Raw genomic sequence first — 115,343 nt, forward strand, 5'->3', positions numbered from 1 at the left:
TGATGCAAAAGTTATTAACCAGTGCCAAACCTGCTATTGAGTTGTTGCCAAATGCTAAGAAAGTACGCTGGAATTTAGACATAGAACCACAAGATCTCAGCTAGCAAACGTTTAACTATGTAATGAATTACCATTTAATGTGACTAGAATCACACCAAGATTACAATTTTTGTTAAACAGACCGTAACTTTCACTTTAGAAATGAATAGACTATCCAAATTAGAAAAGTCTAAAGTGACTTGTTTGCACAGGCTTAGATTAAACAATGACTATTCCCACAAATTGATATCGCGGTGAAGAATCCATTTTCCCACTCGTTAACACGAACTGAGCGAAGAGCAAATACAGCTCTAACTCGGTTTGATTACTCTGATTTCAAACCGGAATAACGTCATCTTGGCAAAAAATAAATGAGAGGTTAAAAACTATGGCGACAATGAAGGATGTTGCCCAGCTTGCGGGAGTGTCTACGGCTACGGTATCTCGAGCCTTAATGAATCCAGAGAAGGTCTCTTCTTCTACAAGAAAGAGAGTAGAAGATGCCGTACTTGAAGCGGGTTATTCTCCAAACTCATTAGCGCGTAACTTACGTAGAAACGAATCAAAAACCATTGTTACTATCGTTCCCGACATCTGTGATCCTTATTTTTCTGAAATTATTCGCGGTATTGAAGATGCAGCCATGGAACATGGCTATCTAGTCCTGCTGGGCGATAGCGGACAACAGAAGAAACGCGAAAGCTCTTTCGTTAACCTCGTATTTACTAAGCAGGCAGATGGAATGCTACTGCTTGGTACAGATCTACCATTCGATGTCAGTAAGCCAGAGCAAAAGAACTTACCTCCGATGGTAATGGCGTGTGAATTTGCGCCAGAGCTCGAGCTTCCGACAGTACATATTGATAACCTGACCTCAGCATTTGAAGCGGTGAATTACCTGACTCAATTAGGTCATAAACGCATTGCTCAAATCTCTGGACCAGATACAGCAATATTGTGTCAGTTCCGCCAGCAAGGCTACCAACAAGCCCTGCGCCGTGCCGGCATCAATAAAGATCCACAATATAGTGTCATTACTGAGTTCTCTTTTGATGGCGGAGCAAAAGCCGTTCGTAAACTGCTCGAATTGCCAGAACCACCAACGGCTATTTTCTGTCACTGTGACACAATGGCCATCGGCGCAATTCAAGAAGCGAAAAAGCTTGGCTTACGAGTACCGCAAGATCTCTCTGTTGTGGGCTTTGATGACATTAACTTCGCTCAGTACTGCGATCCACCGTTGACCACCATCTCTCAACCTCGCTATGAGATTGGTCGACAAGCGATGCTAATGATGCTCGAGATGTTAAAAGGCCACGACGTGCATTCAGGCTCGCGTCTGCTTGAAACTAATCTCGTCATTCGTGGAAGTGCAGCGCCACCACAGCGTCCTTAACCTAAAGATTAGGTATTCATCCCCAAAGCGGTGCTGAGGCGCCGCTTTTTTATTTACCCCTCCTGCTTTTTGTGTATCCCTGAATAAATGTAAGTGAGAACGGAAACACACTCCTACACTCGGGCGTTGTCGCGCTTTAACTATCAAGATTCTATCAATAGGGTGTTTTCTCAACTCGTTCTGGATTAACATATTTGCAAGAATCCTTGATGACCAGAAATAACCGTGGCAAATAGAGATTATGTAAGACGGGGGCGAGGCGCCCCAAAAAAGTCGACAAAAAAACAGCCGCCGAGAAGAAAAAAACCTTGGCGCAGTGGCCTGCTCGCTATCTTGCTCGTGGGCGGTTTTGGCTATGGTCTTTACCTTTTGAGTAGCGACCCAGAACCTAAACAACCAGTCGTGAAGCAGCCAACAACCACTGTCAGCAAACCAAAGCCGAAAAAAGACTTGCCGCCACCACCAGAAGAAAAATGGGAATATGTTGAGTCACTACCGAAACGTGAAGTTGAAGTTGTGGCTAAAGAAATTGAAGTTTCTAAAATTCCTTACATCATGCAGTGTGGCGCGTACAAAACTCAGGCACAAGCGGAAGAGCGCAAGCTTGCAATCGCGTTCCAAGGGATGTCGAGCAAGATTCGTAAGAAAGAAGGCAGTTCATGGTATCGTGTGGTGCTAGGTCCGTATAAGTTCAAACGTGATGCAGAACGTGACCGTCATAAACTGCAACGCGCGAAAATCGAGCCGTGCGCGATTTGGAAAGAAAATCTTTAAACTCAGGCCCTAGGAGCTAAGATCCTAGGGCCTTTCTTTTTGCCCCCTTGAATCCCCATTTCTCCTCCCCCATATACTGAATTAAATCCAAAGAGAAATAATCAAGAGGTCGACTGTGACTACCATTGTATCTGTACGTCGAAATAATAAAGTCGTCATCGCGGGTGATGGCCAAGTATCTCTAGGCAATACCGTAATGAAAGGTAATGCGCGCAAAGTTCGCCGCCTATACAACAACCAAGTACTAGCGGGCTTTGCCGGCGGTACTGCGGATGCCTTCACCCTTTTTGAGCGCTTCGAAAGCAAACTGCAAATGCACCAAGGTCACCTAACCAAAGCGGCAGTTGAGCTAGCCAAAGACTGGCGTAGCGATCGTGCTCTGCGCAAGCTCGAAGCCTTACTTGCCGTTGCCGACGAAACCGCATCGTTAATCATTACCGGTAATGGTGATGTCGTACAGCCAGAACACGACCTGATTGCGATTGGCTCTGGTGGTGCTTACGCACAAGCTGCCGCAACCGCCCTACTAGAAAACACAGATCTAGATGCTCGTGAGATCGCGGAAAAAGCTCTCAATATCGCGGGTGATATTTGTGTCTTCACTAACCATCACCACACGGTAGAAGAGCTAGACTCAACAGTAGAGCCTGAAAAGACAACCGCGTAATCGTAACGAAGTAAGGAAAGAATATGTCTGAAATGACGCCTCGCGAAATCGTTCATGAATTGAACCGCCACATTATCGGTCAAGAAAAAGCCAAGCGTTCGGTTGCGATTGCACTTCGTAACCGCTGGCGCCGCATGCAGCTTGAAGAAAGCTTGCGTGCCGAAGTGACGCCAAAAAACATCTTGATGATTGGCCCTACTGGTGTTGGTAAGACTGAAATCGCACGACGCCTCGCAAAACTGGCAAATGCCCCTTTCATCAAAGTTGAAGCGACAAAATTCACCGAAGTGGGTTACGTTGGTAAAGAAGTTGAAACCATCATCCGTGACCTAACAGATGTCGCTGTGAAAATGACGCATCAACAAGCGATGGAGAAAGTGAAATTCCGCGCAGAAGAGCAAGCAGAAGAACGCATTCTTGATGCGCTACTGCCACCAGCACGTGATAGCTGGGGTCAAGCAGAGCAAACGGAAGAGTCTTCTCACACTCGCCAGATCTTCCGTAAGAAACTGCGTGAAGGCCAACTAGACGATAAAGAAATTGAAATCGACGTAGCCGCACCACAAATGGGCGTAGAGATCATGGCGCCTCCTGGTATGGAAGAGATGACTAACCAGCTGCAAGGCATGTTCCAAAACCTCGCTGGCGACACCAAGAAAAAACGTAAGCTGAAAATCAAAGACGCAATGAAAGCGTTAGCGGAAGAAGAAGCGGCGAAACTGGTTAACCAAGAAGAGCTAAAAGAAGCGGCGATTTTCAACGTTGAAAACAACGGCATCGTATTTATCGATGAGATCGACAAGATCTGTAAACGCGGCGAGAGCTCAGGCCCAGACGTTTCACGCGAAGGTGTTCAGCGCGACCTACTTCCATTAATTGAAGGCAGCACGGTATCAACCAAGCACGGCATGGTAAAAACAGACCACATTCTGTTTGTTGCATCTGGTGCATTCCAAGTGGCAAAACCATCTGACTTGATCCCAGAATTGCAAGGTCGTCTACCAATTCGTGTTGAGCTAGAAGCACTAAGCAGCAACGACTTCAAACGCATTCTGACAGAACCAAAAGCCTCTCTAACAGAGCAGTACGTTGCGTTGATGAAAACGGAAGATGTGGACATCGAATTCACAGAAGACGGTATCACGCAAATCGCGGAAGCTGCATGGACGGTCAACGAAAGCACAGAAAACATCGGTGCTCGTCGCTTACACACCGTTATGGAACGCTTAATGGATGAAATCTCTTACGACGCAGCGGAGCAATCTGGCGCTAAATTCGTTATTGATTCCGCTTATGTGAAAGCACGCTTAGGCGACACGATTGAAGATGAAGATCTAAGCCGCTTTATTCTTTAATCGCAATCTATTTTACCAAAGCCCAGAATCTTGTTTCTGGGCTTTTTGTATAGAATAACGGCCACTGTGACAACACCTAAATCAAAAAGATCTCGTCATTCTAGCGAGCTCAAGCGAGACTAAGAATCTAGTAACAGCAGACGCCTATTCTTTCTCTCTCACCGTAACACTTCACAATCGGATGATAGATTCTGAATCACACTCGTTCCTCGCTGTTCAGAATGACGGTCACTTAGACGACATCTAAATCAAAAGGTCTGGTCATTCTAGCGAGATCTAGCGAGACTAAGAACCTGGTAACAACAGACGCCTATTTTTCCTCTCTCACCTTAATCACCGCACAATCGGACGATAGATTCTGAATCACACTCGTTCCTCGCTGTTCAGAATGACGGTTACTGTGACAACACCTAAATCAAAAAGATCTCGTCATTCTAGCGAGCTTAAGCGAGACTAAGAATCTGCTAACAGCAAACGCCTATTCTTTCTCTCTCACCACAACACTTCACAATCGGATGATAGATTCTGAATCACACTCGTTCCTCGCTGTTCAGAATGACGGTGACTTAGACAACATCTAGATCAAAAGCTCTCGTCATTCTAGCGAGCTTAAGCGAGACTAAGAATCTGCTAACAGCAGACGCCTTTCTTTCCCACTCACCTTCACCACTGCACAACCGGATGATAGATTCTGAATCACCCTTTGACTTCTAGTTGAGTTGTTTTAGGTCAATAGCGTATCTGCCTCTTTGTGCTTATACTGGGCACATTGGTTACTAGCACGAAATTTCCATGAAACAATCTCTACAGATCTGGCTTGAAGCCGCTCGTCCAAAAACATTACCTCTGGCATTAGTCTCTATCTTAACAGGTAGCGTACTCGCCTACTCGGCGGGTCATTTCTCACTGACGATTGCCATCATGGCTTTCGTAACCGCGACATTGCTGCAAATTCTGTCCAACCTGGCAAACGACTATGGCGATGCCGTTCAAGGTACAGATAACAACAAACGCCTCGGCCCATTACGAGCGATGCAGTCTGGCGCGGTAAGTGCGAAACAGATGAAACAGGCGATTATCTTTAACATCGCTCTGACCGCCATTTCAGGCTTGGTGTTGGTTTTCTATTCACTAAGTTCACTGGAAAGCATTGTCACTTTTATCGGGCTGGGAATTCTGGCCATTCTCGCAGCCATTGCTTATACCATGGGTAGCAAACCATACGGTTACGTGGGGCTTGGCGATATATCAGTGTTCTTGTTTTTTGGTCTACTCGGCGTATCCGGTACCTACTTCTTGCATACCGGTCACGTAGACACCACGCTATTCTTACCTGCTTTAGGCTGCGGTTTACTCGCCGTTGCAGTACTCAATATCAACAATATGCGTGATATAGAGAACGACCGAGAGTGTGGTAAACGCACGGTGGCGGTACGCTTAGGTCAACGTAAAGCCAAACAGTACCACTTTATTTTACTTGGCGGAGCTATCCTTGCCTTTGCAGCTTACTTGTTAATTCAAGACAAACCCGTTTGGATTAGCTTGCCATTTTTACTTAGTATTTATTTCGTGGCCGATCATGGTAAAGCAGTTTGGCATACACAAAAGCCCGCTCAAATAGCACCAATGATGCCAGTCATCGTGAAATGCTCTCTAGTCACCAACGTTTTGTTTGCAACAATTGTGGTAGCTCAAACTCTAGTAAGTTAAAAAAGGATTGTCATTGCATTGACTTAATGCCTAGATATACTCAAAGACAACCAATTTCTGTTTAGAAAGGTACGCTATGGAATACAATACCTCAGCACTCTGTGATATCTACCTCGATCAGGTAGATGTGGTTGAACCAATGTTCAGTAACTTTGGCGGTCGCGCTTCATTTGCCGGGCAAATCACCACCATCAAGTGTTTTGAAGATAATTCGTTGATCCGCGAGACATTAGAGCAAGATGGACTTGGTCGCGTTTTGTTAATTGACGGTGGCGGTTCCCTACGTAAAGCCCTTATCGACGCAGAAATCGCAACCATTGCGGAAGAAAACGAGTGGGAAGGCATTGTCGTTTACGGCTGTGTTCGTGAAGTAGATGAACTTGAAGATATGAACTTAGGCATTCAAGCCCTCGCTTCTATTCCTGTTGGAGCGACCAGTCAGGGTATTGGCGAATTGGATGTACCAGTCAACTTTGGCGGCGTCAGCTTCTTACCTGAAGATTATATTTATGCCGATAGCACCGGAATTATCCTGTCGCCTGAACCATTGAATATTGATTTAGAGTTGGATGAAGAAGCATAGCGAGTCTTAGACGCCTAAGTTATAGGGCCTTCTCCTAGCTCTTAGCGCCTAGCCTTGTCTCAACATTATCTACTTCCCTAAAACACAAACACCCGCTTAACGCGGGTGTTTTTAATTTGGAATGAAGAAGCCGAATTATTCCACTTCGTCCATTTTGCCAAGTAGTGCACGAATGCGCTCTTGCCATTGTGCGTGCTCTTGCTGTGCTTGTTGTGCTTTTTGCTCTAGCTCTTCACGTTGAGAGCGAAGCTCGTTAGCTTCTTCCGCAAGTTTAGCTTTATCTTCTTTCAGCTCTTCGACTTCCATCTGAAGAAGAGTGATTGTGTCAACTGCAGTTTGAATTTTAGATTCTAGTTGTTCTAGTACTTCAAAAGACATCTTGGCCTACCTATGTTATTCCGTTGGGACGATGTGCGAGATTGATGCACACCTAACCTATATAAGGTTCATTCTACTCAGCGTCGCGATGAGAAACACTCACTATATTCGATATTTTGCATCATTCGGTCAAAAAATCAGCGCAATCTCACTAAACGCTGACTTTTCTTGTCGCCGAAGCATTTTTGAGCAAGGATTTTGCGTCTCGCTACTCTGAAAATCGCCCTAAGTATTGATCAAATTCAAGTTAGATAAAGTAAAAGCCTCGCAAAAAGGCAAACGTTTACTCGACCTTGTGATAGAATCGCCGCGCAAATTCTTCTTCCCTCTTGCTTACTTGGAGACATCATGAAACGCGATTTAGCAATGGCATTTTCCCGTGTGACTGAAGGTGCAGCTCTGGCTGGTTACAAATGGCTTGGCCGTGGCGATAAAAACGCAGCCGATGGCGCAGCTGTTGAAGTTATGCGCACGCTACTGAACAAAACAGATATCAGTGGTGAAATTGTCATTGGTGAAGGTGAAATCGATGATGCGCCAATGCTGTACATTGGTGAGCAAGTGGGTATTGGTGGTGATGAAGTAGATATTGCAGTCGACCCGATTGAAGGAACGCGTATGACGGCAATGGGACAATCGAACGCACTAGCCGTACTTGCCGCAGGTGAGAAAGGCAGCTTTCTTAAAGCGCCAGATATGTACATGGAAAAACTGGTTGTTGGCCCTGGTGCAAAAGGCGTAATTGACTTAGAAAAGCCGTTAAAAGAAAACCTAGAGAACGTAGCAAAAGCCCTGAACAAGCCACTTGATACCCTAGTCGTTATTACCCTTGCGAAACCTCGCCACGATAACGTTATTGCAGAAATGCAAGCAATGGGCGTACGTGTCTTTGCGGTGCCTGATGGTGACGTGGCTGCCTCTATTCTGACTTGTATGCCAGACAGTGAAGTGGACATGATGTACTGTATTGGTGGCGCGCCAGAAGGGGTAGTATCAGCAGCGGTAATTCGAGCGCTAGACGGTGATATGCACGGTCGCCTGCTTCCTCGTCACGAAGTAAAAGGCGATACTGAAGAAAACCGCATTTACGGTGCAGATGAACTAAAACGCTGCGATGAAATGGGCGTAAAAGCGAATGTTGTCCTCAAAATGGAAGACATGGCTCGTAGCGACAATGTGGTATTTTCAGCTACAGGCATCACTAAAGGTGACTTGCTGGAAGGTATCTCTCGTCAAGGCAATATTGCAACCACAGAAACGCTGCTCGTGCGCGGTCGATGCCGAACTATTCGCCGCATTAAGTCGACTCACTACCTAGATCGTAAAGATCTAGAAGTACGCGATATTATTCTTTAAGCATTTCTCGAGGCTCTCGCTCAGTCTGAGCTTGAGCCTTTCTTTCCGCACAACGGGCAATAGATTCTGAATCACACTCGTTCCTCGTTGTTCAGAATGACGGTGACTTTAATAAGCTCTAAATCGAAAGAACTCGTCATTCTAGCGAGTTCCAGCGAGACTAAGAATCTAGTTGTAACAAGCTCCTATTCTTTCCTGAACACCTCAACCACTACTCAACCGGACGATAGATTCTGAATCACCTCGTTCCTCGCTGTTCAGAATGACGGCTACCATAGCAAGCTCTAAATCGAAAAAACTCGTCATTCTAGCCAGTTCCAGCGAGACTAAGAATCTAGTGGTAACAAGCTCCTATTCTTCCTGCTCGCCTTAACCGCTGCACAATCGGACGATAGATTCTGAATCACCTCGTTCCTCGCTGTTCAGAATGACGACATATATTGGCTCATATGAACATCGCCCCTACAAATCCACACTCAAATTAAGTCAACACTTTTCTTTACTAACCCTATCGCGCATAATATGTACTGACGTATAAATGGTGGGTATATGAAGACCGTAGATAGGATATTGCAAATCGTTAAGCGTGATGGCTCCGTCACTGCAAAACAACTCTCTTCTGAGCTAGGTATGACAACCATGGGGGCTCGTCAGCACCTGCAAAGTTTAGAAGATGATGGCATTCTTTCTATCCATGACGTAAAAGTAAAAGTTGGTCGCCCTGCTCGTCATTGGTCTCTCACTCAAAAAGGTCATGAGCAATTTGCTGACCGTCACGGTGAGTTGACCATTCAGTTTATAGAAGCTGTCGAACATATCTTTGGCAAAGATGGACTGGAAAAAGTCACATCAGAGAGGGAAAAACTCACGTTACAAAGTTATCGTCAGCACCTTGAGCAATGCGACTCTCTGCAAAGCAAACTAGAAACACTCGTCACATTAAGAGAGCAAGAAGGCTATATGGCTGAACTCGAGAAAGATGAGAACGGATTTATTTTAATCGAAAATCACTGTCCGATTTGTAAAGCCGCAACTCGCTGCCCAAGCTTGTGCCAATCAGAATTGAGTGTCTTTCAGTCTTTACTTGGACGTGACACCAAAGTAGAGCGTACCGAACACATCATTAGCGGCCAAAGACGCTGCGTTTACCGCATCCAACAACTGCAGTAACCACCACAACCAAACATCGACATGCCGCACTTATTCAATCTAAAGCTTGAAAGCTTCTCTTATAAGTGAGACGGCTAAAGAATTCATCCTCTCTCCTCTTTCTAGTGGTATAGGCTTTTAGTAACTAAAGGCAATTTCCATAAGGATTTGGAGAGCATCGATGTCTACTCTACGTCATATCCCACCCCAAACGCTTCCTCCATTCGATGAAATGGTTCGAATGGCAGAGCGAGACCCAGAAGCTTTTGAGCAATTTCGTCATGAGATGGCGAAAGAGATGATCGAAAGCGCATCAGAAGATATGAAAGAAAGATTGTGGGCTCAACAAAGCCACATTGATAGAGTCATCAGCACGTGTAAAAACCCTCATCACACCAATGTGGTATTGATGAACGAGTTGCGAAAACAGGTCGTAAAGTTCAAAGCAGCGCTAGAAGGGGAAGCGGCACCGACACAAAAAGCGGATGTGGTTAGCTTAAATGCGTTTAAAGATAGGGATGATTTTTACTGATACTCAGTAGATAGATCGAGAAAGTTAGGGTTCGTTTCTCTTACCAAGGCTAACTTCCACTCACGCTTCCACTGCTTGAGCTGCTTTTCTCGGTTTATAGCATTAGCCATATCGTCGAATAACTCAAAGTAAACGAGCTTATGAACGTTGTATTTCTTAGTAAATCCTTCCACTACTCCATTTTTATGTTGCCATATTCTTTGGGGCAGCTGACTGGTAACACCTATGTAGAGACCGGCGTTGTTATTTGACGTTAGGATATAAACGCAAGGTGTCTTATCGATGATTCATTCTCCTTCATTATTCGCTGTTACTTTTCCATTGTAATTCGCAAGCTCAGTCAGTTTATTTCGAACTCGGAGCGCTCTATGCGTAGATTCTGAATCACACTCGTTCCTCGTTGTTCAGAATGACGGTGACTTTAATAAGCTCTATGTCAAAAGCGTTCGTCATGCTAGCGAGCCTTAGCGAGACTAAGAATCGCGTAACAACAAGGCTCCTATTCTTTTGCTCTCACCTTAGCCACTGCTCAACCGGATGATAGATTCTGAACCACACTCGCACCTCTCTGTTCAGAATGACGATGGCTTTCACAACCTCTAAATCAAAAGAATTCGTCATTCTAACGAGTCTCGGCAAGGCTAAGAACCTGCCAACAGTAAACTCCTATTCTTTCCCGCTCAGCTTAACCACTGCTCAACCGGACGATAGATTCTGAATCACGCTCGTCCCTCGCAGTTCAGAATGACGATGGCTTTAACAGTTTCTAAATCAAAGAGTTCGTCATTCTAGCGAGCCTTAGCGAAACTAAGAATCTGGTAACAGCAAGCTCCTATTCTTTCCCGCTCAGCTTAACCACTGCTCAACCGGACGATAGATTCTGAATCACGCTCGTCCCTCGTAGTTCAGAATGACGGTGAGTTTGACAGCCTCTAAATCAAAAGAGTTCGTCATTCTAGCGAGCCTTAGCGAGACTAAGGATCTGGTAACAGCAAACTCCTACTCTTTCACACTCAGCTTAGCCACTGCTCAACCGGATGATAGATTCTGAATCACCTCGTTCCTCGCTGTTCAGAATGACGGTGGCTTTAACAGCCTCTACATCAAAAGAGTTCGTCATGCTAGCGAGCCTCAGCGAAACTAAGAATCTGGTATCAGCAAGCTCCTACTCTTTCACACTCAGCTTAACCACTGCTCAACCGGACGATAGATTCTGGATCACGCTCATTCCTCGCTGCTCAGAATGATGATGGCTTTAACAGTCTCTATATCAAAAGAGTTTGTCATTCTAGCTAGCCTTAACGAGACTAAGAATCTAGTAACAGCAAGCTCCTATTCTTTCCCGCTCACCTAAACCACCGTACAATCGGATGATAGATTCTGAATCACACTCGTTCCTCGCTGTTCAGAATGACAGTGGCTTTAACAGTCTCTAAATCAAAAGAGTTTGTCATTCTAGCGAGCCTTAGCGCGACTAAGAATCTACTTTCAGCACGCACGATACTTGAAGCAATTACTCCGGCTCAGGGCCATATTGGTTTGGTCCTGATGTTCCCTTTAAGAAACCACATTCAATTAGAATCCATAAACCACAAATCAGAGAAATGGAAGCAACGAACATCTGTGGGGTCGACGGCTCTTGCGCGGCAGGGCTGGTCATTGGCGTGGCAATTCGTCCGATAATCAGCGGAATATTCAGTGCTAGCCAATAGATCGATTTGTTGCGGTCGTGCCAACGCTTGGTGGTGATCGCCAAATCAGGGATCAACAGAACCACCAAGAAAATAGGAAGAAGCACATAGGAGAGAGTAGGAAGCAGTTGGCTGATACCGGCACCAAAGCCTAGAATGGACACATAGTAAATAACGTTCCAAATCCAGTAGGTTTTACGGTTTATACGTCCTTGAAAAGAAAACAGTAACTCTTTAGTCGACATCAAATTTTACCCCAAAGTAGAAAGGTTATAGATTAGCCGAGTCGATATAGTTTGGAAAGGACACCGATAGCTTGGGTGCCCACAACGACCTTACAACAAGCAGAGCCGGGCTGAGAATTCGTAACAATAACCCCTCGCTATTCTCGGGCAATTCAGCGCAACCTAGTTCACTACCTTTTGGAAGCTATCTATATCCATATCTCGGATATTGACCGTTAAACTGTGCACGTGACTAGCTTGCTCTTGAAGTGTCGCCATCAAGGCTCGTGACAGTTCTCGCTTTTGTTCTTGGGAGCGACCAGATAACAAATCAAAGTTGATATGGATAAAGTCGAGGCTATCACCCTCCTCTCCTATTAACCAATTGTGGCACCGGAGCGTTCTAGATTTCACTGACGCGAGTTCAAAAAGGCCACTTTCTAACGCCGTTTTATGTAAATCCTCCAGTAACCCCTGAACATTGACGCGTTCTTCCACCGAGTTTGAATACTCTAAAACGAGATTTGGCATTTTGATTCCTTTCTACAACAATTAATTCCAGCGCGTAGTAATACCAATCTCAGCAGCAATTTCCGAGGAATGAACTATCATTCTGTCTACGCGATCACCAATCGGTTGCTTTTGACAAAAATAACAGGATCGATGCTTGGTCGAATCAACAAAGAAAGCCGGACAAGACATGACGCCAATCATGATCTGTTCACATTATTCTGTTATATTCCTACGTAGATTTTTTACATTAATTGACTATTTACATTAAAGATAAGGGAGATATTCCTATGCGTCGTCCTGTAGTGATGGGTAACTGGAAACTAAACGGCAGCAAAGCAATGGTAACTGAGCTGCTAACTGGTCTTAACGCTGAACTTGAAGGCGTTGAAGGTGTTGACGTAGCAGTCGCTCCACCAGCACTTTACATCGACCTAGCAGAGCGCGTAATCGCTGAAGGCGGTAACAAGATCATCCTAGGTGCTCAAAACACTGACCTAAACAACAGCGGTGCGTTCACTGGCGATATGTCTCCAGAAATGCTGAAAGATTTCGGTGCTACTCACATCATCATCGGTCACTCAGAGCGTCGTGAATACCACAACGAATCTGACGAGTTCATCGCTAAGAAATTCAACTTCCTAAAAGAAAACGGTCTAACACCTGTTTTCTGTATCGGTGAATCTGAAGCGCAAAACGAAGCTGGCGAAACTGAAGCAGTATGTGCACGTCAGATCAACGCAGTTATCGACACTTACGGTGTTGAAGCTCTAAACGGCGCAATCATCGCTTACGAACCAATCTGGGCTATCGGTACTGGTAAAGCAGCAACCGCTGAAGATGCACAACGCATCCACGCTTCTATCCGCGCACTTATCGCTGCGAAAGACGAAGCAGTTGCAGCACAAGTAATCATCCAATACGGTGGCTCTGTTAAACCAGAAAACGCTGAAGCTTACTTCTCACAACCAGACATCGACGGCGCTCTCGTTGGCGGTGCTTCTCTAGACGCGAAAAGCTTCGCAGCAATCGCTAAAGCAGCGGCTAAAGCAAAAGCTTAATCTCGTTTTTACTGAGAGTAAAAATAACAAAGGGATGCATCATGCATCCCTTTTTGTTTGTGTATTAGATTACACACGATCATCGTAACTAAAGTCTAATCACTACCAAATAGGTCTCGCGTGTACACCTTATCAGCCACATCAGTAAGTTCTTCAACCATACGGTTAGAGACAATCACATCGGCGCTTTGTTTAAACTCATTCAGGTCGTTGATTACACGTGAGTTAAAGAACTCGTCTTCCTGAAGTACTGGTTCATACACCACCACTTCAATACCCTTTGCCTTGATACGCTTCATAATACCTTGAATAGACGAAGCGCGGAAATTATCTGAGCCAGCTTTCATTATCAAACGGTATATCCCAACCACTTTAGGTTCTCGTTTGAGAATAGACTCAGCAATAAAGTCTTTACGAGTTCGATTGGCTTCCACTATGGCCCCAATAATACTGTTTGGGACATCTTGATAGTTTGCACGAAGTTGCTTGGTATCTTTTGGTAAACAATAACCACCATATCCAAATGAAGGATTGTTGTAGTGGTTACCAATACGGGGGTCCAAACCAACACCTTCGATAATTTGGCGAGAATCAAGATTATGCGCCTCAGCGTAAGAATCTAACTCATTGAAATAAGCTACGCGCATTGCAAGGTAAGTATTTGAGAACAACTTAACCGCTTCAGCTTCTGTAGAATCAGTAAACAAAACTGGGATGTCTTCTTTTACCGCCCCTTCAACTAGAAGATTGGCGAATGTCTCAGCACGTGCACTGCGCTCACCAACAATGATGCGAGATGGGTGAAGGTTATCGTAAAGTGCTTTGCCTTCGCGAAGAAACTCTGGCGAGAAAATAATATTTTCACAACCTAACTCTTGCTTAATGCGTGCAGTATAACCCACAGGCACTGTAGACTTAATTACCATTACAGCATTTGGATTAATCGCCATTACATCTTTTATCACCGCTTCGACGGAAGCCGTATTAAAGTAATTGGTTTGTGGGTCATAATCCGTTGGCGTTGCTATAACAACAAAATCAGCACCTTTGTAGGCGAGCTCTTTGTCCGTGGTAGCAGTAAAGTCTAGTTCTCGATTAGACAGAAAATCTTCAATTTCTTTATCTACAATGGGTGAACACTTGTTGTTAAGCAACTCAACTTTTTTTTCTACAATATCAAGTGCAACAACTTGGTGGTTTTGGGCTAACAACATCGCATTAGAGAGCCCGACATACCCCGTACCGGCAACCGCTATTTTCATTCCAATACCCTAATCTTTAGTTCTTATATCAGAATATCAATAGTTTTAATTTTTGGATAGTGAAACAATATTGTGCAACCTAAGCTTCATACATTAGAAAATAAAAAAGCGGCACATTGGCCGCTTTTATACATCGTACTGTTCTATGGGTTTAGTCTAACTGAGTTGATAAGTAACGCAGGTAGGCGTTACGTAAGCGAATCTTATTCTCTTCAAAGTAATCGCTACCATAACGACCACGGTTGAAGTAACGACGTAGCATGCTGTTGTCCATGATAAGCTCATCACCTTGTCCATCACTTAAGAAATTGACGTCATTGCCTACTCGCGTCATCACATTAAAGTCATAAGCTTCGTTACCTCGAACCTGCAATAAGCCGGGAGACATATCACGCCAAGGTGTTAGTGGTAACTTGACTGACACAGCGACAAACTGCTCTTCATCAATATCTTTGTACTTAGTAACCTGATAAGTAGCAGAAACCTCAATATCCTCAAACCAATGCGATGTTGTTAGCTTAGCACCAACATCGCCCCGCCAAAACTCACCCGCTGTCGCGTTAAACTGCCAATCCCATTCAGGCATTGAAAAAGTATAGCGAGCTAGCGAAGTTTGACGATCGAGAGTTTCATAGCCATTTTCATCTTTCTCATCGACATGCTGGAAGTAGCTCATTTCCAAACTCAAAGCGTGCGCACCAGACTGAGAAAACCATGTAGACTCACTTCTCGCGCCAATATAATCTGTTTTCACCAAACCGACGGATACTTGGTTCGCAATATCGACATAAGGTAAACGGAAGAATTGGTGCAGCATTGCGCGTTCGATATCATTTTCGTAAGCACTATCTTCAAAGTATCCCCATTTTTCATAATCGTCAGTTTCCGCTAACGGCAAAATATGGCGAACATCGACAGCCGCTCCAGACCAAAGGTAGGTATATAAGTTGCTCGACATCGCAAAAGAGTAGTCATAAACACCAAACTCGGTCGCAACGGCATGGCGAACCATTGGTGAAAAGACAAGTTGAGAGTCTAGTGCGCCGCTATTTACGCGCTCTGTTTTCCAGTTAACCAACTCAAGTTTTTCGGCTAAATCTCGTGTCGTGAACTTAATATCCTCGCACGCAGCAGAACCATTGATAAAACTCTGATAGCACGTTGAATTCGCTTGCACGCTCACAACGGGCTTTTGGTTTGCGAGCATAAATAGCTCAATACGCTCTGAATCACCACCCACTTCTGATACCGCGTTTTGACCTAGGTGGCTAGAGATGATCCCCATAGCAACACCTAAACCATCTACTTGGTTATGGTTATAACGACGGTTTTCTAGCGCCACTACTGTTGTTTGATTCAGCAAACCGATTTGAATATTCACAAAGCCTTCATTACGAAGCGCGCTCACTAAAGCAGAGATAGAAGCCTCTTTAGCTTTATTCTGCTCCAAAGACAGCTTTTCCATTAACGTGAGATTATTGCGCGAGTAATCGCGAGAACGTGTATACCCAGTAACTAGAGGTACTGAAAGTGCCGCGTTCCAAATATTTTGTTCATCAGTATTGTGGCCAGAGTAAAGCTGATAACTGAGCGAGGCTGTCACATCATAAGGCAATGTGCCTTGTGGGGTAAAAAGCTTGACCGAGGAGTTAAACTCCACAGCATCGTATTCTCCGCTAACCTGCAAAAAGCTCAATGGTTGATATTCAATACCACCGAATGGGCCATCCATCACACCTAATTTGATATCAGAAAGCCCATAACCAGCAGAAACGCGAACCGGAGCAAAGTCGAACGAGTAATCTGCAACCGCATATTTCGTACTGAACTGATTGGCTGAGCCACCTAAGTCCTGAATACCTAGAGCAAAGTCGAGATTCTCCGATCCCCAAAAGTTAGGGACCTGGTATTTGAAAGACATCGATAGATCTCTTATACCACACCCACTTTTTACAAATGAGTTACAACTATAAGTTTTGGTAACAATCCTTCCATACGCCTCAAAACCATCAAATAGACCAAACGACAAATTAAGAGCATCTAACTCATCAATTTTGTGATTTAAAGGTAAACCTTGCGCATACGTAAAAGAAAAGTCACCGTAGTTCAAAGACTGCGCATTAGGAGTAAAAGTCAATCCGGTAAAGCTTTGGTTCGAAGGCAGCGTCGCCAACTCCTGAGCGGTAAGAGAAGTACTTACCAGTAGCGGAAGCGATAATGCTGCTATCCCTGTTTTTATCGTTTTCTGTGCCATCAGTTTTAGCCACTGTTAATGTATTGAATACAGAAAAAGGCACTCAGAAGTGCCTTTTTGAGATTACGACATGTTCACGTTACGCTCGTAGTAAACAAACCACCACTGCGAGTACGAAGACAACATATCTTATTAATTTTTCTATTATTTACCAATCAGACAAAAGCATCAAGTTTCACTTGCATTACTTTGCTTTGGTTCAAAAGTATATAACTCCGCAGTGCGAGTATTTTGCTTCCATACGAGATCTTCAATGCCGTCCACCGGATTAAAGCCTGTAGGAGCATCGAGTAACAAGCGACGAATCACTTCGTGTTGGAAGTTGTGACAGGCGACATCGAGCTTGTCGATTAAGATTTCATACTCTTTTAGTGGCAGGTAACTTTCTTGCGCGGTCATAATACGTGCGTGTGCCGTTTCGGAAACATTGTCATCTCCAATCAACAGCTCTTCATATAACTTCTCTCCCGGTCTCAAACCTGTGAAGAGAATCTCTATATCGCCATGAGGATTGTTTTCATCTTTAACTTCAAGTCCTGACAGGTAAACCAAGTTCTTCGCTAGATCGACAATCTTAACGGGCTCCCCCATATCGAGAACAAATACATCGCCACCTTTACCCATCGCCCCAGCTTGAATAACCAACTGGGCAGCCTCTGGAATTGTCATAAAGTATCGAGTAATGTCTTTGTGGGTGACCGTAATAGGTTCTCGCTTCTCAATCTGTTTTTTGAATACAGGAATTACCGAGCCAGACGAACCCAAAACATTACCAAAGCGCACCATACAGAAACGCGTACCCAGATTAGGGTTGCTCTCACGAATTCGGTTTTGTTGCTCCGCCAACGCCTGTAGGCCTAACTCAGCCATACGTTTAGTCGCACCCATCACGTTCGTTGGTCTAACAGCCTTATCAGTAGAAATAAGAACAAAATTCTTCACACCTGCATCAATCGCCGCTTGCGCTGTATAGTAAGTGCCAAACACATTGTTTCTTACACCTTCAACAACGTTGTACTCCACCAGCGGAACATGTTTGTACGCCGCAGCATGGTAAACCGTGTCCACTTCAAAGGCTTTCATGGTAGTTTCTAAGCGATTTTGTCTCTGCACAGAGCCAACCAGTGGAACGACGACAATGCTCAGATTGTTAGCTTTAATGATTTGACTCAATTCACTGTGCACCTGATACAACGCAAATTCAGACAGTTCAAATAAGATCAATGATTTTGGCGAGTAGTTTAAAATCTGACGACATAACTCAGAGCCAATTGAACCACCAGCTCCCGTCACCATCACTACTTGATTCTTGATGTTCGCTTCCATTAATACTTGTTGCGGCTGAACAGGGTCTCGACCTAACAAATCACCAATCGGAACCTCTTTCAGTTCATCAATTTTCGCCTTACCCGTAAGGATATCTTTCATATCTGGAACGGTTTGGATTTCAACAGGCAGTTTAGAAATTCTATCTAAGACTTCCTTACGGCGTTTGTTTGAAGCGCTAGGAATAGCAAGTAAGATTTTTTTTACTTCATACTTTCTAATCGCCTTCATCGCGTTATCCGCTGTATAGACTCGGTAACCCATTAGCATTGTGTTTTGAAGCGTTTTGTCTTCGTCGACAAAGCCAATAACTCGGTAGGTTTCTGATTGTCGCAGCGCAAACGCAAGCTCACGACCAGCACTACCAGCACCATAAATAAGAACTGGCGCTCCAGCTTTGTGTACCGATTGAGCAACCAAGCTCCTTACCAGCAGACGGCTAGTCCCTACTCCGATCGCAAGAAAAGCGGCATAAATAAAAGGAATCGAGCGTGGTAGTTGGGCATCAAATGCGAAAGCAAAACTGGCCACACAAAGCGCAGATAGAATCGTACCCAACCCGACGACTGCCAGAACATGAAAGCCTAAATAGCGTAGCACCGCTCGATAGAGGCCAAACAAGACAAAAACAGCAAGCGTACATACAATGGTTGCCAACAGTACGTAGCTACTGCTTGTATCTGGAAGTGGGCGGAATTCACCAATGCGAGACCAATAAGCAAACATAAAAGCAGCAGAGATAATAAAGAAATCCACTCCGATACTAATAAGGCGCTTTTGATATCTCGGTAAAGACCAAATGACGTTAAGTTTGGAATTATTTTCAATCATGACAGTATGTAAGCCTCATTACCCCAAGTTTATTTTTAGATTTTGGTGGTAATGCTAGTTAATATTATGAGATAGCCTGAGCAAAGATTATACAACCTGATGATTATGTATAGAACCATTAATTGTATATTCTCTCACTGCATCGCATCTTTTAAGCAATCTGCGTAGCAGACATTTTACATTTTCATCAAGTGGTGGGACGCTGTTACAGGAAAACATAAATAACGACATATTAAAGCACTATTATTTATACGTCCCACTTAGACTGAACTGGTTTACTTCTGCGCTTCTAACAAAACTTCACGGATCACACCGCACGTTTTAGCGACTTCTTCTGACGATAATGTTGGATGAACCAAAAACATTAAACTGGTTTCACCTAACTGCACTGCATTCGGCAAACGTTTTTCTGGTCGCCATGGCTTATTATCAAATGCTTTTTCTAAATACACCTCAGAGCAGCTACCTTGATAAACCGGAACACCACGTTCCACAATGGTTTCCACAATGCGATCTCTCGTCCAGCCCTCTGCCAAATGTTTAGGCTCAACAAAAAGGTAATGTTTGTATTCAGCGTGCTGCGAATGCTCAGGCACGTGAACGCGTCGAACGATATTGAGATCTGCAACAGCCTCATCGATTTGTGCCGCATTGGCTTGGCGTTTTGCCGTCCACTCTGACATGCGAGTCAATTGAATACGACCAACCACAGCTTGTAGCTCAGTCATACGCCAGTTGGTTCCAAAGCTGTCGTGCAACCAGCGAAAGCCTGGTGGATGCTGACGGTTATAAATCGCGTCATAGTTTTTACCATGATCTTTGTAAGACCACATTTTTGACCACAAATCTTTATCATTCGTGGTCACCATGCCGCCTTCACCGCCTGTCGTCATGATCTTATCTTGACAGAATGACCAAGCACCAATGTGACCAATTGTGCCGACACTGCGCCCTTTGTATTTTGCGCCATGTGCCTGCGCACAATCTTCAATAACATAAAAACCATGTTTTTCTGAAAGTGTCATAATGGCATCCATTTCTGCCGGCATACCAGCCAAATGAACAACGATGACTGCTTTAGTCTGAGGGGTTAGGACCGCTTCAATCGACGCTGCCGTAATGGCTTGGCTATTGAGATCCACATCCGCAAACACAGGGTTGGCGCCAGCCGTAACAATAGAAGACGCAGAAGCAAGGAACGTTCTAGGCGTCGTAATAACCTCGTCCCCTTCACCAATCTCTAACGCTTTAAGCGCGACATCGAGTGCAAGGGTACCGTTGCTTAGTGCAACAGCATGATCACATCCAACCCAAGCTGCGAATTCTTTTTCGAACTCACGGCACTCACTACCCGTCCAGTAGTTTACTTTGTTTGACAGTAGTACACGACTAACTGCATCGGCTTCTTCTTGAGTAAAAGAAGGCCATGGAGAAAATGGAGTATTAAGCATTGTGATTTTTACCGATCATTGTTTGGCAGGTACTATCGTGTCGCACTTAGAAAACGTTAGTCCGCTATCGTAAGAAATATTGATTTCATCATTACGTCCCAATAGTGAAAGTAGCAAACATTTTACAAGGTTTGCCCCTGCCTCATGAGAGAATGGATATCCACCACCGAAGCGAGGATTAAGCTCTAACATAAGTAGTTCTCCTTCTTTTTCCATGAAATCACAATCTAGGTTTCCAATATGACCAAGCTTGCGTCCAATGGTACCGACTGACTTAGAAAATCTAACCGGATCCACGGTTGTAGCTTTATCAGTCTCCCCAGCTCTCATTGATAGTTTTTGTTTGGCGACAAAGCCATAATAAGTAGTATCTAAACCGTTAAAAATATCCACACCATACTCAATACCTTGAATAAATTCTTGTATAATGACATCTTCTGTAGATTGCTGGAACTTAGAAAGGTACGAATCAACTAAATTGGAATGGCATTGTTCAAATGATTCTTTAAGCTCAAGAATGGAGTTAACCACATATAAACCAAATGAAGCAGATCCCCACCTAGGCTTAACGATTAAAGGAAATTTCAGTATATCTTCATCAATATCTGAAAGGGCAGAGTCAAGGTTGATATACGTTTTAGGAACGGGTATGTTATGTTTCAGACCAAACTCATAAGTCTTATATTTATCAGAGCATATATCTATTACACTTTTATTTGAAATTATTAGCTTCACACCAATTTCTAAAAACTTATTTTCGTGCTCAATTAGAATAGGAAGCTCCATATCATTTAATGAAATCAAAGCATTAATATCTTCTATTTTGCATATGTCAATAAGTTTATCTATATAGCTTTCATCATAAACGTTAGGAACAATATACCACTTATCACATGAGTGTAATGCTGGTGCTGAGTAGGACATATCCGCACCGACAATATTATTTATCAACTCGGTTTCATTTTTAAAATAGTCGATCAGATATTTCCTTCGACCAACACATGTAAATAGTAAATTCATTATTATTGCTCCTTAACACTAGCCATATAAAAACAGTCTTTATACTCGCCCTTGTGGAAAAAATGTTTTTTAAGATAACCTTCTTCCTGGTAACCACATTTTATATATAGTGATCTAGCTTTTAAATTATGAGCCAAAGTAGTTAAAAATATACGATTTAAATCAAGATTATTAAAACCGAACTCAGTCAAAAATTTCACAATCTTATAACCATAACCACAACCTTGATAACTTGCCTCTCCGATTGTAATAAAAAGTTCTGCTCTCTTGTTAATCGTATCTATATTTACGAACCCACCAAAACCTATAGGTATATACTTGTCATTCTCTTTAACAAAAAAAAATAAGTTAACTTTTGTAGGATCAGATTTTATATTATCAAACCAACGTTCTGTTGATTCTAACGTTACTGGTGTTCTAAAAGTTAAGGTATCATTGATATCTGGGTTATTAATCCAAGAAACTCTCTTTGCCAAGTCTTCTCTTTTTAGATATCTGTAATATAACGTATCATCAATTTTAATCATCACTAACACCTTTAGATGCCTGCAGGTTTAACAAACCACCGGTGTGCCAAAAGAGAACTTTACTATTTTCTTCAATCTCTCTTTTATCTGCTTCAGAAATCATCCCTAGAAATGCTTTGCCTGTATAAACAGGGTCCAGAGGGATAGCGAAGCTTTTTATTGTATCTTTTATGAATTGAACTAAAGCGTTATTATAATTACTATATCCACCAAAACGATATCCATCTAACAATTCAATATCAGAGAAGTCACAAGGAATGAAATGCTTTTCACACAGAGGGTTATATATTTCATATATAGCCTTTGACCCTCTTTGAGTATCTCTAGCTACAGAGACACCTATAACTTTTGTATCCCAACCTCTGCGCTTTACCCCTGCAACAATCCCGGCTTGTGTAGCTCCCGTTCCACTAGCGAAGAATATATAGTCAGGCTCAAAATCAAGTTCGTCTATAGCATACATATATGCTTCCGCACCTTCTAAAGAATGAGCGCCTCCCGGGATCACCTCTACGCTTTTACCAAGAGACTGATAATAATCTCTTTGTTTATCGATCTCTTTTGATATTTCAGAAGGCTCAACGTAACTAACGTTAGCTTTTGCACTAGAAATTAAAAAATCATTTCCGTTATAGAAATCAGAACACGGCTTGTTTCCATGAAGAACTAGGTGACATTGTATACCTAATCTACTTGCCATTAGCGCACATACTCTTGCATGGTTAGACTCGGAACCACCATTAGTTATTATAACATCGGGCAGTACGTTCATGGAGTTTATAATACATGCATTTTTTCTAACTTTATTACCACCAAAGTATTCTGGAATAAGGTCATCTCTTTTGACATAAAAGTCTATTCCTTTAGAGTTTCTGAAAAGTTTATATGTTGGAGAAAATCTATTTACATTCATTTCTTTCTTCGCTTAATTTCCCAAACTTTGTAGAAGGCACAACAACAACATCATCCTTTTTAATAACCTTATAAAAAGTTTTAAGCAATATCTTAATATCAAGTAACAACGAAGGATTATTTACATATTGAATATCTATATTAAGCCTTTCATCCCATCCTAGGTTATTTCTCCCTGAAACTTGAGCTAACCCAGTCAATCCGGGGCGAACTTTATGCCGACGTTTTTCTTCATCAGTATAGTAGTCCAAATACTCTACTAATAGTGGTCTTGGCCCGACCAAACTCATATCTCCTTTTAATATATTCCAGAGACTTGGCAATTCATCAAGGCTAGATTTTCTAAGAAACGCACCAAACTGAGTAATTCTTTCTGAATCAGGTAAAAGATATCCATTTTCATCCCTACAATCAGTCATGGTCCTAAATTTATACATCCGAAATATTTTTTCATCTTTTCCTGGTCTTAGTTGCGAAAAAAACACTGGGCTGCCAAGCTTTATTTTAATCAAAAAATACAACAAACAAAAAACAGGTGATAATATAACCATTGCAACTAGTGAGGTTAACACATCAATAATTCTTTTCACCTTTTTCCCTCCACAACCCAATTATTCCACTTTTGAGCTAAGTCTTTACGATTAAAACTTTTATTTGCAAGATCAAATGCGTTTTTTCCCATATCATCTAATTCATTTCGGTGGTCTGCGGCATGAATTAATGCAGAACAAAAAGCTTGGGGATTATCAGGTTCAACTGAGTAACCACACTGATTTTCGACAATCATATCACTCAACCAACCTGGGTAATTATTTAACACAGGGATTCCTGAAGAAATATAATCAAAAAATTTATTAGGTGACGTTCCATAATAAAACTCTGGAATATTTGAGAGAATCTGTAATCCAATATCAGAAGACTTCATCAATGAGGCAATTTCCATTTTATTTACTGGGTCCAAGAATACGATATTGTCTAATGACTTTGATTGAGCATTTTTTATCAGTTGAGGCTTCATCTTCCCATCTCCAACAAGAACGATTGTTATATCCTCGCGACCTACTTTTTTTAATTCTTCTGCAACATCAATGATGGAATCCAAACCATTTGCTATACCGTGAGTTCCTGCGAACAAAGCAACTAGATTCCCTTCTGGTACTTTGAGCAAACGATCAAGACTGTTAGATTGAGAAAATAGTTCGAGATCACACCCATTTGGAATAAGCTCAATCTTATCGCGACTGACACCTCTTCTTTCAATTCCTTCAACAATCCCAGGAGACAACCCGATACAACGATGCGCAGAACGATACGAACACCACTCTAGCATTGACATCAAACCTAGAACCAATGGATTTCGAATTACACCCATAGCTTTAGGTAACTCAGGCCATAAGTCTCTAACTTCAAAAACAAATGTTTTTTTCCGCAACCACCTAGCAAATATTCCAGGAATACCCGCTGTTAACGGAGTTGTTGTAGCAAATACAATATCGTAGTCATGCTTAAGTGCGACTCCAACACTTCGAAGAGCAAACTTTAAGAATGTAAAGCTTCTTTTTAGAAAACCATCAGAATTAGAGTAAGACAAATCAAACTCTATGATATCGATACCATCTACATTACCTTGTCTACGCCCTTTCACAAACTCTGACGTTAGACCTGTAATTCCCCCATTGCGACTCCCACAAACTAGAGTCACCTGATGTCCATTACGAATTAAGCCTTGAGCCATTTCATATGAACGAATACTACCCCTTCCTCTTGGTGTGGAAAAGTGCTGATGGAAATAAAGAACCCTCATTGTAATAACCTTTTAAAAACATGCATTAAATAACCTGAAGAGAGTAAGAATAAAACAACCCCCTGGGTAATAAAAATAAAGAAAAACGAGAAACCAAAGAAAACAAAAACTAATGTTAATAAAGCCAAGATAAAAAGATTAAACAATTGAAAATAGTAAAAATTATAAGAGTTGTATTCGTCAAACTTTTCTAAACTAAAGACAACAACCCTAAGGATTGAAGAGAAAGAAAACCCTGACGCCATGACCAGTGCACTTTGATATAAACTTATATCTTTAATATCTATAGGCAATAAAAATTCAAAATTATAGATAGAGAAAAACCATTTTGTTATTTCAAGGAAAAAGTAAGAAGAAAAAAATAAAAACAAAAGAAAAAGTGAATACTTCTTTAAAATAAATATATACTCAATTTTATTTCTCCTTTCACTCATCAAATGACTATAATTTTTATTTATCCACACCATTAGTAATTGCCAATAAATTTCACTAATTGTTAAAGCTATGGCTATTTCGTCATTACTACCAATAAGGAAATAAGATATTATTATCGACACTCTTAAGTTTGAAATAACCAATATATTAGATAAGACTTTCCCAGCCCATTCTTTAAATGAATTTATTGAGAAGTAATATTTTTTTATAAATTGTATAGATGGAATCTTTACGCTAGAGTAAATAATGCTAAATATTGGTACTTGAGAAAAAATCATACTAAAACCAAACATCATTAATAACTCACTATGATTGCTAACATCAAACATCAGGCATAAGACTGTAAACAATATAAAAGGCATATTAGCTAAATAGCAATGAAGCAATGGAGATCCAAGCCTAATAATGCCACCTAATGTAACGTTAGCAGCCAAACTCGATGAAAGAAAAGGAATTAATATTAATACTTCTCTAGAGACGAAGTAAATAAACACTAAAAATAAAGAAGAAGTCATTAGAAAAAAATAACAACCTAAAAATAGCCCTTTATTATTTTCGTTTATTTTAGAAGGGATGTATTCTTCGTTTGCAAAACTAATCAATCGACTTATCACTAGAGAAACACTAACGCTAAAATAGTACTCACCATACTGACCTTCAGATAACGAAGGTACTACAAAACCCAAAAAAATCAGTTTAGATAAAATAGCAGAGCCTTTAAAAAAATAATATTTATGCATTATATATTAAAATTCCGCCTACATATAATTGTTACAGCTGGTATGAATAGCATGAAGTAAATATACGTCAAATCTCCACTAAACTGTAATGCTAGTGAAAAATATATCATTACAATTTTTGCAATCGCATGTGAGTAATAATAAACGACTAAAAGATACAAAACCAAAGTGAATCCAAAAATCACACCAATTTCGCTAAAAACTTCAAGTGTCACATTATGAGGGTAAATAAAACTTGTAGCATTGAAGTATTGCCAATTTCCTAAACCAACACCAAACAAGTAATTATCGTTTATGATTCTTAACGTATCAATATACAAATCCACTCTTGAACCTACGGAGCCATAGTTAGCGTCTGAATTTGAAGAGTAGTCTAAAACCAAGAGCAATCTCTCTATTTGTTGAAGTTCTGAAAAATATATAAGGCTTAAAAAAGAAAAGACCAAAAACAAAACATTTATACTTCTGAGGTTAAAGCCTCTAGAAAGAAACAAATATAATAGAGTTACAAGTAAAGCCAATATCGGCCCTTTAGATAAAGTCCAAAAAACAGAAACAACACAAATAAAAAATACAATTAAATATTTACGCTTATTCTCTTCAAGAAAAATATAAAGGCTAAACAGCGAAACTATAGAGCTTATCCAACCAAAAACAATAGGTCCATTTATAAAGTACCTAACATTTCGATTCCAAAAGCCTAAATTAAACTTATATATTAAAGTTAAAATCAAAACAAATAAATAGGCTAAAATAAAACACTTAATTACTTCCATTAGAGAATATTTGTTAGCAAGAGATGAAATAATAACTGTTATGACTAATGGAAAAAATACTGCTCCGTCAAGCTTTTCCAATGTATACTCAACATTCTGACTAAAAAAAGATGAAATTGTGAATATAAAAAATATCGGAAAATATAACAAAAATGCTTCATAAAAAACACGCCCAGTTAATATATTTGCATAATAAATAAAAATCAGCAAAGCAAATATTACAACTGTGTTTAATATTCCCACCCCACCAGAAGCTATGGGTAATACCTTACCCATAGCAATCAATGCATATAATACTAAGGAGGAAGGAAAAACTAAGAATAAATAGTTAACTTTAGCTTTTACTTGCATAGTCCCTTCGTATCTATAATGAACTTTCCAGACATACTTATATTTTTAAACTCTTTATGATCAACCAATAAAACTTGAATATCCGCTTCTTTCGGTGCGACTTCAAAATCCATTAGTTCAACGTGTTTAAGCTTTTCTGGAACTGCATCAATGTTTGGTTCTACTGCAATAACACGACCAGCATGCATTTCAGCAATTTTTTGTGTAATTGCCATTGCAGGGCTTTCACGCAAATCATCAATATCAGGTTTAAAGGCCAAACCGTAGCAAGCAACTGTCACCTCGCGGGCTGTTTTGTCTGGGTTTGCTTGCAAAAACTCGGCAATTGCTAGTTTTACTTTATTAATAACCCAATCCGGCTTGCCGTCGTTCACTTTACGTGCTGTGTGGATAATTTGTGCTTCTTCTGGTGTTTTTGACACAATGAACCAAGGGTCAACCGCAATGCAGTGGCCACCTACACCAGGTCCTGGCTGAAGGATGTTTACGCGAGGGTGACGGTTCGCGAGTGCAATCAATTCCCATACATTGATGTCTAGCTTGTCGCAAATGATTGAAAGTTCGTTAGCAAAAGCGATTTGAACATCACGCGAGCTGTTTTCTGTCAGTTTTGCCATTTCCGCTGTGCGCGCATTTGTCACGACACAATCACCTTGCACAAAAGTACGGTACAACTCCACTGAGCGCTCAGAGCAGCGAGTAGACATACCACCAATAACGCGGTCATTTTCTACCAATTCACGAACAACGTGACCAGGCAATACACGCTCCGGACAGTGAGCGATATTAACATCCGCTTGTGCACCATGCGTTTGTGGGAAAGTCAGATCACCACGAGCTTCAGCTAGCCAAGCGGCCATTTGCTCTGTGGCACCCACTGGTGACGTAGATTCAAGAATAACGAGGTCACCTTTTTTAAGAACTGGTGCAATGGCTTTACTTGCCGCCTCAATGTAAGACAAATCAGGCGCTGGTACTTCACCTTCTTTACATGGCAAAAATGGCGTTGGAACCGCAATTAAGAATGCATCTGCCGGCTCTGGCGTTGTGGTTGCTTTCAAGTAACCTTCAGACACTGCTGCACTTACGATCATATCGAGATCCGGCTCAACAATATGGATTTTGCCTTGGTTGATGGTATCAACTGCGTGCTGGTTTACGTCAACACCTACTACTTTTTTCTTACGTGATGCAAACATCGCTGCGGTTGGCAATCCGATGTAACCTAAGCCAATAACTGAAATTGTTTCAAAAGACATGATTTTTCCTAACTAAATGATTATTTTGCTAATTCTTCTAAAATACGCTGACATGCTAGACCATCACCATAAGGGTTGTGTGCAAAGCTCATCGCTTGGTAAGCCTCTTTGTCATTAAGTAGCACATCTAAACCAGTGACAATCTTATCTACATCTGTACCCACTAGCTTTACTGTGCCCGCGGCAACGGCTTCTGGTCTTTCTGTTGTGTCACGCATAACTAATACAGGTTTGCCTAGGGAAGGCGCTTCTTCTTGGATGCCGCCAGAGTCGGTAAGAATGATATGTGCTCGACTCATTAGGTAGATAAATGGCAGATATTGTTGAGGCTCGATAAGATGCACATTATTTACGTTTGACAGAATGCGATTTACTGGCTCTCTTACATTCGGGTTTAGATGTACTGGGTATAAGATTTGTGCTTCAGGGTGGTCTTGCGCAGTTTTAGCTAAAGCTTCACAAATGCGTTCAAAACCGCCACCAAAACTTTCGCGACGGTGACCAGTAACCAAAATCAGTTTTTTGTTTTCATCAAGCATTGGAAACTGGCTTGCCAATTGTTGGTTAAGCGCGCTGTCGTTATCAATTTTGTCTTTAACCATCAATAGAGCATCGATAACGGTATTACCTGTGATGCTGATATTGTCTGAATTGATGTTTTCTTGTAGCAGATTGTGTTGCGAGGTTTCTGTAGGAGCAAAGTGATAAGTAGTTAACGCACCAGTTAATTTTCGGTTTGCCTCTTCTGGCCATGGCGAGTAAATATTGCCAGTGCGCAGACCTGCCTCTACATGGCCCACAGCAATTTGCTCATAGTAAGCTGCAAGGCTTGCAGCAAAGGTAGTTGCAGTATCACCATGTACAAGCACTACATCTGGCTTAAACTCCTGAAGTACTGGTTTAAGTTCCAGTAAGATACGGGCCGTTACATCGTTCAGTGATTGACCAGCCTTCATCAGGTTAAGATCGTAATCAGGCTTAATTTCAAATAACTCTAAAACCTGATCCAGCATTTCTCGATGTTGAGCGGTAACGCAGCACTTAGCGTCAAATCGCTCATCATTTGCAAGCGCATGAACTAGAGGAGCCATTTTTATGGCTTCTGGACGTGTACCGAATACGGTGAGAATTTTCTTTTTAGACATTGTAAATAACCTAGGCCAAAGAATAGGACGTTGATGTGAATAATCGCGAGTGGTGGACACAACACTTCTTCTTACATTAAAAAGCAACAAAGCATTGTTTCCGGACAGCACAATAACCCCAGAGGAAAATACGCAAACGAACGCGCCATACCTTTGAGGAGCAGAAATCTAGGTAGACAATTTAGGCAAGTCAGTCATTCTCGCAAAGAAGAAGCTCTTGTGAAGACTGTGGTTGATAGGTATTGGTTGATAAACCTGATGCCTAGCCATTATCTTTTTAAAACAGTGTTCATTACTGTTTTGTCCTCCTCTGACGTAATAGGAGGTGCTTTAAGTGTTTGTTTGAAGTCTCTATTTTACTTATAGAGCCTTGCCAGAAATGTAACAGTGTGCTTAATTGTATTTATTGTCTGGCGACATTTTTATGTCACTCGGAGAACTTTTTTTGCTTTTTGGCACGCTACCGCCCTTAGGTCTGGCTCCTAAAGGCAATGCATTTGTTTTTTTATCATTTGTGCTCAAGGCAAAGGATTGTATAGCAAACAGGTTGCAACGAAAAGCACAACGCTGACAAAAAAATGGCTTTCTTATGACAACTGGCCAAAATGCAAACTGTCAGTTTGACAAGAAGATCGTAAATTCTGCCTACCTAAAACGCGTTTTATAATACGCATTTATTCATTTTTATTTATTACAAAATGCAAAAAGTTGACTATGTGGAATATGCATCACAATTTAGTGCAACTAAAAATACCATTTGACACTCTCCTAGCATTTTGACTCCTACTTTTGTGTTTATCTGGCTGGTTGCCTCTCCCTCTTCTTTCTTGAATTCATTACATTGATGCTCATGAAAAGGAGATCGTTATGAAAGTACTTCATCATGGTGGGAAGAATACGGTGACAGGCTCTTGTCACGAACTGCAACTCGAGCACGGGAGCATTTTGATCGACTGCGGGTTATTTCAGGGTAAGGATGCATTGGTAGGCCGTCATGACCGTTCGATGGCGATAGAATTTTCCTTAGCCAAGGTAAAAGCACTGGTGCTGACCCATGCTCATATTGACCACATAGGCCGATTACCGTGGTTACTCGCTGCGGGTTTTAAAGGTAAAATCTACTGCACACAAGCTACTGCTGAGTTGGTCCCTCTTATGCTAGAGGATGGATTAAAGCTACAACTGGGTTTAGGCAAGCATCAAAGACAGCACATCTTAAATCTAATTAAGCAGCGATTGGTGCCGTGCCAGTACAACACATGGCTTCCTCTTAAGGGGTTGGCTTATTTACGCTTTCAACCTGCGGGCCATATTTTAGGCTCTGCTTATTTGGAATTTAAACTCTCAAATAATGACGTAATTGTATTCTCTGGCGATCTCGGCCCAAGTGATACGCCTTTACTCCCTGATCCTAAGCCGCCAGAAAAAGCGGACTATTTGTTTATTGAATCGACCTATGGTGATAAGCATCATGAAAGTGTGAAAAGTAGAAGTGCTCGGCTGCTTTCTATTGTCGAACATGCACTGGAAGATGGTGGTGTGATTGTTATTCCTGCTTTTAGTGTAGGTAGAACACAAGAACTGTTATTCGATATTGAACAGCTTTTGTACCAGGAGTCTTTACATGGAGCCCTACCGATTATTCTTGATTCGCCTTTAGCACGGAAGGTGACAAAAACTTATCGGCGCTTTAAAAAGCTTTGGGGTAAAGAAGCGAAGCAGCGTTTGGAGCAGCAACGTCACCCTTTAGCGTTTGAACAATGTATTACGATTGAGACTCATGCTGAACATATGAGATTGGTGAATCGTCTGGCGAGCACGTCTGAACCAGCTATTGTGGTTGCGGCTTCTGGGATGTGCGAAGGTGGTCGAGTGGTAAATTATCTTAATGCGTTGTTACCCGATAGCCGTAATGATGTGCTGTTTGCTGGTTATCAAGCTGAGGGAACGCTAGGGAGAGAAATTCAAGAAGGGGCGAGTGAAGTTGATATCGAAGGAAAGAAAATTAAAGTGAAAGCTCAAATACATACGATGTCTGGCTATTCTGCTCATGCAGATCAATCTGATCTAATTCGATTTGTAGAAGGAATTAATCCGCCGCCAAAAGAAGTGCATTTGATTCATGGTGAAAGAATGGCAAAAGCGGAGCTGTATCAACATTTTGCCAGGAAAAAAACGAACATTGTGCTTTAATTTACTGATAAGTAAATCAGGAGAAATAGTGTAAAAGTAACGTTTTGCTACCATTTCGTTGCTTATTTTCTCCTTGAGATAGTTACCTTGTCGGTTAAAATAGCCGTCGAATAATTACAATGGCAGTTGGCACTATTATGTTTCTGGAACTTCTATTTATCTTCTTTTCTTCGTTTGCCACTTTGTTTCTCATGCGTAAGGTTGCTAAGTCGGTTGGCTTAGTTGATAAACCAAACGAAAGGAAGTTACATGAAGGTGCTGTTCCACTTATCGGTGGGATCTCTATCTGCATTGTTCTTATCCAGTTTCTCACCTTTAAACCACAAGTTATCGAATACAGTTGGCTGTATGTATGTTCTATCGCACTCTTAACGCTTATCGGAGCCATCGACGATAAGGTCGACTTGAGTTTCAAGATACGCATGGGGGTTCAGGCTGGCTTGTCTTTAGTGATGATTCATATTGCCGGTATTGAACTGCACAGTTTAGGAAACATGTTCGGTTTTGGTGAAATCAACTTAGGTTGGACTGGCATTGTGATTACAGTGTTAGCGGTGATAGGTGCAATCAATGCTTTTAATATGGTAGACGGCATTGATGGTCTTCTGGGTGGGCTTTCTATTGTAACCTTTGGCGCTCTTGCCTATTTATTGAGGGTAGACGCCCAACACGGCTTAGCTTACCTCTGTGTGGTAATTATTGTTGCCATGCTGCCGTATATTTTCATGAACTTGGGTATTTTAGGGCGCGCTCGAAAAGTATTTATGGGTGACGCAGGCAGCATGATGATTGGCTTTACAGTTATTTGGCTGTTGCTCGGTGTCAGCCAAGCAGAAAGCAAACCTTTGATGCGTCCAGTAACAGCATTGTGGTTAATTGCGGTTCCGTTGATGGACATGGCGGCCATCATGATTCGCCGCGTTCGCCGCGGGGATTCGCCATTCAAACCTGACAGAGAACACTTGCATCATATTTTCCAACGTATGGGTTTAAGCCCTAAGCAAACCCTAGTAGCAATCTGCGGTATCGCGACTCTTTATGCTGCTTTTGGTATTTACGGTGAGCTGGCGGGTATTTCTGAACCAGTGATGTTCTATACCTTCATTGCTTGTTTTATTGTGTATTCAATTTTACTTGCTTATGTGTGGCGAATTACGAGTTACTTTCGTAGTAAGTTAAATAGTAACGAAGCGACAGCAACCGAGCTTTGATACAAAAAGGGCTCTCAGGCCCCTTTTCAAACTCGACCTACAGTTTGTTTGCTAAAGCTAAGTAAACATATTTTGTAAGCTTTATTTGTCTAAATATTCTTGATGGCTCAGAGAGTAGTCGATATAGCCATTCTAAGTTCAGACGACACCAAAAATCAGGCGCTCTCTTAACCTCACCGACAAAAACATTATAAGTTCCGCCAACCCCCATCATAAAGCAAGTTAAACCACTATCTTTTGCTTTCTTCATAAATAGCTCCTGCTTTGGAGAACCAAGAGCCACAGAAAGGATTTTAGCTCCAGAGCGCCGAATCTCATTAATAAGTAACTCTTCATCAGAGAAGTAACCATCCTGAGACCCAACTACGTTAACACCTTGCTGCTTGAGCTTATCCACAGTTCTGAGCAACACTCTTTCTTTGGCTCCTAAAATAAAAACTGGGGTATCGTCTTTAGCCGCTGCAATCATAAGCTGCTCCCAAAGCTCACAGCCGGGGATTCTACTAATCTTTTGGCTAAGTTTCTTAGATGCGACCCAAGCCGCCCCCATTCCATCTAAGTAACGAAAATTTGCAACTTCAATGGCACTTTTTGTTTCTGAACTTGTTCTAGACGCGAGAATTTTTTCAGGGTTGATTGCAACTGCGATTGTTGCGTTATCAAGGTTATGGTTCATGATAGTGCTCACAGCAGATTCCATTTTATCGAAGCAATGAACCTCAAAATTATCAATATTAGTCTTAAGCACTGTATTCGACATTCTTTAAAAACCTCTTTGTAACTGGCTCGGGAGAATATTTACTAAGTACATATTCGTCTCCTTTTATATCTCTCATTTCTGCTGCTACTTTTATGGCACAAGCCAAAGAGACTGGGTCATCATTGTCAATCAAAACTCCCATGCCTTCAGGCACTACGTCTGGTATCGCTTGGAAATTGAGAGCTACAACGGGAATATTAGCTGATAAAGCTTCCAGATAAACCATACCAAAGGAGTCGAATCGAGAGGGTAGGCAAAACAGTTCAGTTTTGGAAAACAATTCAAGCTTGGCTTCATAATCAACCCAACCAAGAAAGTGGACGCGATCTTGCAGACCAAAGTTGTTTACTTGCTGTCTGAGTTCATTCTCTAAAGGGCCGGTGCCTCCAATATGTAAATGGTAGTGAGGAGGTAAATGCTGGAAAGCTGAAATTGTCTCTCTTAAACCTTTATCTTCTACGAGTCTCGCCATGCTAAGGACATCAATTGTTGGTTTTTCGGGAAAGAACTTCTTTATCTGAGGGGACGCCTGATTCCTCTTTATGAACTGCAATATTTGTTGATCAATTGGATTTGGCGAAACTACTACTTTGTGAGTAAAACCTTTAGATGAAAATTGACTCTTCCACCATTTAGTTAGCACAACAAAGTTATCTGCAATTGAATATAAAAACGACAAATAACACCTACCAACAACATTATTAAGGTAAGAGTGTGTTTTTCTAGAGTGAAAGTGAATAACTATTTTAGCACCTTGGGTTTTACACAATAATATAAGTAAAGTTTTCCTTAACATTGAAAACCATGGACCACAATGAAACCAACAAACATCTCCTTTCTTTACGCTAAGAGCAGATTTACAGGAAGAAATTAAATCTCTAATTTTATTTCCTTCAGAATGTGTCGTTGTCAATTCAAACTCTATATTGTTCGCACGTAGACTTTCTACATAACCGACTAGCGCTGTGCTAATACCACCTTTACCATTTTTTAATTCCGTACTAAAAATATGAATCATGTTCTCCCTCATCAATAATTAAACGGGAACACCGCTAGGTAAAAGATACATCAAAAAAATCGCAACCAGATTAATACCAAGCATACCAATAGTAGCAAAATGGAATAGAATATTATATTTTCTTCCTTTAACATAGTGGATTGTAAAAACAAGAAGGTAGATAACTAGAAGATAACTAAGCTCTACTATTCTGGCCGCTATAACAAACTGATTAGAAATAATCATTGATAGAGACAAGAAAACCATTATATTGGTTAAATTTAATGGTAACCTAAAAGATTTTCTCTTTTCTTTCTGAGCTAGCAAACTAGTATTAGCATTAATAAAAAATACTAATAGATATAGCATTAAACATCTTCCTATCATCAATAGATACTTTAACATTTCCGTACTATTTGCAAAACTTTCTTTCCCTTCTCTTGTCAATATCGCATGAATAGACACTAATATGGGTTGGGAAAAACCAGCCTTTTCTACAACAAGCGTTAGTAACAGTATTGATAACGGAAACGCTCCAAGAGTAACTATTAGAATCAGTTTGTTAGTTATTCTGAAAAATCTTCCAACACTATATAAAAAGTATAATACTGGAAAGATTAAAACAGTTTTATGAAAATAAAATGAAACAATAAATAATACTAAAGCCGCAACGTAAGATCTCTTTGAGAAAAACATTATTGCTGAAAAAGAAACTAAAATTGCGACAGACGATCTTATCGATTCATAGGGACCGGGTAAAAAAGCAATTAAAAAATACGCAGAAAAGAACAACGTTAATGGTAGACCAGTCAAAAAACCTGCAAAGACTAACGCTACTATAGAGACTAAGATATAAAGAAATAGTACCCCACGAAACCCAAAACCAAAGTAGTCAGACATGTGAGAAAAGATATGAAAGGTTGCTTCATAGTGTTTATTTAGAACACCAACGCGATGTTCAAAAGAACTTATCGAGAAATCTAATCCTACAATCTCATTGTAAATCGTGTAATAGTTATTTAAATCATAACCAAACTGCCTTAGTGTAACCAAGATTAAGATAGGTATAAAAAACAAAAATATTAGAGATTTAAATTCGTGTTTGTATGCTGTATTTATATACGAATATATAAAAAACAGTGATAATATAGAAAGCTCGAAAAGCATTGTTAGTCTTCCAATCGCAACATTATCTTTCTATAGCTTTTTTCTATGGATACATCATTGTATATTTCTTTAATTTCAGCAAGTACGTCAAAATATTCATCATAAGAAAACTCTGATATATCACCGTAGAAAAGTGGATAATCCTCACTTAAAAGTTCAATTATCGGCTCATGTTTAAGGGTAATTATTGGTAACTTCCAAGAAATATAATCCAATATTTTAATTGGATATGTAATAGCATCATAATTATTAATAGGTCTAGAATGTACAGCTGCTATTATATCACCTTGACGCAATCTTTCTATCACACCATCTCGATTCAAACTTAGTATTTCAATATTATCTTTTACATTCGGGTACATCGAATGCTCGAAGACTATTTTCTCATCTCGTGTAACTAAAAGGAGCTTTAGACCCTTATCTAGATTATAAGCGAAATCTATTAATTCATTCACACCAGAATATCGATACTGCAAACCTCCAACGTGAATAATATATTTCGTCCTTTCATCATTTACTTTAGGGAAAGAAAAAGATTTATATTCATCCTCTACAATACCGGGAGGAAGTGCCCCTATATCTTTTTTTACATTATAGTAAGTACAGTAAACATCTCCCATACCTAAGGTTGGAAAATATAATGTCTTAGAAAGAGATATATAGAATTTATTTGTTAGATCAAGCAGAATCTTAGTAATCTTTTTTCTAAACGAGCTATATTCGCCAGGAAAAAGGATTGTGTAGCAATCTCGGATATATACGTGAATATCACAAGCCTTGATATACTTAAGAAAAATCAAACAAAATAGGTCTACAACATTAAGCCTGTTTGTAGAAGACTCAACATAAATTAGACTCTTAGACTCAACTTTCAATGAATCGGAAAGTTTACTTCGACCCGAGCCAGAAATGACACTTCCGAAGAATTTAGATTGAATAATATTACTTACACGAACAGCTGGACCACTGTTTTTTTTCTCTATACTAGGAACGACATATAATACTTTATTTTTCATATATAAATTTTGCAATTGACAACAATGATATAACTTGGTTTCTTTCTAAGCTAGTACCATTATCAAATAGATTTGATACTTCCGACTTAAGTTTATGATGAACTTCTAGAAATAAAATGTTATTTTCAAAATACTGCTGATAGAAATCTCTCAACTCTTCATTATTTTTTAACCAGAAGTCTATCGGGTTCATATTACTTCTTGTGTTCAGGCTTGGAAAAATATTTACCTTTTTTAACAACTTTTTAATCACGTACTTTAAAGGCAAAGAACGACCTTTAACTGAGATATATTGCGTATTGATTTTACTCCCAGTCTTCTCCCAAACATAATCACCAGATTGAGGGTATTTCTTTTGTAACCATTTTCGATAGATATAATGATCGAATCTCATATCTAAAGGAATCGATAAACAAAAGTTTAACAGGTCAACATCATAAAAAGGAGAGTATGTCTCCGTCTCTTGTTGAGCTAGAACCAAACCTTGATTTATGCCAGAGAATCCTCGTGTATTCAGTTTAAACATTTCTTCGTTAGGATATTCATAACGAGGTTGGTTTAAGTCAATGTTATTGGCAAGCACTCTCGAATACGCACCTGAAAGCCTATCAAAATCGACAACGTGTGTGGATTTTGATGAATAAGTACCAATGACCACATCACCTAATTGACCCGAATGAATCATACCAAAGCGCTCTTGGTCAATTAAATCCAAACAACTTTTCCCGTGAGAAAGTCCAAAGTATAGAGCGTTACCGCCAGTAATCTTTGTAATTTCATCCACGTTGTTTAAAAAGAGGCCGTTATCTAAGGATTTAAATATCCATTCATGTTTTAAATCACGAGCGATCTCTTTAGGAATAGTCTCATCTAAATAATCGGACTCAGAGAAAGTATAATTGACTATGTTCTTGCCAAAGCCCATTTGATTAGCAACCCAAGTCGTCATCCTTGAATCTAACCCGCCACTGAGTGCAACCAAATGTTTATAATTGTGCTCACGATCCTTACTAAATGCACGATGGATAGCCTGTCTGAAAAGTTCATCAAGTCTATCTATGATTTTCTCCTCATTTAGTGAGGTTATATGCTTATTATCCGGTTTGTAGAATTGCTCTATTGATAACTCGTTTGGTGTAATCTTAACAAAACGACCCGGTTCAATTCGATTAATAGTCTTGACTAAAGTTTTTCCGCCGAAGACAAAACCGTAAGTTAATAAATCGTAGGCAGAATCCTCTTCTAAGTCGATTGTACACCCTAGTTCTTTTAAGTTCGCAAGTACGTCTACAAAGCAACTTCCCGCAATAAAGCCCTTTTCTGTTTTAGTGTAATAAATCGGCTTAGAACCGATGTGATCAGAGAAAACTATCGTCTTATCATTTTCTTTACTTAAAATTACACCTTGAAAAGATCCCCTAAATAAGCTAAAAAAATCATCTCCAAAATCTTTATACAGATTTATTACAACATTTTCCCAAGAGAGGGCATCATCATATCGTTCGGATAGTTCACTTTTGTTTAAAACAACACCGTCTATAAATAACAACATTGTTTCATTATCAATTAAGACAGCATCTTTATAGAATTTGCTTTTCCTATCTTTTGATATTTGAATATCATTATCTATGTTCGAAGCAAGACAATGATTAAAATCATAGTGTTTAATCTTTTCATTTATAGAGAATAAAAAGTTCGACATGTCATTTACCACGTTTAATTAATTTACTTCGTACATCCGGATAGAATGAAATATAAAATACAAATAATAACAACAACAATAATGCTGATTTAACTATCACTAAGTAATAAACTTCAATATCCATATTTCCGAAAGAGAAATACAACAAAAGAACCAAACCGACATTAACTGCAAGTGCAGAAATGAGTGGCGAAACATATTTACTAAAACGGATCCCTGATAGCGGTAAGATAACAAATCTCCATATAGGAAGAATTGAAATTAGCTTTATAAAAATTATCGTTATAACAACTAAGATTAAGCTATAATGAGAAGAAATATACAATGAAGGCAATAATATCAAACTCATTAATAAATTCATGTAAAAGCCTAAATCAGCTCTACCTTTAGCTAATTGTAACGAACCAACTGGGTTACCAAAGACATTTAGTGCATTTACTACACACAGTCCAACAAGCAAAGACTTATGCTCCCCCCATCCGGGACCAAGATATATCTCTAGTATTTCATAAGAAGACAGAGCCAAAATTGAGTAAACAGGAATTATTGATATTGTGACCAATCTTATAACTTTTATGAATATATCAGAGAGTTGACGTTTATCATCTTGAAATTTGGCTAAAACAGGAAACGAGACTCTATTGATTACCGGATTTAGTATTTGAAATGGTTTTTGACAGAGTTGTTTTACAACACTATATACACCTAGGACTTCAGCTCCAAGTAACTTACCGATGATAATGGTATCAAACTGGGAAGAAAAATAGTTAATACTTCTTTCTCCCAACTGAAACATCCCAAAAGAAAGAAAATCTCTAACTTCATGAAAAGAAAACTTTATCTCAGGCTTAAATAATGCTCTTTCTTTAAAGAAGATAATAACATTTTGTAATAAAACCTTAAGGATTGCACCATAAACTATACTATAGATATCGTAATTAAGAAGAACCAAAACTATCGTAAGAATAAATGATGATACAGTAGAGAATATTTCTATTTTAGCTAGCGTGTTGAAACGTAATTCTTTTTGTAGAATAGCTCTATGCAAGTTTCCGACTGAAGATATAAAAAACGTTATTGCAAGTATGCCTAGTATGTTTGATAGAGCAGGTTCATTAAAAAACAAACTTATTATGTTTGAAGAGAAACAAACCAATAACGTTAAGAAAACACCAAATATAATGTTTAATGTAAATAAACAAGAAAACTGCTCTTTTGTAACTTCTCTTTTATGTATAACTGCATTAGAAATTCCCATATCCATGAATAGATTGCAAAACCCAATCACAACCGTTGATATGGCTATTAACCCCAACCCTTGTGGTTCTATGTAGCGAGCCAAAATTGCAAGCTGAACTATTTGACACAAAGCTACAGTAATTGATGACAGTGAGGTCCATTTGACCCCACGAATAGCCTTATCCTTTATATTCATTTAGCAAAAAATTCTTGAACGAGTTTAATAACCTTGTTTTGCTCATTTTCAGATAAATCCAAATACAATGGTAACCTCAATAAACGTTCACTCTCTATAGTAGTAAACTGATCTATACCTTGAAATTCACCACAGTTTTTACCGGCAGGAGAAGAATGGAGAGGTATATAGTGAAATGCAGCTTGCACACCATGAATTTTAAGAAAGTCTATTAGCGAATCTCTCGTCTGTAGGTCTTGCGTTTTTAAGTAATACATATGTGCATTATGAACTGCACCTTGAGGGATAGAAGGGCGTTCCACTTCTTTCAAATGCTCAAAACTGTTATGGTAAACGTCCCACAACTTTAAACGAGTTGAATTTATTGATTCTGCACTTTCTAACTGTGCATATAGGTAAGCTGCTTGTAGTTCACTTGGTAAAAAGCTACTCCCAACATCTACCCATGTGTATTTATCAACAACCCCTTTAAAGAATAGGCTACGATTTGTCCCTTTTTCTCTGATTATCTCGGCGCGTTCAAAAAAGTTTCGGTCGTTGACAATCAGTAGACCGCCTTCACCTCCACTGGTATAGTTTTTAGTTTCATGAAAACTAAAAGCACCGAAATGACCAATTGTACCAAGAGGTTTACCTTTGTAGTTGGACATAACGCCTTGTGCTGCATCTTCTATAACAAATAGATTATGTCGTTCAGCAATAGCCATTATTGTATCCATTTCACACGCAACTCCTGCGTAGTGAACAGGAACAATAGCTTTAGTTTTATCGGTAATAGCACCTTCAATCAATGATTCATCGATATTCATCGTATCAGGTTTTATATCAACGAAGACAATCTTTGCACCTCGAAGCACAAATGCATTCGCTGTACTCACAAATGTGTAACTTGGCATTATAACTTCGTCGCCAGGTTGTATATCTATTAGGATCGCCGCCATTTCTAAAGCTTGAGTGCAGTTATTAACTAACAACGTTCTCGAGCTAACAAATCGCTTGTCAAACCAAGATGTACATTTTTTTGTGAACTCTCCATCGCCACAAAGTTTTTTATTAAGCATAGCTTGCTCGAGATAGGTAAACTCCGTGCCAAGAACTGGTGGGCGATTGAAAGGAATCATTTTAATATCATCCATTTTTTCTTATAAACTCTAATGCGTTGGGTCCGCAGTTAAAAATAAGGTCAAGTACAGAAAGATGGTGATCAAATTCACCAAAACTTTGAGGGTATTCCGGATAAGAATAATCAATATAATCCAATTTTATATTAGCGTCCTCAAACTCTTTTTCTACTATATAATCTCTAGCAGCAGGTCCGGAAAGGTAATAGTCTCCGTTTAACTGCTTACAGATACTAATCAGTCTCATTCCCTTTACACCTTCATTAAGAAGATCTGATGATCTTACAAAATTAGCGCTAATCCCAAGAACTTCAGATAATAAAATTGTCGTATTTATATTGAATTCAGACAAATTATCACTATCAAATTCATTGTAGATCCTTTCGATAATATAGCTATATTTGTCAAAATAAGGAGACTTCTTATATGTCTGGACTATCGTTTGATAATGCTTCTTCTTCCAGTTATCTAGATTATTTATCTGTACATCTTTTATCTTAGTACCCCTTGGTACTTTCTTTACAGGTACGGTTAACCAAATGCTCCCATTTGCAGTCTTAATCTTATTTCTGGTCCTCCAATCTCTTTTTGTATAATCAACGTCATCAAAAAACACGAAAGTATCGACTCTGTCGATAATATCAAATACACCTTTCCACGGAATGTAGTTAGGCTGAAGGATTGCGACTTTATTTTTAAACACTGAGATTACCTTAATCTATTACGATCCCATCCTCTTCATGATAGCTAATCACTTGAGCTGGAATACCTATCAGTTTTTCATATTTTTTTGAGTTATTTTGAACTAAGGACTTAGCTCCTACTAACGTTTCATCTTCAATAATTAAATCTTGTAATAACGTAGAGCTAAAACCAAAAAAACAATTAGACTTAATCTCCGTTCTCCCCCCTACGATAACACCTGAAGCTATAAAGTTATGATCACCAACTATGGAATCATGGCATAGTGTGGCTCTACTCCAAATGATGTTATTAGACCCAATATGACAATGTTGCTCTAATATAACGCTGTTCAGTATTAAATTGTTATCGCCAAGGAGTACACTTCGTGAAACATCAGAATTTGCAGAAATGTAGTTAATTAACCTGTACTGCTTTTCTTTTGCTTTTTTATACATGATTACTCTATTTCTCATTTTAGAGTAACCTACCGCGACAAACATTTTATACGTTTCAGGAGGGAAATGAGCTTGAATATCCTCGAAAGCATACACTTTTTTATTACAGAACTCATTTTCTTTAATGAATGAGTGATCAGCAGTGAAAGCAATAACCTCATAAAGCCCACTACCTTCAAATTCCTCTAAACAAAACTTTGCGAAATCACCGAGACCGTAGATAATAACTTTAATCTTAGCCATTGAATATTTCTTCCAATTGAGAATTTAAATTAGTAATTGAAAAATTTCTCACCGCTTTATCTTTATTTTCTTTCGCTTCTTTATCACTAATTTTTGATATTTCCATTTCTTCTATGGAATAAATATTAAAACCAATGCTTTTTAAAGTTTTATAATGAGTGGTCTTATTCTTTAAATAGACCTTCTTACCCATTTCTAGCAAAACAATTATGTTACCGAAAGCCTGCTGCCGGTCATGTGCAAAAATTGCCACATCTACTTTTGCTAAAACCTTTTCGTACTCAACCTTAGACAAAAATGTTGTTAAAGGATGAAATTTATCCCCAAAAGCTGCTTTTCCAGCATTGATAACTGACTGTGCATATGCTGTATCACCATATGAAAGAGGACAAATAACTTCTACTTCTCTATTTTTTATAAAGCTAATTTTTTCAATCATTTCTAAATGATTATTATTTTTACATGCAGAATTCCCCAAGAGGATAGTCAATTTATCGCAATACGCTTTAGGTTTAATGTCAGTTTTTTTCACCACATTCGAAGGGTAGAAGAATGAGCTGTAATGTTTTAGCTTACAATTGAACATTTTTTCAACAAGCATCTTGTCGCCCTCTATTTGAGTTATACACCCATTTAGATTAGACACCGCTCTTGAGAAAACCTTGTTATTAATGCTATTAGAGCTTTTATCTATCTGTTGATATAAGTCTCCTCCCCAAACGACCCATATCTTTTCAAGACTTTCTTTCTTTAATAAAAATAAAAGCTGGATATACTGGACTTTAAAGAGACTATGGAAAATAACTTTGTCAAAGTTATTAATAATTTTTAGAAGTTTTATAATCAAGAAAAGCCTATTGCTTAGTTTCTGCTCTCTTTCCTCAACATAAGTGACATTTGAGAATTCACCTATATCAAAACCATTGCCTTGTTTCATGACCACAAAATGATGCTGTTCATTTGGAAAATTGCTCCGAACAAGCTCAATAAAAGCGGGAAGAAACTTTTCTTCATGACATAGGTGAATAATTTTCTTCATATCTTAACTAATAATATCTAATAAATAACGGCCATAACCATTTTTCTTCATGGATGTGGCAATTTCACGAACTTCATTTTCACTCAGCCATCCGTTATAAAAAGCAATCTCCTCCAAACATGCTATTTTATAACCTTGTCTTTTTTCTACTGTTTCCACAAAATGAGAAGCTTCTAATAAACTATCGTGTGTACCAGTGTCTAGCCAAGCAAATCCTCGCCCTAGCAACTCAACCTGTAGTTCATTGTTTTCTAGATACTTCTGGTTAATAGACGTAATTTCTAGTTCACCTCTCTCCGATGGTTGAATTGATTTTGCAAACTCTATAACCCTATTGTCATAAAAATATAATCCAGTCACTGCATAGTTTGACTTAGGGTTCTTTGGTTTTTCTTCTATTGATTTAGCATTAAAGTCTTCATCAAATTCAACAACACCAAAACGTTCAGGGTCTTTAACTTGGTACCCAAAAACAGTCGCTCCCATCTTTTTATTGACAGAGTCTTTTAGTTTTTTTGAAAAACCAGGGCCGTAAAAGATGTTATCACCTAAGACAAGGCAAACCGAGTCTTTACCTATAAAATCTTCCCCAATAATAAATGCTTGGGCTAAACCGTCAGGACTTGGTTGTACTGCATAACTAAGATTAATTCCAAATGCAGAGCCATTACCAAGTAGGCGCTCAAAGTTTGGTAAGTCTTCAGGTGTAGTTATCACCAAAATATCTTTGATACCAGCGAGCATTAAAACTGATAATGGATAATATATCATCGGTTTGTCATACACTGGAATCAGTTGCTTAGAAATACCTTTTGTAATTGGGTAAAGACGTGTGCCAGAACCTCCAGCTAAGATTATTCCTTTCATTGTTTTCCTACACCTAAACGTTCTAGATTATAAGAACCATCTAAAACACGTTGCCACCAGTTTGTATTTTCTAAGTACCACTCGACAGTTTTCTTAATCCCACTCTCAAATGATTCATTTGGTGTCCAACCTAACTCTTTCTCAATTTTACTCGCATCAATTGCATACCTCAGGTCATGCCCAGGACGATCGGCAACGAATGTAATGAGCTCTTCATAGTTTTTGATATTTTGGAGTTTGTTTGGTCTTAATTTATCTAGTATTCGACAAATCGTAGTCACTACTTCGAGATTCGTTTTCTCGTTGTGTCCACCAATATTGTATGTTTCTCCAAGAACCCCTTTTGTTGCAACAAGATATAAAGCACGTGCATGATCCTCTACAAACAGCCAGTCTCTTATTTGTTGACCATCGCCATAAATAGGTAGAGCTTTTCCTTCCAATGCATTTAATATAACTAAAGGTATCAGCTTTTCAGGAAAGTGATATGGCCCATAATTGTTGGAACAGTTTGTAACGACTGTTGGAAATTGATAGGTTCGAGCCCATGCTCTTACTAGATGGTCACTTGAAGCCTTTGAAGCAGAATAAGGGCTACTTGGAGAATAAGAAGTCGTTTCTGTGAATAAATCGGAAGTACCTTCTAAATCTCCATAAACTTCATCAGTTGATATATGATGGAAACGAAAAATTTTTTTTCTCGTATCATCAAGCTGCCCCCAGTAGTTTCTACTCACTTCCAACATTGTATAGGTCCCGATGATATTAGTCTCTATGAAAGCGGATGGGCCATCAATGGAACGATCTACATGGGATTCTGCTGCAAGATGCATTACTAAATCAGGGTTATATTGCTTGAAAACCCTTTCTAGCTCTTCTCTGTTACAAATATCGACCCTTTCAAACGAATAGCGATCACTACCTGAAACTTCCGTTAGCGACTCTAAATTGCCTGCGTAAGTCAGTTTGTCAATATTAACAACACTATCATTGGTATTAGTAATTATATGCCTAATTACAGCGGAACCGATAAAACCGGCCCCACCTGTCACAAGAATTCGCATCACCAGATACCCTTAGTATCAATTAAAAAGCTTGAGCTAATTGATTGCTCTTTAAATTCTTTGTGATCAACAAGCATTACATGAATATCAGCCGTCGACTTTGCAGCGTCAAAACTCTGAAGCTCAACTTGCTCCAATGAACTTGGCAATTGATGAATATTAGGTTCAACTGCAATGACATTACCCATATGGAAAGAAGCAATTTCTTTTACAATCTGCATTGCAGGGCTTTCACGTAAGTCATCGATGTCAGGCTTAAAAGCTAGGCCGTAACAGGCAATTGTAACCTCTTTGGCTGTTTTATCAGCATTCTCTTGCAGGAAGTCTGCAATAGCCATTTTAGTCTTACCGACAACCCAACCAGGCTTACTGTCATTAACTTTACGTGCTGTATGAATAATCTGAGCTTCTGCTGGCGTTTTTGAAACGATAAACCATGGATCAACAGCAATGCAGTGGCCACCGACGCCAGGGCCTGGCTGAAGGATGTTCACGCGTGGATGACGGTTTGCTAATGCAATTAGTTCCCAGACATTGATATCTAACTTATCACAGATAACAGAAAGCTCATTTGCAAATGCAATTTGAACGTCACGAGAGCTGTTTTCAGTCAACTTCGCCATTTCTGCAGTGCGTGCATTGGTGATAACACATTCGCCTTGAACAAATGTTTGGTACAACTCAACTGATCGTTGCGAACATTTAGGTGTAAGGCCGCCAATTACACGATCATTTTCAACCAGTTCTCGAACGACATGACCTGGCAACACACGCTCCGGGCAATGTGCAATGTTAATGTCCGCGTTTTCGCCATGAGTTTGAGGGAAAGTAAGGTCTGAACGTGCCTGAGCTAGCCAATCAGCCATCTGCTCCGTAGCTCCTACTGGTGAAGTCGATTCTAGGATAACTAGATCTCCCTTCTTTAAGACAGGAGCAATTGCTTTACTCGCAGCTTCAATGTAAGAAAGGTCAGGAGCTGGGACTTCACCTACTTTGCAAGGTAAGAAGGGGGTTGGAACAGCTATAAGAAAAGCATCAGCCGCTTCTGGAGTTATCACCGCTTTTAGGTAACCTTCTTTAACTGCGGCATTTACGATCATATCAAGCTCAGGCTCAACGATATGGATTTTACCTTGATTGATAGTGTCAACAGCATGTTGGTTAACATCAACACCAATAACTTTTTTTTTGCGTGATGCGAACATTGCTGCTGTTGGCAAACCAATGTAGCCCAAACCTACAACTGATACTGTTTCAAAAGACATATATACTTCTCGTTAAATTAAATTATTTTGCTAGAACATCTAGAATTCGTTGACATGCTTTTCCATCCCCATAAGGGTTATGTGCAAAGCTCATTTCTTTGTATGCTTGTTCATCCTGAAGCAGCGTCGTTAAACCAACAACGATTCGGTCTATGTCAGTACCAACCAACTTAACGGTGCCAGCTTTTATAGCTTCTGGGCGCTCTGTAGTGTCTCTCATTACTAATACCGGTTTACCTAGAGAAGGCGCTTCTTCTTGAATGCCACCCGAATCAGTAAGTATGATGTGCGCTCTATTCATTAAGTAGATAAACGGTAAGTATTGTTGAGGCTCGATCAAATGCACATTGTTGATGCCCGCAAGAATTCGATTAACGGGCTCTCGTACATTCGGGTTCAAATGCATAGGATAAACAATTTGAACTTCTGGATGTTTTTGCGCTGTCAAAGCTAGAGCCTCGCAAATACGCTCAAAGCCGCCACCAAAACTCTCTCTTCTGTGACCTGTAACGAGTACTAACTTTTTATCTTCACAAAGGAATGGGAATTGCTCCGATAACTGCTGATGAAGAGACTTATCATGATCAATTTTATCTTTAATCATCAATAGTGCATCGATAACCGTGTTCCCCGTCACAGAGATATTCTTTTTATCGAAATTCTCTTGTAACAAGTTATTTTGGGATGTTTCTGTTGGCGCAAAGTGATATTGCGTTAATGCCCCCGTCAACTTTCTATTTGCTTCCTCAGGCCAAGGAGAGTAGATGTTGCCTGTCCTTAAACCTGCTTCTACATGACCAACTGAAATTTGTTCGTAATATGCAGCAAGGCTAGCTGCAAATGTAGTTGCAGTATCACCATGGACTAAAACAACATCAGGTTTAAACTCATGTAATACTGGTTTTAATTCCAATAAGATCCGTGCAGTCACGTCATTAAGTGACTGACCTACTCTCATTAAGTTAAGGTCATAATCTGGTTTTATCTCAAATAGCTCAAGGACTTGGTCCAGCATCTCTCGATGTTGGGCTGTCACACAGCACTTTGCTTCAAATCGTTCGTCGGAAGCTAAAGCATGAACTAGAGGCGCCATCTTTATTGCTTCTGGTCGAGTACCAAATACCGTAAGAACCTTTTTTTTCATGGTCAAGATCAATAATCCCTAAGTTATAAAATTCAATGAGCTTAAGACTCAATCGACTTATTCTTCTTAAAAAATGACAACCTTATTAATACAATAGCCACACCAAGCATTCCTCCCAGTAAAGTACCTAAAACACACATAATTGCTCTTTTAGGTCCAGATTTAAGCTCTGGCGCGACAGCAGGATCAACAACTTTAAAGACAAACTCGTCTTGTGCCTGAGCAAGCATTAAACTTTTAGTCTGTTCTTCAATTAAGCTATAGAAGGTTGTCTGCATTTCTGAAATAGAAGTTTTCTCTAACTGAGCATGTAAATAATTAAGATTATTTGTCGCATCAGATATCGCTCTATCTCTCATGACGTCATTAATGTCTTCTATCAACCAGTCTACCCATTGCTTAGCAATAAAAGGAGAAAAGTGGCTTACTGATAAGTTGTAAAGCCCAGTATCTTCATTTAGTGAAACGCTTAGTACCCTTTTAATGAACACTTCATATGCTTCTTGGGCAGTAGGCTCAGCTCCTCGCATTCCGTCCGCTGGTCGCAGCCATGTTTGCGATTGGATGTCATAAACTTCAGGATCGATAACAAGCTCATTATCTCCTAAGTTCCAGCCTGTACTCGCCATTAAAGGAACGAGCAATCCATGCTTAGTAATGAACATATTTACGAAATTTCGGGACTGTATAACTTGAACAGCCAAACCACTTTGACTAGATTCAGCAGCACCTAAATTTACCCCTGCTAAAGCCGCAATACTTCCCAATTGTCCGGAAGCATTACCAAACCCAGATGCGGAACTCATCTCGGATGGAGCCAATAGGGCATCTGCTCTGTATATGTTTGGTAAAGATAAGGAGTAAGCAACTGAGGCTATCGCAAAAATAACTAAAAAGCCGATAATAGTCACTTTGCCTTTCCACAGTACCGACAATAACTCTTTCAGTGAAACTTCATCATTATTGAAGTTAACCTGCGGTTCTTGCATAGACATAAAAATCACCTTAAGACCAATTAAAAGAGCACAAATTATCTAAGTGCATTAATCGCAACACCCGTTTGGTAAAGGATCTGTGTAGCAGCAGTCCAGGTGCTTAATGCATCACGGTAGTCTGTATCAATTGGGACTACGATCGTATCACCAGCTTTTAGTTCTTCTTTGTTATTTCCAAACCAATAACCAGAGGATGGTTTGTAAACTGAACCATCAGCTCGTACTACAAAGATACGGTCTTCGTCCGCTTGCTTCTTGGCACCACCGGCTTTGTTAAGATAGTCATCGACATCAAGTTTGTTGTCCAACAAGTAAGTAATTGGAACCTGAACTTCACCCATAATTGAGACTGTGTTGCGGAAGGTCGGCACAAAGAGGAAGTCTCCATCTTCTAGCATAAAGTCTGCTGAACGCTCACCTTTTAAGATACGGTTTAACTGTACCACCATACGGCCAAGTGCTTTGCTGCGACTTGCTTCCTCTACAAACGCTAACGTTTTCTCTGGGTCTGAAATTACAGAACCTATATTACTATCTGCTCGAAACGTCTTCTTCGCTGTTTCTTTTCGCATATCTGCGGCGTATTGATTTAAGAGCTTCTGCTCTTGTAAGCGTAATGCTTCACGCGTAAATATTGCTCCTTGAGGGTGAGCAAATTCGGTTAGGCCGCCCGCTCGGTCCAATAACTCACTTAAGGTTTCACCTTGGCGCACGGTATAGGTTCCAGGGAAGCGAACTTCACCTTGTAAAGTGACTGTGCTTTGTAGCTTCACATTTGGCTTTTCGAGGATGTTCAAACGATCTCGGCCTACGATAATTGCATCGTCTGAAGCACTGCCTTGTATTGCTTTACGTAAATCAATGCGTTCAACATCAATATACGCACGCTCATCCGCACTATTAATCGCGGTTCGCGCTAGTTCTGCATTAATTGTGAATGCGTTGTAAGTCAAACCACCAGCAGCTTCAATAAGCGTTGATACCGTCATTCTTGGAGTGATCGGGTAGCGTCCTGGGTGCTTCACTTCACCAAAGACTTCAGCAATTTGAGGGGCTAGTCCCAAACGAGACTGTTGCTGAAGTTGTAACAACACTGGGGCAAGTAAAGTGCGACGAGTATTTTGCTTCAGCTTTTCAAAATCTTCCTCTGTAATCTCTTTACCACGGAAAATGATTTTAGCAGGTTTCGCCTGCTCTGTGGCGTTCTGGTTGTTCAGCATACCGTTTTCTGAATGCGAAACGGCAACAGAAGAGCTCATCACTTCTTGCTCTTTCTGTTGTTCCAGCTCAGCTTGCTCTTGCGCTTGCTCCAATGTTTTTGCTTTTGAAACAGCCTCTTGTGTTGCCAATGTATCCAAATCTTCGTTATTAAAACGGTTGAAAACCAATATACGATCTCGTGAGTGTAACTTAAGGTTGTCTTGGCTACCTGGTGATAGAATCGCGTTGGCTAAGCTTAGTTGGAACACCTCAATATCACGCTGTGGATTAATCTCTCTTACCACAACCGCATAGTTAACATCAGCTGTAGAATTAAAAGCTGAGTCAACAGATTTGAAAAGATCGGCAACACGAAGGCCATTGCGCCATTCCACATAGCCAGGATGACGAACATCTCCCTCTATCTGCACGTAACGAGTAAGCTCTTCGCTTTTTTTCAAGATCTTGATGGCGTCTCCATTTTTAACTTTACTCTGTCGATCTTGCGTTTTATTGAAATCAAGCGTCAAAGCCTCACGAGCGCCATGTGAAGCGTAGCGTTTTATCTCCAACTGCTCGGCATGAGCATTCGCAGTAAAACCACCAGCCATCTGAATAAGTTGCTGGTAAGTTTCACCTGCCTTGACTTCATAAATTGCCGGACGGTTGATCTCGCCTTCGATAGACACTGTATCGTTAACAGAACCAATTAAAACAACATCATCCGGTAGTAAGCGCACATCATTACTTGCATCACCTTTTAATAACAGGTCATACATATCCAACTTACGAATGATTTTACCATGACGCTTTAGCTGGATATCTCTCAGCGCCCCACTTTCACCAAAACCGCCGCTGTAATAAATAGCTTGTGAAATTGTCGTTAATGCGCTAACCGTGTAGGCACCTGGCTTATATGCATCACCCATTACAAATACTTGCATTGTGCGCAATTCACCCAATGAAATATCACTGCGCACACCAATCATTTGTTCTTTTACACGTTGTGTAAGAGAGTCTCGAACATCAGAAAAGTGCATGCCAGCAACATTTACCGGCCCAAGTGAGGGGAAGTTGATTGTGCCTGCGCGATTTACACGTAAGCGATGTGTCTCGTTCTCCTTACCAAACAACTGCACAATGATTTCATCACCAGCCCCCACAGTGTAATTTGCCGGTACAGGAACATCACTGATCGGAGCAAACGTGCTTGGAGAACCAGCAAAAAGATCTAAACCAAAGCGTTTAAGCTCTTTCTTCTCGTCTTTTTTGAGCCATTGTTCCTCTATATTGGAAGATACAGCACCACTAGATTCAGCCCTAGGTTTGATTACTTGCGGGTTTTCGTAAGGAGACTTGTTTGAAGATGAACTAGAAGGAATGGAGAAACCATATTTACTCGCCAAGGCCTGTTGTTGGTCGGCGGGTAGATTTTGAAACATTTTCATTTGTTCTGGAGTGGGTGTTTGTGCCATCGAATAAGACGCAAACGTACTTGCCAATATAAAAGCGGCAATAGAGAAATATCCTTTAAACATGGTATGTCACTATAATAATTGAATAAAAGACCCTAGCCCCAAGTTTGAGCTCTAGGTATTTAAATTAGAATCGGTGCTGAAAACCCAGTGTAATCGAGTTAAGGCGAACTTGGTCTTCAGAGACGTTATCAACGAACTCAAATATCACCGCGCTTTGGTTGTTTAAAGCGTAGTGCATACCTAACCCAAAACTAAATCCTTGTTCTTTGTGAGAACCTACATTTTGTAGATCGAGCTGAACGCTTGAATACCCAGCTAAACCATAAAGTGCAACTCGCTCTGAAACTGGCATATTCAACTTAACAAAGCCGCTCAAAACGCTATCAACGGCAAGACCGCTGTCACGTTGAACTGATGTCCCATAACGCCCTTCTAAGCCAATATAGTCATTAAAGAAATAACCAGCTTGCGCACTAAGAAGAAAAGGACTCCCCTCTTTTACGGACTCAGAAGACGAGCTTTTCAGTTCTGCATTTGAGTAGCTCACTAACGCACCAGCATAAAAATCGGCTGACGCTGAAAAAGAACTCAGGCTTAAGCCCAGTGCACTAAGTATTCCTAAACAATGCTGCTTTCTTATCACGTAAAAAGTTCCTAGTACTGGTAATAATATGGACTGCCAAAGCAAAGTTAAGCGTGCTATGCAGGCCATTAAATACTGAAGAGTTGGTACGCTACCGCCCTGAGGCGTTGAGCGTAAGCCACTGTATCGCTTTCTATATGGTGTAAGTAAAAACGACCTATTGACTCCAAACCTCTAGTCCTGGAGGAAATAGGCCGACAAATTATGCACTCTTGATAGTTTATCAGCAAGCAAGGGAGCAAGATAACCGCACAATGTCACGCTGGTGTTAGAAATGAGATCGTAAGCCATAGCAAAATAAGAAACTATTTACATGCTAAGGCTTTTTTATCTAGAATATAATTTGGAGCATTTTTTATGCTACCAAACATCGATGTTTTTATACCGGATATACAAGGATTAATAATGAAGAATACAGCTCTAGCTATTCTTATGGCTCTAAGCGCATCAACTGCATTTGCAGCAGAAGAAGCAGGTTCAGCAGGCGCAGCTTCTGCATCTGCAACAGGCACAACAGCTGTAGCAGTAGGTGCGGCAGCAGCAGTAACTGTAGTAGCAGTTGCAGCGTCAGATAGCGATTCAACATCTACTTCAACATCTACTTCTACTTCTACTTCTACTAACTAATTTCGTTTTGTAGACAGAAGATAATCGCCCTGAATGATTCAGGGCGATTTTATTTGCAAGAGGGATCAATGAACATCTTCAGAACGTCCAAATGGATACAACCACTCCTCACTCTTCCGCTACTAGGTTTGCTCTTTGGCTGCACACAGAAATTCAATGATGTTTCAGCAACCGTCCAAGAAGCTTACGGTAACTACATCGATGTAGAGATGACCCCAGAAGAAATAAATGCCGTTCCTTATGCCAGTGCCTATTTGAGACTTGGGAATCAAAAACAGGTCTTTGTTGTTTTAGCTTTTGCAGAGAAAAACCCTCTCAATGGAAAAACACAACTAAAATGGGTAAGTGCTGACAAAGCTATGATCGTTACGGAGAATGGGCATATCGTCAAAACGATAGGTCTACAGAATGGGGACTTAGCGGGTGTTTATGGTGATGTGCCAGATTTTTCTTCTGATTCAGCCTCTGTCAACTACGCACTCTCATACGATTGGGCAACACAATACCGTTATGGTTTCCCAGCAAATATAACGCGTTCTTACTCAGGCCAAGAAACGTTAACAACTCCTATTTCCAGTACCATGACCAACGTATATAAAGAAGCCGTTGATTTTAGTAGCCTTTCTCAATCGGTCGAAAACTATTATTGGATAGATGAGCAAGGTCAGGTTATCAAAACCTTACAATACTTAGGTCCGAATATGATTCCGGTTGAGTTAACCATTTTGAAGGGATATAGCAAATCATGAGCAAGCGACTACTAACGTTACTAGGTTTGGTCATGCCACTTTTGAGCATACATAGCTTCGCTCAAACAGAAACCTCTACTATACAGCAATTAAATGTTGAGTTACTGGAAGTAGGCAAACAGCTACAATTCCAGGGGCCTGCTCGTTTAGAAAGCGTCTTAACACTTGCTAAAGAGCAAAGCGTCTCACTGCAATATTCTCTTGGTACAACTTTGTTTGATAAATCGGAACGCGCCGAAAAAAACGCTACCGCTTTAAAGAACTCAGTACTCAATCAAATGATTCAACACAACTTGGTTGCACATCCATTCTACAAATTCATTCAGAAGCAAAGCTTTGCACCACGCTTACTGTCTGCGATCGATGTTGATAAAGTTCGACTAAATAAATTCGACAACCCACTGTTGCGCGGCAATTACGTGCTCGCAAGCCCTCTGCGCGAAGAAAAAGTGTACTTCCTGGGAAACGTAAATAGCGTGTATTCCATTACGGAGCAGGCAGGCATCCCTTTGCAGAGGCAAATAGAGAATTTGAAAAGTAACATTGGTACGTTATCAACACCACCAGTGTTGATCTACCCAGATGGTCATGTAGTTAAGCCGCATCACGGAGCCTGGTTAACAACACAATATTACTTACCACCTCTGACCTTGGTATATGTACCTTTTGGTGATCTTGAACGGTCTGAAATGGATCAAGATATTATCCTCCTACTCACTCAACTGATACCAAATGCTACAAAGAGACCGTAATGATGCCAATTAGAAAAAGCTTAACCCTTTATTTAATGGGCCCAGCATTGGTTTGGGCTCAAGAGATGCCGTTTGAGGCTCCTCCTTTACGACCATCCCAAACAGACTTCGGTGGCGTTGGTTTAATGCAAATGCCAACCGGACGTATGGCCCCTGAAGGGGAATTCAACTTTTCTGTTACAGGGAGTGATGAGTACCTCTTTTACAATGCTACGGTACAGGTAATGCCCTGGGCTGAAGCGACTATTAGATATACAATTGTCGATGGACTTCCATACTGTACTGATCCACGATTTTGTGGGGATAACGAATACACAGATAAAGGTATTGATTTTAAATTTAGGCTTCTAGAAGAAAGTCAATATGTACCTGAAGTGTCCTTTGGTGTTAGAGATTTTGCAGGTACTGGCCTTTTTGACTCTGAGTATTTTGCAGCAACCAAACAGTACGCCAACAGAAGTTTAGGGACATTTGATTTTACGATCGGTATAGGTTGGGGCTCTTTAGGTACTAGAGGAAACATTACCAATCCAGCATGTAAAATCTCTGATCGATTTTGTTCTCGTCCAGGTGATTATCAACTAACAGGTGGCACAACAAACACTGACCGTTTTTTCAAAGGCCCGGCAGCCCTCTTTGGGGGTATTGAATATCAGACTTTACATGCACCGCTACGCTTTAAAATAGAGTATGACAGTAATGACTACAGCGAAGACTTTCCTGTTGTTCAAGGCGGTATCGACATGACACCACACACACCATGGAACTTTGGTGTGCTCTACCGTCTAGGAATGGCCGATTTTCGTTTAAGTTATGAACGCGGAGACACTTTGGTCGCAGGTTTAACGCTCAACACTAACTTCAATGACATGCCATCATTCTGGCGAGATGAGCCTACACCAGAAGTCGAAGATAACCAACCAGAAGAACTGTCTGATGTTGACTGGGAACGTGTAACGGAAGATTTAGACAAAATTGCGGGTTACCAAAACACACGCATTTATGTTGATGACAACACCGTAACTGTCGTTGGTGAACAGAAGAAATATCGTGACCGTACAGAGGCACATGAAAAAGCGGCGGCTGTACTTCATAATGAAATGCCTGACGATATTGATACCTATGCTATCAACGAACGTAGCCGAGGCTTAGTCGGCGAACAAACGATTATTTCCAAGGAGAAATATCGCGACTTTGCCCAAGTTAATTACATCAATCCCAAAATAGAAGACGCAACCGAAAAAGCTAGCAATAAGCCAAGTGGAGAATCTGTCTATGATGGTTTTGAGCGTTTTGATTGGGGCTTTGCACCTAAACTTGTTCAAACTCTAGGTAACGCAGAAGACTTCTATCTCTTTAGTGTAGGGCTAAGCGGTAATGCCTCATACTGGCTGACGGACAATCTTGAAATTGGCGGTTCGTTATACTGGGATTGGTATAACAACTACGATAAGTTTAATTATGTCACTCCACCCGATGGTACTACCGTTCCCCGGGTTCGCACCATGTTCCGTGCTTACCAAAATGAACACGCTGTGACCATGTCAAACCTACAGTTGACTTGGTTCCAAGAGTATTCCGATACCATGGATCAACAATTCTACGCGGGTTATCTGGAGAGCATGTTTGCTGGAGTCGGTACCGAGTTTCTTTACCGTCCACAAGGAGCTAACTGGGCGATTGGCGCTGACGTCAACGTAATTTCTCAACGTGATCCACAAAGTTACTTCGGTGTTTACGATGAGAAATGGCAAAACGTGCCAGAATATGGACGTCCGTTCCAAGTTATTGATAAAGGCTTCACTGGTTTTGTATCTGGTTACTACTACCCTCAATGGGAATTCCTACAAGATTTGATGATCCAAGTCGATGTTGGTCAGTTCCTAGCCGGTGATGTTGGTACACAAATCAATGTTTCTAAGCAGTTCAAGAGTGGCGTAATTGCTGGTGCCTTTGCGTCATTTACAGACTTGTCTGCGGATGAATTTGGTGAAGGTAGCTTTACCAAAGGTTTCTACTTGTCGATTCCATTTGACATCATGACCGTTAAGCCAAGCAACAATCGTGCGAACTTTAGTTGGCAGCCTCTTACTCGTGACGGAGGACAGAAACTCGGACGTAAATACAGCTTGATTGAGTTGACCGACGAGCGAAATCCTTGGTATCAAAGGCCTAACCGTTCGGATGTGGAATAATAAAGTAATCAAGGGAGCTGCGGCTCCCTTTTTCATATCTAGATACTGAGTCATAGAAGACTCAAACCTATCTTCCTGCTTCCAATAGCGCTACTTTTCGTTTCTTGCTAGAATTCCTGAGAAAATTTTAATCTATGGTGGAAGTTCTATGATCATCGTAACTGGTGGCGCTGGCATGATCGGCAGCAACATTGTTAAAGCACTAAACGAAGCTGGTATTAACGATATCCTGGTTGTCGACAACCTAAAAAATGGCAAAAAGTTTAAGAACTTAGTTGATCTGGACATCACAGATTACATGGATCGTGACGACTTTCTGACCCAAATTATGGCGGGCGATGATTTTGGTCCGATTGAGGCAATTTTCCACGAAGGTGCTTGCTCTGCAACGACTGAGTGGGATGGTAAGTACATGATGCTAAACAATTACGAGTACTCTAAAGAGCTGCTGCATTACTGTTTAGATCGCGAGATTCCATTCCTATACGCTTCTTCCGCAGCCACTTACGGTGATACAGAGACTTTCGTTGAAGAACGCGAATACGAAGGCGCACTGAATGTATACGGTTACTCGAAACAGCAGTTTGATAACTACGTTCGTCGCCTATGGCAAGACGCTGAAGAGCATGGTGAGACCCTTTCTCAAATCACCGGCTTCCGCTACTTCAACGTATATGGCCCACGTGAAGACCACAAAGGTAGCATGGCATCAGTTGCGTTCCATCTAAACAACCAACTTAACGCAGGTGAAAATCCTAAATTGTTCGCGGGCAGCGAATCATTCAAACGCGACTTCGTTTACGTTGGTGATGTATGTAAAGTAAACCTGTGGTTCTTAGAAAACGGCGTATCAGGTATTTTTAACTGTGGTACTGGCCGTGCTGAATCTTTTGAAGAGGTAGCAAAAGCAGTTATCAAGTATCATGGCAAAGGCCAAATTGAAACCATCCCATTCCCTGAGCACCTAAAAGGCGCTTACCAAGAATTCACACAAGCGGATCTGACCAAACTGCGCACCGCAGGTTGTGATGTTGAATTCAAGACAGTTGCAGAAGGCGTTGCCGAATACTTGACTATCCAAAACAGTTAAGCGCCACAAGGTGGTAGAACCATAACCTGCCACCTTTACTCAAGTGCAATAGCCTGTATCATTCCTAACTATCTTTTTCTCATTTAAACCACTTCGCCCGCACACGAATAGGTAACTAGACACGCCATGACCATAAAACGTGATGACTTCGACCCTAAAGCATATAACCCTGAGTTTAAGCGCCACTTTCTGTCGCCTAAGTACTGGGGCACGTGGTTAGGTGTTATCTTATTTTTACCGTTATCATTAATGCCACTGGGTTTACAAAAGTGGTTGGCGAAAACCATAGCCAAAAAACTGTCTAAATCCCACAAAGGTCCAGCTCATCGAGCGAGGGTTAACTTTGAGCTGTGTTTTCCGGAAAAATCATTCCAAGAACGTGAAGCTTTGATAGAAAAAACACTCTACACAGCGGCCATGTTCTTTTTTCGCTTCGGGTTACTAAGTTTACGCTCACCAAAATGGCTTCAGAACCGTTGCCAAATTCGCGGCCTAGACATTTTACGACAGCACATTGATAGCAACGAAAATGTAATTTTAATGGTTCCCCACTCTTGGGCTATTGATGTGCCTGCTATCTTGCTCGCTTCAATGGGAATGCCGGTTTCTGCAATGGCGAAGAAACAAAAGAATGATGTTGCTGACTGGCTGATGCACAAGCAAAGAGTTCAATATGGTGGTCGTGTTTATGAACGCTCAGGTGGCATTAAGCCTTTTCTGAAGTCTATTCGAGATGGCTATGTAGGGTATTATCTACCCGACCAAGATCACGGCCCAGAGCATAGTGTGTTTGTAGATTTTTTTGCAACACGTAAAGCAACGCTACCTGGTTTAGGCAAAATTGCGAAACTATCACGCTCAAAAGTACTGCCTCTATTTGCGTCGATGAACACTGAAGATGGTACGTTTGACATTGAGATTTTACCAGCGTTTGAGCTGGATAAAGGCGAAGAGCAAGACGCTCGTACCTGTAATGAAGCCATTGAATATTTTGTCGGTGATAAACCCGAACAATATATGTGGGTACTACAGTTGCTGCACTCTCAAGAAGACGGCAATAACTATTACAATATCTTCAAGCCTAGATATGATACTGATTGGCAAGTAAATAAATGAAAAAGATTTTAATTATTGGCCCTGCGTGGGTCGGCGATATGGTAATGTCGCAATCGTTATATATCGTATTAAAGCAACGCCATCCAGATAGCCAAATTGACGTTATCGCTCCAGGATGGTGTAAACCGATTCTTGAGCGTATGCCAGAAATCCACCAAGCGATTGAAATGCCTATCGGTCATGGTGAGTTTAACTTATTAGGCCGCAGGGAAATTGGTAAATCGATACGTGAAAAGCAATATGACCACGCCTATATATTGCCTAAGTCAGCGAAATCAGCACTGATCCCATGGTTTGCCAACATTCCTCTTCGTACTGGCTGGAAGGGAGAAATGCGCTATGGTTTATTGAACGACTTACGCCCTAACATGAAGTCTTTTCAGTACATGGTAGAGCGCTATGTAGCGTTAGCTTATCCAAAAGCAGAAATGGTGGATTCTAACTCTCTCGGCGGGCTTGAAACCTTGCCTCGCCCACGCCTTGCAATCAACGCGGCAGAGCAACAAGCCACGATCAAAAAGTTCAACTTAGCCCAAGACCAACCAATTATCGGACTGTGCCCAGGAGCAGAGTTTGGTCCCGCCAAAAAATGGCCCGAAACACACTACGCTGAAGTTGCGACGCAAATGGCTCGATCTGGGCATCAAATCTGGTTGTTTGGTTCTCAAAAGGACTTGGAGACTTGTAACAATATTCGCGCACTTGTTCCGACGCAATTCCATGAGCACATTCATGTTCTGGCAGGCCAAACCAGCTTAATTGAAGCAGTCGACTTACTTGCTGCATGTAAGACTGTTGTCGCGAATGACTCAGGCTTAATGCATGTGGCAGCTGCGGTTGGTTGTAATGTTGTTGCCGTGTATGGCTCAACTTCACCGAAGTACACCCCCCCACTCGCAGAAAAAGTGGAGATTGTTCATACCGATATTGATTGTCGCCCTTGTTTCCAGCGTGAATGTCAATACAAACACCTCAAGTGCTTGACAGAACTTTCGCCTAAGCAAGTGCTAGATAGCATCCAAAAATTTGACGCCATTACGATAAGCTCATGTTAGTTCGTATTGTTTATACCTTACTACTCGCCCTAGCGTCACCGCTACTTTTATTTGGTTTGTACAAGAGCAAACCAAATAAGCCTAAGTTCGGCTCTCGCTGGAAAGAGCACTTTGGTATCACTCCCAAGCTAAAAAGCAACGACAAACCTATTTGGATACATGCCGTATCTGTTGGTGAAAGCATAGCAGCAACACCTTTAATTAAAGCCCTTAAGGAACAAAACCCCGAACAATCTATTCTAGTTACAACAACAACAAGTACGGGAGCTGAACAGATTGCTAAGTTGGGTGATTTAATTGAACACCGCTATATGCCAATTGACTTTGGGTTCGCTATCAAAGGTTTTCTTAAAGCAGTGCAGCCAAAACAGATGTTGATCATTGAGACTGAGCTGTGGCCAAACACGCTTCACAATGTTCACAAAGCGGGTATCCCTATAACTGTCGTGAATGCGCGCCTATCTGAAAAATCGTGTCAGAACTACGCCAAAATACAGCGGCTTTTTAACCAGCTTCATCCATGCCTAACTCAAGTACTCTGCCAAACGGATTCAGATGCAGAGCGCTTCGAACGCTTAGGCGTTGAGAAAAAGAAACTATCCGTTACTGGCTCGATTAAGTTCGATATTCAAATATCAGAGCAAGTGAAACAGCAAGGACAGCAGCTTCGAGCCCAACTTGGAAACGATCGTCCGATTTGGATTGCAGCTAGCACCCACAAAGGCGAGGACGAACAGGTATTAGATGCACATAGGCAAGTTTTAAAATCTCATCCAAATGCATTACTTATTTTAGTTCCTCGCCATCCAGAACGATTTGATGATGTGTTTACGCTTTGCCAACAGCAAGGCTTTAACACTGTGCGTCGTACTTCAACGCATGCAGTCGAGATAAATACTCAAGTATATCTCGGTGATACTATGGGTGAGATGCTAACTTTGATAGGCGCAGCGGATATCTGCTTTATGGGCGGTAGCCTAGTTGGAGATAAAGTCGGTGGGCATAATGTGCTAGAGCCCGCAGCACTGGGAGTACCAGTAATCACGGGACCAAGCTATTACAACTTCCAAGATCTGGTTGTTAAGATGCTTCATAAGAAAGTTATCAAACTGATTGAGTCACCTAACGATATGAGTCTAAAGGTTGAAGCTATGTTTCAAGGTGCGTTAGCAAAAAGTATCGTTCAAGAAAACCTCCTTAGCTTTGTCAAAGATAATGTTGGTGCGCTAACTAAGACAATTAGATGTATTGAGAGTATAAAATGAAAGTTTTTGTTATTAACATGAAACGCTCAGTTGATAGAAGAGTTCGTATGGAAAATGCACTCAACAAAGCCAACATACCATTCGAATTTATAGAAGCGATAGATTCCTCTGCGCCAAACTTTCTATACTCTGAACGTAGCAATGATGATCTTACTCGAAAACGATTTGGCTATAGGCTAGTTGAGAACGAAATTGCTTGCTTCTCTAGTCACCACCTAGCCTGGGAAAAGTGCTTGGAGCTAAACGAACCAATACTGGTTCTAGAAGATAACTGCGACTTATTACCTGAGTTTTTTGACGTGTTTTCACATTTCGACACATTAGCGGAACAATACGACTTTCTAAAACTTGCTGCAACCAAGCCTAAATCATTTAAAGTCATATCTTCAGTTAATAACAAACTTAATATTGTACGCTTCAACAAACGCACATGCGGCATTATGGGATATATTCTAACTCCACATGCTGCTTCGAAATTCATAAAAAACGCAACTCAGTTTATAGAACCTGTAGATGACTACATGGAAAAACCGTATAAACATGGTGTATCCACGTATGTTTTAAGACCAGATATTGTCAAAAGAGCCGATATTCCCTCAACAATAGGCAGTTCTCGAAAAGATAAATCTGGTATCACCTCATGGAATAAGCTCTATATAGAAATATTTAGGTTATACGAGCAACTTTCTGATTTTCTATATAACCTTGAGAATAAAAAATGAGTAATAACAATCCATTAGTCAGTATTATAGTTCCTATATATAATGTAGAAGAGTATTTACCTGAATGTCTAGATTCTGCTGTACAACAAACATATAGAAATATAGAAATAATTGCTATTATTGATGGCTCTCAAGACAATAGCATAAACATTGCTAAGCAATATCGAGATGAGGATCCTCGAATAAAAGTCATAGAGCAAACTAACCAAGGGCTATCAGCAGCGAGGAATACAGGGATAAAAAACTCTCGTGGAGATTTTTTGTTTTTTCTAGACTCAGACGACTGGTTAGAAAAAGATGCAATTGAGAAATTATTGTTGCATTCTACTGGATACGATATTGTTTCAGGAAGAGTAACTAAGTTTTATCAAGAAGATAAAAGATATGAAGACTATCGAAAGAGAAGAATTATAGGGAAATTAGATTTGGACAAAAAATTTTTCTCCTTAGAGTTCGTAGTTTGGAATAAATTATATCGAAAAGAAGTGCTTGACAATATATGGTTCGTACCCGGATTAATTCATGAGGATGAAGAGTTTTATTGGCAGGTATTTACTAAAAAATTAAGAATATACTCTATCTGTGACAATGTCATATTTTACAGAATTAGACAAAATTCTATAATGAATAGTAAAGTTAATGATGTTAATTACCAAAATAATTTTGTGAAAATCATTGACTCTGCATATTCTACTATGAAAGGCAGTAACAAACTTAAGTATAGTTTTTACAAAACAGCTATTAAATATTTAAGAAAGCTAAAAAATGAATCAATACCATATGAAAAATATGAAAAACATATAAAGTCAATGTACAACATTAGTGATTCATTTTTATTCAGAATAAAAATGAAAATATACAAAGTATTTAGTGGTTAATTATCGTTTCATATAGCCGGAGGAGCTATGAGTAGAAGTAGAAGAGAAAACAAGTGGCTTGAGATTATGGATAGCGCAAAATCTCAGCATAACCTTATTGCATCTCTGATAAACGGAAAGTCCATTGCTTATATAGACATACCGATACATTTTAATGTTGGAGATCTTCTTATATACCTTGGAACGGAAGAATTTTTTAAAGAACATGATATTAACGTTATATATCGTAGTGGTTGTGAAAATTTAGATTTTAAGAAGATTAAAGAAGCTGATGTCATAGTTTTACACGGTGGCGGTAACTTTGGAGATCTTTATAAAGTTCACCAAAATCTAAGAGAAAATATCATATCTAAATTCCCTACTAAAAGAATTATATGTCTTCCACAAACAATATTTTTTGAAGATATATCAAATGAGGAGTCTAGCGCCAAAATTTTTTCTAAACATAAAGATTTCCACTTTATTACTCGCGATGAAAGAAGTTACGAAATATCGAAAAAATTCACAAATAACTATCACTTGCTTCCTGATATGGCTCATAGTCTTCATCCGATGATCGAAAAAGAAGAACTTTGTGATGAACTTCCTCAACAACGACGAATTTTAAATCTGATTAGAAAGGATATTGAGTCACAAAATAATGACTTGAGACTACAAAAAAAAGGGTTTGACTGGGATGATCTTATTTCAATATCAGATATTAATATCAAGAAAAAGTATTCATCGCTAGAAAAGTGGAAATTTAAACAAAAGAAAGCTAATGACCTTTGGTATAGACTATCAAAAGAGATAGTCTTTCGTTCAGAGAATTACTTTCATATGCATAATGAAGTTCATACTGATAGACTACACGGACTGATTTTTTCATGCTTATTAGGAAAGAATATACATCTCTTTGATAATTCCTATGGTAAAAACACCTCTTATTACAATAAGTGGCTTTTTGGCCTCCCTAATATAACTGTTAATTCTAATAGTAAATAGAATTAAGGAGTATAGTTAATTACTTAATCAACTATACTCCTACATTTAATTTTTATCAGAATATATATCATAGTGTTCTTTCAAAAATTTAAAATCCTTCTCGTTCCAATTAATACTCTTACGAGAAAGCTCTTTATTAAATGAACGCAGAAGTCTATTTAGATTTTGATGCTTCCAGTCACCAGAAGTTTCAAAGCGACACTTATCAAAATCGATAATCCATACCTTATCTTTGTCGTCGATCAAGATATTGTGGATATTCAAATCAGTATGGTTAACGCCAACCTGATGCATCTTGGCAATTTCTTGCCCTATTTTCTGATACATTTCTACCGATAAAGACTGTTCTTGCAAGATACTAACCAGATCTCTGGCGTTTGGGATTCGCTCACTTAATAAATCAGCTTGATAGAAGAGTCCTGACTTTACGGCTCTTGCTGCAATAGGACGAGGAACGTGCACCCCAGCCTCAATTAGCGCCAACAAAAGCTGAAACTCTTGCGCACAACGGGTGTTATCCCAGCCAGAGAACCAATAATGATCGTTAACTAACTTCCCAAACAAACCGCCACGACGGTAATGACGTAGTGCCGCTTGCATGTTCTCTAGTTGGATAAACCATGTCGTGCCTCGCCCTGTCGCACTGCCAACCACCTTGTCGGAGGACTGCCAGTATTCCTCATCAAATATCGGTTGGCTAGGGTCTGTAATGATCTCGTCATCAAACCAGATCACTTGGTTGTTGTTTTTATACTGTCGAGTCATACGCTCACCCTCTAGCCTAAATACCGGCTGGCTAATATATACAACCAAGTAAATGCGGCAAACGCCAAAGCAACCATAACGGCAGCAGAGCCTATATCTTTAGCTCGACCACTGAGTTCATGCCGTTCAATACCGATACGATCAACCACTGCCTCAATCGCTGAGTTTACAAGCTCTACAATCAAAACTAATACCACGACCCCGATCATTAAGATACGCTCAACCATGCCGACATCCACTAGCCAAGCCAAAATCACAGCAATACTCAACAGAGCCAACTCTTGTCGAATGGCAGCTTCATGCTTAAAAGCCGCTTTTAATCCTTGGATCGAATAACCCGTCGCTTTAACGATGCGCTTTAGCCCGGTGTTACCCGGCTTGCCAGATTCTTGCGATTGATGTGGTGTTGTCTTTGACATTGCAGAACACTTATCAGTACTTAGCTATATTCGAGCCGTGTATTTTACATTTATTGGGGATGTCTGCATAATTTACCTGCCTCTATTCATCGAATCAGACAATAATTATGTTCACTTCTGCCCCATCGTCACTATGCGTCTTGCGTTTGTCCGCTATCGGAGACGTTTGCAATACTATCGCCACCATTCAAGCTATTCAGAAACACTGGCCTTCGACCCAGATTACTTGGATAACGGGTAAACTTGAAGCCCAGTTATTAGCCGCCATCGATGGTGTAGAAGTGATTGTTTTTGATAAAAAAGCGGGACTTGATGGCTACAAATCACTTTGGCGACAGCTGAAAGGCAGAGAGTTTGATGCGCTATTGCATATGCAGTACGCGATTCGAGCGAGTGTCGCAACGTTGGGCATTAAAGCAAAATACAAACTTGGTTTCTCTTCTGATAGAAGCCAGGACTTTCAAACACTATTTACCAATGTCAAAGTGCCTTCCCCGCAATCTCTGCATGTCGCAGATGGCTTAATGGCCTTTGCCCATCAAATTGGGGTACCAAAGGCAGGACTAGACTGGGTACTTTCTTATTCAGACCACGACCAAGCTTGGGCAGAGTCTCATATTTCTCGTAGTAAACCTAACCTGCTGATTGTGCCTGGTGCGAGCAAAGCTTATAAAAACTGGAACGCGGAAGGTTATGTGGATGTGATTCATCACGCCAGAGCAAAAGGCTGGAACGTGATTCTGGCAGGCAGCCCTGCTCAGGTAGAATTGGATCTGGCAGAGGCCATTCAATCTCGCTTGGAAGAACCGTGTCTAAATTTAGTTGGACAAAGTTCAATTCTGCAAATGCTTGCGTTAATAGATAAGGTTGAAATGGTCATCGCCCCCGATACCGGACCAGCACACATGGCGAATGCAATGAAAACACCAATCATCGGGCTCTATGCACACCATAATCCGCTGCGAGTGGGACCTTACCGTTATCTAAAATACGTTGTCTCAGTGTATGAAGAAACGATCTTTGCGGAAACAGGTAAAAACAGTCACGAGTTAAGCTGGCGAACTCGCGCTAAAGATGAAACGGCAATGAACCGCATTACCAGCACTCAAGTAATGAGCATGTTCGATCAAGTCTTAGAAGATTTGTATCCTCAATACCAGTAAACTTACTGTCTTGATTTGTTAAGAAGGAAATGACCTTGTCCAAACCAACCTTAGCCGTTGCCTTAATTGTAAAAAATGAAGAGAAGCACTTACAAGCTTGTCTAGACACAGTAAAAGATTGGGTCGATGAGATTGTCCTTCTAGACTCGGGCAGCACCGATCGCACCGAAGAAATCGCCCGACAATACACAGATAAGTTTTACACCAATCTAGATTGGCCAGGATTCGGTAAACAGCGCCAACTGGCGCAGCAATACGTTACGGCAGACTACGTTTTGTGGCTTGATGCGGACGAACAAGTCACTCCAGAGCTAAAAGAAAGTATCTTACACGCGGTATCAGCCAATAAGCCGAACGTTTTATACAAACTTAATCGACTAAGCTCAGCGTTTGGTAAGTTCATCTACCATTCTGGTTGGTCTCCAGACTGGATTGTGCGCTTATATCGCACCGAATATACACAATATAATGATTCGCTCGTTCATGAAAAAGTTGATGAGAAAAACTATCAAACTGAAAAACTGGATGGTCGACTGCATCACTACACTTACGAGCACCTGCATCATTACATCAATAAAACCACTGGCTACCTCAAGGCCTGGACAGATGAACGGGAAGGTAAAAAGAAAGCGGGGTTAACGACCGCTATCGTTCACGCTCTTGCGAGCTTTTTGAAGATGTATGTGCTCAAACGAGGTTTCCTTGATGGCAAACATGGCTTCATTCTAGCTTGGCTAAGCATGCACTCTACTTTTGTAAAATACATCGATCTCTACTTACGTGAACAGGCAAGAAAATCATGAAAACGACTTTAATTATCACCACTTACAACTGGAAAGAAGCATTAAAAGCGGTGTTAGAAAGCGTGAAACGTCAAACCGTTTTGCCTGACGAAGTCATTGTTGCAGATGATGGCTCTCGAGAAGACACCAAAGCAATGGTTGACCAAATGCGTGAAGGTTTTCCGGTTCCACTGATTCATAGTTGGCACGAGGATAATGGCTTTCAGCTTTCAATGAGCCGCAACCGTGCGATCGCCAAAGCATCAGGTGACTACCTCATCATGATTGATGGCGACATGGTGCTGTCCCAAACGTTTATTGAATCACATAAGCAAGTCGCAAAACCAAATTGGTTTGTGCAGGGTGGACGTGTGTTAACGGATGAAAGCTGCAGCAAGGCCATCATGGAAAACAGCTTAGTGCCTTCCATTTTCAGCAAAGGCATTCGCAATCGTAAAAACTGCATCACCAACGCCTTGCTATCGAAATGGTTCTCTTACGAGCGTAATAACGATAAAGCCACTCGCGGCTGCAACATGGCGTTTTGGCGACAAGATGTCATCGAGGTGAATGGCTTCAACCAAGATTTTGTTGGATGGGGACGCGAAGACAGCGAGTTTGTTCATCGCATGTTGAATGCGGGTAAGTCACGTCTTTACCTAAAATTCGCAGGTGTAGGCTACCACTTGTACCACGTAGAAAACTCTCGTGCGTCACTCGGACAAAATGACGAGATTTTAGAGAACACCATTAAAAACAAGCTTAAACGCTGTGAGAATGGTGTTGATCAATTTCTAGAAGCTTAAGATTATAAAAAAGGGGCGTTTCGCCCCTTTTTTATTGTTGCTGAGATAAAGCGAAGTACTTATCGGCAACCATCAATGAGATCAAACGCTCTTTACGTTTATCTTTGAACTGCTCAACCCACTGGTGCGCATTTTCAATGATCGCTAATGCTTCTTGCTCATTCGCTAGGTAATAATCCATCTTTTCGGGTAAATCCGAATAGTCATCCTTCACTTCAACATAGTGGACGCCTGCCTCTAACTTACCTTCCATAAACCAAGTCTCATATTTTGGCTTTGACATAATAACCAAGGAGTTAGACGACATAGCCCACTTAAGGTTGGTGGCCACATCATTGCCTTCTATACAGAGCAAAAACTTATACTGCAGTTGCTCTTCAATACTCATAAAGCCCTTTTCCCATGGTTTCCCTTCTACCGGGCGGGTCTGGCCAATATTGCATTGCGGATGGTTATAAAACGCATGAATTACCTTTTTACGATGCGGCTGAAAACCCACGCCGCGCCACGCTACCATGTCCTTTTTATCTTGATAGCGAACAGGATCATCAATAAATTTAAAATGACGAACTTGATTAAGTTTCAACACCACTGAATTTTGGTTGTTACCAAAAATAGGGCGGCTTTTTATAAAGCTCGGTACATTGGGGATGTGTGTAACATCGCCGTTGATGTAGTTAAACGCAAAACTGGAAGGGAAATAGCGTACAACTTGGCGAAGATCGAAAAAATACGTCCAGCCTTTCGTTTTTTTGAATGTATCGATGGTCGCGTAACTTTGTTCTCGGCTATCGACTGAAAACGGCATTTCACACTTATTGTAATAGTTCACCCGCTCAAGACAGCGGTGCTGCTCTGCCTCAGTCAGATTCGAAAGTAAACGCTTGGCTTGTGCTCGATATACAAAGCGAGGGATAAGTATCGAGAGAGCGTTTGAGAAATAATAAGGGAACTTACTGTCTTTCATTCAGTTTTTCCCCAATCGCGATGGCTACTGGCTTGGGAACGAATTGTTCGATACTTCCGCCATGAATCGCGACTTCTCTCACGATAGTCGACGATAAAAACGCAAACTCTTCTTCAGGAGTTAAAAATACGCTCTCAATTCCTGGTAATAGCTTTCGGTACATGTTGGTCAGTCCAAACTCGTATTCAAAGTCTACCGTTGTTCGTAAACCTCGAATAAGAACCTTAGCTTTCTCATCTCTCGCGAAATCCACTAATAACCCGGAGAACCCCTTTACCGTCACACCAGGTAAATGCGCTACAACGTCCTGCATCAGTGCAACGCGCTCTTCCAATGAAAACATGGTGTTCTTCGATGGGCTTGCGGCTACGCCAATCACAACCTCATCAAACATTTCGTGAGTACGTTCTATTAGATTGAGGTGACCATTGGTCACTGGATCAAAAGTGCCTGGATAAATGACTTTCATATAATTTACTAAGTTATTCGAAACTGATTGAATTATTGAGGCTCGAACGCAAGATTACAACAACTTAAGCTCGATAATAGCTCGACTTACTTCTGACACTCACTACAAAAGAAGGTATTACGTTGGCCAATCTTTAGCTCTTGAAGTCGTTCGCCGCACTCTGGGCATGGCTCTCCGGCTTTTCCGTAAACCAATAACTCTTGTGCAAAGTAACCCGGCTTTCCATCGGCTTGCGCAAAGTCTTTCAGCGTAGTCCCACCTTGCGTAATGGCAATCTCAAGTGTCATTTTGATATTTTCAACAAGTAACCCCCACTCTTGAGAAGTCAACTTACCTGCGGGCCTTGAAGGGTGAATTCGAGATTTAAACAACGACTCATTCGCGTAGATGTTCCCAACACCAACCACGACTTTGTTGTCCATGATGAACTGCTTGACGGCAACACGCTTATTTTTAGCTTTCTCTACTACATATTCCGCATTGAATTCTTCAGTTAAAGGCTCAGGCCCCATGTTTGCTAGTACAGCATGTGACTCACCAGGAGCACACCACAGCCATGCCCCAAAACGACGCGGATCGTTATAACGCAGTATTTTTCCACTGCTTAGTTTGAGATCCACATGATCGTGCTTTGCTGGCGGAAAGTCGGCGTCTAGAACACGTAAAGACCCCGACATGCCCAAATGAACAATGGCTGTACCTGTGTTTGTCTCGATCAGTAAGTATTTCGCACGACGACTAATCGCACGGATCACCTGCCCTTCCAATTTTTTAAGCTCTGTAGGAATATCCCAGCGCAATTTAGGCGTTCGAAAAGTAAACGACTGGATCGTTTGTCCAACCATGTGGGGGCTAATCCCCATACGGCTGACTTCAACTTCTGGCAACTCAGGCATTAGATTCTCCAATTCACCGGCTAATAGTTCTCGCTGCTAGCATAATCGAAAAGAAAAACGATAAATAGGGAAGCTTATTAGGGGTATAGACGCAAAAAGGCTTTACTCTGGCATAAGGTAGTTTTCATCAACGGAGATAGCTACCCATTTGTCTTGCCAGGTTTTAAATAGCCAAAAATCAGGTAAACGAAAGAAAGTCACCCGCTGCGGCTCTTCGAGATCCTGATACCAGACTTCTACCGTTTCAGGTACCGCTAGGTTAGGTTTTAAATGGTCGTACTGTTCTGAGGTAAGCTCGGTCCCTTCCAATGATTGCCAGCGTGATACAAGCTCACTGATCGGTGCATCAACTTTGATGTTGGATTGCCACCGTCCATCATGCAGCTCAAACTCCCAGCCACTATAGTACAAAGACTCCACCGTATAGTCGGAGCGAAGTACATTTGGGTAAGGGTCTGCTTGGGCTGTTAATAGGTAAGTTTTGATCCACATCGGCGCATTTAAGATCACTATAAACGCGATAATGCCCAGAATAAGAATATTGTTCCATCGGCGGCGACGAGCCGGACTCACACGCATAACCATCTCTACTCTCTTATCGTTATGAGTAAATTACCAAAGAGTATTGAGCTTGACTAGAACAACGGTGTGCAAGTGTGTAGGGAGTGGTGACTAAGCGGCAGAGGCGATCAATCAAAAATTCGAGTATAGAGTCGGACCAGTAGAATAACTTCAGCAGTGCCTTATAACCCGATGACGTACTGAACCTTTTCTTCAGCACTTTTATTCAGGTAATAAAAAACCCAACTCGAAAGTTGGGTTTTTCAATTCATCAAAGAGACTGAAACCAATTATTTGATTTTTGCTTCTTTGTACATAACGTGCTGGCGAACTACTGGATCAAACTTTTTGATCTCAAATTTGCCTGGCATGTTACGCTTGTTCTTATCAGTTGTGTAGAAGTGGCCTGTACCTGCAGAAGATACTAGACGGATTTTCTCACGAACGCCTTTCTTTGCCATTGCTTATTTCCTCTTAAACGTTTTCGCCACGTGCACGCATGTCTGCAAGAACAGTATCAATACCTTTCTTGTCGATGATGCGCATACCTTTAGCAGATAGACGTAGTTTAACAAAACGTTTTTCGCTCTCTACCCAGAAACGATGAGTTTGTAGGTTCGGCAGAAAACGACGCTTAGTAGCATTTCGTGCGTGTGAACGGTTGTTACCCGTTACTGGACGCTTACCAGTTACTTGGCATACTCGTGACATGAATGTCTTCTCCAAAATCGTTTCAGCTCGATATCAACCTTGGTGGCCGAACCTCTCTATCTCTCGAAAAGAAGTTAGAGGTTAAGAACCGCTATGGAAAATCCATACAAGGCTATCAAAGGTCGCGCATTATACTAACTTGATATGCATTGCTCAAGACCCGAACAGATCCTTTTTACAGGTTTTCGTGATCTTTTTTTAGACAGCAGATTTTTTTAGCAGTCCAAGCTGAATTCAGTTAAAAATTTAGTGGCGTGGATGATAGCAGATTTTTAGCAACTAACAACCTAAAAAACGCACAGTTATATCCAGCCTCTTTCAGCAAAAGAGACACTTTCCCCATCTCCGATGACGAAATGGTCCAAAATACGAATATCCACCAATGCTAATGCGTCGATGAGACGCCTTGTAATCCTTCTGTCAGCTTGGCTCGGCTCAGCGACGCCTGAAGGATGATTGTGCGCCAAAATCAAAGCCGCCGCGTTATGATGCAGAGCACGCTTGACGACTTCTCTCGGATACACCGACGCTGCATCCAACGTTCCTTCAAATAAAATTTCATCTTTTATCACTCGGTGCTGGTTATCGAGAAAAAGAATATAAAAAGCCTCTCTTTGCCGATCCCTTAAAATAGAAGACAGATATAACTTAGTTTGGTCGGGACTGGTTAAGGCATCACCACGCTTTAGCGTCTCCGCCAAGTAACGTTGTGTCATTTCTAGTACCGCTTGCAATTGAACATACTTGGCTTGCCCCAATCCTTTGTGACGACAAAACTCTTCTTCTGATGCTGAAAATAGTTGTCTTAGCGAACCAAAGTCTTGAATAAGGAAATCTGCAAGCTCAATCACGTTCATTCCGCGGGTGCCTGTGCGCAAGAAGATGGCCAGTAGCTCAGCATCGGTCAAAGCTTGCGGCCCTCGTTGCAGTAGCTTCTCTCTGGGCATGGACTCATTTGGCAAAGCTTTCAGTATCATCTGATGTCTCTTTATATGGAAAGTGTCCCTATTCCACAAAACAAAAAGCGAAAGTCGAGTATGACTTTCGCTTTCTTCGTACTATCAGTGTTTTCCATGCAACTTAACAGTTCATCAGAGTTTAAAGTTGCCAACCAAGCCGTGTATTTCTGTTCCAGACTGTGATAGCTGCGTGCTGATTGACTCGGCATGCTGCAACGTCTCATTAATGTTGTTCACGATCTGTTGAATAGCCACTAAGTTTTGGTTGATGTCTTCTGCAACCGCACTTTGCTCTTCGGCGGCAGACGCGGTTTGAATACCCATATCTCGAATCGTACCGATAGAATTATGAACACCAGAAAGAGATTGCTGAATGAGCGCCGATTCTTCCGCCGTTTTGACACCTCGTTTTTGGCTCACCAACATTGTACTGACCGCTCTTGATACACCATTTTGCAGCTGCTTAAGCATGTCACCAATTTCATGAGTACTATTTTGCGTACGACTGGCTAACGAGCGAACTTCATCCGCAACGACGGCAAACCCTCGACCTTGCTCACCGGCTCTAGCCGCTTCAATCGCCGCATTTAGGGCCAACAAATTCGTTTGCTCGGCTATCTCGCCAATCACATCCAGCACTTTGGTTATTTTTTCGGTCTGTAAACTCAACTCAGAAATTGCATCTGACGTGCTGTCTATCTCCGTCACGAGTTCGGTAATGCCTTCTATTGCTTGCTCGACCTCATGCTGAGCGGCGGTGACTTGACTGTTGGCATCGTCAATTGCCTGCGCGGTCGCATTGGTATTGCTGGCTACTTCTTTGGCAGTCATGCTCATTTGCGTCACTGCCGTCACGACTTTGTCCGTCTCTAAACAGTGATCCTGCATTTGACCACTCGCTTGGCTGGTCTGAGTGTTCAGGCTTTGAGAAACGGTCTGTACTGTCGTCGCAGAGCGATGAATGTCCTGCATCAGTGGGTGCAGCTTATCCATAAACTCATTAAACGCGGCCGCCACTTCACCGACTTCATCCTGACTTTCGACTTTTAAACGAGCCGTTAAGTCACCGCCGCCTGCGGCAACATCTTTTAATGAAGCCGCGACATGTTGTAATGGCTGAATGCCTTTAGACACCACGATACTGGTGAGAACACTGGTAATGATCAATCCAATAACGGAAATCAACACGGCAGATAACGTATGCTCTTTTAGCTCTTGAGTCTTTAACTCTCTGTGCATCGCAACTTGCTGGTCGATGTCATCAATATAAACGCCAGTACCTAAAACCCAGTCCCATTTCGATAGATATTCTGCATAGCCCAACTTAGGCGCTTGTGCGTCAATGGTCGGTTTATGCCACGAGAAATAGAGGAACCCATCCCCTTTTTGAGAAGCGTCAATCAAGCCCGCAATAACTGCGACCCCATTTTCATCTTTTAAGTCGTAAAGGTTTTTACCCTCTAATGCAGGTTTGATGGCGTGCAACGTATTCACACCTTGAGAGTCGTAGGCAAAAAAGTAGCCATCGCTTTCAAAGCGCATGGCTTTCAGAATTTCTTTTGCTGCCTCTTTATTACTTCCATTTACATCCGTGTCGTATAACGGTTTTATCGCCGTCACGCCCATCATCATATAGGCTTGTAACTCTTTCTTTTTCGTTTCGATGAGCTCTTGCCTGTCTCTTGCCAGCTCCGCTTCCAAACTTTTACTGCTGTTGATGTAATACACCACTGAGATCAACGTGGTGATCAACAACAGCGGAATTAGGGTTATCAGCAGCAATTTGTTTCGACTTTTCAACACCATGGTTTCCACTACCTCTTTTTCTTTTCAGACTTGCAAACTCCGCGCAACTTGTCTGTGAGGTAGGCGAGAATTTTCCCTTCCTCGGTCAGATTAATACTCTGGAGTTTGATGTGAATTATCTTCTCGTTATATATGCTCGGGCGGTCAGACTTTGAATTGTGTTAAAATCCGGTCATCAAATTGGAGATCTCACATGCAAACACTAGCAGGAAAGAAAATTCTACTCGGCATCAGTGGCGGTATTGCCGCGTATAAATGTGCGGAGCTAACCCGTCGCCTCATAGAGAGAGGAGCGCAAGTTCAAGTTGTAATGACGAAAGCCGCAAAAGAGTTCATTACCCCTTTAACCATGCAAGCCGTTTCGGGCCGTCCTGTCTCGGACAGTTTACTAGACCCAGCAGCGGAAGCCTCTATGGGCCATATTGAATTGGCCAAATGGGCAGATTTAGTGCTATTAGCGCCCGCGACCGCGGACTTAATCGCGCGCATGTCCGCAGGCATGGGGAACGATTTACTTACTACGCTCGTGCTCGCGACGGATTCCCCTGTTGCTGTTTCTCCGGCGATGAATCAACAGATGTATCGCAATATCGCAACCCAAGAGAACATCGCTACGTTAGCGCGTCGTGGTATGCACATCTGGGGCCCTGCGGCAGGAGAGCAAGCCTGTGGTGATGTAGGACCAGGTCGAATGCTGGAACCAATGCAGCTAGTACAGCTATGTGAACAGTTCTTTCAACCAAAATTGCTAGAAGGTAGGTCGATACTCATTACCGCCGGACCAACTCGCGAAGCGATTGATCCAGTGCGTTACATTACGAACCATAGCTCCGGGAAAATGGGCTATGCATTGGCGAGCGCCGCAGCGCAGATGGGAGCAAAAGTCACCCTCGTGAGCGGTCCTGTCAGTTTAAATACGCCCGTAGGTGTTGAGCGCATAAATGTTTCCAGTGCACAAGAGATGCACGAAGCCGTTATGACACATGCAAACCAGCATGATGCCTTTATTAGCTGCGCTGCCGTTGCCGACTACCGCCCACAAACGATCGCGTCTCAAAAGTTGAAAAAGACAGAAGACAACGACGAAATGGTCATTAATATGGTTAAAAATCCTGATATTGTTGCATCTGTGGCAGCAATGACGGAGAAGCGTCCGTTTACCGTCGGTTTTGCGGCTGAAACCAATGATGTAGAGACCTATGCTCGAGGCAAGTTAACAAAGAAAAACCTCGATATGATCTGTGCAAACGACGTTTCGGTTGCAGGGCAAGGATTTAACAGCAACGACAACGCAATTACCCTTTACTGGCCTGAAGGTGAACTTGCGCTCGCTTTGGAATCAAAAGAAGCATTGAGCTTTAAAATTCTCGAAAAAATGCATCAATTGATGTAACTAACGTTTGAAAACCCTGCCAATTTTTTACAAAAGCTGGCATAAATTTGGTACAAAAATGACAACTAAGGGTGTTAAATCTCCCATTCCACCCTTAGTGGTCTAGTTTGAGGCGAAATAGCGTCTTATAATCCCCTCCGCTCAACTTTGTATTTTGAAAGGAAGTAACTAATGGCCGGCAGTAAAAAATCCAACCGTCGTGAAGAAATCTTACAAGCATTGGCAGAAATGCTTGAATCAACAGATGGCGCTTCACGCATTACTACGGCAAAACTGGCCAAGCAAGTCGGCGTTTCAGAAGCCGCGCTGTATCGTCATTTCCCAAGTAAAGCGCGCATGTTCGAAGGGTTGATTGAGTTCATTGAAGAAGCCTTGATGACACGTATCAACCGTATTCTAGACGACGAAAAAGATACACTAGAGCGTATTCGTATGGTGATGCACCTTATTTTGGCGTTCTCTGAACGTAACCCAGGTCTGACACGCATTTTGTCGGGTCATGCTCTAATGTTTGAAAATGAACGTCTACGTGAACGCATCAATCAACTCTTTGAGCGTATAGAAACACAATTGCGCCAAATCCTGCGTGAACGTAAGATTCGTGAAGGGAAGTCTTTCCCTGTCGAAGAGCGCATCCTAGCCGCGCAAATTCTGGGACAAGTTGAGGGGAGCCTAAACCGCTTTGTGCGTAGCGACTTTAAATACCAGCCGACTGCAAACTTTGACGAGTACTGGGCGCTTTTGAGTGCACAAATAAAGTAAAAGACTATGAGTAAAGACAAATACACGCAGCCCGAGTTTTCTCTTTCACTTCTTCACCCTCGTAACTGGGGCGTATGGCTTGGTTTTGGTCTGTTGGCCATCCTCGTCAATATTCTTCCTTATCGGCTGCTGCTTTCATTAGGTCGTTCACTCGGTAAACTTGGCATGCGCTACGGTAAAAAGCGTGTCCACGTTGCTCAGCGTAACTTAGAATTGGCCTTTCCAGACAAAACACCTGAAGAGATTCAACATATTGTTGAAGAGAACTTCAAAAATACCGGTATGGCACTGATAGAAACCGGAATCACTTGGTTCTGGCCGACTTGGCGCTTTAAAAACCTGATCGTCGAGAAAGATCTCGGCGCACTGCGTGAAAAAGCCAAAGAAGGTAAAGGCGTCCTACTTTGTTGTGTCCACGCTCTTAATCTAGAGATCACTGCGCGTGCTTTCGCCGTGTTAGGCGTGGCCGGGTACGGCGCGTTTCGTCCGCATAATAATCCTGCTTATAACTTTATCCAGTATTGGGGACGGACACATAACGGCAATAAACTGATTGATCGTAAAGATGTAAAAAAGATGATTCGTGTATTACGCAGTGGTGAGCGTCTGTTCTATTTACCGGATCACGATTACGGTCGCAAAAAATCAGTATTTGTGCCCTTCTTTGCCGTAGACGATGCGTGTACAACAACAGGCACGAGCATTCTGGCGTATACCTCAAAATGTGCGATCATCCCAGGCTCAGGGTTTCGCAATGACGAAGGAAAATACGACATCATCGCCGATAAGTGCATTGAAGCCGACTATCCACAAAAAGACGAAGTCGCCGCTGCCGCTTATATGAACAAGTATGTGGAAGAAGTCATTCTACGCGCTCCAGAGCAATGGATGTGGCTCCATAAACGCTATAAAACCATGCAAGATGAGCATGTCGAGAAAGGCATTCGCTATAAGTAAGTGGTCAAGGCGATGAATCCAAAAACAAAAAAGGGCAGATGAATATCCATCTGCCCTTTTTACTTTTTCAGAAAAAGTAACCAATTAAATGCCGTATTCTGCGCGGTACGCTTTAACTGCTTCTAGATGCTCTTTGTCTGTGCCTTTCTCTTCAAGGAAAGTCACAAGGTCAGTCAGGCTAACGATTGAGATGATTGCACAACCAAAGTCACGCTCCACTTCTTGGATCGCAGACAACTCACCTTTGCCTTTTTCTTGGCGGTCAATCGCAACCAACACACCAGCAAGGTCTGCACCATTCGCCTTGATGATTTCCATCGATTCACGAATCGCAGTACCTGCTGTGATTACGTCATCCACTAGCATGATTCGACCTTCAAGCGCAGAGCCTACAAGGTTACCGCCTTCGCCGTGATCTTTCGCTTCTTTACGGTTGAAGCAGTAAGGCGTGTCGATATCGTGGTGATCCGCCAGCGCGACTGCTGTTGTCGTCGCGATTGGGATACCTTTGTACGCCGGGCCAAACAGTACATCAAACTCAATGCCAGAATCAGCGAGCGCGGCTGCGTAAAAACGACCAAGACGCGCTAGGTCACGACCAGTATTGAAAAGACCAGCGTTAAAGAAGTACGGGCTTTTACGGCCAGATTTCAAAGTAAACTCACCAAACTTAAGAACTTCTTTCTCAAGTGCAAACTCAATAAATTCACGCTGGTATGCTTTCATTATTTTCTCTCTATGTCCTTGGTTTCTTGTGTCTCTTCTCGACAATCATTCATTTCTCTATTGTCGAGATAAAAAAATAGCCCCCATAATGGGAGCTATCTAAATCAATTGGCTAACGCCGCCTTCTGCGCTGCGACAATTTCCGTAATGCCGACTTTCGCCGACTCTAGCAGAGCCATCAGCTGCTCGTGACTGAACGGTTCACCTTCTGCGGTGCCCTGAATTTCAATCATCTTGCCTTCTTCTGTCATTACCACGTTCATGTCTGTGTCTGCCGCTGAATCTTCAACGTATTCAAGATCACACAATACTTCGTCGCCTAGTAAGCCGACAGAAACTGCCGCTACGTGGCCTTTCATTGGGTTTGCTTTTAGCTTGCCGCTATCTACTAGGTGTTGGAACGCATCGGCCATTGCAACACTTGCGCCGCTGATAGATGCAGTGCGAGTGCCGCCGTCTGCTTGGATAACGTCACAGTCAACGGTGATCATGAACTCACCCATGGCTTTTAGATCGACAACAGCACGTAGGCTTCGCGCGATAAGACGCTGAATTTCCATCGTACGGCCGCCTTGTTTGCCACTTGCCGCCTCACGACGAGTACGAGAATGTGTTGCTCGAGGTAGCATGCCGTATTCAGCTGTAACCCAGCCTTTACCTTGACCTTTTAGCCAACGTGGCACAGATTCTTCGACGGTCGCATTACACAACACTTTGGTGTTACCGAACTCAACTAGCACTGACCCTTCAGCGTAAGCTGTGTAGTTACGAGTAATTTTGATAGGGCGAACTTGATCCGCCTTGCGATCGTTTGGACGCATGGGCATCTACCTTAAATATGAGGAGAAGACGATTTGGTTGGGCGAAGATTATAACGGAATCGATTCCGGATTCATAGGTTACGCCGCTGGCACAACATAAACAATCCATACATCCCGCGCACCTATCGACGCAGCATGATACACTCTTGAAGTAATTTTCAAAAAATGAAGACAGGAAAATTCGATGATTTACAGTATGACAGCGTATGCACGCAAAGAAGTAAAAGGCGATTGGGGCTCTGCGGTATGGGAAATCCGCAGCGTGAACCAGCGTTATTTAGAAACATACTTCCGCATGCCAGAACAATTTCGCGGGTTAGAGCCCGTTTTACGTGAGCGCTTTCGTAAGCGCTTAGCGCGAGGCAAAGTAGAATGTAATCTGCGTTTTGAAGCAAACCCTGCCGCAAAAGGTGAGCTTAGCATCAATGAAGCGCTTGCTAGCCAGGTAATTAAAGCCGCTGAACAAGTCATGCACATGACTGGTGAACTGAGCCGAATAAATCCATTTCAAGTCATGCAATGGCCGGGGGTAATGGAAACGCCAGAGCAAGACATGGATGCGGTAAATAAAGTGCTACTAGAAGCGTTTGATGGCGCAATGGATGAATTTATTGAAGCGCGCGCTCGTGAAGGCGAGAACATGAAGGCGCTGATTGAACAGCGTTTGAACGCCATTTCTGCAGAAGTGGTAAAGGTGCGTGCGCGCATGCCAGAAATTTTAGAATGGCAACGTGAGCGTCTGTTCTCTAAATTTGAAGATGCGAAAGTAGAGCTAGACCCATCTCGCGTTGAGCAAGAGCTTATCCTTCTGGCACAGAAATCAGACGTAGCAGAAGAGCTAGACCGTCTTGATTCTCACGTAAAAGAAACAACAAACATCCTGAAGAAAGGTGGCGCAGTGGGTCGTCGTCTAGATTTCATGATGCAAGAGTTCAACCGTGAATCGAACACGCTAGCGTCGAAATCCATCAGCACCGACATCACCGCATCGGGCGTTGAACTGAAAGTTCTGATTGAACAGATGCGTGAGCAGATCCAAAACATTGAATGATCTAAAAGTCATCGAGTATTGAAACAAAAAAGCCCCGCTAGTGCGGGGCTTTCTTTTACTCATCTTTTTCCAAGGTTCTGTTATCAACGTAGGGCCAATAATGGTGTCCAATTCTGATCAGCAAGGTAGCCGCAGCCAAAATAAACGCAGCCAGAGATAACCACACAACCAAAACTGCATCCAGCTCTTTCATTCCGAGTGTGATGTAGCGGGCGATGGCCATCATCGCGATGTAGATAGGATAGCGTACCGGAATTTTACCGTTCATCACGAACTGCTGCACCATGGCGAGCACTTCCAGATAGATAAACATCAACAGAATATCCGTGAGTAAGACACGCTTCTCTACAAATACGTGCACAAACTCTTGCATCATGGCGTACAACGTCGCCAAGGTAATAGAGACTAATAACACCGCCTCCAAAATATGGAAGATTTTCAGGAAAGGTCGACTAAAGGATTTCGGTAAATTCGACGGCATGGTCCATTATCCAAACAAAGAAAATAGGCCTTGAGTTTAGCATGCAACGATCTTCAATCAATCAGAATAAACATCAGTGCAAATCGACTCCAAGTCCTGGCATTTGCTTATAAAAACGCTCCGCTTATTTGGCGGAGCGCTTTTGTGTTATAGGACCTGTGGCATCACTTACGCCACTTGCTGCTTTTTTTCAGCTACGCGCTTTTTCTTCCGATATTTAGGGTGAGTGATCGGAATCGCAGATAGGAGTTTTTTGGTGTATTCGTTTTGCGGGTTTGCATAAATTTCTTTAGCACTGCCTGCTTCTACCACTTTACCAAAATACATCACGGCAACTTTGTCAGAAACATGTTTCACCACCGAGAGATCGTGAGAGATAAATATGATCGCCAAGTTCATTTCTTGTTGCAGCTGTAGCAATAGGTTCAAGATTTGCGCCTGTACCGACACATCTAACGCAGATACCGATTCATCACAAATCAGTAATTTAGGCTTCAATGCAATCGCGCGAGCAATACCGATACGCTGCCGTTGTCCGCCTGAAAATTCATGTGGATAACGGTTTACTGCCGTTTCTGGTAATCCCACTTTGATTAAAAGCTCTTTTACCCACTGTTTACGCTCTGTTGGCGTGCCAATTTTATGAATAACAAACGGTTCTTCCAGAATCATACCGATGGTATGACGCTGATTGAGTGACTCCATTGGGTCTTGAAAGACGATTTGCATGTCTTTACGCAGCGAGCGCATCTCTTTAACAGACAATTTAGTGATGTCTTTACCTTCAAAGAAAATCTTACCTTCTGTTGGCTCGTATAACTTTAAGATCGTGCGACCAAGGGTGCTTTTACCACAACCTGACTCACCAACTAGCCCCAGTGTTTCACCTTCAGAAACAGACAGTGAAACCCCGTCTACCGCTTTGATGGTGTAGCCTTTCTTGAACAGCCCTTTACCAGAAACAAAGTGCTGCTTAAGATTTTCAATTCTTAATACTTCTTTTGCCATAACATCCTCTTTTATGACTGGTTCACTTTGCCCAGTTAACTGGCAAACATACTGGCATCAATAGGCTTGATATCGATCATCTGCTTCGGCTCATTATCTAAGCTCGGCATCAACCCCATCAAACGCTCTGTGTATGGGTGCTGCGGGTTATCAAACAACTCAAAAATTTCTGCTTTTTCGACAATACGTCCGCCATACATCACGGCAACATCATCACACACTTCTGCCACAACCCCGAGATCGTGAGTGATGAAGATCATCGCCATGCCCGTTTCTTCCTGAAGCTCGTTCATCAGTTCAAGGATAGACGCCTGAACCGTAACATCCAACGCTGTAGTCGGTTCATCACAAATCAGAATATCCGGCTTACAGGCCAATGCCATCGCGATCATGACACGCTGGCGCATACCACCAGATAGGTTATGGGGATACTCATTCAATCGCTTCTCTGGCATTGGAATTTTTACTTTTGCCAGCATCTCAATCGCGTACGCCTCCCGCTCCTTTTTGTCGAGTTCAGGTCGATGGAGCTCAAGCACTTCACATATTTGACGACCAATGGTGTGCACTGGGTTGAGCGCAGTCATCGGGTCTTGGAAGATGATCGAAATGCGATCGCCACGCATGGCGTACATCTCTTCCGCAGGCAAATCAACTAGGTTGGTGCCGCGATAATTCACTTCACCTTTAATGATGTTGCCATATGGCTTAGGTAATAGCCCCATGATCGACATTGAGGTTACGCTCTTACCACTACCTGACTCTCCCACCAGGCCGAGTGTACGTCCAGCTCGCACATCAAAGTTCACACCATGCAGAACCTTCACTGGCCCATCATCGGTGGTAAATTCAACTTCGAGATCTTTAACACTTAGGATTACATCGTTTTCCATAACCAATCCTTACAGCTTATAAGTGTCATCTACGACAACGACAGGTTCAAAAGCTTTGTCTGACTTCATCGCTTGTTTCGTTTCTTTTTTGATATCACTATCAATCCAGTAAGTGCCATCGCCTATGATTGCACCACTGAACAGCGCCTCTGTCATGCGATTCATTGGCTTATCTGGAAACTTTAACCAGCGCCAGTGACCATAGCGGACATAAGGAACCATGTAGCCTGGGACGATAACGTGAGCATCAATGATGTCACGCTGAATCTCATGACCTAGCTGGATCTTTTTATCCATATCCATGCCAAAACGATACTCGATGATCTTTTCATCCAGTTCAGGCGTGCTGTAGTTTGTGAAAGAGTTAGTTTGCGGCTTGTTCGCATTGACTGAATGGAAGTACTCCCAATACGTTGGGATCTCAGACGTACCCATATCTAAGAAAGCCAAATCGTGCTTTTTCTCACGTACGTATTTGAACATGGATGAGCCATCAACTAACTTGAGCTCAATATCCAGCCCTGCTAGCTTGGCTTGCTCACGCAAAAATGCAATACGAGGAGTATGAACAGGTGTTCCGTAGGTCAGCTCGAAGCTTAAGCGCTCACCTTTATCATTGACACGAATACCATCAGAACCAATTTTGTTAAAGCCTGCGGCTTCGAATGCCTCGGCCGCTTTTGCGGGATCAAACTTCGGTGCCTTAGCATCTGGTAGGGTGTATTTACCATGACCATAACCGGTCGGGTTCGGTTTACGGGAGTAGTCGCCACGCATGACATTCTCTATCATACCATCAAAGTCAATCGCGTAAGTAATGCCCTTGCGAATGTTTAAATCATCCAGCAAAGGCATCGCGGTGTTCATCCATACACCACCAGCCCCAACTGGGAATTGGTTGTAACCCCAGAACTTTTGAATGTATCCCTTTTGGTAAGGTTCCGTATTCGATTTATCATGCCATAAGCTTGGTAAAACAAGACCAAATGCGTCCAGCTTCCCTTTCTCAAAGTGCTTCATCGCGATATCACTGTCGCGAATCACTGTGATGCGGATTTTGTCGACATTATAACGATGTTGATAATACTTATTGCTGTAACCCCACCAGTCTTCACCGACATGTTTGAAGGTAACACTTTTACCTTTTTTAATGTCATCTAGGTAGTATGCACTGGTCGTTGGTTCACTTTTAAAATTGTAGTAGCGGACAAAGTTGTCATGTATACCGTCACCATTTTCATCTTTTGAAGGGTTAGCATAAAAATGTGCGGGGCGTGGGCGCAGAGCCCCCATTCGTAACAGCAACTCTTCCGGATTGAACTCTTTCGCCGCCTTAACAGCAAACGTATGAGTGTCGTACTTGATAACATCCGCAATCGTTTTGTTGTAGTAATCGTTGTACCAAGGTTCCAAGATGTCCTTGGAACGATAAAACTTCAGCATGAACACGAAATCGTCGGCAGTCACAGGTTTGCCGTCCGACCATTTGGCTTCAGGGTTGAGTTTAAAATAGACCGTTTTGTTGTCACCTGCTAACGCCCACTCGTTAGCAAGCTCAGGGATGAACTCTAAAGTATCTGGGTGGCGGACCACCAAGCCTGGTGTTTCATCTAAGATAAAAGAACGTAGCCCTGCATTAGCGTCTGGGCCAACACTACGTAACGTCTGTGGGAAACTTGACATAAAGGTGCGATAAGTCCCTCCACGTTTCGCTTCTGGCGAACCATATTGAGGCTCATCCCAGTTTGTTTGCCAGTTTAAGTCAGTCGGAAGCGTTGCTGACATTGCACCAAAACTCAGGGCGCTCAGCGTGGACGCTAAAAATAATTTCTTCATAAAACTTCCCTTTTTTATGTTTTGCTCACAATGCTCGCTTAAACATAGCGTGTGAATTTTTTCGGGTCGAAAGCCGCTCGAATGGCTTCACCAATAAAGGTCACCATTACCAGAACCAGAACAATAGAAGTCACTACTGACGCAACAATCCATGGCGAATCTAAGTTTGACTTACCTTGTTGCAGTAGTTCACCCCAACTTGGCGTTGGTGGCATCAAGCCTAATCCTAGGTAATCGAGAGCAGTCAGTGCTGTGATGTTAGCTGCAATAGTGAAAGGCGCTAGGGTTACAATCATCACCATCGTATTTGGCAAGATGTGATTAAACAAGATACGTCCGGTCGATGCCCCTAAAGCACGAGCCGCCATTACATATTCTCGTGCCGCTTCTTTATAGGTCATGGTCCGCATGTACCATGTCATACCCATCCAAGTGAAAAGCACGTTAATAGCGACAAAGAGAGCAAACGTCGGCTGAACGATTGAGACAAGAATCATAATGACGTACAAAAACGGGACCATTGACCAGATTTCGATAAGTCGCTGTACAAACAAGTCAAATTTACCGCCCCAAAAACCCATAGCACAACCGACTGCAGTACCGATCGCGTAGGAAATGGCCATCGTAAGCAACGCAAATCCCATCGCCGTTCTGAATCCGTAGACGAGTCGCGCCAAAATATCGCGACCTATCACATCTGTACCTAAATAATGCTTATTTTCGGCACTAGGCGCTGTTGGCGGGAAATCACCACTAAAATCTTGTTCGTATGGGTTCCACGGCACAAGCGGCAAAATAACAAAGTTGTCGCCCCCTTCAGCCTCAAACGCTTTTTGCAGTACACGATAATCGGCTTCACTGGATGACTCTTGGCCGAATTCGCTACCTAAACGTACGTCACTGACAACAGGAAAATAGTAGCTACCATCGTACTTGACGACTAGCGCTTTACTGTTGATCAAAAGTTCGGCGAATAGAGAAAGGATCAACATGATAGAAAGAGCAACAAACGACCAATAGCCTCGTTTGATCTCTTTAAAGTGACGAATTTTCTTTTGAGTTAATGGACTAACTTTAATCATGTTACGCTCCAAACTTCACACGTGGGTCGACTAAAGCAACACAAATATCTGAAATGATGTTACCAATGAGCAGTAACAACGCATTAATGGCGACAATACCCATAACAACAGGGTAATCACGCTCCATGATTGATTCGTAACCCAATAAGCCAATGCCATCAATATTGAAGATAACTTCAATCAGGAAGGCACCGGTCATGAAGAACAACAAAGAGTTACCAAAGTGACTCGCGATCGGAATTAAGCTGTTACGCAACGCGTGCTTACGAACTGCTTTTTTGAAAGGTAATCCTTTCGCAATTGCGGTGCGGATGTAATCTGAGGAAAGGTTTTCCATCAGGTTATTTTTCATTGTCATCGTCAGCGTGGCAAAATCACCAATGAGGTAACAGATCAAAGGCAACACCGCATGCCACATAATGTCTTTAGCGCGTTCAAAGAAGGTTTCGTAATCGTCGAAGTCATCGCCGACAAAGCCTCCCATCGGAAACCATTCCAAGTGATAACTAAATAACGTGATCAGCAATACACCCACCACATAACCTGGTAGCGCGTAGCCTACGAAAATGAGTACTGAAGAGGCGGAATCAAACACAGAACCGTGCTTGAGCGCCTTATAGTAACCAAGAGGAATCGAGATAAAATAACTAATAAAGAAGGTCATGCCGCCATAAAACAACGACACTGGCAAACGCTCTGCGATCATGTCCGAGACAGGCTCGTAGTAACGCGTCGACTCGCCAAGATCTAGCATTACCAAACGACTTAACCATTCGACGTACGCTTCCGTTACTGGTTTATCCAGGCCATAAAACGCATTCAGCTCCGCGATTTGATCGTCAGAAAGGGCCGTATTACCACCCGCAGACGTCATTGATGCGGCGCCGTCCCCCTGGGACTGCATTTGTGACAACATGCGTTCAACAGGTCCGCCAGGCACGAAACGAGTGATAGCAAAGATGAGAATAGTTATCCCGAGAAACGTTGGGATAACCAACGCCAAACGGCGTAAAAAGTACGACAGCATATACAACTTGCTCCTTGTCTACTGTCCAGTTCAAACGGAGTGAAAGAGGATATTTTCCGCCCAAAATGGTGCATATTTATCTCGTAGTAACTAAAACTGTTGAAGCACACTCCCTGCGCCTCAAGAGCTAGACTTTTCTACTACTGCAATAATTTCAGCGTCATATTTATCTTGAATCCACATCAGCTTCAAGTGTTTGAAACCAAAACATGACAAACTTCCTTCGATGTCGAAAAACAGAAATGTTTTTGTAAAAAATTATAAAAAACCACAAAAATAATTCATACAGAATATCAATCTAGGCTGTTTAGAGCCAAAACCCTACATAAAAATGCACCCTACACACATAAATAGACACATAATCCAAGGTTATATTTGACCTAAAAATACGAGTGAGCCCTTTAACAGCAATGGGTATCATATTTTGATACCACCTAATAAGTTCGAGCTAACAAAGTATGGATTCGATATAAAACTCATCTCAGAACAATTCACTGGAAAAATATCTTTTTCCAGATTCAATTACCCACTAAAAAACCATAGGCAAGATAAGTCATTAAAGTTTATAAGAAACACAAAATACGGTGTTTTATTGAAATTTAATCTCGATGCATAAACCTTATTCGGTTTTTTATTCCGCCTTTTAAACAAAGCCTGGTTATTTACATCTTTTTTACATTTAAGCATCCCCGTTTACCACTGGTTTGACTTCCTTTTTTCATCTCGGTTATACATTGGCCGAACGTTAACGAAATATTAACGTCACATTTGGCCGCTATGCGGCCAGACATAGGAAATAATAATAATCGGAGCAACAAGGATGTATAAAAACACAACCGCTTTATCTGTTGCGATAAGCCTTGCTTTGGGGACAGCAGCAGTTGCAGCCCCAGCAACAGCACTGGCAGAAGAGCAGCAAGTTGAAAAACTTCAAAAGATGAAAGTTACTGGTTCGCGTATCTCCACGACGGATATGGAAGGTCCTTCACCAGTTACTGTTATTAATAGTAAAGACATTGAGTCTAAAGGCTTTAACAGCGCGCAAGACGTATTGAACAGTTTGACCCAAAACACAGGTGGTGTAATGGCTCAAACAGACTCTTTCTCGTTTACACCAGCAGCGCAGTCAGTCAACTTACGTGGCCTTGGCGCGTCACGCACATTGATTCTTATTGATGGCCGTCGTCTTCCTCAATACCCGCTAGCACAAAATGGTACATCTAACTTCCAAGATATCGGCCAAATCCCTGTCGCCGCCATTGAGCGTGTTGAAGTAATGACCGACTCAGGTTCTGCTATCTACGGATCCGACGCAATCGGTGGTGTCGTAAACTTCATTTTAAAGAAAGACTTTGATGGCGTTTCTGTAAAAGTACGCGCGGGTGACGCGACGGATGGTGGTTACCAAAATGGTCGTTTAGACGTTGTAGCTGGCAAAAACTTTGACGACAAGCGTATTCTCTTCGTTGGCCAATTTGCGGGCAACGAAATGCTAAAGCAATCTGACCGAGATGATTGGGCTGGCGATGACGGTTCTAGCCGTTCTCAGCTAAGTGGCTACTCTAGCTACGGTGCAAACTTTGAAGGCGCCAACGGAACACTTCTAACACCTGCTGATGCTGGTTCTTCATGTAAAGAAGTCGTTGGTGATGCCGCGATTGAACGAGCGGATGGAAAGTGTGGTGTTAACCGTTCTGCATACCGAACATTAAAACCAGAAAACAAACAAGTAGACCTACTTTTACGTGGTGAAATGGACATTAACGACAATGTCACTGCCATGGCAGAAGCCCGTTTTGGCTACAAGTCTACAGAATCTGAATTCGAACCTAACCCTTACAGCGTTGAAGTTGATGCCACTCACTTCCGTGGCGAAGGCGAATACACTCGCCGTATGGTCGAATTTGGACCACGCGAAAGTAACACTGAAGCCGATTCTTTTGGCTTAACCTTAGGCTTGAACGGCCTGCTTGCTGATACGTATGATTGGGACCTATCCGCTGGTTACTCTGAGCAAAGCGTTGAAACAAGCAACCCAGCAATCTTCCTAACTCTCGACCAAGCTGTACAAAATGGTGATGTCGATCTTCTAGGGCCTATCTCTCAAGACGTTGTAGACAAATACAGCGGCACTTCAAGCAAAGAAGCCTACTCAAAGCTTTACTCTGTTAACGGCTCACTGGCTGGTGATTTGGTTGAACTTCCTGCAGGTATGTCTGGCTTTGCTGTTTATGGTGAATGGAACCGTACTGACTACAATGAGACGATTGATGCTACAACAGCAGCTGGTGGTTTCTCTGGCCTAGGTGGAACATCAGGCGGCGGTGACCGTGATCAGATTGGTCTTGGTGTTGAAGCTCTTATTCCTATCATTGAAGATTTAGAAATGACTGTCGCTGGTCGTTACGACCACTACTTCGACGACTCGGCAACTGGTGGCGCATTCACTCCTAAAGTAGCCCTAGCATACCGTCCTACTGACACCCTATTGCTACGTGGTAGCTACGGTCTAGGCTTCCGAGCTCCAGACTTGAAGCGACTATTTGGTGATCAAACTCGAGGCTTTGGTTCTGGTTTTGACCCTGTGCTTTGTGCCAACGCTGGTGGTAGCGGCCCACAAGATAAAGACAAGTACCCAGAGTGTGATACTCAGTACTTCGATACGCTTAATGGACCTAACTCAGAGCTGAAAGAAGAAACAAGTACAAACATTAACTTGGGTCTAGCGTGGGAGCCTGTGGATGATCTTGGTGTAACCGTTGACTGGTACCACATCAAGATGGAAGACGTCGTAACAGCACCAACTTACCAAGACGTAATTAACGATCCAGGTAAATACCCAGGTACTGAAGTCGTTCGTAACCCAGATGGCACCATCAAGTCGGTATCCTATGGTCCAGTGAACCAGTCGTATGAAGAGCGTTCTGGTATTGACCTAGCGATCAAATACGCATACGACACTAATGAGTTCGGCTCATTTAACACGCGTGTTGCTGTAACGAAGATCTTGATTGCTGAATATCAAGAAAACGACAGCGAGCCTGTAACGGATGAAAGAGATTTCATGCCTGAATACACCGCAACGTTAAATCTTGGCTGGGCATATGAAGATGTCGCTATCAACCTATTTGGTAAATACCGCGACCGTATGTGTTCAAGCTACGCAAACCGTTACTACTTTGATGACTGTGATTCTGCTAAAAAAGCGGGTTACAAAGCAGAAATCGCTAGTATGACAACGTGGAACCTAACGGCTTCTTACCAATTCAACGAGAGTGGTCGTGTAACTCTTGGTGCTATCAACATGTTTGACAAAGTACCGCCTGCAGATCCTCTAAGCGATACCTCTCCATTCTATGCAACTGGGTATGACGATCCAATCGGACGTCAACTATACGTCGAGGCATCATACGACTTCTAAAAAATATTTGGCGCGGGTTTTCCGCGCCCTTTTCGACTGACTAAAACACTGACAAGGATGCAACCATGAAATTCAAGGAATTTGGTCTCAGTGCCATAGCTGCAGCATTGCTTACTATCAGTAGTAGCTCTATAGCGGCCAACTCTGGTGCTGTCGTTTCCACACAAGCAAAAGCAAATCAATCTTCAGAAGCTTCGCAACAAAAAATCGACAATTATGCCGAAAGTACTGAAGGCATGTTGGCAGAATACAAAGGCTTACTACGTCAAATCGACAGCATGAAAGTCTACAACGAGCAAATTAACCGTATGGTTCAATCACAGCAAAGTGAATTGGACTCATTAAATAACCAAATTGCTCAGATCGATCAAACGGCAACAGAAGTAGTGCCACTAACACTTAAAATGATCGATGCACTCGATGAGTTTGTGACTCTCGATCTGCCTTTCCAGAAAAAAGAACGTAATAAACGTGTCCAAGAACTGCGTCGTCTCATGGATCGCGCCGACGTAACGACTTCTGAGAAATTCCGTAAAGTGATGGAAGCCTACCAAATTGAAGAAGGCTTCTCTCGCTCAATTGAATCTTACAAAGCTAGCCTAGATAGAAATGGGGAAACCGTGACTTACGATTTCCTACGTATTGGTCGCACGGCGCTTTTATTCCAATCTCCAGACGGTGGTGAGACAGGTATGTGGAACCAACAAACACGTCAATGGGAAACATTACCGGAAAGCTACCGCATAGCGGTACAGCAAGGCCTTCGTATCGCGAAGAAGCAAGCGCCACCAGCGCTAATCAAATTGCCTGTATATGCTGGGGAGGAATAAGAGATGAAAGGATTCAAAACTCTAGCCGCTGGTCTACTAGCGAGCTTATTTATGGCTTCAGGCGTACAAGCAGAAACGCCTAAAAACCTATCTGAACTACTCAAAAACGTAAAATCAGAAAGCATCGTTGAGTCAAAAGAGAACAAAGCCCGTGAAGCTGAGTTCAAGAACAACCGAGATAAGCAAGCAGCATTATTGCAACAGGCTCGTGAAGAGCTAGCTTCACAGCAAGCACTGGGCGATCAACTTAAAGCGACATTTGATGAAAACGATAAGCAGCTGACTGAACTAACAGAAACCTTACGTGTTCGCTCTGGTACTTTGGGCGAAATGTTTGGTGTGGTCCGCCAATATGCGGGCGAGTTTAAAGGCTTATTTGCAGCCTCTCAAAACGCAGTTCAGTTCCCAGAGCGTGACGCTCTACTAACGAAACTGGCTGAAAGTAAAGAACTGCCATCAACACAAGAGCTAGAAGCATTCTGGCATACCATTCTTCAACAAGTGGTTGCCTCAGGCGAGACAGCAACAACCCAAGCAACGGTTGTTTATGGCGAAGGTAAAGAAGCGGTTCGCGATGTTACTCTTGTCGGTGAATTTAACGCGATTGCCGATGGTAAGTACGTTACTTATGTACCTCAAACAGGTAAGTTCGAAGAACTCTCTCGACAGCCTCGCACCAATATTACACGTCATGTTGCGGGCTTTGAGTCAGCGTCAAACAGCTATGAGCCACTGTTTATTGACCCATCCCGTGGTGTAATTCTGTCTCTACTTGTACAAAGCCCTACCGTTCAAGAACGTATTGATCAAGGTGGCATTGTAGGTTACGTCATCCTTGGTATGGGTGCAGTTGGCGCTATCATTGCTCTAGTTTGCTTCCTACGCCTTCAAGTGATTGGCGGTAAAATGCGTAAGCAAGCGAAATCAGAAACCGTGATTCCTGGTAACCCTCTGGGTGAAGTTATCCAGGCTTACCAAGAGCACAAAGGTGACAACCTTGAAGATCTTGAAGCGAAACTGGACGAAATCATCCTACGTAACGCACCGAGCATTGAACGCTTTATCAGCTCAATCAAACTGTTCGCTTCTGTAGCACCACTTCTAGGTCTACTGGGTACGGTTATGGGTATGATCGGTACGTTCCAAGCAATCACACTATTTGGTACAGGTGATCCTAAGCTAATGGCTGGCGGTATCTCTGAAGCTCTTGTTACAACCATGCTAGGTCTGGTTGTCGCAATTCCATTGCTGTTCCTTTACACCATCGTACACAGTAAAGGTCGTCGTTTGGTTCAAACTCTTGAAGAACAGAGTGCAGGCTTCATCGCTCGCTATCAGGAAAAACTACATAAAGCCGAAAGCTAAGGAGGCGTTATGTGGTGGTTAGTTGGAGAACTTGAATCAATTAGGCGCTTCTTGGGAATGGGTGGCGATGTACTCGTCGCCATCTTCATCCTCAGCTTTATGCTGTGGGCAGTATTGTTAGAACGTTGGTTCTATTTTGCTGCCGTCGCTCCAAAAGCCATGAAAAAAGCCGTTGGCTCATGGCAGGAGCGCTCAGAGCACCAGAGCTGGAACGCTAAGATGATCCGACAAGAAATTGTTTCTCGTCAGGACATTGAGAATAAAAAGGGCCTGCCAATCGTGAAAGTATTGATTGCGCTTTGTCCCTTACTGGGTTTGCTCGGCACCGTTGTTGGCATGATCCAAGTATTCGACATCTTAGCGGTAACAGGAACAGGAAGCCCTCGAGCAATGGCCTCGGGGATCTCAAAGGCAACAATCCCAACTTTAGCCGGGATGGTGGCTTCTCTATCAGGACTGTTCTTTAGTTCACGTCTTGATCATTTAGCCAAAGTCACAACGCAAAAGCTGGAAGATAAGCTAAAGCATATTGCCTGAGTAAATGGAATTAGAGGTATAGGTCATGAAAAGACGCTATAGCAGTGATAGCAGTGATGAAACCGCTATCGATATGACACCGATGCTCGACATCGTATTCATCATGTTGATCTTCTTTATCGTAACAACATCGTTCGTCAAAGAAGCTGGTCTAGAAGTAAACCGCCCGACAGCAAGCTCTGCGCAAACCGTGAAAAAAGGTAACATCATGGTCGCAGTTGGTGCGGCGGGTGATGTTTGGGTTGATAAACGCCGCATCGAAGTGGACGCGGTTCGCGCGAATATTGAACGTCTTCGTGCAGAAAGCCCTGATGGCGCAGTTGTTATCCAAGCCGACACTGAAGCAAATGCTGGCGTAGTCGTGAAGGTTATGGACCAGATCAAAATGGCAGGTGTAGAAAGCATCTCCATTGCCGCAACCAATAAGGATTAAGCTTATGCGGTATCTGGCCTCAATTGCACTGGCGCTCATTGTCTCCCTCGGGTTGTTCTGGGGGATGGACAAGCTAGTAAACAAAGAGCGCCACGAGTTAGTGTCGAATGATGACCTGCGTATGGTCGAGTTTATTCGCATTAAACCAGACGAAAAAATACAGGAGAAAAAACGCGAACTTCCAAAGCCACCACCGCCTAAGCGTCCGCCGCCGCCGCCAGAAATGAAAGTGACAGCGACAGTAAAACCGGTGATGGAGCAGACCCCAATGGATATGCCAAAGCTTGACCTACCCGTAAATGTTACAGGTGGTTCGGTGCTTGGACATTATAGCCAGGGTGGAGGTGCGCAACTCGCGGGTAGCGGAGGTCCAACACCTCTAGCGACATTCCAACCTCAAATGCCTAGGAAGGCTGCGAAAGCAGGAATAGAAAAAGGGGTCGTCTTATTAGAGTTTACTGTAAACGCACGTGGTGCCGTAGAGGACATCAAAGTTCTTAAAGAGCAACCACGACGCTTAGGCCTCGGTCGAGCGGCAAGAAAAACAGTCTCTAAATGGACATTTAAACCAAAATTGGTTGACGGGAAACCTGTTAGCTCGCGCCTATCGCAAGAAATAGAGTTCTCAACCAATTAAGGAGTCACGATGAAAAGTTTATGGAAAAGCAAAGTGGCTTCTTTAATTCTCTTCGCAGGAGTGGCAATGGCCGCTCCTACGATGGCAAAAGAAGCTCCTCAGTTATCAGATCGGACATTTCGAACCGTTAACAAAGTGCAAGAGTTGATCGCAACTGAAAAATATTCAGCAGCAAAAGAAAAACTAGCAAGCGCTTTAGAAAGCACAAGTTCGAAAAAATACGACCGAGCAGTTTTACTTCAGCAGACTGGCTTTTTGTATTCGCTACAAGACAATTATGTGCAAGCAGCAAAATACTTTGCCGAAGCATTACAGCTCGACGCACTTCCCGTTCCTGTTGCTCAACAAGTTCGCTACAGCTTGGCTCAGCTTTACCTAGCTGAAGAAAAGTATACGTTGTCTGTAAAAACGATGAAGGAATGGTTCAAGGTTGCAGAAACAACCAAAGAGAAGCCTCAAGCTCATGCTTATATCACGTTAGCGAGCGCTTATGTTCAGTTGGAAGATTACAGAAATGCAATCCCACCAACCAAAAAAGCCATCGCGATGAGCAAGAGCCCAAGTGAGTCTTGGTACTTAATTCTCGTTGCATCTCACTACGAGTTAGGCCAGCTGAAAAGCGTTGCCAGTGTACTCAAAACTCTGACTTCAAAGTACCCTCAGAAAAAGCGTTACTGGATGCAACTTTCTGGTGTCTACATGGAGCTAGGTCAAGAACGCAACTCTCTAGCCACCCTAGAAATGGTTTACAAAATGGGGAAACTAGAAGGAGAGAAGGAATATTTACGCTTTGTAAACTTCTTGGCTTATCAAGGTATTCCATATAAAGCAGCCAAAACTCTTGAAAAGGAAATGGCAGCTGGAAACATTGAAAAGACGAAGGAAAACTATGACCGCCTAGCCAGTTTCTGGCAGCAAGCTAAAGAGCTAGATAAATCAATTCTCGCTTATAAAAAGTCATATAACCTCGCTCCTTCTGCTAAAACGCAAATTCAGATTGCTCGCTTAATGATACAAGACAAGCAGTATTCTGAAGCAACTCGTTTTGTAGAAAGCGCGGCATCCAGTGCCTCTAAAGAGCAAAAGGCAGAACTTGAATACATTCGCGGGATGGCCTATTTCGAGCTTAAGCAACCACAAAAGGCCTTGCAGGCAATGAAAGGCGCTGCTCAATCGCCAAAATTCAGGTCAACTGTTAGCCCTTGGATAAATTTCCTAGAGTCTCAAGGATAATTCGAAGATTAAGTGTGAGTCAGTCGCACGCCTGGGGAAGTGAAAGCTTCCCCTTTTTTCCGTTTTATCTTTATTAACCCCTATTTTTAACCAGAGTCACTCACGCAAGCCAAATCGGGACTCTAAACCTAAAATCAGCACACTAAACGGTTGTAGAAATGGTTTTAATAACAGAGTGCGCGGATGGTAAGTCCTGTACCACGCTCCTTCTTCGCTGTTTAGGAACACTCTGCCGTAAGTAACTATTTCATCTGGGACGATCACAGACAGAAAGATCAACTGGTAACAAAATAGAGATCATGATACTCTTCGCCTCCATTTTTCTGGCGGGATTATCACCAATATCCACCCCTTTGGTGGTTGATTTCTCCATGCCAGTGCTATCGTTATAAGAATGTCGAACTTTCCTTCGGCACTCAATCAATCCAATCAAAAGTGGAACAGTACAATGGGCAAAGGTACTCTCTATATCGTATCTGCACCTAGCGGCGCAGGTAAATCTAGCTTGATCTCAGCGATGTTGGAACGCAACCCAACCTACGCAATGAAAGTGTCTGTGTCTCACACCACGCGCAACATGCGACCTGGTGAAGAAAATGGTGTCCACTACCATTTTGTAGCGAAAGATGAGTTTGAAGCCCTGATCGCTAAAGGTGACTTCCTAGAATACGCAGAAGTGTTTGGTAATTATTACGGCACATCTCGTGTATGGATTGAAGAAACACTAAATAAAGGTATCGACGTTTTTCTAGATATCGACTGGCAAGGCGCACGCCAAATCCGTGAACAAATGCCAGAAGCCAAAAGCATCTTCATCCTGCCACCATCAAACGGTGAGTTAGAGCGTCGCTTGAACACTCGTGGTCAAGATAGCGATGAAGTGATCGCAAAGCGTATGGCTGAAGCCAAGTCGGAAATCTCTCATTACAACGAGTACGACTACGTGATCGTAAACGACGATTTTGATACCGCTTTGATGGATTTTAAAGCTATCTTGCGTGCTGAAAGATTGAAGGAAGAAAAGCAAGCTGCTAAATATAAAGGTATGCTTGACGCGTTGTTAGCAGAGTAACTTCAAAAAAGTCACGCTGTAAAACATAAAGAATTTCCCGTTTTTTGCCCAGTGCGAAAAACACAATAAACTACCTGAGAAAGTCCACAAACGGTGGCTTGTCTAATTGCTAGTAAATAAAGTAGTTAGGTTGTATACTTTCTCGTCATTCTAAAATTTTAGTTAACTATTTGGAGTCCTCATGGCACGCGTAACTGTTCAAGACGCTGTTGAAAAAGTTGGCAACCGTTTCGACCTAGTACTGATTGCGGCTCGCCGCGCTCGTCAAATGCAAACTGGCGGTAAAGATGCACTAGTGCCAGAAGAGAACGATAAGCCAACGGTTATCGCTCTACGCGAAATCGAAGAAGGTTTAATTACTAAAGAAGTTCTAGACGCTCGTGAACGTCAAGAACAGCAAGAGCAAGAAGCGGCAGAGCTAGCGGCAGTAAGCAGCATCGCTCACAACCGTTAATTCTGACTTTAGAATTCAACAACCTCCCGGGCCTATAATTTGTATCTATTCGATAGCCTCAAAGACGTTGCCCAAGAATACCTAACAGAGCCTCAGATTGAGGCTCTGCGTCAATCTTATGTGGTAGCGAGAGATGCCCATGAAGGGCAAACCCGCTCTAGCGGTGAACCATACATCATCCACCCTGTCGCAGTGGCTCGTATCTTGGCCGAAATGCGCCTTGATATCGAAACCCTCCAAGCTGCTTTGCTGCATGACGTCATTGAAGACTGTGATGTAACTAAAGAAGATCTCGAAGAGAAATTCGGCAACACTGTCGCAGAATTGGTTGATGGTGTATCTAAACTGGACAAACTCAAATTCCGCGATAGGAAAGAGGCTCAGGCTGAGAACTTTCGTAAGATGGTTCTGGCCATGGTGCAAGATATCCGCGTCATTCTGATCAAACTGGCTGACCGCACGCACAACATGCGTACGCTTGGCGCGCTTCGACCAGATAAAAAGCGTCGTATCGCTCGTGAAACGTTAGAAATTTACGCACCCCTCGCTCATCGTCTTGGTATTCACAATATCAAAACCGAACTCGAAGAGTTGGGCTTTGAGGCGCTATATCCCAACCGCTACCGCGTACTGAAAGAAGTGGTTAAAGCCGCACGTGGTAACCGTAAAGAGATGATCCAACGCATTCACAGCGAAATAGAAGGCCGTCTGCAAGATTTTGGCTTGAATGCTCGCGTCGTTGGTCGTGAGAAAAACCTGTTCTCTATCTATAACAAGATGAAAACCAAAGAACAGCGCTTTCACACCATCATGGATATCTATGCGTTCCGAGTCGTTGTTGATACCGCTGATACTTGTTATCGCGTTTTAGGCCAAGTACACAGCTTGTATAAGCCACGTCCTGGTCGCATGAAAGATTACATCGCGGTACCAAAGGCGAACGGCTATCAATCGCTACACACTTCCATGGTTGGCCCACACGGCGTACCTGTTGAAGTTCAGATCCGTACTGAAGATATGGATCAAATGGCGGACAAAGGTGTCGCGGCACACTGGTCTTACAAAGACAAAGGCGACAAGTCTGGCACCACTGCGCAAGTGAAAGCTCAGCGTTGGATGCAAAGCCTGTTAGAGCTACAACAAAGCGCGGGTAACTCATTCGAATTCATTGAAAACGTAAAATCCGATCTTTTCCCAGATGAGATTTACGTCTTCACACCAAAAGGTCGTATCGTTGAATTACCTTTAGGCGCAACGGCTGTCGACTTTGCCTATGCCGTACATACCGATGTAGGCAACTCTTGTGTTGGTGCTCGTGTTGATCGTAACCCTTACCCATTGAGTAAGGCATTGAAAAACGGTCAGACGGTGGAAATTATCAGTGCCCCTGGTGCGCGTCCGAATGCGGCATGGCTAAACTATGTCGTGACTTCTCGTGCCCGCACTAAGATTCGACAAGTACTGAAAACGATGCGTCGTGAAGAGTCGATTACTTTAGGTCGTCGCCTACTTAATCACGCACTTGGCCGTCACTCGATTGATTCAATTTATCCAGAAAATATCCAAGAAGTCTTGAATGATCTTCGCCTAGAAAGCATCGATGATTTATTGGCTGCTATTGGATTGGGTGAGTTGATGAGCATTGTGATCGCACGTCGTCTCCTTGGTGACACCGAAGAGCTCACGACAACAAGTTCAATCCCAACGGACTCGAAGAAGAAGCTTCCGATTCGTGGCGCAGAAGGCTTATTGCTGACGTTTGCAAATTGTTGTCATCCTATCCCAGATGATCACATTATTGCTCACGTATCGCCTGGTCGTGGTTTGGTTGTTCACCGAGAAACATGTCCGAACGTTCGTGGTTATCAGAAAGAGCCAGACCGTTATATGGCTGTCGCTTGGTCTGAAGACTACGATAAAGAGTTCATTGCTGAACTTAAAGTCGACATGCTTAACAACCAAGGTGCTCTTGCAGAACTGACCAACGTGATCTCGAAAACAGGATCAAACATTCATGGCCTTTCAACGGAAGAACGTGATGGTCGTTTGTACACTGTGACTGTGCTGTTGACGACGAAAGATCGTGTCCACCTTGCTGGTATCATGCGTAAGATTAAGGCAATGCCTCAAGCAACCCGAGTCAGACGCAGAAAGAACTAACCTCTATCGCCACCTACTCTGTTAGGTGGCGATTTTTTATACCTCAATAAATATGAACCTAGAACGTTACAACCGTATTCACCAAGTCCTAAAAACTCGCCAAACTGATCTGACACTTTGTCTCGAAGAAGTACATAAGCCAAACAACGTCTCTGCCGTGATCCGCACCGCTGACGCGACAGGCTTACACAAAGTTCACGCAATTTGGCCAGACAAAATGCGTACGCTGAGCCATACCTCAGCTGGCGCGCGTAACTGGGTTGAAGTGGATACTCACGATTCGATTGAAACTGCGATTACCGAACTCAAAGCGCAAGGTATGCAGGTTTTGGTGACCAATCTTTCGGACACCGCCGTCGATTTTCGCGAGATCGACTACACCAGACCAACGGCAATCATTTTAGGCAGTGAAAAAGTTGGCGCTTCGGAGCAAGCCAAACAGCTTGCCGATCAAGACATTATTATCCCGATGGTGGGTATGGTGCAGTCACTAAACGTATCGGTTGCCAGTGCCGTAATTTTGTATGAAGCGCAACGTCAACGTGAAGCCGCAGGTATGTACGACCGAGAAGAAAGCGCTCTGCCTAAAGAGACAATCAACCGTATTCTCTTTGAACGTGGTCACCCTGTTCTGGCAAAAGTCGCGAAACGAAAAGGGCTTGTTTACCCACCACTCGATGAAGAAGGTCAAATCATCGCCGATGACGCGTGGTGGCAAGAGATGCAAAGCAAGTAACAGACTTTCGTCATCCTGAACGGCGGCGAAGGAGCGTGGTTCAGGATCTAATTCTCAAATATACAGATGCTGATAGTGTTAACTTCAGCGACATACTTGTTGAAAATAGAATCCTGATGTCGCTAAAGCTCCTCGGAATGATAGGTTATCAGTCAAATCATGACACTAACTAAAGCATGACTATTTTTCCCTGTACAAAAACACAGCTCCATGGTTAACATACTGCTATGTTAACCATTTTCTTGAGCCCTCTATGTCCGCCCAAATGTTATCTGGCGTCCCATTAACCTCCCTTTCTGGAGTTGGCGCGAAAGTCGCAGAAAAACTCGCCAAAGTTGGCTTACATAGCGTTCAAGATTTGCTGTTTCACCTTCCGTTACGCTACGAAGATCGTACTCGTATTTACCCTATTGCCAAACTGCATGCTGGCCTTTGGGCGGCCGTGCAAGGTAAGGTCATGGCAGTCGACACCATCTTCGGTAAGCGCAAAATGCTAACGGTAAAAATCAGCGACGGTAATGGCACTATCACGCTGCGCTTTTTCAACTTTACCGCAGCCATGAAGAACAATTTCACGCAAGGTAAGTTAGTACATGCTTACGGTGAAATTAAGCGCGGTGGCATGGGTTTGGAAATTGTTCATCCTGACTACAAGTTTTACGTCAGCGAGCAAAAGCCCGATGTAGAACAGAGCTTAACCCCTGTTTATCCCACCACCGATGGATTGCGTCAAATCACATTGCGCAACCTTACCGAACAAGCTTTAGCCCTGCTTGATAAAACCGCAGTGCAGGAATTACTTCCAGCGGGGTTGTATGACCATCAAATCACGATGTCGCAAGCACTGCACACCATTCATCGCCCACCACCAACCATTAATTTAGATGAGTTTGACGAAGGCAAACATCCTGCCCAAATCCGCTTGATCATGGAAGAATTGCTCGCACAAAACTTATCGATGCTGGCGGTGCGTAGCAAAGGTCAGAAGGATTCAGCGCTACCTCTCGGTCCTTGTAATAAACTAAAAACGCAGCTTTTAGCCCAACTGCCTTTCTCTCCTACAAACGCTCAAACCCGAGTCGTACAAGAGATTGAAGCCGATCTAGAAAAACCGCACCCAATGATGCGATTAGTGCAAGGCGATGTTGGTTCGGGGAAAACATTGGTTGCCGCCTTGGCCGCTGTTAGAGCCATTGAGCATGGCCATCAGGTGGCACTCATGGCGCCAACCGAACTATTGGCCGAGCAACACGCTATCAACTTCGCAAACTGGTTTGAGAGAATGGGCATTCAAGTCGGTTGGTTAGCGGGCAAACTCAAAGGTAAGGCAAAGGAAGCCGAGCTGGCTCGTATTGCCAGTGGTGAAGCGCAAATGGTAGTGGGTACTCACGCGCTATTCCAAGAGCACGTTGAATTTCATCACCTTGCTTTGGTCATCATTGATGAACAGCACCGCTTCGGTGTCCATCAGCGATTAGAATTGCGTGAAAAAGGTGCAAAACAAGGCGCTTATCCACATCAGCTCATCATGACAGCAACGCCGATTCCGCGAACGTTAGCCATGACTGCTTATGCTGACTTAGAAACGTCGGTGATTGACGAGTTACCGCCAGGTCGAACACCAATCCAGACTGTCGCGATTCCAGACACCAAACGCAATGATATCGTCGAACGTGTCCGAAATGCCTGCTTAAACGAAGGCAAGCAGGCATATTGGGTGTGTACCCTGATTGATGAGTCGGAAGTATTAGAAGCGCAAGCCGCGGCAGATACCGCAGAAGAGCTTCAACGTAAGCTACCGGACGTAAAAATTGGTCTAGTACACGGACGAATGAAGCCGGCAGAGAAACAAGCGGTGATGCAAGATTTCAAAGACAATAAACTGCATTTGCTGGTCGCAACGACAGTGATTGAAGTTGGTGTGGATGTGCCAAACTCTAGCTTGATGATCATAGAAAACCCTGAACGTCTTGGTTTGGCACAATTACACCAGTTAAGAGGTCGCGTGGGCCGAGGTTCCGTTGCTAGCCATTGTGTGCTGCTGTACCACTCTCCGCTGTCAAAAACCGCGCAAAAACGTCTCGGAGTACTACGTGAAAGTAACGATGGCTTCGTCATTGCGCAGAAAGACCTAGAAATTCGTGGCCCTGGAGAACTATTGGGTACAAAGCAGACAGGTCTTGCTGATTTCAAAATCGCAGACTTAGTTCGAGATCAACGCCTGATTCCCGAAGTTCAGCGTATTGCGCGTCATATTCATGACAATTACCCGACTAACGCAACAGCAATTATCGATCGCTGGTTGGGTGAGCGGGATATTTACTCCAAAGCGTAATGATTGAAAGCGAGCCAAATGGCTCGTTTTTTAATACGCCAAAAACAAAGCAAACGTTTGCTTTTTGAGTAAATCTCTCTATAATCGCGCACAAATTTTTAAGTGTGTTAGATCACACTCCACCAACCTGAGTTGACTCTGATTAACAGCAATCACAGGTAACGACGTCAACTCCACCCTGCTCTCCCATTCAGCGAGAACTAGGGAAATATTGCGACTAGCGAGACAAACAATGACAACTTCAAACCGATCTTCGGAACTGGTCTATCAACTCAACGATCGACCACCTTTGCCTCAAACCATTTTTGCCGCACTTCAGCACTTATTGGCGATGTTCGTCGCGGTTATCACTCCGTCACTGATCATCTGTCAGTCTTTGGGTGTACCTGCAGACCAAACGAACACCATCATCAGCATGTCTTTATTTGCGTCAGGCGTGTCTTCGTTTATTCAAATTCGCACCGTTGGCCCAATTGGCTCTGGTTTGCTCTCTGTTCAAGGCACCAGCTTTAACTTTTTAGGTCCTATTATTGGAGCAGGCCTATCGCTGAAAGCCGGTGGAGCAGACATCAGCACCATGATGGCTGCCATTTTTGGTACGATTTTAGTCGCATCATTTGCAGAAATTTTCCTATCTCGCGTATTGGAGCATGCCCGCCGAATCATCACTCCGCTCGTTTCAGGCATCGTCGTCACTCTTATCGGTCTCACACTGATTCAAGTCGGCTTAGTATCAATGGGCGGTGGCTACGCAGCATTAAATGAAGGAACCTTCGGCAGCTTAGACAAACTTGCTCTGGCTGGGACGGTACTTGGATTAATTGTGATTTTAAACCGCTCGAAAAACCCATACATCCGTGTGGCTTCAATCGTGATTGCGATGCTAGTGGGTTACATCATGGCGTATTTTATGGGGATGGTAGATACTTCTCAGCTAGGCGCAACTGAGATCGTAGCACTGCCCGTACCAATGCAATATGGCTTATCGTTTGACTGGTCTCTGTTCATTCCGCTGGTACTGATTTTCTTTATTACCGCACTAGAGGCCATCGGTGATATTACCGCAACATCTGAAGTGTCTGGTGAGCCAGTAAAAGGCCCAGTGTACATGGAACGCATTAAGGGCGGTGTGTTAGCAGACGGCTTAAACTCCGCAATCGCAGCCGTTTTCAACAGCTTCCCGAACTCAACGTTTAGCCAGAATAACGGCATCATCATGCTAACAGGAGTCGCGAGCCGCTACGTGGGTTACTTTATTTCTGGCATGTTAGTGATTCTTGGCTTGTTCCCAGGTGTCGCTAGCTTTGTTCAGCTGATTCCTGAGCCAGTACTTGGCGGCGCAACGATTGTCATGTTTGGTACGATTGCTGCCGCTGGTGTGCGTATTATCTCTCGTGTTGAGCTCGATCGCCGCGCAATTCTGATCATGGCCTTATCCTTCTCAATGGGACTTGGTATCGCACAAAAACCAGAGATCCTGCAATTTATGCCAGAATTTATTAAGAGTATTTTCTCAACTGGTGTTGCAGCAGGTGGCATCACAGCGATCATTTTAAATCTACTTCTGCCAGAGAAACTGGAAGACGAAGATGAACTTCCTCAGGAAGTGAAAGAGTCTTAAGATTATTGAGAATAAGAAAAGCCCAACCTAATTAGGTTGGGCTTTTTGTTTTAAAGGGTGCGGGCCATCGACTTACTTGGTAGGAAAGCTGATTTGAGCGATTAAACCGCCTTCACTGCGATTACGCATCACCACAGAGCCTGAATGTTGGCTGATTATACGCTTCACAATCGCCAACCCTAGCCCAGTGCCTTCACTACCGCGAGCGGTGTCACCACGCGTAAAGGGTTCAAATAACCTCGCGATTTGAGAATGCTCGATACCCGGTCCGTTGTCCTCTACTGAAATCCACACTAGCTGCTTATCTGCTGTCACACCAGTGCTGATTTTGACCCAGCCATTACCATAACGTAGCGCATTCACAACTAAGTTACTGATCGCCCGCTTAATCGCAATCGCGCTTCCTTTGGCTGGCGGCAAGTTAAGATTAAGATCTGTTTCAATTTCAACCTCATAACCACCTTCAGAACTGGCGACGTCACTGGCAATCGTACTGATATCAACCGCTTCAAACGATTCTTGGTTCACCGGTTTGAGATAATCCATAAACTGACTGATGATCTCATTACATTCTTCCGTATCGCTAATGATCCCCTCCGCAAGATAGCTGTCCTCAGGAGACATCATTTCTGTCGCTAGGCGAATACGCGTCAGAGGCGTTCGTAAGTCATGGCTAATCCCCGCCATTAATAAGGCTCGGTCTTCTTCTAGCTCTTGAATACCTTTCGACATTTGATTAAAGGCTCGAGTTACAGAGCGAATCTCCGATGCGCCTTTCTCTGCTAAGGGGGGCGGGATCTCACCTCGACCGACGTCTTTCGCGGCTCTCTCTAAAGCCAAAAGTGGACGGTTTTGCAAACGAATAAACAACCAACCACCAGCAATGATCAGCAGCGCCATAATCAAGCTGTTACGAAACAGCGGTGCAAAATCTTCTTCTTGCAGCTCAGATAAAGGAATACGAATGATGGAGTTCGGCAACTTTTCGATGTGCATCCACAAGATGTAACTTTCATCGCCAAGCAATAAGCGCACTTCGGTGGGCGAACCTAGCTCTTGGCTCATTTCTTCAGACATCAAATCAATCGACATCGCGTGATGAAATTCAACCGCTTTATCGCTGTCAAGGCTGTGAACCGTCACCCCTAGTCTTTCCAATAATTGACGCCTTAATGGTGCATCAGACTTTAAAGGTCCTTCATCATCAAGCACCAAATTGAGCTCATGGGCGAGAATTTTATTGAACTGCTGCAAACTCGGCATCAACGCGTAGTTAAAAACGGCGTAGTAAGAGAAAACTTGGCTCGCGAGAAGCAAAGAGATGAACAGCAGAATAGATTGTGTCAGTGAACTTCGGATGCGCATGGAACGTTCCTAGTGGTCCTAATCGCGAAATTTCAGCCTTCAAAGGGAAGGTAATGAAGGCTGAAGTTGCTATAGCCAAGTGCTGGCTATGGAGTGAAGAGGTTACACCTCTTTGCCGTCTGGGACGAAAACATAACCTAGGCCCCATACGGTTTGAATGTAGCGCGGCTTGCTCGGATCGTCTTCTAACATGCGACGTAAACGTGAGATTTGTACGTCAATAGAACGTTCCATTGCAGAATATTCACGGCCACGCGCCATGTTCATCAATTTGTCTCGTGACATTGGCTCACGTGCATTCATCACGAGCGCCTTTAGAACAGCAAACTCTCCAGAGGTGAGTGGCATTGCCTCGTCACCGCGGAACATCTCGCGAGTGCCTAGATTGAGTCGGAACTCCCCGAACTCCACCACTTTTTCTTCCGTGCTTGGTGCACCCGGCAACTCTACAGTTTGGCGGCGTAATACGGCCTTGATGCGAGCCAATAATTCGCGTGGGTTAAACGGTTTTGGCAAATAATCATCCGCCCCTACCTCAAGACCTACGATGCGGTCCACTTCATCACCTTTCGCGGTGAGCATTAAGATTGGCAACATATTGTTCGCGTGGCGTAGACGACGACAAATTGACAAACCGTCTTCACCTGGCAACATTAGGTCCAGCACCATTAAGTGAAAGTTTTCGCGCGTTAGTAGGCGATCCATCTGTTCGCCATTGGCGACACTTCGTACCTGAAAACCTTGCTCAGAAAGGTAACGCTCCAATAGAGCACGTAAACGAGCATCGTCATCAACCACTAAAATTTTATGATTTTCTTGCATTGAAACATCCTTTCAGAAGCGTCTATTGTCGAAAATGTATCACTGTTTTTCCTAACGTGCTCAAGCAAATTGTTACTCTTTTTATCTTAAGCGCTTTATTCTCTCTCTAGCAGGTATTTTCAGCACCTACTATTGACCATAATTCCATTCCAGTTCACGTTTGGCCTCAAGCAGCTCTTGCTGTGCCTCCGCCAACTTGTGACGTTTTTTCTCAATTTTGTCTGCTTTACCTGAATGCTGAGCTTCGACTAATTCTTCCTCTCGCTCCTCAACTTCTTTAATCTTTTCTTCCACTTCTGCTTGCAGCTCTTGGCGCAGCTCACCTTCCGAGCATTCATTCTGGATAGCGGAAAGTGCTTGCTCCAAGCCTTTAATGCGATGCTCATTACCTTGCGCTTTTGCATACTCAAGCTGCTGCTCTACCGCTAACTCTTTAGCGTCACAGCCTTTCACTTCATCTTGAGCAAAAACTGAAAGTGAGAAACCTATTGTTAGTGCAGCACTACACATGACTGCTTTGTTCATTTTACTTCTCCGAGAAAGGCACCATGCCTTTATACCAAATATTCTGACGTTGAGACCCAAGTCACTTCTAGTGAACTTCATGAGACTTGAATCGGTGATAAAGCCTCAGTCTTCCGAGGCCGGTTGAGTGTATTCAATTGAGTTGATGAACCACTCTTTTTCACCTTCTGGGGTGCGTACCGTGAACTCTTCATCCACTTGTTTTTTCAACATCGCTCGCGCCATAGGTGAATCGATAGAGATGTAGTCTTTCGCATCGCCATAAATCTCTTCAGGCCCGACAATACGAAACTTTTTCACTTCTCCTACCTCATTTTCTATTTCCACCCATGCACCAAAAAAGACTTTGCCTTCTTGTTGCGGAGAATAGTCAACGATCGTGACTTCTGGCAGGAATTTACGAAGGAAGCGGACACGACGGTCGATCTGACGGAGTAAACGTTTATTGAAGGTGTAATCCGCATTTTCTGAGCGATCGCCCAGGCTCGCCGCCCAAGTGACGATCTTGGTGATTTCCGGGCGCTTTTCATTCCAAAGGTAATCATGCTCTTGTTTGAGTTTGTTGTAACCTTCTCGTGTAATCAGCTTAGTTTTCAAATTAACTCCTATCTCAACTAAAAAATGCTGCTCTTTGGCAGCATTAAGGAGATGATATACCCAAAGATCCAATGTTGTTCAGGCTTTGGGTATCAAGGTGATAAGGCGGCCAGAGTGTTACTTTTCGTAATCCGGTTTTTGCGTCACGATGTAATTCGTATCACTCGAAACAACCGCGCCATGTTTTAGGAAGTTTTTACCTAAAATCATGCTGTAATGGAAGCGACCTCGGTCCTGTAAGTTGACTCGGATCTTCTTCTCTAATTCGCCAAGCTTAACATGCATTTCAACCACAGGGCGTACGTTCGCTTTCTCACCTTTCTTAGCTTTAATACGCATGACATCAACAACAGGCTTGGTAAACGCCTGTTTCATGCCAAGATCGTTCTCATAGGTAAAGCTCACCATGTCTTTGCCGTCTTTCTTAAACTGCTTGATGTTCTTAGCATTGATTGAGCTTACATCTGCACCCGTGTCTAACTTCACAGGGAAAGACATCCCCTCAACCTCAGCCACTTCGATATGGCCAGCTTTGAAAAGTGGCCTTGCATCTAGTAGATGGTCTGCGCGAGTGTTCAGCAACACACCACCCTTGGCTATGTCATGACCAAAGACGAAAAAGGGTTGAGTGTCACCCTCATCAAGCACATCGAGCGCAAACTTCATTGATGTGTCTTTTCTACCGAGAAGAAAGTCTCCTTCGACAACAGGGCGAACCGCGCTGCCAACCTTGAGCTTTTTCAACACTGGTTTGGTGATTTTTTCTTCTTTCCCCTCATCGTTCATTAAATAAAACGTGACGGATTCATCCTTACCTTTTTCTGTTACTTCAAACCCATTTACACGCAGTAATGGCGTTTTCACAGTAAAAGTGGGGTAAGCAGGGACGGTATAACCATCAATGGTGACCTGTTCTTCTGGTGAAACGACAAGAGGTTTTGATTTGAGTGCGCTTTTGAACGTTTTTTCTACGCCACCCAATAGATTTTCTCTGTCCGTATCAATAACAAAGTGCTGACTCGCAACGTCCCGACCTAAGCGAATTTGCGAACTGAACTTACTGCGATCACGCAGATACACCAACCAACGTTGAGTTTCGTTTTCGCCGACTTTGACGGGTAAATAGACTAAAGGACGCTCGCTTTTGGTCGTTTTCAGCATTCGTACCAAGGGTAATGTCATTGGATGACGCTTGCCATTCTCGCCCTCTAACATAAAAGAGACTTCGTTATGCTTTTTGTCTACCTTGATGTCCAGTGCATGGACGTTGGTATAACGGCTAGAAGTTGAAATGCTGATCTTATATGGCACACCTTCGACTTCAACCGTCTCTTTTTTGCCAATCATTTTTGCGCTTGGCTGTTCTTGAAGATAATCGTAACCAGCGAAGACCCATGCGTTATCATCGAGATAAGTTTTACCAATCAAGATAGGAGAAGAGAATTGCGTACGCTTGGTCAGGTTCACTTCCGTATCAACGGTGTGACCAGCGATTGTCATCGGCATTTTTATTGTCGGGCGTAGGATGGGCTTTTTGCTTGTTCGACTGCGAATCGCGCTCACTCTTTCCAGATCATCGGTAATCTGTATTTCCTTCCCTGTATAAGGGTGAGGAACCGTAAAGCTAACCTTTACTTGATATGGCTTAAAGCTGTCGGCGTCCCACTTGGCCTTCGTACCACCTAAGTCATCGACAATCGCCCAAAGTAACTCGTTATCTTTCAAATCTTGGTAATCTGGGTGTGAGCTACTGACATGGATATTCTCCGCATGCATCGATGTCGTATCTGCACCAGTATCAATCTTGCCAATAAATGGCACCGCTTTTAGTTCCGGAATATCACTGTAATAGACGCTCTCCACACGCCCTAGTACCAATTTGTTATCGAGCTGATAAACGGGAGCTTGTGTGGTTCCTGAGATAGACTGCGCCCAACTAAGCGGGGCGACAAGTAAGGCACTCGTAAGCGCTAACGCCAAAGACATTTTTTTCATCATGATTATCCGTATAAGCCGAGGTACATTTAGTGATATCAACAACCGTGGAATTAGGTTAGTCGATAACTGCGGATATAAGTTCTCAATTTAATTACAGTTTTGACATAAATCTGACTGATGTCCACCAGCGCCCGGTAAATTTTTGCCTCGTTAATTTAAAACATTGCAAATTCTTCGAACGACCCCAATGTTCTATACAACCAAAACCGAATTAAAAGAGAAAACACGGATGAGCCAAGCTATCTGTCGCATGATTGCTCAAGAACTGAATGTTCGCCCAGAGCAAGTCAACGCCGCTGTCACCCTAATTGATGATGGCAACACCGTCCCTTTTATTGCACGTTACCGCAAAGAGGTGACGGGGGGCCTTGATGATACCCAGCTGCGTACTTTGGACAGCCGTCTGTCTTACCTTCGTGAAATGGATGATCGCCGTCAAACCATCCTCAAATCAATCCAAGAGCAAGGCAAACTGACGCCAGAGCTAGAACAAGAGATCGCGCAGGCAGACAGTAAAACTCGTCTTGAAGACTTATACCTACCTTACAAACCAAAGCGTCGTACGAAAGGTCAGATCGCGATTGAAGCTGGTCTTGAGCCGCTCGCAGATCAGCTTTGGAATCACCCACAAACCGAGCCAGAAAGCGAAGCAAGCAAATACCTTGATGCAGACAAAGGCATCGCAGACACCAAAGCTGCATTGGATGGCGCTCGCGCGATCATCATGGAGCGCATCGCAGAAGACGCAAACTTACTGGAAAAAATTCGCAACCACTTAAATCGCAATGCGGAACTGGTCTCACGAGTCGTTGAAGGCAAAGAGCAAGAAGGCGAGAAGTTTAAAGATTACTTCAACCACAACGAGCCCCTAAGCAAAGTGCCATCGCATCGAGCACTGGCGATGTTGCGTGGCCGTAACGAAGGCTTCCTGACATTGGCAATGAATGCTGATCCAGAACAGGAAGAAGGCGCTCGTCAGTCTTACTGCGAAACGATTATCGCTGACCATTATGGCGTGACACTTAGCAGCGCACCTGCGGATACCTGGCGTAAGCAAGTGATCAGCTGGGCATGGCGCATCAAAGTATCGATGCACATGGAAACCGAGCTAATGGGCGCAATGAAAGAGCGCGCTGAAATCGAAGCGATTGAAGTATTCGCCACTAACCTAAAAGACTTGTTGATGGCAGCACCGGCTGGCCCTCGTGCAACACTTGGTCTCGATCCGGGTCTGCGTACAGGTTCAAAAATCGCGGTTGTCGACTCAACAGGTAAAGTGCTTGCAACCGAAACCATCTACCCTCACCCACCACAAAAACAATACGACAAGTCAGCACAAATCGTTGATCAGTTGGTGCGTAAGTACAACGTGGCTTTGATTGCGATTGGTAACGGTACGGCTTCACGTGAAACCGACAGCTTTGTCGCAGACGTCATCAAACGTGGCAACCTGAAAGTTCAGAAGATCATCGTAAGTGAAGCGGGTGCATCGGTTTACTCAGCGTCTGAGCTTGCAGCAAAAGAGTTCCCGAATATGGACGTATCACTGCGTGGTGCAGTGTCGATTGCACGTCGTTTGCAAGATCCATTGGCTGAACTCGTGAAAATTGATCCGAAATCTATTGGTGTGGGTCAATACCAGCACGATGTAAGCCAATCTATGTTAGCAAAACGCCTAGATGCGATTGTGGAAGACTGTGTAAACGCGGTTGGTGTTGATGTGAACACCGCTTCTGCCGCACTATTAACACGCGTAGCAGGCTTGTCGAGCACTATCGCGCAAAACATTGTCGACTTCCGCGATGAAAACGGTCGTTTCGAAGCTCGTACAACCTTGAAAAAAGTACCTCGCTTGGGTCCTAAGGCATTCGAGCAGTGTGCGGGCTTCCTGCGTATTATGGATGGTAAGAACCCACTTGATGCGTCTGCGGTTCACCCAGAAGCGTACCCAGTAGTCAAAGCGATTTCTGAGAAGAACAACAAAGATATCAAAGCACTGATTGGTGATTCAAGCTTCCTTAAAGGTCTGCATGCGGTCGATTACACCGACGATAACTTTGGCGTTCCAACCATTACAGACATCATCAAAGAGCTGGATAAGCCGGGTCGTGACCCACGTCCAGAATTCAAAACGGCGACGTTTGCAGAAGGTGTAAACTCGGTATCTGACTTGGAACCGGGCATGATTCTAGAAGGCGTGGTGTCTAACGTAGCCAACTTCGGTGCCTTCGTTGATATCGGCGTTCACCAAGATGGTCTTGTGCATATTTCTGCACTGACAGATCGTTATGTGTCTGACCCACGTGAAGTGGTGAAAGCGGGCGACATCGTCAAAGTGAAAGTGATGGAAGTTGACGTGCAGCGTAAGCGTATTGGTCTATCGATGCGTATGAACGACGAACCGGGTCAAGACAACCGCAGCCAACGCTCATCAGCAGCGCCACGTCGTAATGACCAACCGCAGCGTCGTCAGCCTCGCCGTGATGATTCGTCATCGAACAGCGCGATGGGCGGTGCGTTTGCTGCAGCGTTTGCTAAAGCGAAAAAGTAACCTTACCTAGGCTTCACCGCTAACGAGCTTTCATAACTAAAAAGAAAACGCTCCAATCAGTCAACCTGCTTGGAGCGTTTTTGTTTGAGTAGGATATTGAGTCGTCATAATACTGCTATCACTTCTGACGGGGTATGGGGAGCGACTGCATGACCATAATGAAACTTGATCACCTTCCTGCGCTTTTCCATTAATCCTTCATTGATCGCAGCATCCAAAATGCGCTTTGGTAAGCGAAAGCGGATCGCGTAGCCTTTCCCCTGGTCTTCACTATACGATTTGAGCGCAAGCAAACTAAAAAGCCGTTCTAGTGTATCTTCCGGCTCTTCTTGATAACGCGTGTCGACTTCCGTTTCCATATCATAATCAGGATGCTCTGAAGGATCCCAAGAAGACTGACGTCGGCGCTTGTCATCACCTTTTACTTTTCGCTCTGCATTGGTTTTGGCCAATGCGACCGTTGGCGTTACAGGCTCTCGGACTTTATTGTCGCGAGCTGCTTGTTCCGTCTGCACATTCACGGATGGGGCGATCAGTGGCACACTTACGTTGGTCGGTGACACAATCATTGCGAACCCTCCTCAGAGTCGCCCAACTCGTCAATATGGCTTAGCTTTATTGGCTAATAAAACCTCACCAGCCTTTATATCGACCACTTTTTAAACAACTTGAGGTATTTCCGCTCGTACTTGCTCAATCGTGAGCAAACTCTCGGATTTGAACACAAAATTCGTCATGTTCGGTGATAAAAGGCGCATGAGAGGACTGATTAAAAACAAACTGCTGGGTATGAGGCAACTGTTCACTTAAATCATTAGCTACTTTAATTGGCACCAACCCATCTAAACGGCCATAAAGACGCAACATTGGAACAGAAAGAGACGTCAACGCATCGCGCAGATCCACATCAGCAAGGATGTTTAGCCCAACCAACAGCGATTCAGGGTTTGGCTGAGGGCGCGATAGTACCGCTTGCTTGAGCTGTTTAACGTCTTTACGCGCTGATGGGCTGCCCATCGCTTGCAACGCCATAAAGCGCTCAATGGTCAGTGAGAAATCTTCTAGCAACTGAGAGGTGAACGCACTCAGTACATTCGGTTGAATGCCACGCCACGGTTTTTCTGCGGCAAATTTAGGTGAGCTGGCAACCGTAATCAACTTAGCCACGCGCTCGGGCATATTTAATGCCACATGCGTCGCCACTAAACCTCCGAGGGACCAACCAAGCCAAATCGCTTTCTCTGGCGCACCTTGCACCACCAAGTTAGCAATATGGTCTAAATCTTCAGCATGAGATTCGGCGCTATGTCCGTACCCCGGAAGGTCAACCACATGAACTCGGAAATAAGGTTGAAGAGACTCGACTGTCTGCTGCCATACCGCACCATTCATGCCCCACCCATGAAGTAACACCAAATCTGGTCCCTGACCAAATGACTGCCAGTGTAATTTCGTGCTCATGCTCTCAATCTCTCCCACTTATTTTATTCCCTACGGCTTCAGCCAAGCGTTAGGCTGAGTAAAATATCACCATGAATAAACGCTATGTTATCTCATCACTGGCAAAACATCATGCATCGCGTATTGAGCAGTCAATGCGGCCTGTGTCGGTTCCCTATTCAAACACCAAGCCACACAAATACTCTGCGCTGGTGCGAGCACTGTTTAAAATACCTAACTCCGGTAAAACGATGTCAACGCTGCGGTTTATCATTACAGAAAGAAGAAATGAGTACGGATAGTATTTGTGGTGAATGTCTTTCAAAGCCACCGCCATGGCAAAGGCTATACACGTTAGGCGATTACGACTTTCCCCTTTCACGGGAAGTACAACGCTTTAAAGATCACGGAGAGTCTTGGCATGTAAAAGCATTAACCGAGCAACTGGCACAGCGCATCACCACGCCAGCTCCAATCATTACCAGTGTGCCATTGCACTGGCAGCGTTACCTGCGCCGGGGTTTTAATCAAAGTGATGTTTTAGCCCGACACCTCGCCAAGCAATTGCAGACTAATTTTGATGCGAAGGTCTTTCGTCGAGTAAGGCTCGCCCAATCACAGCGTGGTAATACCAAAACAAGCCGTGAACAAAACTTAAAAGGCGCGTTTATTCTCAATAAGCGCCCTCACTCTTCCCATGTTGCCATCGTCGATGATGTAGTCACCACAGGCAGTACCGTCCGACAATTATGTCATTTACTACTTGAAGTTGGCGTAGAAAGCATCGATATTTACTGCATCTGCAGAACACCTGCTCCTCGTTCTCTCTAGATCGCTTCGCCATGCCTTAGCATCAAAAAGACTAGACCCATACGTCAACAAGAGTAGAATAGCAGCAGTAACCTACAAATTTACTCGGGTATTCGTCGTGTCAAATATTACTATTACAGAAACTGCGCAAACGCATTTCGCTAACCTTTTAGGTCAACAACCTGAAGGCACTAACATTCGTATTTTCGTTGTGAACCCAGGTACACAAAACGCTGAGTGTGGCGTGTCTTACTGCCCACCAGAAGCAGTAGAATCGACCGACACTGAACTCTCTTACAGCGGTTTTTCAGCTTACGTGGATGAGCTGAGCCTGCCATTCCTTGAAGACGCTGAAATCGATTTTGTTACCGATAAAATGGGCTCTCAGCTAACGCTAAAAGCACCTAACGCTAAAATGCGTAAAGTTGCGGACGACGCACCACTGGTTGAGCGCGTTGAGTACGTTATCCAAACCCAAGTCAACCCACAGCTTGCTGGCCACGGTGGTCACGTAAACTTGGTTGAGATCACTGAAGACGGTGTTGCAATTGTTGCATTTGGTGGCGGTTGTAATGGCTGTTCTATGGTTGACGTAACACTAAAAGAAGGCATCGAGAAAGAGCTGCTAAACCAGTTCATTGGTGAACTAACCGCAGTTCGTGATGCTACAGAACATGACCGTGGTGATCACTCTTACTACTAAGAGTAAACACTGTCAGAAAATGGGAGGCTTCGGTCTCCCATTTTTGTATCGATACTGAGGTGATGCTGAGATGCTTAGCTCGACTCGTAAAATCCGCTAGAAACTCAGGCGGAGTTCTCATATATTAAGAATCTTACGCATCTCGTAAACGCCAACGACACCAAGGAGCCAGCGTCATGCCGAAACGAACCCCACCAGAGATACTCTCATGCCAGACGGTTGCAAAATCCAAACTGTTTGCTGTGGAAGCGCTCGACCTTCGTTTTTCCAATGGTGAGCATCGTACTTATGAGCGTATGAAGCCAAGTGGACGAGATGCTGTAATGGTGGTTCCTGTAACAGAACAAGGCGATTTATTACTGGTGCGTGAATACGCCGCTGGAACTGAACGTTACGAGCTAGGTTTCCCAAAAGGGCTGATTGACCCAGGAGAAACACCACACCAAGCTGCGGATCGTGAGTTAAAAGAAGAAATCGGCTTTGGCTGTAATCAGTTAACCCCGTTGAAACAAGTTATCCTCGCGCCATCTTACTTTTCGAGCAAAATGACTCTATTTTTAGGACAGGCGCTTTATCCAGAGAAGCAAGAAGGCGATGAGCCTGAACCACTGGAAATTGTGCGTTGGCCACTTGCGCAAGCCGAAGAGTTATTAACTCACATGGATTTCTGTGAAGCACGAAGCATCACAGCGCTAATGTTGGCACTGAAACACTTACCAAACACCACTCACAAGCATAACCAATAACGGTCATTAGAACCGAATAACACTGTGAGTAAGGACTATCACTTATGCCAATGACAAAAGATCTATCTCACCTACTTCCTCAAGTCATCGAGATTGCCCGCAGTGCTGGGCAAATGATCCTCGAAATATATGAAAAGAAGCAATACGAGGCCTACACCAAAAGTGACGAAACTCCCGTAACAAGTGCAGATATTGCAGCTCACAAGTTCATCACTGAACGCTTGAGTGATCTGACGCCTGACATTCCCGTGTTGTCAGAAGAAGACGCAGACATAAGCTTAGAGCAACGCGCTCAGTGGGAACGTTATTGGTTAGTCGACCCTCTTGATGGTACTCAAGAATTCATCGCTCGCAGTGGTGACTTTGCCACTATTATCGCGTTGGTCGACAACAATCGACCAACCATGGGCGTCGTTTACGGTCCTGTATCTGGCGTGACTTACTACGCTTATAATGGCAAAGGCGCCTGGAAAATTCCCGACATGTCGGACAGCGTCAAAATCCATACACACAAACACGAACAGCCAGAGCAAAGCATCGCAATTGCTATTAGTCGTCGCCAAGACATCAATCGTATTACTAACCGTATGAGCAGCGCCTGGAATTACGACTTAATACCGCTCGGTTCTGCGGCATTGAAAGCATGCCTCGTCGCGGAAGGGGCGGTAGATTGCTATCTCCGACTAGGTCCAACAGGTGAGTGGGACACCGCTGCGACACAATGCATTGTTGAAGAAGCTGGCGGACGTATTCTCAGCACGCAATTAGAACCGCTGTCATATAACGAGCGGGAAACACTAGAAAACCCGAATTTTATTGTTCTTGGTGATGCGGATTTACCTTGGAATGAGATTTTACAACGCAAAGATTAAGCGCCCTATCGGTAAAATTTAGAGCACAAAATTCTAGCAATAGAAAGGCCACGAATATCTTCGTGGCCTTTTCTTTTTGACCTTCTGTACAGCACTTGGAGTATTTGGC

Annotated in this window: 108 protein-coding genes (1 of these 108 only partly in view); 49 read left to right on the forward strand and 59 right to left on the reverse strand. The window is 42.7% G+C overall.

The window, feature by feature from the left end; genetic code table 11:
* The 7 genes from priA to rraA form a co-directional block, all read left to right on the forward strand.
* A protein-coding gene (gene priA / locus R7093_RS11515; RefSeq protein ID WP_318146658.1) for a primosomal protein N' crosses the window boundary here: on the forward strand, positions 1-104 show its 3' end. 2,101 nt of this gene lie to the left of the window's left edge; the window shows 104 of its 2,205 coding nt (coding positions 2,102-2,205); its start codon lies off the left edge, out of view; its stop codon occupies positions 102-104.
* A 302-nt stretch (positions 105-406) separates the two neighbouring features.
* On the forward strand, positions 407-1,435 hold the full coding sequence (gene cytR / locus R7093_RS11520) for a DNA-binding transcriptional regulator CytR (protein ID WP_254901949.1): 1,029 nt from the start codon (positions 407-409) through the stop codon (positions 1,433-1,435).
* Positions 1,436-1,660: 225 nt separating this feature from the next.
* On the forward strand, positions 1,661-2,209 hold the full coding sequence (gene ftsN, locus R7093_RS11525) for a cell division protein FtsN (RefSeq protein WP_017820300.1): 549 nt from the start codon (positions 1,661-1,663) through the stop codon (positions 2,207-2,209).
* Between the two features lie 115 nt (positions 2,210-2,324).
* Complete coding sequence (gene hslV / locus R7093_RS11530; protein ID WP_158159544.1) at positions 2,325-2,876, forward strand: ATP-dependent protease subunit HslV; 552 nt, start codon at positions 2,325-2,327, stop codon at positions 2,874-2,876.
* A gap of 23 nt (positions 2,877-2,899) precedes the next feature.
* Entirely contained in the window at positions 2,900-4,231 is a 1,332-nt protein-coding gene (hslU, locus tag R7093_RS11535) for an HslU--HslV peptidase ATPase subunit (protein ID WP_025768349.1), read from the forward strand.
* A 792-nt stretch (positions 4,232-5,023) separates the two neighbouring features.
* Positions 5,024-5,941 (forward strand): 1,4-dihydroxy-2-naphthoate polyprenyltransferase, encoded by a 918-nt coding sequence (locus tag R7093_RS11540; protein ID WP_172563400.1) that lies wholly within the window; start codon positions 5,024-5,026, stop codon positions 5,939-5,941.
* A 76-nt stretch (positions 5,942-6,017) separates the two neighbouring features.
* Positions 6,018-6,524 carry a ribonuclease E activity regulator RraA gene (gene rraA, locus R7093_RS11545; RefSeq protein WP_005379537.1) on the forward strand — a complete coding sequence of 169 codons (507 nt, stop codon included), beginning with the start codon at positions 6,018-6,020 and terminating at the stop codon, positions 6,522-6,524.
* A gap of 135 nt (positions 6,525-6,659) precedes the next feature.
* Here rraA and zapB read toward each other — a convergent pair whose 3' ends face one another.
* On the reverse strand, positions 6,660-6,902 hold the full coding sequence (zapB, locus tag R7093_RS11550) for a cell division protein ZapB (RefSeq protein WP_005379536.1): 243 nt from the start codon (positions 6,900-6,902) through the stop codon (positions 6,660-6,662).
* A 348-nt stretch (positions 6,903-7,250) separates the two neighbouring features.
* Here zapB and glpX point away from each other — a divergent pair, with 348 nt between their 5' ends.
* The 3 genes from glpX (at position 7,251) to R7093_RS11565 (ending at position 9,939) form a co-directional block, all read left to right on the forward strand.
* Positions 7,251-8,258 (forward strand): class II fructose-bisphosphatase, encoded by a 1,008-nt coding sequence (gene glpX / locus R7093_RS11555; RefSeq protein WP_318146659.1) that lies wholly within the window; start codon positions 7,251-7,253, stop codon positions 8,256-8,258.
* A 549-nt stretch (positions 8,259-8,807) separates the two neighbouring features.
* Entirely contained in the window at positions 8,808-9,428 is a 621-nt protein-coding gene (locus tag R7093_RS11560; protein ID WP_005379532.1) for a helix-turn-helix transcriptional regulator, read from the forward strand.
* A gap of 160 nt (positions 9,429-9,588) precedes the next feature.
* Positions 9,589-9,939, forward strand: coding sequence for a DUF3135 domain-containing protein (locus R7093_RS11565; RefSeq protein ID WP_054579276.1), 351 nt, complete (start codon positions 9,589-9,591; stop codon positions 9,937-9,939).
* Here R7093_RS11565 and R7093_RS11570 read toward each other — a convergent pair.
* The 3 genes from R7093_RS11570 to R7093_RS11580 all read right to left on the reverse strand — a co-directional run bounded on the left by R7093_RS11570 (position 9,933) and on the right by R7093_RS11580 (position 12,385).
* Positions 9,933-10,226, reverse strand: coding sequence for a GIY-YIG nuclease family protein (locus R7093_RS11570; RefSeq protein ID WP_411913251.1), 294 nt, complete (start codon positions 10,224-10,226; stop codon positions 9,933-9,935). The two genes, R7093_RS11565 and R7093_RS11570, sit on opposite strands and share 7 nt — an antisense overlap.
* Positions 10,227-11,452: 1,226 nt before the next feature.
* On the reverse strand, positions 11,453-11,875 hold the full coding sequence (locus tag R7093_RS11575) for a DUF805 domain-containing protein (protein WP_005384868.1): 423 nt from the start codon (positions 11,873-11,875) through the stop codon (positions 11,453-11,455).
* Between the two features lie 162 nt (positions 11,876-12,037).
* Positions 12,038-12,385: a 5-carboxymethyl-2-hydroxymuconate Delta-isomerase gene (locus tag R7093_RS11580; protein ID WP_017820736.1), complete on the reverse strand. Its 348-nt coding sequence runs from the start codon at positions 12,383-12,385 to the stop codon at positions 12,038-12,040.
* Positions 12,386-12,654: 269 nt separating this feature from the next.
* Between R7093_RS11580 and tpiA the strand changes: the two genes are divergently transcribed.
* The gene (gene tpiA, locus R7093_RS11585; protein ID WP_005384863.1) at positions 12,655-13,425 is read left to right on the forward strand and encodes a triose-phosphate isomerase; all 771 of its coding nucleotides are present in this window, start codon (positions 12,655-12,657) and stop codon (positions 13,423-13,425) included.
* A 95-nt stretch (positions 13,426-13,520) separates the two neighbouring features.
* On the opposite strand, the gene R7093_RS11590 is transcribed toward tpiA, so the two are convergent.
* The 13 genes from R7093_RS11590 to wecB (R7093_RS11650) all read right to left on the reverse strand — a co-directional run bounded on the left by R7093_RS11590 (position 13,521) and on the right by wecB (R7093_RS11650) (position 29,518).
* On the reverse strand, positions 13,521-14,687 hold the full coding sequence (locus R7093_RS11590; RefSeq protein ID WP_047101868.1) for a nucleotide sugar dehydrogenase: 1,167 nt from the start codon (positions 14,685-14,687) through the stop codon (positions 13,521-13,523).
* A 151-nt stretch (positions 14,688-14,838) separates the two neighbouring features.
* A complete protein-coding gene (locus R7093_RS11595) occupies positions 14,839-16,941 on the reverse strand; it encodes a YjbH domain-containing protein (protein WP_318146660.1) in 2,103 nt (700 codons plus the stop codon).
* Positions 16,942-17,109: 168 nt separating this feature from the next.
* Positions 17,110-19,098, reverse strand: coding sequence for a nucleoside-diphosphate sugar epimerase/dehydratase (locus tag R7093_RS11600; protein WP_318146661.1), 1,989 nt, complete (start codon positions 19,096-19,098; stop codon positions 17,110-17,112).
* 275 nt (positions 19,099-19,373) lie between these two features.
* Positions 19,374-20,549: a DegT/DnrJ/EryC1/StrS aminotransferase family protein gene (locus R7093_RS11605; RefSeq protein WP_318146662.1), complete on the reverse strand. Its 1,176-nt coding sequence runs from the start codon at positions 20,547-20,549 to the stop codon at positions 19,374-19,376.
* A gap of 15 nt (positions 20,550-20,564) precedes the next feature.
* Positions 20,565-21,569: an ATP-grasp domain-containing protein gene (locus R7093_RS11610; protein ID WP_213968499.1), complete on the reverse strand. Its 1,005-nt coding sequence runs from the start codon at positions 21,567-21,569 to the stop codon at positions 20,565-20,567.
* Positions 21,570-21,571: 2 nt separating this feature from the next.
* Positions 21,572-22,096, reverse strand: coding sequence for a GNAT family N-acetyltransferase (locus R7093_RS11615; protein WP_262606293.1), 525 nt, complete (start codon positions 22,094-22,096; stop codon positions 21,572-21,574).
* Positions 22,089-23,009, reverse strand: coding sequence for a 1-aminocyclopropane-1-carboxylate deaminase/D-cysteine desulfhydrase (locus R7093_RS11620; protein ID WP_213909561.1), 921 nt, complete (start codon positions 23,007-23,009; stop codon positions 22,089-22,091). The genes R7093_RS11615 and R7093_RS11620 overlap by 8 nt, the downstream gene beginning before the upstream one ends.
* Positions 22,996-23,598, reverse strand: coding sequence for a sugar transferase (locus R7093_RS11625; protein WP_318146663.1), 603 nt, complete (start codon positions 23,596-23,598; stop codon positions 22,996-22,998). Before R7093_RS11625 ends, R7093_RS11620 begins: the two co-directional genes overlap by 14 nt.
* Positions 23,595-24,812 (reverse strand): glycosyltransferase family 4 protein, encoded by a 1,218-nt coding sequence (locus R7093_RS11630; protein ID WP_213968503.1) that lies wholly within the window; start codon positions 24,810-24,812, stop codon positions 23,595-23,597. The genes R7093_RS11625 and R7093_RS11630 overlap by 4 nt, the downstream gene beginning before the upstream one ends.
* A complete protein-coding gene (locus tag R7093_RS11635) occupies positions 24,809-25,987 on the reverse strand; it encodes a hypothetical protein (RefSeq protein ID WP_318146664.1) in 1,179 nt (392 codons plus the stop codon). The genes R7093_RS11630 and R7093_RS11635 overlap by 4 nt, the downstream gene beginning before the upstream one ends.
* Positions 25,987-27,114, reverse strand: coding sequence for an O-antigen ligase family protein (locus R7093_RS11640; RefSeq protein WP_318146665.1), 1,128 nt, complete (start codon positions 27,112-27,114; stop codon positions 25,987-25,989). The genes R7093_RS11635 and R7093_RS11640 overlap by 1 nt, the downstream gene beginning before the upstream one ends.
* A complete protein-coding gene (gene wecC / locus R7093_RS11645; RefSeq protein ID WP_318146666.1) occupies positions 27,105-28,373 on the reverse strand; it encodes a UDP-N-acetyl-D-mannosamine dehydrogenase in 1,269 nt (422 codons plus the stop codon). The genes R7093_RS11640 and wecC (R7093_RS11645) overlap by 10 nt, the downstream gene beginning before the upstream one ends.
* A 20-nt stretch (positions 28,374-28,393) precedes the next feature.
* Positions 28,394-29,518 (reverse strand): non-hydrolyzing UDP-N-acetylglucosamine 2-epimerase, encoded by a 1,125-nt coding sequence (gene wecB, locus R7093_RS11650; RefSeq protein ID WP_318146667.1) that lies wholly within the window; start codon positions 29,516-29,518, stop codon positions 28,394-28,396.
* A gap of 867 nt (positions 29,519-30,385) precedes the next feature.
* Between wecB (R7093_RS11650) and R7093_RS11655 the strand changes: the two genes are divergently transcribed.
* Complete coding sequence (locus tag R7093_RS11655; RefSeq protein WP_258457198.1) at positions 30,386-31,711, forward strand: MBL fold metallo-hydrolase RNA specificity domain-containing protein; 1,326 nt, start codon at positions 30,386-30,388, stop codon at positions 31,709-31,711.
* Positions 31,712-31,848: 137 nt separating this feature from the next.
* Entirely contained in the window at positions 31,849-32,922 is a 1,074-nt protein-coding gene (gene wecA, locus R7093_RS11660) for a UDP-N-acetylglucosamine--undecaprenyl-phosphate N-acetylglucosaminephosphotransferase (RefSeq protein WP_047103840.1), read from the forward strand.
* 37 nt (positions 32,923-32,959) lie between these two features.
* Here wecA and R7093_RS11665 read toward each other — a convergent pair whose 3' ends face one another.
* The 17 genes from R7093_RS11665 to R7093_RS11745 form a co-directional block, all read right to left on the reverse strand.
* Complete coding sequence (locus tag R7093_RS11665) at positions 32,960-33,682, reverse strand: WecB/TagA/CpsF family glycosyltransferase (protein ID WP_047103838.1); 723 nt, start codon at positions 33,680-33,682, stop codon at positions 32,960-32,962.
* Positions 33,663-34,700 (reverse strand): glycosyltransferase family 4 protein, encoded by a 1,038-nt coding sequence (locus R7093_RS11670; RefSeq protein WP_047103836.1) that lies wholly within the window; start codon positions 34,698-34,700, stop codon positions 33,663-33,665. The genes R7093_RS11665 and R7093_RS11670 overlap by 20 nt, the downstream gene beginning before the upstream one ends.
* 18 nt (positions 34,701-34,718) lie before the next feature.
* The gene (locus R7093_RS11675; RefSeq protein ID WP_047103834.1) at positions 34,719-35,846 is read right to left on the reverse strand and encodes an EpsG family protein; all 1,128 of its coding nucleotides are present in this window, start codon (positions 35,844-35,846) and stop codon (positions 34,719-34,721) included.
* 2 nt (positions 35,847-35,848) lie between these two features.
* Positions 35,849-36,862 carry a hypothetical protein gene (locus tag R7093_RS11680; protein WP_047103832.1) on the reverse strand — a complete coding sequence of 338 codons (1,014 nt, stop codon included), beginning with the start codon at positions 36,860-36,862 and terminating at the stop codon, positions 35,849-35,851.
* Positions 36,852-38,564: a hypothetical protein gene (locus R7093_RS11685; protein WP_052767714.1), complete on the reverse strand. Its 1,713-nt coding sequence runs from the start codon at positions 38,562-38,564 to the stop codon at positions 36,852-36,854. Before R7093_RS11685 ends, R7093_RS11680 begins: the two co-directional genes overlap by 11 nt.
* A 1-nt stretch (position 38,565) precedes the next feature.
* Positions 38,566-39,999 (reverse strand): MOP flippase family protein, encoded by a 1,434-nt coding sequence (locus tag R7093_RS11690; protein ID WP_318146668.1) that lies wholly within the window; start codon positions 39,997-39,999, stop codon positions 38,566-38,568.
* Positions 39,996-41,120, reverse strand: coding sequence for a dTDP-4-amino-4,6-dideoxygalactose transaminase (gene rffA, locus R7093_RS11695; RefSeq protein ID WP_047103892.1), 1,125 nt, complete (start codon positions 41,118-41,120; stop codon positions 39,996-39,998). Before rffA ends, R7093_RS11690 begins: the two co-directional genes overlap by 4 nt.
* A gap of 7 nt (positions 41,121-41,127) precedes the next feature.
* Positions 41,128-41,823: a WbqC family protein gene (locus R7093_RS11700; RefSeq protein ID WP_080960122.1), complete on the reverse strand. Its 696-nt coding sequence runs from the start codon at positions 41,821-41,823 to the stop codon at positions 41,128-41,130.
* A 10-nt stretch (positions 41,824-41,833) separates the two neighbouring features.
* Positions 41,834-42,502: a hypothetical protein gene (locus R7093_RS11705; protein WP_047103828.1), complete on the reverse strand. Its 669-nt coding sequence runs from the start codon at positions 42,500-42,502 to the stop codon at positions 41,834-41,836.
* Positions 42,495-43,541, reverse strand: a complete 1,047-nt coding sequence (locus R7093_RS11710; protein ID WP_047103826.1) for a TDP-N-acetylfucosamine:lipid II N-acetylfucosaminyltransferase — start codon at positions 43,539-43,541, stop codon at positions 42,495-42,497. Before R7093_RS11710 ends, R7093_RS11705 begins: the two co-directional genes overlap by 8 nt.
* A gap of 3 nt (positions 43,542-43,544) precedes the next feature.
* Positions 43,545-44,408 carry a glucose-1-phosphate thymidylyltransferase RfbA gene (gene rfbA / locus R7093_RS11715; protein WP_256900474.1) on the reverse strand — a complete coding sequence of 288 codons (864 nt, stop codon included), beginning with the start codon at positions 44,406-44,408 and terminating at the stop codon, positions 43,545-43,547.
* A complete protein-coding gene (gene rfbB, locus R7093_RS11720) occupies positions 44,405-45,472 on the reverse strand; it encodes a dTDP-glucose 4,6-dehydratase (protein ID WP_047103823.1) in 1,068 nt (355 codons plus the stop codon). The genes rfbA and rfbB overlap by 4 nt, the downstream gene beginning before the upstream one ends.
* Complete coding sequence (wecC, locus tag R7093_RS11725; RefSeq protein WP_047103821.1) at positions 45,472-46,737, reverse strand: UDP-N-acetyl-D-mannosamine dehydrogenase; 1,266 nt, start codon at positions 46,735-46,737, stop codon at positions 45,472-45,474. The genes rfbB and wecC (R7093_RS11725) overlap by 1 nt, the downstream gene beginning before the upstream one ends.
* Before the next feature lie 22 nt (positions 46,738-46,759).
* Positions 46,760-47,881, reverse strand: a complete 1,122-nt coding sequence (wecB, locus tag R7093_RS11730; RefSeq protein ID WP_047103819.1) for a non-hydrolyzing UDP-N-acetylglucosamine 2-epimerase — start codon at positions 47,879-47,881, stop codon at positions 46,760-46,762.
* 41 nt (positions 47,882-47,922) lie between these two features.
* Positions 47,923-48,876, reverse strand: a complete 954-nt coding sequence (locus R7093_RS11735) for a Wzz/FepE/Etk N-terminal domain-containing protein (RefSeq protein ID WP_047103817.1) — start codon at positions 48,874-48,876, stop codon at positions 47,923-47,925.
* A 35-nt stretch (positions 48,877-48,911) separates the two neighbouring features.
* Positions 48,912-51,614 carry an SLBB domain-containing protein gene (locus R7093_RS11740; RefSeq protein ID WP_047103816.1) on the reverse strand — a complete coding sequence of 901 codons (2,703 nt, stop codon included), beginning with the start codon at positions 51,612-51,614 and terminating at the stop codon, positions 48,912-48,914.
* 64 nt (positions 51,615-51,678) lie between these two features.
* A complete protein-coding gene (locus tag R7093_RS11745; RefSeq protein WP_047103814.1) occupies positions 51,679-52,197 on the reverse strand; it encodes an outer membrane beta-barrel protein in 519 nt (172 codons plus the stop codon).
* 405 nt (positions 52,198-52,602) lie between these two features.
* Here R7093_RS11745 and R7093_RS11750 point away from each other — a divergent pair, with 405 nt between their 5' ends.
* From R7093_RS11750 to R7093_RS11800, 11 genes are all read left to right on the forward strand, one after another.
* A complete protein-coding gene (locus R7093_RS11750) occupies positions 52,603-52,824 on the forward strand; it encodes a hypothetical protein (RefSeq protein ID WP_005535462.1) in 222 nt (73 codons plus the stop codon).
* Between the two features lie 68 nt (positions 52,825-52,892).
* Entirely contained in the window at positions 52,893-53,573 is a 681-nt protein-coding gene (locus R7093_RS11755) for a YjbF family lipoprotein (RefSeq protein ID WP_318146669.1), read from the forward strand.
* Positions 53,570-54,325 carry a capsule biosynthesis GfcC family protein gene (locus R7093_RS11760; RefSeq protein WP_054574201.1) on the forward strand — a complete coding sequence of 252 codons (756 nt, stop codon included), beginning with the start codon at positions 53,570-53,572 and terminating at the stop codon, positions 54,323-54,325. The genes R7093_RS11755 and R7093_RS11760 overlap by 4 nt, the downstream gene beginning before the upstream one ends.
* Positions 54,325-56,520, forward strand: a complete 2,196-nt coding sequence (locus tag R7093_RS11765) for a YjbH domain-containing protein (RefSeq protein ID WP_085569714.1) — start codon at positions 54,325-54,327, stop codon at positions 56,518-56,520. The genes R7093_RS11760 and R7093_RS11765 overlap by 1 nt, the downstream gene beginning before the upstream one ends.
* 148 nt (positions 56,521-56,668) lie before the next feature.
* Positions 56,669-57,610 (forward strand): ADP-glyceromanno-heptose 6-epimerase, encoded by a 942-nt coding sequence (gene rfaD / locus R7093_RS11770; RefSeq protein ID WP_054574199.1) that lies wholly within the window; start codon positions 56,669-56,671, stop codon positions 57,608-57,610.
* 126 nt (positions 57,611-57,736) lie between these two features.
* Positions 57,737-58,726 carry a lauroyl-Kdo(2)-lipid IV(A) myristoyltransferase gene (gene lpxM, locus R7093_RS11775; protein ID WP_005384797.1) on the forward strand — a complete coding sequence of 330 codons (990 nt, stop codon included), beginning with the start codon at positions 57,737-57,739 and terminating at the stop codon, positions 58,724-58,726.
* Positions 58,723-59,781 carry a lipopolysaccharide heptosyltransferase II gene (gene waaF / locus R7093_RS11780; RefSeq protein WP_054574198.1) on the forward strand — a complete coding sequence of 353 codons (1,059 nt, stop codon included), beginning with the start codon at positions 58,723-58,725 and terminating at the stop codon, positions 59,779-59,781. The genes lpxM and waaF overlap by 4 nt, the downstream gene beginning before the upstream one ends.
* On the forward strand, positions 59,775-61,046 hold the full coding sequence (waaA, locus tag R7093_RS11785) for a lipid IV(A) 3-deoxy-D-manno-octulosonic acid transferase (RefSeq protein WP_318146670.1): 1,272 nt from the start codon (positions 59,775-59,777) through the stop codon (positions 61,044-61,046). Before waaF ends, waaA begins: the two co-directional genes overlap by 7 nt.
* The gene (locus R7093_RS11790) at positions 61,043-61,768 is read left to right on the forward strand and encodes a glycosyltransferase family 25 protein (protein ID WP_005384794.1); all 726 of its coding nucleotides are present in this window, start codon (positions 61,043-61,045) and stop codon (positions 61,766-61,768) included. The genes waaA and R7093_RS11790 overlap by 4 nt, the downstream gene beginning before the upstream one ends.
* Positions 61,765-62,646, forward strand: coding sequence for a glycosyltransferase family 2 protein (locus R7093_RS11795; protein ID WP_047103797.1), 882 nt, complete (start codon positions 61,765-61,767; stop codon positions 62,644-62,646). Before R7093_RS11790 ends, R7093_RS11795 begins: the two co-directional genes overlap by 4 nt.
* A 27-nt stretch (positions 62,647-62,673) precedes the next feature.
* Positions 62,674-63,630, forward strand: a complete 957-nt coding sequence (locus R7093_RS11800; protein WP_047103795.1) for a polysaccharide pyruvyl transferase family protein — start codon at positions 62,674-62,676, stop codon at positions 63,628-63,630.
* A gap of 45 nt (positions 63,631-63,675) precedes the next feature.
* On the opposite strand, the gene R7093_RS11805 is transcribed toward R7093_RS11800, so the two are convergent.
* Both R7093_RS11805 and R7093_RS11810 read right to left on the reverse strand, forming a co-directional pair.
* On the reverse strand, positions 63,676-64,395 hold the full coding sequence (locus R7093_RS11805; RefSeq protein ID WP_047103793.1) for a 3-deoxy-D-manno-octulosonic acid kinase: 720 nt from the start codon (positions 64,393-64,395) through the stop codon (positions 63,676-63,678).
* A gap of 11 nt (positions 64,396-64,406) precedes the next feature.
* On the reverse strand, positions 64,407-64,814 hold the full coding sequence (locus R7093_RS11810) for a diacylglycerol kinase (RefSeq protein WP_005395798.1): 408 nt from the start codon (positions 64,812-64,814) through the stop codon (positions 64,407-64,409).
* Positions 64,815-64,921: 107 nt separating this feature from the next.
* Here R7093_RS11810 and R7093_RS11815 point away from each other — a divergent pair, with 107 nt between their 5' ends.
* From R7093_RS11815 to R7093_RS11825, 3 genes are read left to right on the forward strand one after another with little or no spacing between them, the layout of a single operon-like run.
* Positions 64,922-65,977, forward strand: a complete 1,056-nt coding sequence (locus tag R7093_RS11815) for a glycosyltransferase family 9 protein (RefSeq protein WP_005384789.1) — start codon at positions 64,922-64,924, stop codon at positions 65,975-65,977.
* 35 nt (positions 65,978-66,012) lie between these two features.
* Positions 66,013-66,780 (forward strand): glycosyltransferase family 2 protein, encoded by a 768-nt coding sequence (locus R7093_RS11820; RefSeq protein ID WP_047103887.1) that lies wholly within the window; start codon positions 66,013-66,015, stop codon positions 66,778-66,780.
* Entirely contained in the window at positions 66,777-67,565 is a 789-nt protein-coding gene (locus R7093_RS11825; protein ID WP_047103790.1) for a glycosyltransferase family 2 protein, read from the forward strand. The genes R7093_RS11820 and R7093_RS11825 overlap by 4 nt, the downstream gene beginning before the upstream one ends.
* A gap of 31 nt (positions 67,566-67,596) precedes the next feature.
* On the opposite strand, the gene R7093_RS11830 is transcribed toward R7093_RS11825, so the two are convergent.
* The 8 genes from R7093_RS11830 to R7093_RS11865 all read right to left on the reverse strand — a co-directional run bounded on the left by R7093_RS11830 (position 67,597) and on the right by R7093_RS11865 (position 73,934).
* Entirely contained in the window at positions 67,597-68,532 is a 936-nt protein-coding gene (locus tag R7093_RS11830) for a glycosyl transferase family 90 (RefSeq protein ID WP_047103787.1), read from the reverse strand.
* Positions 68,519-69,001 (reverse strand): pantetheine-phosphate adenylyltransferase, encoded by a 483-nt coding sequence (gene coaD, locus R7093_RS11835; RefSeq protein ID WP_005379411.1) that lies wholly within the window; start codon positions 68,999-69,001, stop codon positions 68,519-68,521. The genes R7093_RS11830 and coaD overlap by 14 nt, the downstream gene beginning before the upstream one ends.
* Before the next feature lie 86 nt (positions 69,002-69,087).
* Positions 69,088-69,897, reverse strand: coding sequence for a bifunctional DNA-formamidopyrimidine glycosylase/DNA-(apurinic or apyrimidinic site) lyase (gene mutM / locus R7093_RS11840; RefSeq protein ID WP_047103785.1), 810 nt, complete (start codon positions 69,895-69,897; stop codon positions 69,088-69,090).
* A 102-nt stretch (positions 69,898-69,999) separates the two neighbouring features.
* Positions 70,000-70,476 carry a hypothetical protein gene (locus tag R7093_RS11845; RefSeq protein ID WP_047103885.1) on the reverse strand — a complete coding sequence of 159 codons (477 nt, stop codon included), beginning with the start codon at positions 70,474-70,476 and terminating at the stop codon, positions 70,000-70,002.
* Positions 70,477-70,748: 272 nt separating this feature from the next.
* A complete protein-coding gene (gene rpmG, locus R7093_RS11850) occupies positions 70,749-70,919 on the reverse strand; it encodes a 50S ribosomal protein L33 (protein WP_004410866.1) in 171 nt (56 codons plus the stop codon).
* 13 nt (positions 70,920-70,932) lie between these two features.
* Positions 70,933-71,169 (reverse strand): 50S ribosomal protein L28, encoded by a 237-nt coding sequence (gene rpmB, locus R7093_RS11855; RefSeq protein WP_005384783.1) that lies wholly within the window; start codon positions 71,167-71,169, stop codon positions 70,933-70,935.
* A gap of 302 nt (positions 71,170-71,471) precedes the next feature.
* Positions 71,472-72,146 carry a RadC family protein gene (gene radC, locus R7093_RS11860; RefSeq protein WP_017820707.1) on the reverse strand — a complete coding sequence of 225 codons (675 nt, stop codon included), beginning with the start codon at positions 72,144-72,146 and terminating at the stop codon, positions 71,472-71,474.
* A gap of 114 nt (positions 72,147-72,260) precedes the next feature.
* Positions 72,261-73,934: a methyl-accepting chemotaxis protein gene (locus R7093_RS11865; RefSeq protein ID WP_047103778.1), complete on the reverse strand. Its 1,674-nt coding sequence runs from the start codon at positions 73,932-73,934 to the stop codon at positions 72,261-72,263.
* A 193-nt stretch (positions 73,935-74,127) separates the two neighbouring features.
* On the opposite strand from R7093_RS11865, the gene coaBC reads away from it, so the two are divergent.
* From coaBC to R7093_RS11880, 3 genes are all read left to right on the forward strand, one after another.
* Complete coding sequence (gene coaBC / locus R7093_RS11870) at positions 74,128-75,327, forward strand: bifunctional phosphopantothenoylcysteine decarboxylase/phosphopantothenate--cysteine ligase CoaBC (protein ID WP_025768318.1); 1,200 nt, start codon at positions 74,128-74,130, stop codon at positions 75,325-75,327.
* 171 nt (positions 75,328-75,498) lie between these two features.
* On the forward strand, positions 75,499-76,089 hold the full coding sequence (gene slmA / locus R7093_RS11875) for a nucleoid occlusion factor SlmA (protein WP_005379386.1): 591 nt from the start codon (positions 75,499-75,501) through the stop codon (positions 76,087-76,089).
* Between the two features lie 6 nt (positions 76,090-76,095).
* Positions 76,096-77,046, forward strand: coding sequence for a Kdo(2)-lipid IV(A) acyltransferase (locus R7093_RS11880; protein WP_033905948.1), 951 nt, complete (start codon positions 76,096-76,098; stop codon positions 77,044-77,046).
* An 84-nt stretch (positions 77,047-77,130) separates the two neighbouring features.
* On the opposite strand, the gene pyrE is transcribed toward R7093_RS11880, so the two are convergent.
* Together pyrE and rph are read right to left on the reverse strand one after the other, a co-directional pair.
* The gene (pyrE, locus tag R7093_RS11885; RefSeq protein ID WP_017634993.1) at positions 77,131-77,772 is read right to left on the reverse strand and encodes an orotate phosphoribosyltransferase; all 642 of its coding nucleotides are present in this window, start codon (positions 77,770-77,772) and stop codon (positions 77,131-77,133) included.
* A gap of 104 nt (positions 77,773-77,876) precedes the next feature.
* Positions 77,877-78,593 (reverse strand): ribonuclease PH, encoded by a 717-nt coding sequence (gene rph / locus R7093_RS11890; RefSeq protein ID WP_031780917.1) that lies wholly within the window; start codon positions 78,591-78,593, stop codon positions 77,877-77,879.
* 184 nt (positions 78,594-78,777) lie between these two features.
* Here rph and R7093_RS11895 point away from each other — a divergent pair, with 184 nt between their 5' ends.
* Positions 78,778-79,644 carry a YicC/YloC family endoribonuclease gene (locus R7093_RS11895; protein WP_047103771.1) on the forward strand — a complete coding sequence of 289 codons (867 nt, stop codon included), beginning with the start codon at positions 78,778-78,780 and terminating at the stop codon, positions 79,642-79,644.
* A 55-nt stretch (positions 79,645-79,699) separates the two neighbouring features.
* Here R7093_RS11895 and R7093_RS11900 read toward each other — a convergent pair whose 3' ends face one another.
* The 6 genes from R7093_RS11900 to R7093_RS11925 all read right to left on the reverse strand — a co-directional run bounded on the left by R7093_RS11900 (position 79,700) and on the right by R7093_RS11925 (position 85,971).
* Entirely contained in the window at positions 79,700-80,125 is a 426-nt protein-coding gene (locus R7093_RS11900) for a phosphate-starvation-inducible protein PsiE (RefSeq protein WP_047103769.1), read from the reverse strand.
* 168 nt (positions 80,126-80,293) lie between these two features.
* Entirely contained in the window at positions 80,294-81,133 is an 840-nt protein-coding gene (locus R7093_RS11905) for an ABC transporter ATP-binding protein (RefSeq protein ID WP_005379372.1), read from the reverse strand.
* A 35-nt stretch (positions 81,134-81,168) separates the two neighbouring features.
* Positions 81,169-82,026, reverse strand: a complete 858-nt coding sequence (locus R7093_RS11910; protein ID WP_080960121.1) for an ABC transporter ATP-binding protein — start codon at positions 82,024-82,026, stop codon at positions 81,169-81,171.
* Positions 82,027-82,035: 9 nt separating this feature from the next.
* The gene (locus tag R7093_RS11915) at positions 82,036-83,862 is read right to left on the reverse strand and encodes an extracellular solute-binding protein (protein WP_047103768.1); all 1,827 of its coding nucleotides are present in this window, start codon (positions 83,860-83,862) and stop codon (positions 82,036-82,038) included.
* Between the two features lie 38 nt (positions 83,863-83,900).
* Positions 83,901-84,944 carry an ABC transporter permease gene (locus R7093_RS11920; RefSeq protein ID WP_005379369.1) on the reverse strand — a complete coding sequence of 348 codons (1,044 nt, stop codon included), beginning with the start codon at positions 84,942-84,944 and terminating at the stop codon, positions 83,901-83,903.
* Between the two features lies 1 nt (position 84,945).
* Positions 84,946-85,971 (reverse strand): ABC transporter permease subunit, encoded by a 1,026-nt coding sequence (locus R7093_RS11925; RefSeq protein WP_005384771.1) that lies wholly within the window; start codon positions 85,969-85,971, stop codon positions 84,946-84,948.
* 820 nt (positions 85,972-86,791) lie between these two features.
* On the opposite strand from R7093_RS11925, the gene R7093_RS11930 reads away from it, so the two are divergent.
* The 13 genes from R7093_RS11930 (at position 86,792) to R7093_RS11990 (ending at position 102,805) form a co-directional block, all read left to right on the forward strand.
* Positions 86,792-89,392: a TonB-dependent receptor plug domain-containing protein gene (locus tag R7093_RS11930; protein ID WP_047103765.1), complete on the forward strand. Its 2,601-nt coding sequence runs from the start codon at positions 86,792-86,794 to the stop codon at positions 89,390-89,392.
* A 65-nt stretch (positions 89,393-89,457) separates the two neighbouring features.
* Complete coding sequence (locus R7093_RS11935; RefSeq protein ID WP_047103763.1) at positions 89,458-90,222, forward strand: DUF3450 domain-containing protein; 765 nt, start codon at positions 89,458-89,460, stop codon at positions 90,220-90,222.
* 3 nt (positions 90,223-90,225) lie between these two features.
* Positions 90,226-91,587, forward strand: a complete 1,362-nt coding sequence (locus R7093_RS11940) for a MotA/TolQ/ExbB proton channel family protein (protein ID WP_017634999.1) — start codon at positions 90,226-90,228, stop codon at positions 91,585-91,587.
* A 9-nt stretch (positions 91,588-91,596) separates the two neighbouring features.
* Positions 91,597-92,124, forward strand: coding sequence for a MotA/TolQ/ExbB proton channel family protein (locus R7093_RS11945; protein ID WP_047103760.1), 528 nt, complete (start codon positions 91,597-91,599; stop codon positions 92,122-92,124).
* Positions 92,125-92,149: 25 nt separating this feature from the next.
* On the forward strand, positions 92,150-92,557 hold the full coding sequence (locus tag R7093_RS11950) for an ExbD/TolR family protein (protein WP_005379359.1): 408 nt from the start codon (positions 92,150-92,152) through the stop codon (positions 92,555-92,557).
* A gap of 4 nt (positions 92,558-92,561) precedes the next feature.
* Positions 92,562-93,194 (forward strand): energy transducer TonB, encoded by a 633-nt coding sequence (locus R7093_RS11955; protein WP_005379353.1) that lies wholly within the window; start codon positions 92,562-92,564, stop codon positions 93,192-93,194.
* Positions 93,195-93,203: 9 nt separating this feature from the next.
* Positions 93,204-94,427, forward strand: a complete 1,224-nt coding sequence (locus R7093_RS11960) for a tetratricopeptide repeat protein (protein ID WP_047103757.1) — start codon at positions 93,204-93,206, stop codon at positions 94,425-94,427.
* Positions 94,428-94,875: 448 nt separating this feature from the next.
* Positions 94,876-95,499, forward strand: a complete 624-nt coding sequence (gene gmk, locus R7093_RS11965; RefSeq protein WP_005379347.1) for a guanylate kinase — start codon at positions 94,876-94,878, stop codon at positions 95,497-95,499.
* A gap of 181 nt (positions 95,500-95,680) precedes the next feature.
* The gene (gene rpoZ, locus R7093_RS11970) at positions 95,681-95,953 is read left to right on the forward strand and encodes a DNA-directed RNA polymerase subunit omega (protein ID WP_005379346.1); all 273 of its coding nucleotides are present in this window, start codon (positions 95,681-95,683) and stop codon (positions 95,951-95,953) included.
* 39 nt (positions 95,954-95,992) lie between these two features.
* A complete protein-coding gene (gene spoT, locus R7093_RS11975; RefSeq protein ID WP_005379340.1) occupies positions 95,993-98,113 on the forward strand; it encodes a bifunctional GTP diphosphokinase/guanosine-3',5'-bis pyrophosphate 3'-pyrophosphohydrolase in 2,121 nt (706 codons plus the stop codon).
* A gap of 52 nt (positions 98,114-98,165) precedes the next feature.
* Positions 98,166-98,849, forward strand: coding sequence for a tRNA (guanosine(18)-2'-O)-methyltransferase TrmH (gene trmH / locus R7093_RS11980; protein ID WP_017635001.1), 684 nt, complete (start codon positions 98,166-98,168; stop codon positions 98,847-98,849).
* 253 nt (positions 98,850-99,102) lie between these two features.
* Positions 99,103-101,184: an ATP-dependent DNA helicase RecG gene (recG, locus tag R7093_RS11985; protein WP_033905919.1), complete on the forward strand. Its 2,082-nt coding sequence runs from the start codon at positions 99,103-99,105 to the stop codon at positions 101,182-101,184.
* Positions 101,185-101,416: 232 nt separating this feature from the next.
* Positions 101,417-102,805: a uracil-xanthine permease family protein gene (locus tag R7093_RS11990; RefSeq protein ID WP_033905917.1), complete on the forward strand. Its 1,389-nt coding sequence runs from the start codon at positions 101,417-101,419 to the stop codon at positions 102,803-102,805.
* A gap of 72 nt (positions 102,806-102,877) precedes the next feature.
* Here the strand turns inward: R7093_RS11990 and envZ are convergent, their stop codons facing one another.
* From envZ to R7093_RS12015, 5 genes are all read right to left on the reverse strand, one after another.
* A complete protein-coding gene (gene envZ, locus R7093_RS11995) occupies positions 102,878-104,170 on the reverse strand; it encodes a two-component system sensor histidine kinase EnvZ (RefSeq protein WP_017635003.1) in 1,293 nt (430 codons plus the stop codon).
* Between the two features lie 102 nt (positions 104,171-104,272).
* Complete coding sequence (gene ompR / locus R7093_RS12000; protein ID WP_005379333.1) at positions 104,273-104,992, reverse strand: two-component system response regulator OmpR; 720 nt, start codon at positions 104,990-104,992, stop codon at positions 104,273-104,275.
* A 129-nt stretch (positions 104,993-105,121) separates the two neighbouring features.
* Positions 105,122-105,517 (reverse strand): DUF1090 domain-containing protein, encoded by a 396-nt coding sequence (locus tag R7093_RS12005; RefSeq protein WP_171343037.1) that lies wholly within the window; start codon positions 105,515-105,517, stop codon positions 105,122-105,124.
* 105 nt (positions 105,518-105,622) lie between these two features.
* Positions 105,623-106,114 carry a transcription elongation factor GreB gene (greB, locus tag R7093_RS12010; RefSeq protein ID WP_176311232.1) on the reverse strand — a complete coding sequence of 164 codons (492 nt, stop codon included), beginning with the start codon at positions 106,112-106,114 and terminating at the stop codon, positions 105,623-105,625.
* A gap of 117 nt (positions 106,115-106,231) precedes the next feature.
* Positions 106,232-108,112 (reverse strand): ATP-dependent zinc protease, encoded by a 1,881-nt coding sequence (locus R7093_RS12015; RefSeq protein ID WP_104979934.1) that lies wholly within the window; start codon positions 108,110-108,112, stop codon positions 106,232-106,234.
* A gap of 229 nt (positions 108,113-108,341) precedes the next feature.
* Between R7093_RS12015 and R7093_RS12020 the strand changes: the two genes are divergently transcribed.
* The gene (locus R7093_RS12020; RefSeq protein WP_176311231.1) at positions 108,342-110,663 is read left to right on the forward strand and encodes a Tex family protein; all 2,322 of its coding nucleotides are present in this window, start codon (positions 108,342-108,344) and stop codon (positions 110,661-110,663) included.
* Between the two features lie 104 nt (positions 110,664-110,767).
* Here R7093_RS12020 and R7093_RS12025 read toward each other — a convergent pair whose 3' ends face one another.
* Positions 110,768-111,232: a hypothetical protein gene (locus R7093_RS12025; protein WP_005379316.1), complete on the reverse strand. Its 465-nt coding sequence runs from the start codon at positions 111,230-111,232 to the stop codon at positions 110,768-110,770.
* A 124-nt stretch (positions 111,233-111,356) separates the two neighbouring features.
* Entirely contained in the window at positions 111,357-112,124 is a 768-nt protein-coding gene (bioH, locus tag R7093_RS12030; RefSeq protein WP_005384724.1) for a pimeloyl-ACP methyl ester esterase BioH, read from the reverse strand.
* Between the two features lie 84 nt (positions 112,125-112,208).
* Between bioH and R7093_RS12035 the strand changes: the two genes are divergently transcribed.
* From R7093_RS12035 to cysQ, 4 genes are all read left to right on the forward strand, one after another.
* Positions 112,209-112,934, forward strand: coding sequence for an amidophosphoribosyltransferase (locus R7093_RS12035; protein WP_033905914.1), 726 nt, complete (start codon positions 112,209-112,211; stop codon positions 112,932-112,934).
* 97 nt (positions 112,935-113,031) lie between these two features.
* A complete protein-coding gene (gene nfuA / locus R7093_RS12040; protein ID WP_005379313.1) occupies positions 113,032-113,616 on the forward strand; it encodes a Fe-S biogenesis protein NfuA in 585 nt (194 codons plus the stop codon).
* 176 nt (positions 113,617-113,792) lie between these two features.
* Complete coding sequence (nudE, locus tag R7093_RS12045) at positions 113,793-114,362, forward strand: ADP compounds hydrolase NudE (RefSeq protein ID WP_005379309.1); 570 nt, start codon at positions 113,793-113,795, stop codon at positions 114,360-114,362.
* 44 nt (positions 114,363-114,406) lie between these two features.
* Entirely contained in the window at positions 114,407-115,234 is an 828-nt protein-coding gene (gene cysQ / locus R7093_RS12050; RefSeq protein WP_005379308.1) for a 3'(2'),5'-bisphosphate nucleotidase CysQ, read from the forward strand.
* Positions 115,235-115,343 lie beyond the last annotated feature (109 nt).

Source organism: Vibrio sp. 1580 (assembly GCF_033340055.1).

Bases quoted from the DNA above. Each gene is read 5' to 3' on its own strand.
- hslU (WP_025768349.1), top strand. From the start codon at position 2,900: ATGTCTGAAATGACGCCTCGCGAAATCGTTCATGAATTGAACCGCCAC.
- R7093_RS11540 (WP_172563400.1), top strand. From the start codon at position 5,024: ATGAAACAATCTCTACAGATCTGGCTTGAAGCCGCTCGTCCAAAAACA.
- rraA (WP_005379537.1), top strand. From the start codon at position 6,018: ATGGAATACAATACCTCAGCACTCTGTGATATCTACCTCGATCAGGTA.
- zapB (WP_005379536.1), bottom strand. From the start codon at position 6,902: ATGTCTTTTGAAGTACTAGAACAACTAGAATCTAAAATTCAAACTGCA.
- glpX (WP_318146659.1), top strand. From the start codon at position 7,251: ATGAAACGCGATTTAGCAATGGCATTTTCCCGTGTGACTGAAGGTGCA.
- R7093_RS11560 (WP_005379532.1), top strand. From the start codon at position 8,808: ATGAAGACCGTAGATAGGATATTGCAAATCGTTAAGCGTGATGGCTCC.
- R7093_RS11565 (WP_054579276.1), top strand. From the start codon at position 9,589: ATGTCTACTCTACGTCATATCCCACCCCAAACGCTTCCTCCATTCGAT.
- R7093_RS11575 (WP_005384868.1), bottom strand. From the start codon at position 11,875: ATGTCGACTAAAGAGTTACTGTTTTCTTTTCAAGGACGTATAAACCGT.
- R7093_RS11580 (WP_017820736.1), bottom strand. From the start codon at position 12,385: ATGCCAAATCTCGTTTTAGAGTATTCAAACTCGGTGGAAGAACGCGTC.
- tpiA (WP_005384863.1), top strand. From the start codon at position 12,655: ATGCGTCGTCCTGTAGTGATGGGTAACTGGAAACTAAACGGCAGCAAA.
- R7093_RS11590 (WP_047101868.1), bottom strand. From the start codon at position 14,687: ATGAAAATAGCGGTTGCCGGTACGGGGTATGTCGGGCTCTCTAATGCG.
- R7093_RS11595 (WP_318146660.1), bottom strand. From the start codon at position 16,941: ATGGCACAGAAAACGATAAAAACAGGGATAGCAGCATTATCGCTTCCG.
- R7093_RS11600 (WP_318146661.1), bottom strand. From the start codon at position 19,098: ATGATTGAAAATAATTCCAAACTTAACGTCATTTGGTCTTTACCGAGA.
- R7093_RS11605 (WP_318146662.1), bottom strand. From the start codon at position 20,549: ATGCTTAATACTCCATTTTCTCCATGGCCTTCTTTTACTCAAGAAGAA.
- R7093_RS11610 (WP_213968499.1), bottom strand. From the start codon at position 21,569: ATGAATTTACTATTTACATGTGTTGGTCGAAGGAAATATCTGATCGAC.
- R7093_RS11615 (WP_262606293.1), bottom strand. From the start codon at position 22,096: ATGATTAAAATTGATGATACGTTATATTACAGATATCTAAAAAGAGAA.
- R7093_RS11620 (WP_213909561.1), bottom strand. From the start codon at position 23,009: ATGAATGTAAATAGATTTTCTCCAACATATAAACTTTTCAGAAACTCT.
- R7093_RS11630 (WP_213968503.1), bottom strand. From the start codon at position 24,812: ATGAGGGTTCTTTATTTCCATCAGCACTTTTCCACACCAAGAGGAAGG.
- R7093_RS11635 (WP_318146664.1), bottom strand. From the start codon at position 25,987: ATGCATAAATATTATTTTTTTAAAGGCTCTGCTATTTTATCTAAACTG.
- R7093_RS11640 (WP_318146665.1), bottom strand. From the start codon at position 27,114: ATGCAAGTAAAAGCTAAAGTTAACTATTTATTCTTAGTTTTTCCTTCC.
- wecC (WP_318146666.1), bottom strand. From the start codon at position 28,373: ATGTCTTTTGAAACAATTTCAGTTATTGGCTTAGGTTACATCGGATTG.
- wecB (WP_318146667.1), bottom strand. From the start codon at position 29,518: ATGTCTAAAAAGAAAATTCTCACCGTATTCGGTACACGTCCAGAAGCC.
- R7093_RS11655 (WP_258457198.1), top strand. From the start codon at position 30,386: ATGAAAGTACTTCATCATGGTGGGAAGAATACGGTGACAGGCTCTTGT.
- wecA (WP_047103840.1), top strand. From the start codon at position 31,849: ATGTTTCTGGAACTTCTATTTATCTTCTTTTCTTCGTTTGCCACTTTG.
- R7093_RS11665 (WP_047103838.1), bottom strand. From the start codon at position 33,682: ATGTCGAATACAGTGCTTAAGACTAATATTGATAATTTTGAGGTTCAT.
- R7093_RS11670 (WP_047103836.1), bottom strand. From the start codon at position 34,700: ATGATTCATATTTTTAGTACGGAATTAAAAAATGGTAAAGGTGGTATT.
- R7093_RS11675 (WP_047103834.1), bottom strand. From the start codon at position 35,846: ATGCTTTTCGAGCTTTCTATATTATCACTGTTTTTTATATATTCGTAT.
- R7093_RS11680 (WP_047103832.1), bottom strand. From the start codon at position 36,862: ATGAAAAATAAAGTATTATATGTCGTTCCTAGTATAGAGAAAAAAAAC.
- R7093_RS11685 (WP_052767714.1), bottom strand. From the start codon at position 38,564: ATGTCGAACTTTTTATTCTCTATAAATGAAAAGATTAAACACTATGAT.
- R7093_RS11690 (WP_318146668.1), bottom strand. From the start codon at position 39,999: ATGAATATAAAGGATAAGGCTATTCGTGGGGTCAAATGGACCTCACTG.
- rffA (WP_047103892.1), bottom strand. From the start codon at position 41,120: ATGATTCCTTTCAATCGCCCACCAGTTCTTGGCACGGAGTTTACCTAT.
- R7093_RS11705 (WP_047103828.1), bottom strand. From the start codon at position 42,502: ATGGCTAAGATTAAAGTTATTATCTACGGTCTCGGTGATTTCGCAAAG.
- R7093_RS11710 (WP_047103826.1), bottom strand. From the start codon at position 43,541: ATGAAGAAAATTATTCACCTATGTCATGAAGAAAAGTTTCTTCCCGCT.
- rfbA (WP_256900474.1), bottom strand. From the start codon at position 44,408: ATGAAAGGAATAATCTTAGCTGGAGGTTCTGGCACACGTCTTTACCCA.
- rfbB (WP_047103823.1), bottom strand. From the start codon at position 45,472: ATGCGAATTCTTGTGACAGGTGGGGCCGGTTTTATCGGTTCCGCTGTA.
- wecC (WP_047103821.1), bottom strand. From the start codon at position 46,737: ATGTCTTTTGAAACAGTATCAGTTGTAGGTTTGGGCTACATTGGTTTG.
- wecB (WP_047103819.1), bottom strand. From the start codon at position 47,881: ATGAAAAAAAAGGTTCTTACGGTATTTGGTACTCGACCAGAAGCAATA.
- R7093_RS11735 (WP_047103817.1), bottom strand. From the start codon at position 48,876: ATGTCTATGCAAGAACCGCAGGTTAACTTCAATAATGATGAAGTTTCA.
- R7093_RS11740 (WP_047103816.1), bottom strand. From the start codon at position 51,614: ATGTTTAAAGGATATTTCTCTATTGCCGCTTTTATATTGGCAAGTACG.
- R7093_RS11750 (WP_005535462.1), top strand. From the start codon at position 52,603: ATGAAGAATACAGCTCTAGCTATTCTTATGGCTCTAAGCGCATCAACT.
- R7093_RS11755 (WP_318146669.1), top strand. From the start codon at position 52,893: ATGAACATCTTCAGAACGTCCAAATGGATACAACCACTCCTCACTCTT.
- R7093_RS11760 (WP_054574201.1), top strand. From the start codon at position 53,570: ATGAGCAAGCGACTACTAACGTTACTAGGTTTGGTCATGCCACTTTTG.
- R7093_RS11765 (WP_085569714.1), top strand. From the start codon at position 54,325: ATGATGCCAATTAGAAAAAGCTTAACCCTTTATTTAATGGGCCCAGCA.
- rfaD (WP_054574199.1), top strand. From the start codon at position 56,669: ATGATCATCGTAACTGGTGGCGCTGGCATGATCGGCAGCAACATTGTT.
- lpxM (WP_005384797.1), top strand. From the start codon at position 57,737: ATGACCATAAAACGTGATGACTTCGACCCTAAAGCATATAACCCTGAG.
- waaF (WP_054574198.1), top strand. From the start codon at position 58,723: ATGAAAAAGATTTTAATTATTGGCCCTGCGTGGGTCGGCGATATGGTA.
- waaA (WP_318146670.1), top strand. From the start codon at position 59,775: ATGTTAGTTCGTATTGTTTATACCTTACTACTCGCCCTAGCGTCACCG.
- R7093_RS11790 (WP_005384794.1), top strand. From the start codon at position 61,043: ATGAAAGTTTTTGTTATTAACATGAAACGCTCAGTTGATAGAAGAGTT.
- R7093_RS11795 (WP_047103797.1), top strand. From the start codon at position 61,765: ATGAGTAATAACAATCCATTAGTCAGTATTATAGTTCCTATATATAAT.
- R7093_RS11800 (WP_047103795.1), top strand. From the start codon at position 62,674: ATGAGTAGAAGTAGAAGAGAAAACAAGTGGCTTGAGATTATGGATAGC.
- R7093_RS11805 (WP_047103793.1), bottom strand. From the start codon at position 64,395: ATGACTCGACAGTATAAAAACAACAACCAAGTGATCTGGTTTGATGAC.
- R7093_RS11810 (WP_005395798.1), bottom strand. From the start codon at position 64,814: ATGTCAAAGACAACACCACATCAATCGCAAGAATCTGGCAAGCCGGGT.
- R7093_RS11815 (WP_005384789.1), top strand. From the start codon at position 64,922: ATGTTCACTTCTGCCCCATCGTCACTATGCGTCTTGCGTTTGTCCGCT.
- R7093_RS11825 (WP_047103790.1), top strand. From the start codon at position 66,777: ATGAAAACGACTTTAATTATCACCACTTACAACTGGAAAGAAGCATTA.
- R7093_RS11830 (WP_047103787.1), bottom strand. From the start codon at position 68,532: ATGAAAGACAGTAAGTTCCCTTATTATTTCTCAAACGCTCTCTCGATA.
- coaD (WP_005379411.1), bottom strand. From the start codon at position 69,001: ATGAAAGTCATTTATCCAGGCACTTTTGATCCAGTGACCAATGGTCAC.
- mutM (WP_047103785.1), bottom strand. From the start codon at position 69,897: ATGCCTGAGTTGCCAGAAGTTGAAGTCAGCCGTATGGGGATTAGCCCC.
- R7093_RS11845 (WP_047103885.1), bottom strand. From the start codon at position 70,476: ATGCGTGTGAGTCCGGCTCGTCGCCGCCGATGGAACAATATTCTTATT.
- rpmG (WP_004410866.1), bottom strand. From the start codon at position 70,919: ATGGCAAAGAAAGGCGTTCGTGAGAAAATCCGTCTAGTATCTTCTGCA.
- rpmB (WP_005384783.1), bottom strand. From the start codon at position 71,169: ATGTCACGAGTATGCCAAGTAACTGGTAAGCGTCCAGTAACGGGTAAC.
- radC (WP_017820707.1), bottom strand. From the start codon at position 72,146: ATGATACTGAAAGCTTTGCCAAATGAGTCCATGCCCAGAGAGAAGCTA.
- R7093_RS11865 (WP_047103778.1), bottom strand. From the start codon at position 73,934: ATGGTGTTGAAAAGTCGAAACAAATTGCTGCTGATAACCCTAATTCCG.
- coaBC (WP_025768318.1), top strand. From the start codon at position 74,128: ATGCAAACACTAGCAGGAAAGAAAATTCTACTCGGCATCAGTGGCGGT.
- slmA (WP_005379386.1), top strand. From the start codon at position 75,499: ATGGCCGGCAGTAAAAAATCCAACCGTCGTGAAGAAATCTTACAAGCA.
- R7093_RS11880 (WP_033905948.1), top strand. From the start codon at position 76,096: ATGAGTAAAGACAAATACACGCAGCCCGAGTTTTCTCTTTCACTTCTT.
- pyrE (WP_017634993.1), bottom strand. From the start codon at position 77,772: ATGAAAGCATACCAGCGTGAATTTATTGAGTTTGCACTTGAGAAAGAA.
- rph (WP_031780917.1), bottom strand. From the start codon at position 78,593: ATGCGTCCAAACGATCGCAAGGCGGATCAAGTTCGCCCTATCAAAATT.
- R7093_RS11895 (WP_047103771.1), top strand. From the start codon at position 78,778: ATGATTTACAGTATGACAGCGTATGCACGCAAAGAAGTAAAAGGCGAT.
- R7093_RS11900 (WP_047103769.1), bottom strand. From the start codon at position 80,125: ATGCCGTCGAATTTACCGAAATCCTTTAGTCGACCTTTCCTGAAAATC.
- R7093_RS11905 (WP_005379372.1), bottom strand. From the start codon at position 81,133: ATGGCAAAAGAAGTATTAAGAATTGAAAATCTTAAGCAGCACTTTGTT.
- R7093_RS11910 (WP_080960121.1), bottom strand. From the start codon at position 82,026: ATGGAAAACGATGTAATCCTAAGTGTTAAAGATCTCGAAGTTGAATTT.
- R7093_RS11915 (WP_047103768.1), bottom strand. From the start codon at position 83,862: ATGAAGAAATTATTTTTAGCGTCCACGCTGAGCGCCCTGAGTTTTGGT.
- R7093_RS11920 (WP_005379369.1), bottom strand. From the start codon at position 84,944: ATGATTAAAGTTAGTCCATTAACTCAAAAGAAAATTCGTCACTTTAAA.
- R7093_RS11925 (WP_005384771.1), bottom strand. From the start codon at position 85,971: ATGCTGTCGTACTTTTTACGCCGTTTGGCGTTGGTTATCCCAACGTTT.
- R7093_RS11930 (WP_047103765.1), top strand. From the start codon at position 86,792: ATGTATAAAAACACAACCGCTTTATCTGTTGCGATAAGCCTTGCTTTG.
- R7093_RS11935 (WP_047103763.1), top strand. From the start codon at position 89,458: ATGAAATTCAAGGAATTTGGTCTCAGTGCCATAGCTGCAGCATTGCTT.
- R7093_RS11940 (WP_017634999.1), top strand. From the start codon at position 90,226: ATGAAAGGATTCAAAACTCTAGCCGCTGGTCTACTAGCGAGCTTATTT.
- R7093_RS11945 (WP_047103760.1), top strand. From the start codon at position 91,597: ATGTGGTGGTTAGTTGGAGAACTTGAATCAATTAGGCGCTTCTTGGGA.
- R7093_RS11950 (WP_005379359.1), top strand. From the start codon at position 92,150: ATGAAAAGACGCTATAGCAGTGATAGCAGTGATGAAACCGCTATCGAT.
- R7093_RS11955 (WP_005379353.1), top strand. From the start codon at position 92,562: ATGCGGTATCTGGCCTCAATTGCACTGGCGCTCATTGTCTCCCTCGGG.
- R7093_RS11960 (WP_047103757.1), top strand. From the start codon at position 93,204: ATGAAAAGTTTATGGAAAAGCAAAGTGGCTTCTTTAATTCTCTTCGCA.
- gmk (WP_005379347.1), top strand. From the start codon at position 94,876: ATGGGCAAAGGTACTCTCTATATCGTATCTGCACCTAGCGGCGCAGGT.
- rpoZ (WP_005379346.1), top strand. From the start codon at position 95,681: ATGGCACGCGTAACTGTTCAAGACGCTGTTGAAAAAGTTGGCAACCGT.
- trmH (WP_017635001.1), top strand. From the start codon at position 98,166: ATGAACCTAGAACGTTACAACCGTATTCACCAAGTCCTAAAAACTCGC.
- recG (WP_033905919.1), top strand. From the start codon at position 99,103: ATGTCCGCCCAAATGTTATCTGGCGTCCCATTAACCTCCCTTTCTGGA.
- R7093_RS11990 (WP_033905917.1), top strand. From the start codon at position 101,417: ATGACAACTTCAAACCGATCTTCGGAACTGGTCTATCAACTCAACGAT.
- envZ (WP_017635003.1), bottom strand. From the start codon at position 104,170: ATGCGCATCCGAAGTTCACTGACACAATCTATTCTGCTGTTCATCTCT.
- ompR (WP_005379333.1), bottom strand. From the start codon at position 104,992: ATGCAAGAAAATCATAAAATTTTAGTGGTTGATGACGATGCTCGTTTA.
- R7093_RS12005 (WP_171343037.1), bottom strand. From the start codon at position 105,517: ATGAACAAAGCAGTCATGTGTAGTGCTGCACTAACAATAGGTTTCTCA.
- R7093_RS12015 (WP_104979934.1), bottom strand. From the start codon at position 108,112: ATGATGAAAAAAATGTCTTTGGCGTTAGCGCTTACGAGTGCCTTACTT.
- R7093_RS12020 (WP_176311231.1), top strand. From the start codon at position 108,342: ATGAGCCAAGCTATCTGTCGCATGATTGCTCAAGAACTGAATGTTCGC.
- R7093_RS12025 (WP_005379316.1), bottom strand. From the start codon at position 111,232: ATGATTGTGTCACCGACCAACGTAAGTGTGCCACTGATCGCCCCATCC.
- bioH (WP_005384724.1), bottom strand. From the start codon at position 112,124: ATGAGCACGAAATTACACTGGCAGTCATTTGGTCAGGGACCAGATTTG.
- R7093_RS12035 (WP_033905914.1), top strand. From the start codon at position 112,209: ATGTTATCTCATCACTGGCAAAACATCATGCATCGCGTATTGAGCAGT.
- nudE (WP_005379309.1), top strand. From the start codon at position 113,793: ATGCCGAAACGAACCCCACCAGAGATACTCTCATGCCAGACGGTTGCA.
- cysQ (WP_005379308.1), top strand. From the start codon at position 114,407: ATGCCAATGACAAAAGATCTATCTCACCTACTTCCTCAAGTCATCGAG.